The organism is Clostridium pasteurianum BC1 (genome assembly GCF_000389635.1).
Lineage (GTDB): Bacteria > Bacillota > Clostridia > Clostridiales > Clostridiaceae > Clostridium_I > Clostridium_I pasteurianum_A.
The window spans coordinates 634,386-749,728 of sequence record NC_021182.1 but is presented as its reverse complement, the minus strand read 5'-3'; the positions used below and the strand labels follow the sequence as shown (position 1 = coordinate 749,728).

At 31.4% G+C, this 115,343-nt stretch carries 107 protein-coding genes and 5 pseudogenes (2 of these 112 cut by a window edge); 30 read left to right on the top strand and 82 right to left on the bottom strand.

Going from position 1 to position 115,343, the window contains the following annotated elements; all coding sequences use genetic code 11:
• The 4 genes from CLOPA_RS03535 to CLOPA_RS03520 all read right to left on the bottom strand — a co-directional run.
• On the bottom strand, positions 1-623 hold the 5' portion of the coding sequence (locus CLOPA_RS03535; RefSeq protein ID WP_015614101.1) for a polysaccharide deacetylase family protein. The gene continues 241 nt to the left of window position 1, outside the view; the window shows 623 of its 864 coding nt (coding positions 1-623); the start codon lies at positions 621-623; the stop codon falls past the left edge of the window.
• A gap of 1,342 nt (positions 624-1,965) precedes the next feature.
• Positions 1,966-3,408 (bottom strand): catalase, encoded by a 1,443-nt coding sequence (locus tag CLOPA_RS03530; RefSeq protein WP_015614100.1) that lies wholly within the window; start codon positions 3,406-3,408, stop codon positions 1,966-1,968.
• A gap of 295 nt (positions 3,409-3,703) precedes the next feature.
• Positions 3,704-4,183: a recombinase family protein gene (locus CLOPA_RS03525; protein WP_015614099.1), complete on the bottom strand. Its 480-nt coding sequence runs from the start codon at positions 4,181-4,183 to the stop codon at positions 3,704-3,706.
• A 295-nt stretch (positions 4,184-4,478) separates the two neighbouring features.
• On the bottom strand, positions 4,479-4,685 hold the full coding sequence (locus CLOPA_RS03520; protein WP_242834258.1) for a hypothetical protein: 207 nt from the start codon (positions 4,683-4,685) through the stop codon (positions 4,479-4,481).
• A gap of 212 nt (positions 4,686-4,897) precedes the next feature.
• Here CLOPA_RS03520 and CLOPA_RS24765 point away from each other — a divergent pair, with 212 nt between their 5' ends.
• Positions 4,898-5,119, top strand: a complete 222-nt coding sequence (locus CLOPA_RS24765; RefSeq protein WP_347460068.1) for a L,D-transpeptidase family protein — start codon at positions 4,898-4,900, stop codon at positions 5,117-5,119.
• 97 nt (positions 5,120-5,216) lie between these two features.
• On the opposite strand, the gene CLOPA_RS03515 is transcribed toward CLOPA_RS24765, so the two are convergent.
• The 3 genes and pseudogenes from CLOPA_RS03515 to CLOPA_RS03505 form a co-directional block, all read right to left on the bottom strand.
• Entirely contained in the window at positions 5,217-6,191 is a 975-nt protein-coding gene (locus tag CLOPA_RS03515) for a magnesium transporter CorA family protein (RefSeq protein ID WP_015614098.1), read from the bottom strand.
• Positions 6,192-6,332: 141 nt separating this feature from the next.
• Positions 6,333-6,803, bottom strand: a pseudogene (locus CLOPA_RS03510) (MATE family efflux transporter); the annotation flags it as partial.
• 17 nt (positions 6,804-6,820) lie between these two features.
• Positions 6,821-7,258: a MarR family winged helix-turn-helix transcriptional regulator gene (locus CLOPA_RS03505; RefSeq protein WP_015614097.1), complete on the bottom strand. Its 438-nt coding sequence runs from the start codon at positions 7,256-7,258 to the stop codon at positions 6,821-6,823.
• 86 nt (positions 7,259-7,344) lie between these two features.
• Here CLOPA_RS03505 and CLOPA_RS03500 point away from each other — a divergent pair, with 86 nt between their 5' ends.
• Entirely contained in the window at positions 7,345-7,569 is a 225-nt protein-coding gene (locus CLOPA_RS03500) for a hypothetical protein (RefSeq protein ID WP_015614096.1), read from the top strand.
• A 364-nt stretch (positions 7,570-7,933) separates the two neighbouring features.
• Here the strand turns inward: CLOPA_RS03500 and CLOPA_RS03495 are convergent, their stop codons facing one another.
• Positions 7,934-8,260, bottom strand: a complete 327-nt coding sequence (locus tag CLOPA_RS03495; protein ID WP_015614095.1) for a winged helix-turn-helix transcriptional regulator — start codon at positions 8,258-8,260, stop codon at positions 7,934-7,936.
• Between the two features lie 139 nt (positions 8,261-8,399).
• Here CLOPA_RS03495 and CLOPA_RS03490 point away from each other — a divergent pair, with 139 nt between their 5' ends.
• Both CLOPA_RS03490 and dmpI read left to right on the top strand, forming a co-directional pair.
• On the top strand, positions 8,400-8,957 hold the full coding sequence (locus CLOPA_RS03490) for a flavin reductase family protein (RefSeq protein ID WP_015614094.1): 558 nt from the start codon (positions 8,400-8,402) through the stop codon (positions 8,955-8,957).
• Positions 8,958-9,049: 92 nt separating this feature from the next.
• Positions 9,050-9,232, top strand: coding sequence for a 4-oxalocrotonate tautomerase DmpI (gene dmpI, locus CLOPA_RS03485; protein ID WP_015614093.1), 183 nt, complete (start codon positions 9,050-9,052; stop codon positions 9,230-9,232).
• Between the two features lie 313 nt (positions 9,233-9,545).
• Here dmpI and CLOPA_RS03480 read toward each other — a convergent pair.
• The 3 genes and pseudogenes from CLOPA_RS03480 to CLOPA_RS03470 all read right to left on the bottom strand — a co-directional run.
• A pseudogene (locus tag CLOPA_RS03480) lies at positions 9,546-9,821 on the bottom strand (calcium/proton exchanger); the annotation flags it as partial.
• 161 nt (positions 9,822-9,982) lie between these two features.
• Positions 9,983-11,110, bottom strand: a complete 1,128-nt coding sequence (locus CLOPA_RS03475) for a DUF1648 domain-containing protein (protein WP_015614091.1) — start codon at positions 11,108-11,110, stop codon at positions 9,983-9,985.
• A gap of 17 nt (positions 11,111-11,127) precedes the next feature.
• Positions 11,128-11,508 carry a GntR family transcriptional regulator gene (locus CLOPA_RS03470; protein WP_015614090.1) on the bottom strand — a complete coding sequence of 127 codons (381 nt, stop codon included), beginning with the start codon at positions 11,506-11,508 and terminating at the stop codon, positions 11,128-11,130.
• Between the two features lie 173 nt (positions 11,509-11,681).
• Here CLOPA_RS03470 and CLOPA_RS03465 point away from each other — a divergent pair, with 173 nt between their 5' ends.
• The 3 genes from CLOPA_RS03465 (at position 11,682) to CLOPA_RS03455 (ending at position 13,893) form a co-directional block, all read left to right on the top strand.
• Positions 11,682-12,011: a PadR family transcriptional regulator gene (locus tag CLOPA_RS03465; RefSeq protein ID WP_015614089.1), complete on the top strand. Its 330-nt coding sequence runs from the start codon at positions 11,682-11,684 to the stop codon at positions 12,009-12,011.
• The gene (locus CLOPA_RS03460; RefSeq protein ID WP_015614088.1) at positions 12,008-12,562 is read left to right on the top strand and encodes a DUF2812 domain-containing protein; all 555 of its coding nucleotides are present in this window, start codon (positions 12,008-12,010) and stop codon (positions 12,560-12,562) included. Before CLOPA_RS03465 ends, CLOPA_RS03460 begins: the two co-directional genes overlap by 4 nt.
• 110 nt (positions 12,563-12,672) lie before the next feature.
• Positions 12,673-13,893 carry an IS256 family transposase gene (locus CLOPA_RS03455; protein ID WP_015614087.1) on the top strand — a complete coding sequence of 407 codons (1,221 nt, stop codon included), beginning with the start codon at positions 12,673-12,675 and terminating at the stop codon, positions 13,891-13,893.
• Between the two features lie 343 nt (positions 13,894-14,236).
• Here the strand turns inward: CLOPA_RS03455 and CLOPA_RS25830 are convergent.
• A pseudogene (locus CLOPA_RS25830) lies at positions 14,237-14,419 on the bottom strand (calcium/proton exchanger); the annotation flags it as partial.
• 170 nt (positions 14,420-14,589) lie between these two features.
• Positions 14,590-15,138 carry a GNAT family N-acetyltransferase gene (locus tag CLOPA_RS03450; protein ID WP_015614086.1) on the bottom strand — a complete coding sequence of 183 codons (549 nt, stop codon included), beginning with the start codon at positions 15,136-15,138 and terminating at the stop codon, positions 14,590-14,592.
• Between the two features lie 450 nt (positions 15,139-15,588).
• Here CLOPA_RS03450 and CLOPA_RS03445 point away from each other — a divergent pair, with 450 nt between their 5' ends.
• Positions 15,589-16,866 (top strand): IS110 family transposase, encoded by a 1,278-nt coding sequence (locus CLOPA_RS03445; RefSeq protein WP_015613850.1) that lies wholly within the window; start codon positions 15,589-15,591, stop codon positions 16,864-16,866.
• A gap of 359 nt (positions 16,867-17,225) precedes the next feature.
• On the opposite strand, the gene CLOPA_RS03440 is transcribed toward CLOPA_RS03445, so the two are convergent.
• Both CLOPA_RS03440 and CLOPA_RS03435 read right to left on the bottom strand, forming a co-directional pair.
• On the bottom strand, positions 17,226-17,543 hold the full coding sequence (locus CLOPA_RS03440; RefSeq protein WP_015614085.1) for an AzlD domain-containing protein: 318 nt from the start codon (positions 17,541-17,543) through the stop codon (positions 17,226-17,228).
• The gene (locus CLOPA_RS03435; protein ID WP_015614084.1) at positions 17,540-18,250 is read right to left on the bottom strand and encodes an AzlC family ABC transporter permease; all 711 of its coding nucleotides are present in this window, start codon (positions 18,248-18,250) and stop codon (positions 17,540-17,542) included. Before CLOPA_RS03435 ends, CLOPA_RS03440 begins: the two co-directional genes overlap by 4 nt.
• A gap of 113 nt (positions 18,251-18,363) precedes the next feature.
• On the opposite strand from CLOPA_RS03435, the gene CLOPA_RS03430 reads away from it, so the two are divergent.
• Positions 18,364-18,915, top strand: a complete 552-nt coding sequence (locus CLOPA_RS03430; RefSeq protein ID WP_015614083.1) for a helix-turn-helix domain-containing protein — start codon at positions 18,364-18,366, stop codon at positions 18,913-18,915.
• 444 nt (positions 18,916-19,359) lie between these two features.
• Here the strand turns inward: CLOPA_RS03430 and dgoD are convergent, their stop codons facing one another.
• From dgoD to CLOPA_RS03400, 6 genes are all read right to left on the bottom strand, one after another.
• Positions 19,360-20,505: a galactonate dehydratase gene (gene dgoD, locus CLOPA_RS03425; protein WP_015614082.1), complete on the bottom strand. Its 1,146-nt coding sequence runs from the start codon at positions 20,503-20,505 to the stop codon at positions 19,360-19,362.
• Between the two features lie 362 nt (positions 20,506-20,867).
• Positions 20,868-22,253 (bottom strand): PTS galactitol transporter subunit IIC, encoded by a 1,386-nt coding sequence (locus CLOPA_RS03420; RefSeq protein WP_015614081.1) that lies wholly within the window; start codon positions 22,251-22,253, stop codon positions 20,868-20,870.
• 29 nt (positions 22,254-22,282) lie between these two features.
• Complete coding sequence (locus CLOPA_RS03415) at positions 22,283-22,561, bottom strand: PTS sugar transporter subunit IIB (protein WP_015614080.1); 279 nt, start codon at positions 22,559-22,561, stop codon at positions 22,283-22,285.
• Positions 22,562-22,617: 56 nt separating this feature from the next.
• On the bottom strand, positions 22,618-23,088 hold the full coding sequence (locus tag CLOPA_RS03410; RefSeq protein WP_015614079.1) for a PTS sugar transporter subunit IIA: 471 nt from the start codon (positions 23,086-23,088) through the stop codon (positions 22,618-22,620).
• Positions 23,089-23,100: 12 nt separating this feature from the next.
• Entirely contained in the window at positions 23,101-23,718 is a 618-nt protein-coding gene (locus tag CLOPA_RS03405; protein WP_015614078.1) for a bifunctional 4-hydroxy-2-oxoglutarate aldolase/2-dehydro-3-deoxy-phosphogluconate aldolase, read from the bottom strand.
• Positions 23,719-23,768: 50 nt separating this feature from the next.
• Positions 23,769-26,711 carry a sigma 54-interacting transcriptional regulator gene (locus CLOPA_RS03400; protein ID WP_015614077.1) on the bottom strand — a complete coding sequence of 981 codons (2,943 nt, stop codon included), beginning with the start codon at positions 26,709-26,711 and terminating at the stop codon, positions 23,769-23,771.
• Positions 26,712-27,020: 309 nt separating this feature from the next.
• Here CLOPA_RS03400 and CLOPA_RS03395 point away from each other — a divergent pair, with 309 nt between their 5' ends.
• Positions 27,021-27,212, top strand: coding sequence for a small, acid-soluble spore protein, alpha/beta type (locus CLOPA_RS03395; protein WP_015614076.1), 192 nt, complete (start codon positions 27,021-27,023; stop codon positions 27,210-27,212).
• Between the two features lie 101 nt (positions 27,213-27,313).
• Here the strand turns inward: CLOPA_RS03395 and CLOPA_RS23545 are convergent, their stop codons facing one another.
• Positions 27,314-28,624 carry an NlpC/P60 family protein gene (locus CLOPA_RS23545; RefSeq protein ID WP_015614075.1) on the bottom strand — a complete coding sequence of 437 codons (1,311 nt, stop codon included), beginning with the start codon at positions 28,622-28,624 and terminating at the stop codon, positions 27,314-27,316.
• Positions 28,625-28,863: 239 nt separating this feature from the next.
• Between CLOPA_RS23545 and CLOPA_RS03380 the strand changes: the two genes are divergently transcribed.
• Entirely contained in the window at positions 28,864-29,892 is a 1,029-nt protein-coding gene (locus CLOPA_RS03380; RefSeq protein WP_015614074.1) for a LacI family DNA-binding transcriptional regulator, read from the top strand.
• Positions 29,893-30,015: 123 nt separating this feature from the next.
• On the top strand, positions 30,016-31,002 hold the full coding sequence (gene galE, locus CLOPA_RS03375; RefSeq protein ID WP_015614073.1) for a UDP-glucose 4-epimerase GalE: 987 nt from the start codon (positions 30,016-30,018) through the stop codon (positions 31,000-31,002).
• 32 nt (positions 31,003-31,034) lie between these two features.
• Here the strand turns inward: galE and CLOPA_RS03370 are convergent, their stop codons facing one another.
• Entirely contained in the window at positions 31,035-32,201 is a 1,167-nt protein-coding gene (locus tag CLOPA_RS03370) for a galactokinase (protein WP_207637906.1), read from the bottom strand.
• Positions 32,202-32,921: 720 nt separating this feature from the next.
• Between CLOPA_RS03370 and CLOPA_RS03365 the strand changes: the two genes are divergently transcribed.
• A complete protein-coding gene (locus CLOPA_RS03365) occupies positions 32,922-34,322 on the top strand; it encodes a glycoside-pentoside-hexuronide (GPH):cation symporter (RefSeq protein WP_015614071.1) in 1,401 nt (466 codons plus the stop codon).
• A 308-nt stretch (positions 34,323-34,630) separates the two neighbouring features.
• Here the strand turns inward: CLOPA_RS03365 and CLOPA_RS03360 are convergent, their stop codons facing one another.
• The 3 genes and pseudogenes from CLOPA_RS03360 to CLOPA_RS03350 all read right to left on the bottom strand — a co-directional run.
• Complete coding sequence (locus CLOPA_RS03360; protein WP_015614070.1) at positions 34,631-35,620, bottom strand: LacI family DNA-binding transcriptional regulator; 990 nt, start codon at positions 35,618-35,620, stop codon at positions 34,631-34,633.
• A gap of 528 nt (positions 35,621-36,148) precedes the next feature.
• Entirely contained in the window at positions 36,149-37,639 is a 1,491-nt protein-coding gene (gene galT / locus CLOPA_RS03355; protein WP_015614069.1) for a UDP-glucose--hexose-1-phosphate uridylyltransferase, read from the bottom strand.
• A 203-nt stretch (positions 37,640-37,842) separates the two neighbouring features.
• Positions 37,843-38,487, bottom strand: a pseudogene (locus CLOPA_RS03350) (sugar-binding domain-containing protein); the annotation flags it as partial.
• Positions 38,488-39,165: 678 nt separating this feature from the next.
• On the opposite strand from CLOPA_RS03350, the gene CLOPA_RS03345 reads away from it, so the two are divergent.
• Positions 39,166-39,915, top strand: a complete 750-nt coding sequence (locus tag CLOPA_RS03345) for a helix-turn-helix transcriptional regulator (protein ID WP_015614068.1) — start codon at positions 39,166-39,168, stop codon at positions 39,913-39,915.
• 168 nt (positions 39,916-40,083) lie between these two features.
• On the opposite strand, the gene CLOPA_RS03340 is transcribed toward CLOPA_RS03345, so the two are convergent.
• From CLOPA_RS03340 to CLOPA_RS03330, 3 genes are all read right to left on the bottom strand, one after another.
• Positions 40,084-40,911 (bottom strand): carbohydrate ABC transporter permease, encoded by an 828-nt coding sequence (locus tag CLOPA_RS03340; RefSeq protein ID WP_015614067.1) that lies wholly within the window; start codon positions 40,909-40,911, stop codon positions 40,084-40,086.
• 19 nt (positions 40,912-40,930) lie between these two features.
• Complete coding sequence (locus CLOPA_RS03335) at positions 40,931-41,848, bottom strand: carbohydrate ABC transporter permease (RefSeq protein ID WP_015614066.1); 918 nt, start codon at positions 41,846-41,848, stop codon at positions 40,931-40,933.
• Positions 41,849-42,035: 187 nt separating this feature from the next.
• Complete coding sequence (locus tag CLOPA_RS03330) at positions 42,036-43,313, bottom strand: ABC transporter substrate-binding protein (protein WP_015614065.1); 1,278 nt, start codon at positions 43,311-43,313, stop codon at positions 42,036-42,038.
• Positions 43,314-44,068: 755 nt separating this feature from the next.
• Here CLOPA_RS03330 and CLOPA_RS03325 point away from each other — a divergent pair.
• The gene (locus tag CLOPA_RS03325; protein ID WP_015614064.1) at positions 44,069-45,010 is read left to right on the top strand and encodes a DUF5107 domain-containing protein; all 942 of its coding nucleotides are present in this window, start codon (positions 44,069-44,071) and stop codon (positions 45,008-45,010) included.
• A 440-nt stretch (positions 45,011-45,450) separates the two neighbouring features.
• Here the strand turns inward: CLOPA_RS03325 and CLOPA_RS03320 are convergent, their stop codons facing one another.
• On the bottom strand, positions 45,451-46,293 hold the full coding sequence (locus tag CLOPA_RS03320; protein ID WP_015614063.1) for an AraC family transcriptional regulator: 843 nt from the start codon (positions 46,291-46,293) through the stop codon (positions 45,451-45,453).
• 649 nt (positions 46,294-46,942) lie between these two features.
• On the opposite strand from CLOPA_RS03320, the gene CLOPA_RS03315 reads away from it, so the two are divergent.
• On the top strand, positions 46,943-49,135 hold the full coding sequence (locus tag CLOPA_RS03315; RefSeq protein WP_015614062.1) for an alpha-galactosidase: 2,193 nt from the start codon (positions 46,943-46,945) through the stop codon (positions 49,133-49,135).
• A gap of 117 nt (positions 49,136-49,252) precedes the next feature.
• On the opposite strand, the gene hisS is transcribed toward CLOPA_RS03315, so the two are convergent.
• The 15 genes from hisS to CLOPA_RS03245 all read right to left on the bottom strand — a co-directional run bounded on the left by hisS (position 49,253) and on the right by CLOPA_RS03245 (position 64,716).
• Positions 49,253-50,548, bottom strand: coding sequence for a histidine--tRNA ligase (gene hisS / locus CLOPA_RS03310; protein ID WP_015614061.1), 1,296 nt, complete (start codon positions 50,546-50,548; stop codon positions 49,253-49,255).
• A 680-nt stretch (positions 50,549-51,228) separates the two neighbouring features.
• Positions 51,229-52,491 carry a multidrug efflux MFS transporter gene (locus CLOPA_RS03305; RefSeq protein ID WP_015614060.1) on the bottom strand — a complete coding sequence of 421 codons (1,263 nt, stop codon included), beginning with the start codon at positions 52,489-52,491 and terminating at the stop codon, positions 51,229-51,231.
• 240 nt (positions 52,492-52,731) lie between these two features.
• The gene (locus tag CLOPA_RS03300; RefSeq protein WP_015614059.1) at positions 52,732-53,538 is read right to left on the bottom strand and encodes a glycerophosphodiester phosphodiesterase; all 807 of its coding nucleotides are present in this window, start codon (positions 53,536-53,538) and stop codon (positions 52,732-52,734) included.
• Between the two features lie 148 nt (positions 53,539-53,686).
• The gene (locus CLOPA_RS03295; RefSeq protein ID WP_015614058.1) at positions 53,687-55,033 is read right to left on the bottom strand and encodes an ABC transporter substrate-binding protein; all 1,347 of its coding nucleotides are present in this window, start codon (positions 55,031-55,033) and stop codon (positions 53,687-53,689) included.
• A gap of 140 nt (positions 55,034-55,173) precedes the next feature.
• On the bottom strand, positions 55,174-55,995 hold the full coding sequence (locus CLOPA_RS03290; protein ID WP_015614057.1) for a carbohydrate ABC transporter permease: 822 nt from the start codon (positions 55,993-55,995) through the stop codon (positions 55,174-55,176).
• Positions 55,996-56,023: 28 nt separating this feature from the next.
• A complete protein-coding gene (locus tag CLOPA_RS03285) occupies positions 56,024-56,959 on the bottom strand; it encodes a carbohydrate ABC transporter permease (protein ID WP_015614056.1) in 936 nt (311 codons plus the stop codon).
• Positions 56,960-57,115: 156 nt separating this feature from the next.
• Positions 57,116-58,213: an ABC transporter ATP-binding protein gene (locus CLOPA_RS03280; RefSeq protein WP_015614055.1), complete on the bottom strand. Its 1,098-nt coding sequence runs from the start codon at positions 58,211-58,213 to the stop codon at positions 57,116-57,118.
• A gap of 143 nt (positions 58,214-58,356) precedes the next feature.
• Entirely contained in the window at positions 58,357-59,181 is an 825-nt protein-coding gene (locus CLOPA_RS03275; protein WP_015614054.1) for a carbohydrate ABC transporter permease, read from the bottom strand.
• Positions 59,182-59,627: 446 nt separating this feature from the next.
• Entirely contained in the window at positions 59,628-60,188 is a 561-nt protein-coding gene (locus tag CLOPA_RS03270) for a nitroreductase family protein (RefSeq protein ID WP_015614053.1), read from the bottom strand.
• Between the two features lie 836 nt (positions 60,189-61,024).
• The gene (locus CLOPA_RS03265; RefSeq protein ID WP_015614052.1) at positions 61,025-61,777 is read right to left on the bottom strand and encodes a 7-carboxy-7-deazaguanine synthase QueE; all 753 of its coding nucleotides are present in this window, start codon (positions 61,775-61,777) and stop codon (positions 61,025-61,027) included.
• 135 nt (positions 61,778-61,912) lie between these two features.
• On the bottom strand, positions 61,913-62,287 hold the full coding sequence (queD, locus tag CLOPA_RS03260; protein ID WP_015614051.1) for a 6-carboxytetrahydropterin synthase QueD: 375 nt from the start codon (positions 62,285-62,287) through the stop codon (positions 61,913-61,915).
• A gap of 68 nt (positions 62,288-62,355) precedes the next feature.
• On the bottom strand, positions 62,356-62,508 hold the full coding sequence (locus CLOPA_RS24760) for an NADH:flavin oxidoreductase (protein ID WP_015614050.1): 153 nt from the start codon (positions 62,506-62,508) through the stop codon (positions 62,356-62,358).
• Positions 62,509-62,594: 86 nt separating this feature from the next.
• The gene (locus CLOPA_RS03255; RefSeq protein ID WP_015614049.1) at positions 62,595-63,287 is read right to left on the bottom strand and encodes a Fic family protein; all 693 of its coding nucleotides are present in this window, start codon (positions 63,285-63,287) and stop codon (positions 62,595-62,597) included.
• A gap of 97 nt (positions 63,288-63,384) precedes the next feature.
• Positions 63,385-64,104 carry a DUF434 domain-containing protein gene (locus CLOPA_RS03250; protein ID WP_015614048.1) on the bottom strand — a complete coding sequence of 240 codons (720 nt, stop codon included), beginning with the start codon at positions 64,102-64,104 and terminating at the stop codon, positions 63,385-63,387.
• Between the two features lie 111 nt (positions 64,105-64,215).
• Entirely contained in the window at positions 64,216-64,716 is a 501-nt protein-coding gene (locus CLOPA_RS03245) for a hypothetical protein (protein ID WP_015614047.1), read from the bottom strand.
• A 414-nt stretch (positions 64,717-65,130) separates the two neighbouring features.
• On the opposite strand from CLOPA_RS03245, the gene CLOPA_RS03240 reads away from it, so the two are divergent.
• The gene (locus CLOPA_RS03240) at positions 65,131-65,898 is read left to right on the top strand and encodes a PHP domain-containing protein (RefSeq protein WP_015614046.1); all 768 of its coding nucleotides are present in this window, start codon (positions 65,131-65,133) and stop codon (positions 65,896-65,898) included.
• Positions 65,899-65,920: 22 nt separating this feature from the next.
• Positions 65,921-66,766, top strand: coding sequence for a MurR/RpiR family transcriptional regulator (locus CLOPA_RS03235; RefSeq protein WP_015614045.1), 846 nt, complete (start codon positions 65,921-65,923; stop codon positions 66,764-66,766).
• A 568-nt stretch (positions 66,767-67,334) separates the two neighbouring features.
• Here CLOPA_RS03235 and CLOPA_RS03230 read toward each other — a convergent pair.
• The 25 genes from CLOPA_RS03230 to CLOPA_RS03115 form a co-directional block, all read right to left on the bottom strand.
• On the bottom strand, positions 67,335-68,303 hold the full coding sequence (locus CLOPA_RS03230) for an energy-coupling factor transporter transmembrane component T family protein (protein WP_015614044.1): 969 nt from the start codon (positions 68,301-68,303) through the stop codon (positions 67,335-67,337).
• Position 68,304: 1 nt separating this feature from the next.
• On the bottom strand, positions 68,305-70,023 hold the full coding sequence (locus tag CLOPA_RS03225) for an ABC transporter ATP-binding protein (protein WP_015614043.1): 1,719 nt from the start codon (positions 70,021-70,023) through the stop codon (positions 68,305-68,307).
• A gap of 61 nt (positions 70,024-70,084) precedes the next feature.
• The gene (locus CLOPA_RS03220) at positions 70,085-70,837 is read right to left on the bottom strand and encodes a hypothetical protein (protein ID WP_015614042.1); all 753 of its coding nucleotides are present in this window, start codon (positions 70,835-70,837) and stop codon (positions 70,085-70,087) included.
• 193 nt (positions 70,838-71,030) lie between these two features.
• Positions 71,031-71,783, bottom strand: a complete 753-nt coding sequence (locus CLOPA_RS03215; RefSeq protein ID WP_015614041.1) for a hypothetical protein — start codon at positions 71,781-71,783, stop codon at positions 71,031-71,033.
• A gap of 428 nt (positions 71,784-72,211) precedes the next feature.
• Positions 72,212-73,078 carry a hypothetical protein gene (locus tag CLOPA_RS03210; protein WP_015614040.1) on the bottom strand — a complete coding sequence of 289 codons (867 nt, stop codon included), beginning with the start codon at positions 73,076-73,078 and terminating at the stop codon, positions 72,212-72,214.
• Between the two features lie 209 nt (positions 73,079-73,287).
• Positions 73,288-74,250, bottom strand: a complete 963-nt coding sequence (locus tag CLOPA_RS03205; protein WP_015614039.1) for an energy-coupling factor transporter transmembrane component T family protein — start codon at positions 74,248-74,250, stop codon at positions 73,288-73,290.
• The gene (locus CLOPA_RS03200; protein ID WP_015614038.1) at positions 74,243-75,964 is read right to left on the bottom strand and encodes an ABC transporter ATP-binding protein; all 1,722 of its coding nucleotides are present in this window, start codon (positions 75,962-75,964) and stop codon (positions 74,243-74,245) included. Before CLOPA_RS03200 ends, CLOPA_RS03205 begins: the two co-directional genes overlap by 8 nt.
• Before the next feature lie 2 nt (positions 75,965-75,966).
• Complete coding sequence (locus tag CLOPA_RS03195) at positions 75,967-76,203, bottom strand: hypothetical protein (protein ID WP_015614037.1); 237 nt, start codon at positions 76,201-76,203, stop codon at positions 75,967-75,969.
• Positions 76,200-76,973: an ECF transporter S component gene (locus CLOPA_RS03190; RefSeq protein ID WP_015614036.1), complete on the bottom strand. Its 774-nt coding sequence runs from the start codon at positions 76,971-76,973 to the stop codon at positions 76,200-76,202. Before CLOPA_RS03190 ends, CLOPA_RS03195 begins: the two co-directional genes overlap by 4 nt.
• A 484-nt stretch (positions 76,974-77,457) precedes the next feature.
• On the bottom strand, positions 77,458-78,066 hold the full coding sequence (locus CLOPA_RS03185) for an HAD family hydrolase (RefSeq protein WP_015614035.1): 609 nt from the start codon (positions 78,064-78,066) through the stop codon (positions 77,458-77,460).
• 42 nt (positions 78,067-78,108) lie between these two features.
• On the bottom strand, positions 78,109-78,492 hold the full coding sequence (locus tag CLOPA_RS26375; protein WP_278246043.1) for an ATP-binding cassette domain-containing protein: 384 nt from the start codon (positions 78,490-78,492) through the stop codon (positions 78,109-78,111).
• A 41-nt stretch (positions 78,493-78,533) separates the two neighbouring features.
• Positions 78,534-79,394 carry an AraC family transcriptional regulator gene (locus tag CLOPA_RS03175; protein ID WP_015614034.1) on the bottom strand — a complete coding sequence of 287 codons (861 nt, stop codon included), beginning with the start codon at positions 79,392-79,394 and terminating at the stop codon, positions 78,534-78,536.
• A gap of 161 nt (positions 79,395-79,555) precedes the next feature.
• Positions 79,556-80,062 (bottom strand): GNAT family N-acetyltransferase, encoded by a 507-nt coding sequence (locus CLOPA_RS03170; protein ID WP_015614033.1) that lies wholly within the window; start codon positions 80,060-80,062, stop codon positions 79,556-79,558.
• A gap of 90 nt (positions 80,063-80,152) precedes the next feature.
• The gene (locus CLOPA_RS23540; RefSeq protein ID WP_155241858.1) at positions 80,153-80,410 is read right to left on the bottom strand and encodes a hypothetical protein; all 258 of its coding nucleotides are present in this window, start codon (positions 80,408-80,410) and stop codon (positions 80,153-80,155) included.
• Between the two features lie 111 nt (positions 80,411-80,521).
• The gene (locus tag CLOPA_RS23535; protein WP_051115597.1) at positions 80,522-80,944 is read right to left on the bottom strand and encodes a class I SAM-dependent methyltransferase; all 423 of its coding nucleotides are present in this window, start codon (positions 80,942-80,944) and stop codon (positions 80,522-80,524) included.
• A gap of 218 nt (positions 80,945-81,162) precedes the next feature.
• Positions 81,163-82,158, bottom strand: coding sequence for a phosphotransferase (locus CLOPA_RS03160; protein ID WP_015614032.1), 996 nt, complete (start codon positions 82,156-82,158; stop codon positions 81,163-81,165).
• Positions 82,159-82,199: 41 nt separating this feature from the next.
• Positions 82,200-82,982, bottom strand: a complete 783-nt coding sequence (locus CLOPA_RS03155; protein ID WP_015614031.1) for an ABC transporter permease — start codon at positions 82,980-82,982, stop codon at positions 82,200-82,202.
• 4 nt (positions 82,983-82,986) lie between these two features.
• On the bottom strand, positions 82,987-83,790 hold the full coding sequence (locus CLOPA_RS03150) for an ABC transporter permease (RefSeq protein WP_015614030.1): 804 nt from the start codon (positions 83,788-83,790) through the stop codon (positions 82,987-82,989).
• The gene (locus CLOPA_RS03145; RefSeq protein ID WP_015614029.1) at positions 83,787-84,761 is read right to left on the bottom strand and encodes an ABC transporter ATP-binding protein; all 975 of its coding nucleotides are present in this window, start codon (positions 84,759-84,761) and stop codon (positions 83,787-83,789) included. The genes CLOPA_RS03150 and CLOPA_RS03145 overlap by 4 nt, the downstream gene beginning before the upstream one ends.
• A gap of 103 nt (positions 84,762-84,864) precedes the next feature.
• Positions 84,865-85,920, bottom strand: a complete 1,056-nt coding sequence (locus CLOPA_RS03140) for an aldolase catalytic domain-containing protein (RefSeq protein WP_242834257.1) — start codon at positions 85,918-85,920, stop codon at positions 84,865-84,867.
• A 361-nt stretch (positions 85,921-86,281) separates the two neighbouring features.
• Positions 86,282-86,929, bottom strand: a complete 648-nt coding sequence (locus CLOPA_RS03135; RefSeq protein ID WP_015614027.1) for a LysE family translocator — start codon at positions 86,927-86,929, stop codon at positions 86,282-86,284.
• A 41-nt stretch (positions 86,930-86,970) separates the two neighbouring features.
• Positions 86,971-87,696 (bottom strand): glucosamine-6-phosphate deaminase, encoded by a 726-nt coding sequence (gene nagB, locus CLOPA_RS03130; protein ID WP_015614026.1) that lies wholly within the window; start codon positions 87,694-87,696, stop codon positions 86,971-86,973.
• 44 nt (positions 87,697-87,740) lie between these two features.
• A complete protein-coding gene (locus CLOPA_RS03125; RefSeq protein WP_015614025.1) occupies positions 87,741-88,151 on the bottom strand; it encodes a nuclear transport factor 2 family protein in 411 nt (136 codons plus the stop codon).
• Between the two features lie 38 nt (positions 88,152-88,189).
• On the bottom strand, positions 88,190-88,378 hold the full coding sequence (locus CLOPA_RS03120; RefSeq protein ID WP_015614024.1) for a hypothetical protein: 189 nt from the start codon (positions 88,376-88,378) through the stop codon (positions 88,190-88,192).
• A gap of 8 nt (positions 88,379-88,386) precedes the next feature.
• Positions 88,387-88,935, bottom strand: a complete 549-nt coding sequence (locus CLOPA_RS03115; RefSeq protein ID WP_015614023.1) for a GNAT family N-acetyltransferase — start codon at positions 88,933-88,935, stop codon at positions 88,387-88,389.
• A 278-nt stretch (positions 88,936-89,213) separates the two neighbouring features.
• Between CLOPA_RS03115 and CLOPA_RS03110 the strand changes: the two genes are divergently transcribed.
• Positions 89,214-89,861 (top strand): flavodoxin family protein, encoded by a 648-nt coding sequence (locus CLOPA_RS03110; RefSeq protein WP_015614022.1) that lies wholly within the window; start codon positions 89,214-89,216, stop codon positions 89,859-89,861.
• A 170-nt stretch (positions 89,862-90,031) separates the two neighbouring features.
• Here CLOPA_RS03110 and CLOPA_RS03105 read toward each other — a convergent pair whose 3' ends face one another.
• On the bottom strand, positions 90,032-91,339 hold the full coding sequence (locus tag CLOPA_RS03105; protein ID WP_015614021.1) for an Nramp family divalent metal transporter: 1,308 nt from the start codon (positions 91,337-91,339) through the stop codon (positions 90,032-90,034).
• 587 nt (positions 91,340-91,926) lie between these two features.
• Between CLOPA_RS03105 and CLOPA_RS03100 the strand changes: the two genes are divergently transcribed.
• Complete coding sequence (locus CLOPA_RS03100) at positions 91,927-92,928, top strand: polysaccharide deacetylase family protein (RefSeq protein WP_015614020.1); 1,002 nt, start codon at positions 91,927-91,929, stop codon at positions 92,926-92,928.
• A gap of 225 nt (positions 92,929-93,153) precedes the next feature.
• Here CLOPA_RS03100 and CLOPA_RS24750 read toward each other — a convergent pair.
• A pseudogene (locus tag CLOPA_RS24750) lies at positions 93,154-93,273 on the bottom strand (polar amino acid ABC transporter ATP-binding protein); the annotation flags it as partial.
• Positions 93,274-93,489: 216 nt separating this feature from the next.
• Here CLOPA_RS24750 and CLOPA_RS03095 point away from each other — a divergent pair.
• Positions 93,490-93,768 (top strand): ArsR/SmtB family transcription factor, encoded by a 279-nt coding sequence (locus CLOPA_RS03095; protein WP_015614019.1) that lies wholly within the window; start codon positions 93,490-93,492, stop codon positions 93,766-93,768.
• 48 nt (positions 93,769-93,816) lie between these two features.
• Positions 93,817-96,279: a DsrE/DsrF/DrsH-like family protein gene (locus CLOPA_RS03090; RefSeq protein WP_015614018.1), complete on the top strand. Its 2,463-nt coding sequence runs from the start codon at positions 93,817-93,819 to the stop codon at positions 96,277-96,279.
• Between the two features lie 226 nt (positions 96,280-96,505).
• On the opposite strand, the gene CLOPA_RS03085 is transcribed toward CLOPA_RS03090, so the two are convergent.
• The 6 genes from CLOPA_RS03085 to CLOPA_RS03060 form a co-directional block, all read right to left on the bottom strand.
• Positions 96,506-97,237, bottom strand: a complete 732-nt coding sequence (locus CLOPA_RS03085; protein WP_015614017.1) for an amino acid ABC transporter ATP-binding protein — start codon at positions 97,235-97,237, stop codon at positions 96,506-96,508.
• Between the two features lie 12 nt (positions 97,238-97,249).
• Positions 97,250-97,897, bottom strand: a complete 648-nt coding sequence (locus CLOPA_RS03080) for an amino acid ABC transporter permease (RefSeq protein WP_015614016.1) — start codon at positions 97,895-97,897, stop codon at positions 97,250-97,252.
• Between the two features lie 259 nt (positions 97,898-98,156).
• Entirely contained in the window at positions 98,157-98,966 is an 810-nt protein-coding gene (locus tag CLOPA_RS03075; protein ID WP_015614015.1) for an ABC transporter substrate-binding protein, read from the bottom strand.
• Between the two features lie 115 nt (positions 98,967-99,081).
• Positions 99,082-99,939 carry a YitT family protein gene (locus CLOPA_RS03070; RefSeq protein ID WP_015614014.1) on the bottom strand — a complete coding sequence of 286 codons (858 nt, stop codon included), beginning with the start codon at positions 99,937-99,939 and terminating at the stop codon, positions 99,082-99,084.
• 95 nt (positions 99,940-100,034) lie between these two features.
• Positions 100,035-100,337, bottom strand: a complete 303-nt coding sequence (ureA, locus tag CLOPA_RS03065) for an urease subunit gamma (protein WP_015614013.1) — start codon at positions 100,335-100,337, stop codon at positions 100,035-100,037.
• 177 nt (positions 100,338-100,514) lie between these two features.
• Positions 100,515-100,937 carry a CBS domain-containing protein gene (locus CLOPA_RS03060; RefSeq protein ID WP_015614012.1) on the bottom strand — a complete coding sequence of 141 codons (423 nt, stop codon included), beginning with the start codon at positions 100,935-100,937 and terminating at the stop codon, positions 100,515-100,517.
• A 646-nt stretch (positions 100,938-101,583) separates the two neighbouring features.
• On the opposite strand from CLOPA_RS03060, the gene CLOPA_RS03055 reads away from it, so the two are divergent.
• Positions 101,584-103,494 (top strand): pyruvate kinase, encoded by a 1,911-nt coding sequence (locus tag CLOPA_RS03055; protein ID WP_015614011.1) that lies wholly within the window; start codon positions 101,584-101,586, stop codon positions 103,492-103,494.
• A gap of 72 nt (positions 103,495-103,566) precedes the next feature.
• Complete coding sequence (locus CLOPA_RS03050; RefSeq protein ID WP_015614010.1) at positions 103,567-104,385, top strand: PPK2 family polyphosphate kinase; 819 nt, start codon at positions 103,567-103,569, stop codon at positions 104,383-104,385.
• Between the two features lie 4 nt (positions 104,386-104,389).
• Here the strand turns inward: CLOPA_RS03050 and CLOPA_RS03045 are convergent, their stop codons facing one another.
• Positions 104,390-105,589: an MFS transporter gene (locus CLOPA_RS03045; protein ID WP_015614009.1), complete on the bottom strand. Its 1,200-nt coding sequence runs from the start codon at positions 105,587-105,589 to the stop codon at positions 104,390-104,392.
• Positions 105,590-106,129: 540 nt separating this feature from the next.
• Between CLOPA_RS03045 and CLOPA_RS03040 the strand changes: the two genes are divergently transcribed.
• The 5 genes from CLOPA_RS03040 to CLOPA_RS03020 all read left to right on the top strand — a co-directional run bounded on the left by CLOPA_RS03040 (position 106,130) and on the right by CLOPA_RS03020 (position 111,137).
• The gene (locus CLOPA_RS03040; RefSeq protein ID WP_015614008.1) at positions 106,130-107,401 is read left to right on the top strand and encodes a hypothetical protein; all 1,272 of its coding nucleotides are present in this window, start codon (positions 106,130-106,132) and stop codon (positions 107,399-107,401) included.
• 125 nt (positions 107,402-107,526) lie between these two features.
• Positions 107,527-108,252 (top strand): ABC transporter ATP-binding protein, encoded by a 726-nt coding sequence (locus CLOPA_RS03035; protein ID WP_015614007.1) that lies wholly within the window; start codon positions 107,527-107,529, stop codon positions 108,250-108,252.
• Positions 108,239-108,991, top strand: coding sequence for an ABC transporter permease (locus CLOPA_RS03030; protein WP_015614006.1), 753 nt, complete (start codon positions 108,239-108,241; stop codon positions 108,989-108,991). The genes CLOPA_RS03035 and CLOPA_RS03030 overlap by 14 nt, the downstream gene beginning before the upstream one ends.
• Positions 108,992-108,994: 3 nt before the next feature.
• Positions 108,995-110,425, top strand: a complete 1,431-nt coding sequence (locus CLOPA_RS03025) for a sensor histidine kinase (protein WP_015614005.1) — start codon at positions 108,995-108,997, stop codon at positions 110,423-110,425.
• A gap of 16 nt (positions 110,426-110,441) precedes the next feature.
• The gene (locus tag CLOPA_RS03020; RefSeq protein WP_015614004.1) at positions 110,442-111,137 is read left to right on the top strand and encodes a response regulator transcription factor; all 696 of its coding nucleotides are present in this window, start codon (positions 110,442-110,444) and stop codon (positions 111,135-111,137) included.
• A gap of 201 nt (positions 111,138-111,338) precedes the next feature.
• On the opposite strand, the gene CLOPA_RS03015 is transcribed toward CLOPA_RS03020, so the two are convergent.
• Positions 111,339-112,805, bottom strand: a complete 1,467-nt coding sequence (locus tag CLOPA_RS03015) for a hypothetical protein (RefSeq protein ID WP_015614003.1) — start codon at positions 112,803-112,805, stop codon at positions 111,339-111,341.
• Between the two features lie 275 nt (positions 112,806-113,080).
• On the opposite strand from CLOPA_RS03015, the gene CLOPA_RS03010 reads away from it, so the two are divergent.
• Entirely contained in the window at positions 113,081-113,578 is a 498-nt protein-coding gene (locus CLOPA_RS03010; RefSeq protein ID WP_015614002.1) for a GNAT family N-acetyltransferase, read from the top strand.
• A 35-nt stretch (positions 113,579-113,613) separates the two neighbouring features.
• On the opposite strand, the gene CLOPA_RS03005 is transcribed toward CLOPA_RS03010, so the two are convergent.
• The gene (locus tag CLOPA_RS03005; RefSeq protein WP_015614001.1) at positions 113,614-113,970 is read right to left on the bottom strand and encodes a hypothetical protein; all 357 of its coding nucleotides are present in this window, start codon (positions 113,968-113,970) and stop codon (positions 113,614-113,616) included.
• A 726-nt stretch (positions 113,971-114,696) separates the two neighbouring features.
• On the bottom strand, positions 114,697-115,343 hold the 3' portion of the coding sequence (locus tag CLOPA_RS03000; RefSeq protein WP_015614000.1) for a Yip1 family protein. Its footprint extends 34 nt past the window's final position; 647 of the gene's 681 nt are visible here — the last part of the coding sequence; the start codon falls outside the window, past its right edge — the gene reads right to left on this strand; the stop codon is at positions 114,697-114,699.

The following is a 115,343-nucleotide window of genomic DNA, read 5'->3' as shown; positions in this document are numbered from 1 at the left end:
GCTTTAGACTCAGTTAATGTAGCTAATTGCTTGTCTTTTGTTAGAGTTTTTAAATGATCATGATTTACAGTATGACTTTCTATGTCTACACCATAAGAATTCATTTCTTTAAGCTGCGATGATGTTAAATAAGCGGGCATTTTATCTACATACCCTGTAATAACAAACACTGTTGCTCTTAATCCATATTTTTTTAACAGAGGAAACAGTGCAGTGTAATTATCCTCATATCCATCATCAAAAGTTAATACTATTGATTTTTCAGGTATTTGAGCATTATCTTCAAAATAATTATATAAATCATCTAAACTTATTGTAGTATATCCATTATCTTTAAGATATTTAAATTCCTCTTCTAATTGTTCAGGTGGAACTTTTAATGGATTATTTTTTTCAAATGAAATAGAATGATACATTAATACAGGTACTCCCTGGTTCGCAGCCTTAAATGGTGCCTTAAAGCTTTCTTCAGGCAGCTTCTGCTCTGAAACTTTTGTAGTGTTTTGCACAGGTTTTTTAGAATCATTATTGTTATTATTATTTGGAGTAGATGAACAACCAAATAATGTTATGGAAAGTATTACTAAGATTAATGTGGAAAGTAGTTTAAATTTCTTTATCATAAAATTTACCTCCATAAATTAATGTTTTCTGATATATAAAATATCATATAGCTTTTATTCACTTATATAAATTATTTTTCACTTTATTAATTCAAAGAATAAGACGTGATCAATGAATCTTACTTAGTGGTAGTTTGTATTTCCACTAAGCTTAGATGAATTATCCAGGGATGTGTCGCTGTTATCTCCACCTTTTGAAGAAAAGCAGACAAAACAAAATTTATTTTGTATTTGGTCGCTTTCACAAAGTGCGATGGAATATTACAGCGACTAGTCATCGGATAAATTACTATTCTGCATAAACTCGCACTATAAGTAATTATATCTTTAATTAAACAGCATTTCCAGATTTTATTTACAAAACAAGAGAAGACATAGTAAAAGCCAGCAGTATAATAACTGCCTTATTAAGATTTTTAAATCTCTTCATTGACATTGCTAGGATTACTTTCTGAGCTACAGTTAATTATCACAAATTTATTTCGTTATAGCATATATTAATAGATTTCAATTTACAAAAGCACCAGTATTTCTACTAGTGCTAAAGTAAGAAGATTTTCATGATAAATAGTGTTATTAATGTACATTTTTAAAATAATACTCCAACATTAAAATTTCATTAAAATTTAGCATAATATTTTATGCATGACAAAAGCACCAATATTTCTATCGGTGCCTTTCCTTATATTATACTAAGTCTAAAGGAGTAATTCTTATGTTTATATAATACCTAGGCTTTGTTACAGCTTCTTTTCAATAATATGTATATTGCTCTAAGTATGAGTTAATAAACTTTAACATGAAAAAACACTAGTATTTCTACTAATGTTTTTCGTATATATTTTTATTTTTGGGGTATAAATTCTTTTATTTAATTATAGTACTTTTTCTTTTATTTGTAAACGTATTCTACAAGATTTATTATAAAAAATACACTACATCAAAATATTCATCTGCATGTATTGGAATTATTCTATTTTCTAAACCCATTTTCCTGAAGCTATTATAATTGTCAGTTGCTGATATCCATAAATCAGCAGCAGGTGATATACATTTCAACCTATGGAGGACTAGAGAATTCAAAACATTAAGTTAAAGAGTTGATTTGGTTATCGTAGTTTAACCTCTACCTTGAAAATATCCTCTATAAGTAGAAGCTATAGAGGTAAATAGTTATGACTCACATAGAAAGTATACCATATTATTCTATATAATCCATTATTACAAACAGCTATAAATTAGATGATTAATTTTATATTAAAATATTTATTACACCTCTGAAATGCTATTTTTTGCATAATTTCTATATTTAGCATCTCTGAGGTGTATTATTTTTAGTAAGTTATGGCTTTGTATACACTGTTATTTGCTGAGCCACTTGTTTTCCAAGTTCCGGCGAAGCATTGTACAGATATTTCAGCACGATGCTTTGCGTTTCTCCAGATACAGCGGCAAGATCGACAGCCAGATTATCTACAAGATGGTTCTGCTGAACTTGAGAGAGAGAAAGATATCGCTGACCGGCTTGTGTAAAATTATCCAGTTTTGGTATATCGGATCGCACCAGATGCCCTGCTGCATATGTGCCGTTACCGCTGGTTACAAGAGAATCTGGCGACCAATTTTTCTGGTAATTAACAGATATTTTACGAAAATCTGGTCCCAATCGCCTGCGCTGTGAATCCCAATATATATTTGCACGGCCCTGCAGTATCTTGTCATCCGACAGTTCGGCGCCCTCTAGAAGATTGGATGGCGAAAATGCAACTTTCTCTACCTGCTCCATGTAGTTATCCGGATTGCGGTTGAGTATCAGACGACCTACAGGTATCAATGGATACTGCTGTTCATCCCACACTTTGGTGTCATCTAACGGGTCAAAAGGCAGCATACCTTCGTCATCAGGATACATTAGCTGTACCCGTAGCTCATATTGTACCGTATTCCCTGCTGCAATGGTATCGTACAAATCCTGGCCTGCAATATCAGGATTAGCTGCGGCCAGCTGGCTAGCTTCCTGACGGTCAATGTACTGCTCACCAGCAAGGGGAATCCAGTGATATTTCACATAGTGGCGTATACCTTGGGCATTTTTCCAAACATAGGTGTTCACACCGTAGCCCCTGATATGTCGGAAGCTTTTTACTGTACCTACATCTGAATATAACCAGGTAAGGAAATGCGTTGCCTCAGGAGCACGGGTTATAAAACTCCAAAACCGCTCCGGATCAATTAGGTTGTTTACAGGCGAAGGCAAAAGGGCCATGATAGATTCTGGAAAGCGGATAGCATCCCGCACTAAGAATACCGGGATGTGGTTGCAAAGCAAATCAAAAACGCCCTCATCCGTATAAAACTTGGTAGAAAAGCCACGCACATTACGTGAAGTATCCGGGGTACCCTTAGTGCTTACAGCAAAAGAAAATCTTATGGTGGTTGGAATCTTAGTTCCAGGATTCTGTAAAAAGCTAAGTTTTGTGTATTCTTTCATGGAATACATTGTCTGAAAGTATCCGAATGCGCCAAAGCCTTTTACATGTACTGGGCGCTCTATAATCTTGGTATTTACAAAGGTCTCTAATGTCTCGTGTAAAATGTTGTCCTGTTCCAACACAGGCCCTCTTTTTCCCACAGTCTGTGAATGCAGAGTAGCCATGGAATCGCCTTGTGAGTGGATGTGTCCCTGCGGCTTGGGTATGTTATTAGATATTCCTATATTTTCCGGATTATTATTACTCACAGGTTTTTTTACTTCCCAGTGAGATGGCTCATTGTTATGTTCCAATATCTTCCCCTCCTATAATTTATTCGTATATCTGACGCTTTTCAGTGAATTCTCTTTAGCTTGATTTTTACGAATTATTTGAATCGAAGGATAAAATAAATTAACACATTTACTATATTATTATTAATACATTTACTATATTCATGAAAATTAAAATGGTGTCAGTTTATTGATGAAAATAAGCCACATACTGGAATCAATATCCATTATATGACCTTTTTTCATTAGTTTTTATCATTAATATTTTTTATGACATACTCTTATTCCATCTTTTACTTTATGGGTCTATAATTTTTTATCCTATCTGATTCTTAAAAGTATGCATTATTTTTCTATAAAAATATTCTGTATCGCTTACTTTAAATACCTTATTTGTCTCTTCTTCTATCACCCAGTAAACGCCATTTCCAAGCCTTTTATATCTACATCCTTTAATTTCAAAGTCATACACATAGGATTTAGGCTTTATATCATCGTTACCTGGACACCACACTGAAGCACCTATACTATCAATGGCTTTCCTGATTTTTATGTAATCTTTATAATTACAAGAGAGCCTGTACAATTCATCCATACAAACAATATCTCCCTCCGTAAGTTCATTTAGCATTTTCTGCAATATGGGACGGTCCATATCATCACTTTTGTTTTCATCAGTATAAACTAATTCACACTTTAAATCTCCTGCATCTTGTAGAAATTCTACTTGTTTTTGTATATTCTTATTATTTACATTTTCATGTATATCTCTTGCGTATCCAATTATTTTACTCATTTATATTCTCCTAATATTTGTTTTTAAATAACATAATTATTATACTTATGTAAACTTATCCTACTCACAAAGGTACAAGGTTTTACTAGTTAAATTATAAAAATTTTTCACATTCATCTTTGTAGATACTTAATATTTTATCATCATTTTTTAAAGCTTCAAGATTTCATTCTAAATATTATGGTGGTAATTGTGTCCATGTACCCCTATTTGTGTGAACATAGGATGAATATAAACATATCACCAATATTAACACTGTTAAATGAAACAAACGCTGTTATTATCTTACTAAATACTACTTTTCATTTTGGTAGTTATATATCATTTTGGATATATGAGCAATTACTTCATTATCATTAGAAATGCCTTTTGTATATATTGATATTACATATGGTTTATCTGTATATACTATACATGCATCATTTACATAGTCTCCACCTTTATAAGTTAACTTCTCGTTTTCACTAGCTTGTCCATTTTTAAACATATCCGCTAAAACCACATTTTAATCAAACTGTGCAATATAGTATTAGGTTCTTTGTTATCATGTAAATCTATATAAATCACATAGATTTCACATAAATATTTGATAATTCAAATATGACTATTATATTATAATCATATGTAAATAATACATTAATAAAATTTATAAAATATCGTTAAGAGGAGGATGAAAGAGTAATATGAGGCGAATTTTATCAATTTTTTGTAGGAATTAAAGGACCTCAATTCAAATCAGGACAAGCTGTACTTAAATACTATACTCAAATTAAAGGCAATTATTTATTTTATAGTGTTTTATTTGATAAAAATGGTACTTTATTAGATGGTACTTTAGGAAAATCTGCTTCTCATGGTTGCGTCAGATTAGCTCTTGAAAATGCAAAATACATTTATGATAATGCTCCCATAGGTTCTGGAATTTGGATAAAATAGACATATGTCATAATAAATTCTGATTACATTATAGCCATTAAGCTTAATATAAAAAAATGGCTGATAAGTATTAAGCATTCTTAACAGCACCTATAAGCTAAAATAACTTTTTCTTATTTATCAGCATAGACAAAGCAATAATAATTGTTGGAAGCATAATCATTCCAAAAACAATCCAGAAGGCATTTGGATAACCATGCATTGGAATCCCTTCAACATTCATTGAAAACAAGCCCCCCACCAATGTCATTGGTAGAATAACAACTTGAATAATTGTAAAAACAGCCATTAAATTGTTGCTTTTATAATTTGTCAGTGAAGTAAAGGTTGAATCAATGGATTCAATGACTTCTTTTTGGTTCTCCAGCATATCCCATATCTTTTCTGCTTTATCTGTGATATCATCAAAGTAAATCTCCATATTTTCAGGAAGATATTTTATAATTACTTTTTCCAGCACAAGTATTACTGGCCTTACAGGTTTAACTACTCTTCTAAAATTAATGATTTGCATTTTAGTCATTGATATATTCTGAAGCATGGACTTTGAAGTATCTTTAAAGATGTCAATATTGATTTTATTGAGTAATATTCCTATTTTATCAAGCATAGGCATACAATAATCGAACAACCGCTTGGTTATTTCATAAAGCAGCAGTGCAGAGCCTTCACTCATATATTCCATTTTAGCTTTTTCCTGAGTGTAGCAAAGACTGGCTAATGCTGTTAGAGGTTTTAATTCCCCTTCATGCAGCGTAATCAGGTAATTCGGTCCTATGAACATGTCAATCTCAGCTGCTTCAATGATTTGCAGGTCTTTTTTATATCTAGGCATATGCAGAACAATAAAAAAATACTCTTCATAATCATCAATCTTTGACCTCTGATGTTCTGTCATGCAGTCTTCCAGCAGTAATTCGTGAAAATTAAATTTCTTTTCCAGCATATTTATATCAGAAACAGTAGGCTTTTCTATATCAATCCACAATAGATCCTTATATTTCATTTCTCTAACTATTGAAGTAATGCTATTCGAATTGTTAGTATTTTTATTTTCATATTTTTTAACCATATATGCTCCTTTCAACTGGCAGAATATTAATATTATTATCTTACTAAGTTCACTGGAAATGCATAGAATTCTAACTAATTATACTATAAAATTTCTTATCATGGAACGATTTAGTTATTCTTTTTCAAATGTTAATAAATATTAACATTGAGTTGCTCCTGCAATACTTAATTTTTTCATCTTGTAATTAAATATAATATAAAGAACCGATCCCACAGCACAGGTAATTATTTCAGTGACAGTCATGGCCCAGATAACACCATGTAACCCAAAGATAGCATGTAATATGATTATTACCGGAATATAAAGTATACCTTGTGTAATTGACATAATGGTAGTTGGAATTCCCTGACCTGAAGCCTGGAAAATGCCTGTAAACAGTGTAGTGAATCCGTTAAATAAGGCTGAAATCAGCATGGCAACCATAATATATATTCCAATATTCATTACAGAAGGATCATTTGAGAACAAATGAATTACATTTTCTCTTAAAATATAGACTACAGTGAGAAATACAACGGACAATACAGCAATCCATAAAGATGATTGTGTAATCCCATTTTTTAGTCTTCTGAAGTTTTTATTTGAAAAATTATATGCAATTAAAGGAATATCCTTATTTCAAAAAATTATAGATTTTGATTCACCTTGATTAGTAGAGTCATCAAAGTATTTTTTTCACTTTCTGTCAAGCTTTCAGTAATACTTTTTTCAACTTCATCAAAGGCCTCATTAAATTCTTGTATTAAATTCTCACCTTTTGGTAGCACATAAATATTTTTCTGTCTTTCATTGTCTTTAGGAGTTCTTCGTTCAATATATCCTTTTTTCTCTAATCCTTGGAGCATACTGGTAATACTTGCTCCTCTGCGTTGAAAAACCTCTGCCAAATCCTTTTGAATGATACCATAATCTTGGTGTTCATAGATATAAGCAATCATACGACCTTGCTGGGAATTTAATCCCAATTCCTTTATCTTTTCATCAGCCTTTAATTTTATTTTTATAGAAATACTTCTTATCAAATCAGAATAAGGACTTTTCAAGAAATATCCTGAATTATTCATTATAGTTCCTCCTTCAATAGGTCAATTAGAATTCTAACTATCTACAGTATAATACTTAGAATTCTAACTGTCAATGGTTTTTTAACATGGGACAAATAAAAAGATTACTTGCATATTTTAATATGAAACCGCTTAGAAAAGGTAGCTTTATTTACGGTGGTATAGGTAAAGATGGAATTTATAGTACTTGTAAGTTTGATTATCACAAAGATAATGATATATTAAGCCCAGGAACAGCTAATTCTATTGAACATTCTTTAAAATTTACTAATGTCCAAGAAATGAAAAACTTTATAGATAATAATTTATAAAATAGATGTGCATTTAACTGTACATCTATTTTAGTTTAAGGGGTATCACCAACATTTCCAACAAAACTAACGTTAAGCCAATAATAACCAGATACAAGTATCATAAAGGTTATAGTGGAATTATTTTACGTTAGCGATAGATGTGTTGAGCCATTGACCCTGATTGGCCAATAGTTGCCTATACTCCATTTCTTTCTTTTAAAAATTAGTATGTCTTTAAAGACATACTAATTAATCATATTATTATCGTTATTTCTTATCTTCAAATAATCTAAGTTAAATGAATAGGCTTTGATTTAACCATTAAGTAATTTAAAAAGGCTTGTTGGATTAATTTAATTAAATTATGCTAGAACAAGTCATTCTAAGTATCAGATTTATTTAAATAATTAGTACCCCAATCACACATTAAATTTAGTATAGGGATTATACTTTCTCCAAATCCTGAGAGGCAATACTCGGTTTTAGGGGGAACTACTGGATAAACAGTTCTGACAATTAGTCCATCACCTTCTAGTTCGCGTAATTGCTGAGTAAGCATTTTGGGAGTAGCCTGAGGAATAAGCTTCTGTAATTCATTAAAGCGCAAAGTTTTGTTTACCAAATGAAACAAAATGATTGCTTTGTATTTCCCGCCAATTAAGCTTATGGGAGCTTCAATCGGACAGTTAAATGTTTTTAAATTGTTCATTATTTACACTCACTTTCTTTTTGGGTAGTATGTTACAAAAAAGTGCATTCTTGATTAAATGAAAATTACTGTTATAATAATAACATGAATTAATTCATTAATCAAGAGTAATCATGATTACACTAGGAGGAATAAAATAATGAAGAAAAATATTGGAGCAGTGGTAGGTCTTTATCCAACACCTTCAACTATGGTAGGAACAGTCGTGGGAAATAAAGTTAATTGGTGTAATGTTGCGCATATAGGAATCATAGGATTAGATTCCATAATGCTTAGCATAAGAAAAGGACGTTACACAAATCTAGGGATAAAAGAAAATAAAACAGTATCTGTTAATTTGGTAAGTGAAGATATGGTGGTAGAAGCAGATTATGTAGGACTTGTATCAGGTAAAACAGTTGATAAATCTCAAGTGTTTGAATACCACATGGGAGAATTAAATGTTCCAATAATCGATAAATCACCACTTGCAATGGAGTGTGAACTAGTAGATATTTATGATACAAAAGATTATGATAATTTTATTTTAAAAGTTGTTCATACTCATGTAGAAGAACATGCTATAGATAAAAGTGGAAAAGTTGATTATCAAAAGCTAAGACCAGTATTATTTGAAAAGCTAACAAGAACATATTTAAGAACAGGTGATGTGATTGCACAATGCTGGAATGTTGGAAGAGAGTATAAGAATTTATAAGTAAGGATATTGTTATACTTGTTAGAAAATAGCTTGTTTAGCTACATCTGAGAAGATTGATTATTTTCAATATATATAAAGGAGAGGAAATTATGCCAGTAATAACATTAGAAGGAGCAAAATTAAGTAAAGAACAAAAGAGTCAATTAGTAAAACAATTAACAGCATCAGCTGCTAAAATTATGAATGCACCAGAACAAGCATTTGTAGTTTTACTGAAAGAAAATGAAAAAGACAATATTGGTGTAGGCGGACAACTATTATCCAAAAAATAAAATATAGAAATATGAGTTTTAGAAAAAATCAGGAGTAATTTAATAGTATGCCGTTATGCTAAAATATAGAAACAATATTGCCACTTGTAGATGAGGCAAATAAGGCTTATATTTCTGCAAAAGAAATAAGGATAAGACACAATATTCTTGTAAGGGACAAGTACGGTTCTTAGGCGAGAAAGAGGGAGTAATCCCTCTGACTTAGTCGACCATCAACAAAAAAGGCAGTACTGCCTTTTTTTATTCCTACAATAGGAATTAAAATAATTTCCACAAAAAATTCACTTAATCCAATAGATTTTGACATCAGTTCAGCTATTGAAGCTTTTACTACATCATACAAACCAGCTCTAATAGCCAATATAGATATAATCAACTCAGTCGCATTACCAAAGGTAGCATTTAAAAAGCCACCCACTCTCGAACCTGCATAAGCAGCAATTTCTTCAGTTGCCTCCCCCATAAGTCCTGCTAGGGGTATTATGGATAAACAGGATACTATAAATAATACCAGTGGATTATGAAATCCTATCACTTCTAAAACAATACTAATTGGAATAAAAACAAATAAAAATTTTAACCATTTCACTTTTAACAATCCTTTCAACTAAGTTCTAATAAAATATCATCTAATGAGTTCTTCATAAATTCATTAATTTCTTCTAGGTATAGATTTTATAAGTACCCCCCTGTAAAATTATTAATTCCAATTAATAATATATAAAATTAATTCCTTTTTACAAATTCCATTTACTTAAAAAGCTTAGGAGCAATCAGTGAAATTATAATAAGTACTATTATTCCTATATATATTGCCATTCCTACAGGACTACCTGCGTTAATAGTCCAACCTATGCCGAATCTTTTCTCTACAAAAATTGATGGATCATTACGATTATAATATATTATACCAAATTTCCAGTAAGAATCATCGTCATTATCTCTTGATGAGAACTCATTTTTTTCTTCTTTTCCTGGAAGCTTTACATTAGCTCCTCCCTGTCCCAATTTAATTGAGATAATTATAATACTACAAAATACTAAAACTAAAAAAGCAATACTCACAGTAGTATATAATTTAGAACTTATATGGAATACATTGTATCTCTGTAGTGTTCCCATAGTAAGCATACAATTAATTAGAATACAAAAAAATGTCATATATATAGACCATACTCTTCTGAAAATCTTATTCTTTTCTACAGAAGATTTTGGATTAAAAGAACTTATTTGCTGCTTTGACCAACCTATTCCCTTATACACTATAAAAAATATAAAGGTAATAAAAATCTGCACTAGAGGCATATCCCAAATTAAGAATATGGACTTATTACTATAACCTGTTATGTTCCCTGAAAAATCCCAATGTATAGGAACTTTATTAGGAAGTGAATTATAATATTTATATTCCAAAATTATATTTATAACAATCATAATTACAGGAATTATAAAAAACCAGGGTGATATAATAGTATTTATTTTCTCTCTTGAAAAATTAGTATCAATAGTTACAGATTGCTTCTTACCCTCAAACCAATTTTGCTGTTGCTTTAGGTTTTTTACAGCTTTATTTGACATGATGTATATCAAATAGTGTATAAACATAAATCCAAAAGTAGTAAATAATATCATTCCCGTACTAGAAAACTTATAGTTTAATAAAGTAAATAAAATTATAACCGGAACTCCTATTATCAAGTTATTTATTATATATTTTTTCTTTATATCTTTTATCTCTTTTAAATTTATTTTATCCTGTGGAACTCTTACCCCAAATACAATCTCTTTTCTGATAAGCCTAGGCATAATTATTCCTATAAAGAGAATTATTAAAAATATAAATAACAAATATAGAGACATAAATAAATTTTCTTCCATAATTTTCACCTGCCCAATTAATTTTTATTATACTTTTTAAATATAGAACTGCAAAATTCTAAAAATTTCTTTTCATCAATCTTTCTTAAATATGCCTTTGCTATTAAATATTTTAGATCTTCTCTAAGTTTCTCATCAAAATCCTCTGTACTTTTGGGAAACATAGAACTTACCATGGCCCCTTTTCTTCTATCAATATTCAAATAGCCTTCTAGTTTTAATTCATTATAAGCTTTATTTACTGTATGAAGGTTTATTCCTATATCTTCTGCCATCTGCCTGACAGAAGGAAGATTTTCTCCAGCTTTCAAGTGTCCTAATGCTATCCCCTCTATTATTTGTCTTTTAAGCTGTTCGTATATTGGTATCTCGGCTTCAAAATCAATTTCTATTAGCATTAACTCACCTCTTATTCTATTTGTTATATATAATATATAACAAATAGAATAGATTTGCAATAACAATATAGTAAAATATGATTCTTTTTATATTGACAAGTATATCGGCTTCCGTTATAATTTATATAACGGAAGCCGATATAACGTAAACCGATTATAAGGAGGAATGAATAATGCCTGAAAGTATTGAACGTGGTGCATTAACTGAAGCAGTTTATTATATTCTGTTATCACTATTTGAACCATTACATGGTTATGGAATAATGCAAAATGTAAATAAATTAAGCAATGAAAGAGTTAATCTTGCCCCTGGAACACTTTATGGAGCAATTAACACATTACTTGAGAAAAAGTGGATTCAAGCTAGTAAAAATGAAAGTAATTCTCGAAAAAAAGAATATGTTATAACAGAGTTAGGGAAAAAAATTGTTGAAATCGAAATAGAACGTCTTCAAGAATTATTAAATAATGGAAATATAATTTGTGGAGGTAGGAAGAAATGAAACACGTAATTAGAAAATTATATTATGATTATGAAAAAGAAGAAAAATGGCTAAATAGTATGGCTTCAAAAGGCATGGCTTTATCCAATTACTCTTGGTGTAAATATGCATTTGAAGATTGTGAACCAGGTGAGTATATATATAGAATAGAATTGTTAAAAGATCTCCCAACTCATCCAAACAGCATGGCTTATATAAAATTTATGCAAGAGATGGGTGTTGAACATGTAGCTTCATATATGAGATGGGTATACTTTAGAAAAAAAGCAAGTGAAGGCCAATTTGATTTATATTCTGATATAGAATCAAGAATTACACATTATAAAAGAATTAACTTATTATGGTCTATTCTTGCATTAGTAGAAGGCATAATTGGCTTATCCATTATTATAATGGGTTCAGTAAATATTATGAATGGATATCCAATTGGAAGATTAGGTATCGTTACGGGAATTGTACCGGTTATGATAGGAATTCTTTTCTTGTATATTGATAATCCTATACGAAAAAAGATTAAAGACTTGGTGAAAGAAAAAAATATTAGAGAATAAATTTCTATATAGATAATTATAAGATAAATTAACTAGAGAGTGTAAAATAATCTGTGTAAACTCCATAAAGATGATATAATTATTCTTATTAAATGGAGGGTGCACAGATTATGTCTTTTTCAAGAAAGGAACTTATTAAACAGCTTATTAAGGAAACAAAGCCTACAAGTGCAAAAGATGTTCAAGAAACATTGAAAAATCTATTCGCCGATACGCTTAAAGAAATGTTAGAAGCGGAGCTTGATGACCATCTGGGATATTCTAAATATGACTACAAAAATAAAAATACATCTAATAGTAGAAATGGACGAAGCTCTAAAAAGGTAATTTCAGATCTTGGAGAATTTCAACTTGATGTACCAAGAGATAGAAACAGTAGTTTTGAACCGGAGGTTGTTAAGAAAAATCAAACAGATATATCTGGAATTGAAGATCAAGTTATTGGTATGTATGCAAAAGGAATGACTACCAGAGATATTGCTACTCACTTAGAAAACATATATGGTTTTGAGGCTTCGCCTACACTAATATCTGGTATAACAGATAAAATTACTCCTATAGCTAAAGAATGGCAAAATAGACCATTAGAAGCCGTTTATCCTATAATCTTTATGGATGCCATACATTATAAAGTTAAACAGGATAATAGAGTCATAAACAAGGCTGCTTACGCAGTTATTGGAGTAAACTTAGATGGTATTAAAGAAGTTTTGGGAATTTGGATTGGAGCTAATGAAACATCAAAATACTGGCTCTTAGTATTAAATGAACTTAAAAATAGAGGGGTTAATGATATACTTATAGCTTGTGTTGATGGTCTTAATGGATTTAAAGAAGCTATTAAAGCGATTTATCCTCGTACTGAGATTCAGAGATGCATAATACATCAAATTAGAAACTCTTCTAAATATGTATCTTATAAAGATTTAAAAGCATTCAATGCAGATTTAAAACTAGTATATACATCTGCAACAGAAGATGCAGCCTTAGCGGAGCTAGCTAAATTTGAAGAAAAATGGGGAGATAAATATCTTATTGCTATCCGCTCATGGAAAGCTAATTGGGAAGAACTTTCTACATTCTTCAAATACCCGCCAGAGATACGAAAAATAATATATACTACCAATGCAATGGAAAGCTATAATAGACAATTAAGAAAAGTAACCAAGAGTAAAAGCGTATTTCCTTCAGATGATGCTTTACTTAAAATGCTTTATCTAGCAACAATGGATATAAGCAAAAAGTGGACCCAATCTATACGTGGATGGGCTCAAATACTAGCTCAATTATCTATATATTTTAGTGATAGGCTTGAAACTGTAATTTTTTAAATTTACCTATAATCTTCTAGTCATAGCTATAATGCTTTACTGTAAAAATATATAATAAATATAAAAAACTAGGTTTTTATATTTCTAATACCAAACCTAGTTTCTCATAAAAACATCTAATTTAAAATTTCTTATGGCAGTTTACACAAAATTATTGACAGACTCATTAACTAAGTCTAATAGAACAAGCCTACTAGACTTTATTTTTGATATAGGCTTACTAAAACTACAGCTGCATATAAAATTAAATTATAAAGAATGCTATTGCGATTATAAAATATACAGTCATTAATTGTACTCCTTCTAACCAATTGCATTCTCCATCACTAGAAACTTTACTTACTATAAATATTGCTGGAATACACAGACCTATAACTGCAAGCAATAACATACTTGTAGATATGCCGATAGCTTTTTTATTGAATTTTTAAGATTTATATTTTAATCCACCTGCAAACATACTGGCACCTAGTACTAACAAAGTATTGCCAAGTACTGAACCGGCTATGGAAACTTTTACTACATCACTGTTGTAACAAGGTTTAAATTGCATTATATTATGGGAAAAATGCTTTCCCACTTATTGTACTGTAGAAAGCAATGAGATTGATAGTAATCATTATACCTGCCTTGAACCTACATCATTTAAATCAATTTCAGTTTTATCACTTAATTATAATATAATAAAGATTGCGCTCATACTCTCGGGTTTATTATTCCGTACATTGCCACATCACAAATTCCCGTATTATTTCTATCTGCTTTTATCCTTGTTCCCTCGTATTTTAAACCACATTTCAGCATTACTTTCCCCGAATTTGGATTAAGTGGATCATGTCTTGACTCTATACGATTAACACCTACTTCCTGAAAGAAAAATTGTATTAAAGCTTTAAATGCTTCCGAAGTGAAACCTTGATTCCAATATTTACTACCAATGCAATAACCTATTTCCACAGCTTCAATATTTTCTTTACAGTCAACTACACCAATACTACCAATAGCTTCTCCTGTGTTTTTGAGTTCAATACACCATTGATAGTTTTTATCATTGGAATAGTCTTTTATCCATGTATCAATTACTCTACGACTTACTTCTATATCTGTGTGGGTGGGCCAAGTTAAAAATTTGGTTACCTTATCATCGCTTGCCCAATTTTTGTACATATCATCGGCATCTGATAGTGTAAACTTCCGTAATATAAGTCTTTTAGTTTCTATGGTTTTCGTTCCTAAATTTTTCATATAGAACTCTCCTCGTATAATAAGTTTATAGTCAGTTAAATAACTGTTATAGACTTATTTATTTTTTATATTTTGTATAGATTAAGAAAGCATCTCTATTTTTCTAATGGGGATTCTCCCAATTCAATATTGCTGATTCTTTAACTTTCAAATCTATACATTTTAACTTACTATTTATCAAAGGATTTCCTAATGCTAAAATAGTCCTTATGGAACTTTAGCAAAGGTTACTGCATTATCTCTCCTGCAAAACTTATTGTTATTGCCTAGAAAGCTTGCAGCCTGACCAAAGTATCATATTCTGCTTACACAAATGTTGCATATCCTTTCGTAGCCACCAGCAAGGTTTTTCGTCTGGATAAATGCTAATTACGCGAGGTTGCAGTCAGTACTTTGGATTAGGATAATTCCTTTCTAATTTCCTCATTATTTTTGAAAGGTGGTGATTTCATGAAGAAATTAGATTACTTATCAACTCTATTTGTTGGTATCGATATTGGTGCGAGACAAAATGTTGTCTCTGCTATTAATTTTGATCAAGAATTCTTGATTAAAATGGAGCCTGTTCCTAATACACAATTTGGTGCAGAACAATTAGAATCCATGCTTGTTAAAGTGTTAGAAAAGAACACTTTTAAAACTGTAATAATCGGCTTAGAATCTACTTCCTTTTACGGAGTACATATTGCCAATTTTTTATCTTCAAGTGAAAGACTTATGCCTTACAAGCCTTATGTTTACTGCTTAAACCCTAAGGAAGTTGCTAACTACAAAGATTCCTTCAATTCTCTTGATAAAAATGACAGCATTGACTCTTTTGTTATTGCTGATTTTGCAAGAGTTGGCAGAATTCATACTGAACCCTGGCGGGGTTCTCAATATCTTGCTCTGCAAAGACTTACAAGACACAGGCTTCATATTGTTGAATGCTTAACCAGAGAAAAGACTTACATGTTATCCAATGTATTTCTCAAGTTTAGTGAATTTGCTTTGTTACAGGGTGATGATCATCCTTTTTCTGATAAATATGGTGCTACTGCGTCATCTATATTGACAGATTTTCTTTCTTCTGAAGATATTGCAAATACTTCAATTGAAGATCTTGTTGACTTCGTCAATAAAAAAAGTCGCAAGCGGATTTCCAATCCACAGATGACTGCTGAAATTCTGCAGCAGGCTGCACGTAATTCATACCGCCTTGATAAATGTTTGTATGAGCCTTTAACAACCTCAATTGCCTGCTCTTTTAATTGTATTCAGGCTTTTGAGAAAGAACTTAAAGCTATTAACAAGGCTATTGAAAAAGCAGTTATGGGAATGAACCCCGTTGAATACCAAATTTTAATGTCAATACCTGGGTTCGGCCCTGTTTACTCTAGTGGCATTCTTTCAGAATTAGGTAGTGTTCATGCTTTCCCTAATAACAATGCCATTGCTAAATACGCTGGCATCGTATGGAAGGAAAATCAATCTGGTGGTTTTAAGGCTGAAAACACACCAATGAACAAAGCAGGCAACCGTTATTTGCGCTATTATCTGATAGAAGCTGCTGGAAGTATCGTAAGATATATTCCTGAATATCAAGAATTCTATCAGAAGAAATTTGCTGAAGTAACTACACATCAGCATAAACGAGCACTCGCACTAACATCTCGTAAATTGATTCGTTTGATTTTTGGATTGCTGGCTAAAAATCAACTCTACTCTTCAAATAGGGTAGATAAATAAATAGTTTTGCGAACATACGTTCTAAGTTTGACGTATGCTTGTTAAGGTTACCCATTTTTTTCAAAATCATTTCTTTTTCTTTTCATTTTGTTCTTGACATATTACCAAATTGCTCTTCATACATTGTTTATAAATCATCTTTAAATTGCTGTTAATTACCAATATATTAACACATAATTAGTTTCATATTATATCTAATCATTATCATAAGCATCAATTGCTATTGATAAAGCTTGTATTACTGCATTTCCCACAGCAAGCAATCCCACTAAATAAGAAGAACTATTTTCATTATTATTCTATATAGCCTATAATTTATTTTAAAAATATCATTATATAGATCAGCTTACATCCAACCTCTAATTAAATATCATCCTCAATAAGGCCAGAGAAATTACTCCTACTATAACGGTCAGCAGTAAATTATTCTTTTTTATCGCTATTATCACTGTAGGAATTACTGCTACTGCTTCATATGTATTTATACCCACTTTGTTATTAACAATAAAAAGTTCTGATACTACTAAAGTTGACAAAATAGCTATAGGAATAAATTTAAAAAATTTAGATATTCTATCATTTAAATTGATTTTAGAAATAAACATTACAGGCAGTATTCTGGGTAATATTGTAACTATAGCCCCACCTATAATTATTGTCCATATATAAGTATTCATTTATCTGTCACCATCCCTATAATAGCTCCAGCCATTGAAGCTATCATTATTGCTGTATTTACTGAGATAAACTCAATTAGTGCTATTAGAATAATAATAGTTGAAAAAATAATAACTATAGAATTTTTTTTATTTCTCTGTTCTTTTATACTGGATATTAAAAGTCCTATAAACATAGCTGGAAGTGCAAAATCTAAACCAAATGCTTTATAATTATATATTAAACTTCCAAAGGAAGCACCTAGAAAGGTAGCAAATATCCAATTTAAATATGCAGTTATGTTAACTCCAAGCATCCATTTGTAATTAATTCTATTTTTACTACTGCCCTTTGACGATGCTAAAACAAATGTTTCATCTGTCAAAAGAATACCAGAGATAAAATTTTTTAGAAGTGAATTCCCCTTAAAATACGGTGCAATTGATACACTCATAAGCAGATGTCTTAAATTCACTAAAAATATTGTTAATATTACACTTGGCGCAGATACTAGTGATAATATCATACTTGCAGCTATAAATTGTGAGGAGCCTGCATATATAAAAGTACTCATTGCAACAATCTGTAAAATTGTCATTCCGCAAGATTTACTTACAACACCACAAGCAAAACCTATACTTAAATACCCGAATATTGTTGGAATACAGTCCTTTATACCTTGAAAAAATAAAGAATTTCCTGAAAAACACTCTTTTTCGTTAATCATAATTTACCTCTTATAATTTTAATATTTGTATGATATAATAAATATATTGTACGTTATAACTTACTATAATTATATATAAGTATTTATTAAATTTGTCAAGAGGTGGCATCACAATGAATTTAAATTCAATTATTTCTTCGAACTTGAAAAGATTGAGAGGAGAAAGAAAACTAAGCCTAAGTAAACTTTCAGAACTTTCAGGGGTGAGTAAAGTTATGCTTGGACAAATTGAACGTGGAGAATCAAATCCTACAATTAATACCATATGGAAAATATCAAAAGGTTTAAAAATACCCTATACAAATCTTATTGATGAACATATATCAAATGCAATTTTAGTAAAAAAACAAGATACTTCAGAACAACTTAGTGAAAATGGTAATTATAGAGTCTATAATTATTTCTCAACAAATAATAAAAGAAATTTTGAACTATTTACTGCTGCACTGGACGTAAATAGCTCCTATTATTCTGAAGGACATGGGGAAAAAAGTGAGGAATATATACTTATTTCTAAAGGAGAACTTATACTAGATACTGAAGATAAAAAATATATTTTAGACAAGGGAGATTCTATACAATTTGATTCTTCCAAACCTCACAGGTACATAAATAATTCTGATTCTATAGTTGAAATGGTCATCATAAATCATTATTATTTATAGCACTCCATTGGTATATAATTTTTTCCAAAACTTTTCTTTAGCAATATAATCAATAATTTTTTTATATTAGGTCTCATACATTTAACATCATTAAACTGCACCAAATACACAAGCTTCTGCTCAGAATAATGCAAACTCAAACGCGTCAGCAAGACAAGCTTCTTCTTCAAACGAACAGGCATTAATTAAAGGGCATATAGACAATAAAGGCACTAAAATATATCATCTTCCTGGTGATCCCTACTACGATAGAACTACCCACGTTAGTCAATGGTTTAGAACAGAACAAGAAGCTCAGGCTGCTGGGTACAGACATATATTAAAATAGTTTTCTTTCATAGTTTATTTTTAGTTGTTTATAAAAAAAAGATTTAACACTGATAATAAAATTAAACTCAATGTTAAACCTTTTTTTCATAGAAACAGAATTTTCAGCTCAAGCCATCACCATTCAGCTATAGTTCCATCATAATTTTTCCACTTAGGATTTGTCCATACCAGACCCTCCAGTGCAATCTTTTCTACAAACTCTTCATCAATTTCTAGTCCAAGTCCTGGTTTCTTAGGTATGTCTACATAGCCATCTTTGTATTGGAATATTTCTTTATTTTTCACGAAATCTAAAAGATCAAAACCTTTATTATAGTGTATTCCAAGACTCTGTTCCTGTATAAATACGTTTGGTGTACACACATCCATTTGCAGAGTTGCAGCAAGAGCTATAGGCCCATAAGGTGCATGAGGAGCTACTGCTATATCAAATGATTCTGCCATGGCAGCTATCTTTCTTGCTTCAAGAATACCCCCTGTCAGTGCAAGATCCGGCTGAATAATATCTATAACTCCGCTTTTTAAGATATTTTTGAATTGCCACCTTGTACACAGTCTTTCCCCAGTAGCCAGCGGCGTAGATGTATATTTTGCCACCTCTGCAAAGGCTTCTTCATTTTCTGGCAGTACAACCTCTTCAAGGAACATTAGCTTATACGGCTCCAATTCTTTTGCCAGTACCTTTGCCATTGGCTTGTGAACTCTTCCATGAAAGTCCACTCCTATGTTGAGATCATAACCTACTTCTTCTCTAATAGATGCAACTCTGTCCACTACTGACTGCACTTTTTTAAAGGAATCTATATAGTGTAATTCCTCCGTAGCATTCATTTTTACTGCCTGGAAGCCTCTATTTTTTCTGTCCAGTGCTTCCTTAACAACTTCTGATGGTCTGTCCCCTCCTATCCAGGAATATACCATTAGTCTGTCTCTTGCTGCTCCTCCCAGGAATTCATATACAGGTATATTAAAGTATTTACCCTTAATATCCCATAGTGCCATTTCTATTCCTGATATTACTGTCATGTTAATTGGACCACCTCTAAAGAAAGAGCGGTACAATTCCTGCCACAATCTCTCTATTTCAAAAGGATTTCTGCCTATAAGATATTCTCCCATTTCCTTGGCTCCAGCTACTACTGTTTCAGTTTTTGTACCTGAGATCAATTCTCCCCAGCCTTCAATACCTTCATCTGTACTTATCTTTACAAATATCCATCTTGGTTTTATTTTGTATACCTTTAATCCTGTTATTTTCATTTAATATATACCTCCAGAACCATATTAAAATCCTATTATTTATTTTAAAAATTTAATTCTCATATTGTTAAAGCATTTTTAATCCATATTTATAAATATTTACCTATAAATAGCCATTGTTATTTCAAGCTTAACCATGCACATCATCTAATATTGCCTACCTTGATATCATTAAGCTTAAATAAATCATCCATGGATATGCTACGGTTATCATATTTTTAGAAATTTACAATTACAACGGCTAATAGTCAATGAATCTTACTTATTCCCACTAAGTTTAGATGAATTATCCCGGGACCTGTGGCTGTTATCTCCGCCTTTATATTGGAATATTACAGCAACTAGTCATCGGATAAAATAGCTTATTCTAAAACTGGACTTTTATTTTCACTTTCTGCTAATTTTTTATCCTGTTTTTTCTTATAAACTACATCAATGTAGAACCATATTGCTGCAAATGCTGCAATAAATATAGGCACTGTAAATATTATATTTCCTGTAAACACTTCGAATACTATAAAGCTTACAGTTAAACTTGTTGCAGCAAAGGAGGAGATAAGTGCACCACCTGCCATAGATAAATTTATTCCAGTGGATTTTGCAAGCTCTGTAAGTACTGGTGCTGTCTTGGTTCCTGCCAGTAATATTGCTCCTGTACACGCAAGACCTATAATTATATTCTTTATCAGATTACCCCTAGTGAGAGCTACTACCAAAGCTACTCTAAAGGGAACAACTGCTAGATCTGCAAAGGGGAGTACTCTGTTACCTGGCAGAACTACTGCTAGAGCTATAGTAAGTGGTATTACTATAAGAGATGTAGTTATAACTTCTGCATTTCCAACTACTACTGCTGCATCTAGACCTATGAGGAATTTTCTTCCCTTAAATTTAGTCTTAGTAAATTTCTTTGCTGCCTCTGAAATTGGCATTAAGCCTTCCATAAATAATGAAGTCATCTTAGGAATAAGTACCATTACTGCTGCCATATTAACAGCTATAGAAAGTATTTTAGTTATATCATATTTTGCAAGAGCTCCTATAACTCCCCCTAAAATAAGTCCCATAATCATTGGCTCACCAAAGAAACCAAGATATTTTTTAGCATCCTTTATATCAAAATCAATTTTATTAATACCGGGAATTCTGTCCAAAATCATGTTTAAAGGTACTGCTACTACTAGTGATGATAGGGCTGATACCGTTGGAAGAGATACTCCAGGCAGCCCAAAGTAATCCTTTACAAAATGTTCAGTCCAATCTGACATCTTAAATGTAATTACTGCCATTGATATAGTTGCAGCTATTCCTAGGGCAACATTCTTTGTAACAAAATAAGTCATTATTCCAACTATAGCCATATGATGATAATTCCATATGTCAACATCTAGTGTATTGGTTTTCTTCAATATGAGTAAGACTATATTACTAAGCAATATAACAAATATTAAAATAGCAATTATAGGTGATGACCAGGTTATTGCTGCTATGGCACCCCAACCTACATCTAATGCATCCAGCCTTATTCCAATATTTTTTACCATAGCCTGTGCTGCCGGTCCAAGATTTGATGAAAGAAGACCTATTACTAGATTAATTCCTGCAAAGCCTATACCTACTGTAAGTCCTGATCTAAATGCCTTTGCAGGTTTTACTCTGAATACAAGTCCTATGGCAAATATAATAAGTGGGAGCATGACAGTAGCTCCTGCCTTTAGTAGTATATTAAATGCCTGAAAAAATATCATTATAAGACCTCCTAATCCATAAATTTATCTTATTTTAGTGCGTTTACAATTTCCTCTATTGTTTCTTCCTCTCCAAAGCCTGTTAATAATGACATGGCTCCTATAACTGGAACGTTTACAGCTTCACCCTCAAATTTACCTGTAGTCACTAACAAATCATAATCTGTAACCTTTGACTCTACCTCTAAAAGTTTACATTGAGTTACTGCTATATTTAAACCTTCATCTTCACAGGCCTCTCTGATTTTAGTTGCCACCACTGTTGATGTTGCTATTCCGTTTCCACATGCTACTAATACTCTTTTCACTTTAATTCCCCCTAATATTTTTTCGCTAATTTAATTATATTTATTATTTTTAGATTTTAATTTGCTATAAGATATGGTGTCAATTCATCAATAATTTCTTCATCTGAAGAAGCTTTAACTATTTGTCTTAATAACTCAGAATTTTGTATAAGCTTTACTATTTTCTGAAGCATTTCAATATGACCATGAGGTTCACTAAGGGCCAGCATAATTATAATACTTACATTTAATTTTTTATCAGGATCATCCATGGCTCTGAATTCCACTGGATTTTTTAATACTCCCACAGCTAGACTTGCCTTGTTTACCAATTTATGATCTGCATGGGGTATTGCTATTTTAACATCTATGGAAGGCAGTGCCGTTGGATAATCCTTTTCCCTGTCTAAAATAGCCTTCTCATATTCCTTTTTTACATAACCCTTTTCCCAAAGTTTTGTAGCCAAAAACCTTAAAGCCTCTATATTATCTTTAAATTCTAAATTCTTAAATACCAAATCTTTTGAAAAATGAACTTCACCACTCATCTTTTACACCCTCTAACCTATCTTTTCTTCAAATTCTTTTAAGGATTTTATTAGTCCTTCTATATTTTCCTTCAATACATCATCCTTATTAAATACACCGGAACCTATTCCGAGGAAATCTGCTCCCTTAGTGAAAAACTCTCTTGCATTTTCTTTATTAATGCCTCCTACTGCCATTAAAGGCAATTCACCTAATGGTGCTTTAACATCTTTAAAAAATCTGCTGCCGCATTCCACCGCTGGGAAAACCTTTACTATATCAGCCCCATCTTCAAAGGACTTATATATTTCTGTAGGGCTCATTGCTCCTGGCACTGTTATTACTGAGTTTTCCTTACAATGGTCTATTATTTCTTTAGATAATAAAACTGGTGAAAGGATAAATTCAGCTCCTGCATTAATTGCCTTTTTTGCATTTTCTAAGGTAGTAACAGTACCGGCCCCTATGTGAATTTTATCTCCATATTTTTTATGAAAATCATGAATCATGTCTATAGCGTTTTCAGTATTCATTGTAATTTCTACTGAATTCACTTTACTTTGTAATAATGCCTTAATAACTGTTTCTGCCTGGCTGTAAGTATAGCCCCGTAAAATAATAGTGACTTTTGGAAAGTTTTTTGTATTCATTTATTTCACCTCCTTGGTTACACTATTATATATAGCAACTATGATGCCAATTATATGGCTAATATTGTATTTTCAAATAAAATATCCATTATTTCTTTCTTATTTTTAGCTTCTCTAATTTTTGAAAGGCTCTCACTGGCTGATATTACCCTATATAGCTGCTCAAAATAATCTTTGGAATCTTCTTTAAGAGCAATCATAAAAATTAAATCCACATTGTTTACACCATCCCAATTTATAGGTGTGGCCAATTTAGTAACTGCTATGGTTGGTTTTGTAACGAACTTACTGTCGCCATGAGGAATGGCTATTCCGCCCTTTAAATAAGTGGCTCCCAACGCCTCTCTCTTGTATACACTTAGCAGAAAACCTTCATCTACATAATCAGCCTCAATAAGTCTTTTGGTCATATTGTCTAAGATTTCATCTTTATATTTATAATTTTCCTGTGGAAAAATAAACTCCTCAGGAATTATATTTGACAGCCTGTTTTTTAATATATCTTTCTTGTTGATAAGTCTGTTTAAAGTATTTAAAGCTGTACCTGTCACTACATTTTCCACAGATATGAAAGGTATGTCCTTAATTTCCGGGTTTATAGTACCAACTATGGCTAAAATCTCTTTATTTTTTCCTATTCTATCTATGGTTGTATTTACATTCTCATTATTCATATAGCCTAAAGGTATAATATCAATATCCTTAACACTATCCTCCAAATAGTTTTCCATATATTCTTTTACCTTTTCTGCCGCCCCTTCTCCTGTTATACATAAAGTAACTATTGCTTTAGCTTTATTTTTAGTATCTATATTTAACCCCCTGCTGATATAATTCTTATTATCTATTTCATCTGCAATGCTATCTAAGGTATCCTCTGGAAGCAGAGCTCTTCTTACACATTCCAGCACCATCAAGGTATCAACTCTGCCTATGACTCTGGTTGGAATACCGGTTTTTCCAGTTATTATATCTCCAAAGGTTGTTAGTGAACCCATATCCACCAGGAGAATACATCCTTTACCTTCATCCACCTTTTTCACAAGCTTTATAGTCTTCTCAAGCATTATATTTGGTGAATCACTAAGCTCCATTTCCAGTCCAACAGCATGTTTCACACCCAATAACCTATTGGCAACCTCTGCCATACCAGAGGCTACTCTTCCATGAGACAATACTATTACACCAACTCTTCCATGGACTTGCAGTTTATTTTTATGCTGAAAATGTTTTAAATACATGGCAATAAAAGCTATTTCATCCTCTGGAAAATTTACATTTAGCCTGTCACCTATTAATTTGGTAATCTTTGAAGAAACATTATATTCTTTTCTATACTCTTTTTTAACCATTTCCAAATTGGGATTGACTATTTTATGTGTATTTAATACTCTATCATAGGCAGATTTCAGATGGATTGCCAGAGGATATATTACCTTTCTCTGTATACCAGGTATATTTTCTTTAATCAAGCCGAAAATATCTTCTATAATGGATAATATGTCTTTACCAACAATATCCACAAGCTCCTGTATATCTGTAGAAGAAAATTTCACTGCTGAAGCAAATCTTACAAGTTCTTCTTCCACCTGGCTGCCTATTATTTTATTGATATCCCTGTCACTGTGGCCTTCTTCTTTCAACCTTCTATATTTTTCTTCAATGAACAGATAAATGTTATCCTTATCTACAGAATTATATTGTTCCTTACGTAATACCTCAATTCCCTTTGAAGAAACTATTATATCCTCATAAGTATATTTTTCTAATTCTCTATCCTTTATATTGGAATTCAATACCTGCTCTTTAACATAATCCGGTACATCTTTAAAATTTACCTTTACCTTTTCTTTATTATTAAGAGTTGAATGAAGAAATCCCTTTGCGCAGCATACCTGAATATCACTTTTAAGCTGCCCTATATTACCGGGGCAATCATATATCATAAAGGATTTTATAACATCCCTTGCCACCAATATGTCCTTACCTAGTCTTATACTCTCATTTAAAAAGAAATTTTTTATTATCTCAAATCTTTCCCTGTAGGATCTATCATTAATAGAAGGTATTTCAATTATCATGGGTATTCTTCTTCTAAAAGTTAAAAGCAAAGACCCTTCTGGACTTTCAGTAGTAGCTGCAATAATCATCAATTTACTTTCTCTGGTGAGCTCCGTTTCTCCCAGTCTTCTGAATTTGCCTCTATCTATTAGATAAAAGAGTATTTCCTGTCCTTCGGAAGGCAGTCTATGAATCTCGTCCAGAAATAATATACCACCATCACAAAGTTCTACCATTCCCTTTTTACCTTCTCCTGCACCAGTAAAAGCACCTTTTACATGTCCAAATAATTGTGATAATAATAACTGGGGATTATCTGCATAATCAGCACAATTAAATACCGCAAAGGGTGCATTACTCGAAAAGTTTTTTGTGGTCCTTGCAAAATTATACATCACTTCAGCCATATAGCTTTTTCCAACACCAGAAGGACCTAATAATAAAGTATGCAGTCCCCTTGGAGGATATAGAATTGCCGCCTTAGCCTGATTTATCTGAAGCTTTAAGCTGCCTTCCTTTCCTATAATACAATCAAAGGCATCATTAGTTTTTTCTAAATTATCCTTTTCTGAGATAACGTTTTCTTGAGATTTAATATAATTGTCTTCATCTACAATTTCAGCACTATCTTCTAAAAGTTCAGCAGCTTCTCTTTTTATTTCCACTGCTGTATATCTTGATAATTTGTACCCTCTATCATTTAATTCTCTTGTAAATGCTCTATCTGATATATTACTATCTTTTTTCATGATTTCCCATGCATCTTTTAATATGATTTCTCTTCTTCTCTGCCTTGAATCCGGAATTTTATTAAGTTTTCTGTATTGGGTTACTATTTCCCTTGATATTCCCATCTGTTTTGCTATTTCGTCATCAGTATAGGGATTTTTCTTATCTTCTGAATCCATTATTTTTTCAATACTAGTCTCCATAATTTACCACCTTCATTTTTTGTATATAATTTATCATCTTTTATATTTTATATGTAATTTAACTCATTAATATATGCTAGTTATTAAATTGATATATACAAATGCTTTGTAAACGTTAATACTTTATATACTTATAATAAAGTATTAATTTTCACCATACAAGAATAAAAAAACATAACTCATCCCCTATTTTTTCTTTATATTTTTATTGAATTTACAATATAATTACCATAATAATTTAGATAAAAAAGCAGATACTAAATTTGAATTTCTATTAATGTATATGAAATTATTGAGAGGAGAATATAAATGGATGAGAAAATAAATAAACTTAATAGTAAATCAGAACAAGCTAAAGAATTAGGAATACAAAAGCCTAAAGATGGAGATTGGAGTAATGTTAGTTCCAAGGTTTGTGGTATGGTAGGTGGAGCTGAAATTGGAAATTTCACTAAAAATGCAGTACAGACTTTTGAAGAAAATTTAATTGATAAAAAATAAGAGCACTTTAGAGGTGTAATATTTTCATTTTTTTCCATATTTTACACCCCAGGGGTGTAGTAATTTCCATTTTCCCTATATTTTACACCCCTGAGGTACATTTATTTAATTATCCTTCTTGCAGCACAGAAATCTGTTCTTGTACTTAGTGTAGAGATTCTCACAGCCGCACCTGTATTAGGAGATTCTATAAATTGATCTGACCCTACATATATACCAACATGGTACGGTGCTGATTCGCTTCCGAAAAATACTAAGTCACCAGGACGCAAGTTTGATTTATCCACAGCTGTCCCTGCATTAATCTGGTCATAGGTTGTCCTTGGAAGTTGAACATTATATGCTCCATTATTGGCATACACATATTGGACAAATCCGGAACAATCAAAACCTGCAGGCGTTGATCCCCCATATACATAGGGAAGTCCTATAAATTTCTTTGCATAGTTTACAATCTGATCTCCTAGATCAGACTGATTACTTGCTAAAGGCTGATTAGTTATTGCAGACTGATTACTGTATCCAAATTCATGAACTTCTGTAGAAACCGCCCCTTGTTTTTTTATATCATATACATTAAGAATACCAGATTCGATTATAAATTGAGAATTTACATCGGTTTTTTCTAAAGGTGTTGCAGTATGTAAAATAAATGACTGAAAATTATTCTGTCCATTTAAAATATGTACTTCTGTAGAACTTGCTCCCTGCTTTTTTATAATATATAAATCAAGAGTTCCATCGTTATTGTAGTCATTTACACCAAAGTCCCAGTTAGTATCTGTTTTAACTAGAGCTGTAGCTGTATGCAGTAAAAAGGATTGATAATTATTACTGCCATTTAAAATATGCACTTCTGTGGAAGTTGCCCCCTGTCTCTTTATGCAGTATAAATCAAGCTTTCCATCATGATTATAATCTCCCAGTTCGAAATCATAGTTATTATTGTTTCTTTCTATAGGTATAGCAGCATGTAACAAAAATGTCTGAAAGTTTGTCCTTCCATCCAGAATATGTACTTCTGTAGAGGTTCTTCCTTGAGTTGTTATACAATATAGATCAGGTATTCCATCACCATTATAATCGCCAACTTTGAATTCCCAATTTCCATCAGTTCTCTGCAAAGCCGTACCTGTATGAAGTAGAAAAGACTGATAATTATTACTGTCATTTAAAATATGTACTTCTGTAGATGTTTGTCCAAGTTTTTTTATCACGTATAAATGAGGCTTTCCATCTTTATTGTAATCGCCCATGTCAAAACTCCAATTACTATCCGTTTTTTCCAAAGCAGTGGCAGTATGCAGCTTCCAAATTATAGAATCATCTGCTGCATGTACCTTATTTCCGCTAAATAAGATTAAAACTATGCTGATAGCTGATCCCCAAAAAATCTTTTTAATTTTTATCATGACAAATTACTCCTATTTAATATAATATTTCCGTTAATTATACCAAATTTTAAGTTATTTTTTTCACTTTTTTAATAGAATTCACAATTTTTTAAAATAATGCTTAAATTATTATAATACATTCTTTGTCTTTAATTACTGCTAAGTTTTAACCCTATACTATAACTTAAATAAATAGTATAATTTAATAAAATAACAAATTTCCACCTTTTGCTCCAGGCTTAATTAGGAGGTTCGCTATGAAAATCAATATTAAAGATGTAGCTAAAGAAGCAAACGTATCAATGACTACAGTTTCAAGGGTTATAAATAATAATTACCCCGTTAAAAGTGAAACTCGAAAAAGAGTAGAAAAAGCAATTAAGAAATTAAACTTTAGTCCTAATATATTAGCCAGATCTTTAGTTAATCAAAATACAAAAACTATAGGAGTAGTTACTCCAAGTATAAATAACCTTTTCTTCCCCACTGTAATCAAGGGCATAGAAGGCATACTTCGAAAAAATGAATATTCAATTTATCTCTGTGATACAGATGATAAACCAGAAGAAGAAATAGATTACATAAAGTCATTACTTGGGAGACAAGTTGATGGAATAATTTCTATTGATCCAAAGACAGAAAATATGGATAATGGTTTTTATGAAGATATAAGTAAAAGTATTCCTTTGGTATGTGTTAATGGATATAATGAAGGAGTTAACTGCAATTTTGTATTGAACGATGAAGCAAGTGGTGCTGAACAGGCAATGAAATACCTGATAGATTTAGGTCATACTGATATAATATTTATACGTGGTGAAAAAAGTTATTCTTATGACTTAAAAGAAGCAGTTTATAAAAAAGTATTAAAAGAAAATAAATTACTGAAGAACAAAAAAATTATTAATATAGGTGAAGGAAATAGCAATGATACCGTAGAAAATACTATGGATATAATTTTTAAAAGACTAGAAAAAATTAAAGATAAATCTCCAATAGCATTTTTTACTTGTAATGACTTGATGGCTTTAGGTGTTATGAATGCCTGTAAAAAAGCTAATTTTAATGTACCTGAGGATATATCCATTATTGGCTTTGATAACATATTAGTTTCCAGTTTAGTAGAACCGAAACTTACAACAGTGGATCAAAATATGTATGCTTTAGGAGAAAATGCAGCAAACAGAATCCTTCACATAATAAGAAATGATGACAAAGAATTGACTAAAATAATCTTAGATACTAAATTAGTTATAAGAGGCAGCTGCAGTAAGGTAAATGTATAAACATTTTAAATTTATTCATTGATTATTAATGAGAATATGGTAAAATTATATATAGAAAAGGTTTTCTATAGTTTAATAATTATCTATTCGTCTAATAAAAAACATATTTTTAGGAGGTATATTATGGCTATTTTAGTTTGTGGTGGAGCCGGATATATAGGCAGCCATATGGTAACACATCTATTAGAAAATAACAAAGAGGTTGTCATAGCTGATAATCTTCAGAAGGGTCATAGAGATTCTCTTTTAGGTGGGAAACTCTATGTTGGAGATTTGAGAGATACAGAATTTCTTGACAAAGTTTTTTCTGAAAATGAAATTGAAGCAGTTATAGATTTCGCAGCAGACTCTTTAGTAGGAGAAAGCGTTGAAAACCCATTAAAATATTTTAACAACAATGTTGGTTCAACAATCAATCTTTTACAGGTTATGCAAAAGCACAATGTAAAATATATTGTATTTTCCTCTACCGCTGCAACTTATGGGGAACCAGAAAGCGTTCCAATACAGGAAAACGATAAAACATTCCCTACTAATCCTTATGGAGAGTCCAAGCTGGCAGTAGAAAAAATATTGAAATGGTGCGATAAAGCTTATGGCATAAAATACACTGCTCTAAGATATTTTAATGCTGCTGGTGCTCATGTAAATGGAAAAATAGGAGAAGATCACAGACCAGAAAGTCATCTTATACCATTAATTTTACAAGTAGCTCTTAATAAAAGAGAAAAGATAATGATATTCGGTGATGATTACAATACTGCTGACGGGTCCTGCGTAAGAGATTATATACATGTATCTGACCTAGCTGCCGCTCACCTTCTGGCATTAAAAAGACTTGAAAATGGTGGTGACAGCAGAATCTACAACCTTGGAAACGGAAAGGGGTTCTCTGTTAAAGAGGTAATTGATGTTACTAGAAAAGTTACTGGATTAGATATTAAAGCAGAAATAGCACCTAGACGTGCTGGCGACCCTGCCACTCTTATAGCTTCCTCTGAAAAAGCCATTGAAGAATTAGGTTGGAATCCTCAATATAATTCACTGGAAACAATAATTGAGACAGCTTGGAACTGGCACAAAAATCATGTAAATGGTTATGAAAAATAATAAAATGAAGCACCTAGTCGGTGCTTCATTTTTTATTCAAATATCTCATGTGTCCCCTCACCTATTCCACTGGAATAAAAGCTTGGTTCATACCCAATTCTATCAGTGTAAGATTTCTTTACCTGCTCTGCAAATCCACCTATTTTATCATTTTTAACTAAAGCTATAGCGCAGCCTCCAAAACCAGCACCAGTCATTCTTGCTCCAATGCATCCCTCGACCTTTAAAGCTTCTTCTACTAAAGCATCCAGCTCTTTCCCCGTAACTTCATATAAATTTTTTAATGAATCATGGGATTCTATTAAAAGTCTTCCAAACTCCTCTAATTCACCTTTATTAAGACTATCAAAAGCACTTATAACTCTATCATTTTCATATACTGCGTGTTTTGCTCTATTTTTAACTTTTTCATCCTTAAGCAGATATTCTAATTTATCAAATTCTGCTGGTGTAAGCTTACATAAATTTTCTACTTTCTTTTCCCTTTGTATAATTTTCAGCGCCTCTTCACATTCTGATCTTCTCTCGTTGTACTTGGATTCATTTAAGGATCTTCTCTTATTTGTATTTATTATCACTATTGCATAATCTAAAAGTTTTACGTCTGCATATTTATAGCTAAGACTATTGCAATCTAGGAGGATGGCTTTATCTTTTTTACCCATTCCCACTGCAAATTGATCCATAACCCCACAATTAACTCCTACAAATTCATTTTCAGCCTGTTGTGCTATCTTTACTAATTCAACTCTATCTATTTTACCTTCATTAAATAGATTATTTACAATTACACCAATTAACACCTCTAAGGATGCTGAAGAAGAAAGTCCTGCTCCATTAGGTATGTCTCCACTTATAAGTATATCCATTCCCTTTACTTTATAGCCTTTATTAAGCATTATTTTGATAACACCTTTAGGATAATTTGCCCAATCATCTTCCTCTTTATATAATAAATTACCTACATCACTACTAGTCTTTAAATCGAAGTTCGTAGACGCAAAATTCAATTTATTATCATCTCTTATCTTCACAAGAGCATAAGTTCCAAAATCCAGTGCACATGGAAATACAAGACCTCCATTATAGTCTATATGCTCTCCTATAAGGTTAATTCTACCAGGTGAAAGAAAATTAAATTCACTTTTTTCTCCATATATCTCTATAAATCTTTCCTTTAAATTATTTATTTCCATAATTGACTCCCCCCAAAAACTTATAAAATACTTATTTTTAAACATAACACCTTAAAATTTTAGTAAAATTTATTATTATAGATTTATCAATATTAGAAAACCTTTTCTTTTCTATATAATATTATCAAATAAAAGTTATATTTGCAATAGTTTTTAGAAACGTTTTCATAAATATTTTTTACTAAAATATTTATGTTTTTTACTAAAAAATATTTTTTACTTTATTGCATGACTTGACAATATTAATCTACACAATTGTTAAATTACATATATATATTTATATATGCATGATTTCTATCAATAAAAATTATTTAGAAAACGTTTTATGAAAACTATTGCAATATTATAAAATATTTGATAAAGTAATATTAGAAACAATAGAAAACCTTTTCTTAATTTTTGTAAAAGATTACATAGAATAAATTTAGTTTTAGTAATTTATTCTAGTAAACATTTACTAAACAAGTTACTATCAATAAGAAAATTAAATTAACATTTTTAAGTGCTACCAATTTTGTAGGTATGAGTGCTCAAGCTTACAGCAACAATATGAGTATTATGGTCTGGAAAGTTGGTTCTGGACTTACTCTTGTTCCTGGTTCCAAGATATTTAAAGCAGGGAATTCCTAGGCGAAGGAACATGTAAAGTTAACCAAAAAGAATTAGCAGAAGCATAAAATTTCGCAGCAAAAAAACGAAAAAATATAAAGGGGGAAAACAAAAATGAAACAAAAAATTTCATATGCACTAGGTGCATTTGGACATGACATTTATTATGGGACATTATCGACATATTTCATGATTTTCGTTACAAAATCCATGTTTGAAGGAGCTCCAAAGGCGACTCAGGCTAAAATGATAGCTTTAGTTACTACATTAGTAGTAGGTATTCGACTAGTGGAAATTGTCTTTGATCCAATTATTGGTGGTATTATCGACAACACTAGAACTAAATGGGGAAAATTCCGTCCATGGCTTTGTATTGGCGGGACAATCAGTGCAGTTTGCCTGGCAATGCTATTTACTAATTTCTTTGGACTAGCGACAAGTAACCAGACTTTATTTACAATTTTATTTATCATTGTGTTTATTGTTTTAGATTGTACGTATTCATTTAAAGATATAGCATTTTGGTCAATGATTCCTGCACTTAGTGAGAATTCACAAGAACGTGGAAAAATAGCAACATTTGCTCGTTTCGCTTCATCATTGGGAGCAAATGGAACAACATTAGCGGTAATTCCTATCGTTTCATTTTTTACCTTAATGTTTACAGGTCACACTGGGCAAGCAGCTAGCGGATGGTTTGCTTTTGGTGTAATAGCCGCATTAATCTACGGTGTTACAAGTTGGATTACCGCTTTTGGCACAAAAGAAAAAAATAGTATTTTACGTCAACAAAATGAAAAAACTTCAGTTAAAGATGTCTTTAGTGCACTTGCTAAAAATGACCAATTAATGTGGTTGGCATTATCATACCTCTTGTTTGCTATTGGCAATGTAGCTACAACAGCCGTATTAATGCTTTACTTCCAATATGTAATCGGTAACATTGCAGCTTTCTCAATTGTAGGTATCGTGTCTTCAATTTGTGGTATTATATCTGTTCCGCTCTTTCCAATTATCACTAAATTTATTTCAAGAAAATACGTCTATATATTTGGTATTTTATCAATATTAATTGGCTATTTATTATTTAACGCAGCATCATCAAATTTAGTATTAGTTGTTATTGGTTTAGCATTCTTCTATTTTCCAAATCAATTGATTTTCTTATCAGCATTGATGACAATCAGTGACTCAGTAGAATACGGACAATGGAAAAATGGAGTTCGCAACGAAGCGGTAACTTTATCTCTTCGTCCATTGCTAGATAAAATCGCAGGTGCTTTATCAAATGGTATCGTAGGTTTCATATCGGTAACATGTGGTATGATTGGAAATGCACAAGCAAGTGATATAACAGCTAAAGGCATTTCAACATTTAAAATGTATTCTTTTTATTTGCCAGGAGCATTAATGATTATCTCAGCTGTTGTCTTCTTATGTAAAATTAAATTAACAGAGAAGAAACACACTGAAATAGTAAAAAATTTAGAGGTGGCATTGGGAAAAAATAGCTGATTTGTAGCAACAACACAATATTGTGTTGTGTATGGAATCTGGTATGTTTAATTTAAAAAAATAAAGCTATGTACAACATTACAAATATAAACTTAAATTTCCATTAGAAAAGTATAAAATAATAGTCTAAGATAACCTTGTAAACCAAATATAAGGATGTATCTTAGACTATTATTAAAAATCATAATGAAATTAAAGCACAAAATATTAAAAAAATCCCAGAGGATTCTAGTAAATTTTATGGAAAAACTTATAAATAAGGATATTATAGATATCCAATTTTTTAATTAAATATGAATTATATATAATTAAAAACTGCTCTGCCTTATTTTTAATTTAGTGGATATTACTATCTTTTTACTTACAGTTCTACCCTCAAATCTTTCCATTAACAAATCTACTGCAGTCTGTCCCATAATCTCTGTATATACTTTTACAGTACTCAATGAAGGTGAAAAATAGCTGGAAATGCTGATATCATTTACCCCTATTATATTTACTCTTTCCGGTACAGAGACACCTGCTTCTCCTAATGCCTTTAGACATCCAAGAGCCATGGAATCACTCCCCACAAAAATAGCTGTAGGTAAATTATCTCCTTTTTCAGAGATGGCTTTTTTCATGAGTGTATACCCGTCATTTACTGAAAATTTGCCTATATATATATTTTCTTCTTTAAGCATTTTTTTATCTGTTAAATAGGACCTAAAAGTTGTCTCCCTACAATCCTCAATGAGATTTCTGTCATCTTTAAAGCTTTCTTTTCCACCAATATATCCAATATTTTCGTGCCCTTTTTTTATAAAATAATCAATAACTTTCTTTGTTGCATTTTCAAAATTGACTACTACAGCATCAAAATTATCTTCATCAGGAGAATAATCCACAAATACAATATTTTTTGTTATACCTTTAAACAGATTCACTTCACTTTTACTAAATTTACCTACTGCAATAATCCCTTGGATATTCTCCTTATTTAATTTATCTGAATTGTTCTGAAAGAACTCCACTATTCCCAAATTATTATGCTTGCAGTGCTTTTCTATGCCCAATCGAATGGACATATAATATAGATCATCTAATTCCTCTTCTCTTGTATACCAATGCACTAAAGCTACCTTTGCAGTAACTGAATTATGATTTGAACGTTTCTCATAGGAAAGTTTTTCTGCTATTTCAAAAACCTTCTTTTTAGTACTATCACTTACAGATAAGGTTTCATCATAATTTAATACCCTTGATACTGTGGAAATAGACACTCCTGCTTCTTCGGCTATGTCTCTAATAGTAGCCATGTATATAATCACTTCCTTACTTATATATAGTACACTTTACCCAAAACAAATTTATTTTCAATTATAGATAAATAATATGAGAACTTAATTTAACTATTAATAAAACTGAGTATTTTCAATACTTTTTACTTTATAGAAATTAATTATTGAAGTTGTTTATCTATATATTAATCTCAATTATACTAAATGACTTTCCCAAATACTTATTTGAAATTATATATACTCATTATAAATAATATATACTATACAAACAGCTTTTTTCAATAATTACTTGAGGTTTATACTTATTTTTGTAACATTTTACTATATAGTACTGAAAAAAATATATTATATACTAAAATATATTTTTTTGTGAATTTTGTTCAAAAAAGAAAAATATGAGTAACAAATTTTTATTTTACTCATATTTTTATTTAACACTAATATGTCTCTGAATTATAACCTCTCACCTTAATAGAAGATTGTATATACACTAAGTAAGATTTATTAGAAAAACCATTGCTTGTATTTGCAGCTTTATAAGTCTGTTTATGAAATGCTACTTATAAATTCCTTAAAGTATTTCATTCCCTCTTCATTGCGTTTAAATACTCCTGCATCTTCCAGAACTCTCAAAAACTTAGCAGCCGTTTCTTTTCTCACAATTTCTTCCGTATTGTCTTTATCTATTTTACCTTTGTACTTCTCTCTAAGTAAATCAGCCCAAGGCTTGTGGGGTTCTGCTATATTATTATCTACACCCAAAATGTATCTCTCAACTTCCTTTAATTCCGTCTTAAGTCTTGCCGGCAATACTGCCAGACCCATAACTTCAATGAGCCCAATATTTTCTTTTTTAATATGTTGTACATCCTCATGCGGGTGAAAAATACCCAGTGGATGTTCTTCGCTTGTACGATTGTTTCTAAGCACTATATCCAATTCAAATACATCTTTTCGCTTTCTGGCAATTGGAGTTACTGTATTATGAGGTGCATTTTCCGTATAAGCATAAATACCTGCTGCGGGATCGCTGTATTCTCTCCAGTAATTTAGTATATAATCTGCTGCTTCTATAATGGAAGATTTATCTTCCGCCTTTATTCTAATTACAGACATAGGCCATTTAACAATACCAAAGCTTACATCTTTGAACTTATCCAATTTAAATTCATATTCCTCTTCTGCCTTTGCCATGGCGAATTCATATCTTCCACCCTGATAATGATCATGGGATAAAATTGATCCTCCCACGATAGGCAAATCCGCATTGGAACCTACAAAATAGTGTGGAAATTTTTCTACAAATTGAAGCAGTCTTGAGAAAGTATTTTTATCAACTTTCATGTCCCTGTGTTCACTTGCCAGTACAATACAGTGTTCATTATAGTATGCATAAGGTGAGTATTGAAAGTTCCACTCTTCATCCATAAGATTCATACGAATTATACGATGATTACTTCTTGCAGGATGTCCTGCCTTACCTGCATATCCTTCATTTTCAATGCACAGTAAACATTTAGGATAGTTTGTACTCTTAACCAGTTTTTCTCTGGCAATATCCTTAGGATTTTTTTCCGGCTTAGATAGATTTATAGTTATATCCAGATCTCCGTATTCTGTTGGAGCCTTATAATTTATATTCTTGGCAATTTGCTTTGTCTGGATATAGTTATTGTTTTTACTCAATTCATAAAAATAGTTTGTGGCAGCTTCCGGATCAGTTTCAAACTTTTCATAAAAAATTTTATTAATTGTAGAAGGTTTAGACATAAAACAGTCCATTATTTTGCTTGATAAAATTTCCCTTCCATAGAATAATTCTTCAATAATTTTTTGCTCACAAGCGTATTCTATAAGTTTCTCAAGAAGGTCTGGTACAGAGTAGTCTTCAGCCTTTATGGGTTCCTTTAAGACAAAATCATTTATTCCCAAAAGATCAATGACTCTGTTTCTTACATATATTTCATCCTCTTTTTCAATAAGCTGAAGGTCTATTTCTTTATTGATTAAGCTCTGAATAATTTCATATATATCCATTAATATTTCCGTTACCAAAAGTCTATAAAAACTCTTTATAAGTATGATCTGAAAGCTTTAAATCTTTTTTCGAGTTTTGCAATGCCCTTAACCTTTTGGTAACTTCCTCCTTTTTTTATTCATTTCATATTTCTTTGAACATTGTCTTTGAAATTTCTTTAATTTTTTATTTAATTTTTCTAATAAATTATACTCTATCCAAAATATTTATATCCGTCTCTAAACATTCCTGAAAAACTCCAAAAGTTTTGATCTTCCAGCCAGCTTCCTGTAGATCTTTTATATACCTGAACAGCAAGCTTATTTTCTCCTTCTTTCACATAGTCCGTCAATTCAAACTCTGCAGGAGTAAAGCTGTCCTCACTATATCCTATAAATTCTCCATTGAGCCAAACATAGAAAGCGTTTTCTATTCCTTGAAAAGAAATATATAGAGGATCTCCTTTAATATTGTCCTTTACAGAAAAATATTTTACATAGCTTCCTACAGGGTTATATTCTTCTGATATCATTGGAGGGTTTAAAGCACTATGTCCATCCCAGGGATATATGGTATTTATATATTGTGCTTTATCATAACCTTGAAGTTGAATATGTCCAGGTACATCTATTTTCTTCCAACAGCTGCAATCAAAATCCAACTTATAAAAATCTTTAACTCTAGATTTTGGATTTGAGGCAAAACTAAATTTCCAGCTTCCATTTAAATTTTGTCTTAATATCATCTTTCCCTTTTCTTCTTCCTGCTGTGTCAAGTAATATTTATGATCTGAATTGGCTTTAATTCTATTGACTTCATAAGCGGATGTATCTGAAAGCCAATTTATGCTTGGGACTTTACATCTCATAAATTTTTCCCCCTAAAAATTAAAGATTCTATTATCAACAAATGTTATTCAGTGAAAGCTTGTATTCTCACTAAGTTTAGATGAATTATCCAAGTATATGCAGCTATTATCCCTCTTTTTAGAAACTAGAATATTACCTTGGATAGTGATCAGATAAAATTACCACAAGTGTTGTTGATGAATTCTAAAAATTATATGTAATCCTTTACTTTAGTAAAAAATAATTATTTCTTTACTACAATTTTACTACATTTTTATTAAAAAAGTCAACTTTAATATTTAATATCTGGCAATTCATAACATAGAATTTACACACTAAATATAAATAAATATTGAATCTAATATTATCTTAAACCCACATTATTCTGTTGAAAATTTTTTGTATTAGTATAAATTATGAATTTCAGTTTAATATAAGACTATATTTATTAGGTACAGATAATTTATTGCAAATACCACAAGCCCCTATCTTATTCACATAATTTTATTTTCATAAAAATTTACTTAATAATAATTTATATAAATTTGCTCAATAATAAAATCTGTTATGTTAAGTTTTAGAAGTTTATTTTACTAAAACCTTATAATAATAGCTTGATATTTTAGTAAAATTAGCTTATTATATAATTAATTTATGTAATCGTTTTACAAATAATTTTTTTATTTTGTAGGGGTGATATGATAGTGCTCAATTTATTAATTATAGGCAATTCTCAATTAGATATACAAAAAACCAAGAATATAATTGATAGCTTTCATGACCCAAATATAAAAATAATTGATTTAAATGAAATGCAAAATAGTATAAACATACTACTTAACTCTAGTGATACTTCGAATATAAAAGAATACGTTAACAGTCTATTTAAAGATGATATCTTTATTTCAGATAAGATGCATATAAGAAATTTATGTTTTTCCATAATTATGTGTATAATATTTTTACTAAAAGAGAAGAATCAAAATTTAAATATTTTCTCATATAACCATGAATTATTATGTGAGTCTTTATTTAATTTGGAAACACCAGAAGATGTCTCTAATTTAATAGAAAATTTACTTATTTATATTAATCAATATCTTTTAAATAACTCTAATAATAAATATTCTATAATTGCTGAAAGAATCATAAAATTTATCGAAAAAGATTATTTAAATAATTTAAGTATAAATAGCATTGCAGATAAATTTAATTATACTCCCAATTATATAAGCTATGTTTTTAAACAAAAATTTGGACAAAATATTTCTGACTATATTACTGAATTAAAAATATCAAAGGCAAAAGAACTTCTTTTAGATACAAATAATAAAATATATGACATATCTAAAATCTTAGGTTTTAGCAATACTTCCTATTTTTGCAGCGTATTTAAAAAACAAACTTCATTGACTCCCAAAGAATACAGGTCAAAGAATGGGTTGTAACATATAAGGTAATATACTTATATTTATAAAGCAAAATCACTCTTATAAAAAATTAGTCTCAGCATTTAAACTTATATATGCTGAGACTAATTTTTTATTCATAATTAATGAATCTACTTAATAAGGGTAGTTCGAGTTTTCATTTATATTAATTTTAGATTACCAATATTAATTCTTTGAACCAGTACTTGCTATTCCCTGAATGAATTGTTTCTGGAATATTATAAATAATATAAGCATTGGCCATATAGCTATCATTGAACCTGCCATAAGCTGAGGGAAGTTTGTAGCATACTGCCCTTGAAGTGATGCAAGTCCTGATGCCAAAGGCATTTTTTCTATAGATGTATTTACAATTAAAGGCCACATTAAGTCCTTCCATGCAAATAATGCAGTAAATATTCCAATTGCAACTAATCCTGATTTGGTTAATGGAAGCATTATCTTCCAAAATATTTGCCATCTGTTACATCCGTCTAATATTGCTGCTTCTTCCAGTTCCACAGGTATTCCTATGAAGAACTGTCTTAACAGGAATGTACCAAAGGCACTTACAACTCCAGGTACAGCTAAAGCCCCTACAGAATTCAGCAATCCAAGTTTTGAAACTATGAGATACTGTGGAATAATAAATATTTGGCCTGGAATCATCATCTGTATAAGTATTATCATAAAGAAAATATTTTTTCCTGGAAATTCTATTCTTGCAAAAGCATAAGCTGCCATAGCACTGAAGAAAACTGAGAATATTATTCTAAAAAGTATCATTAGAAACGTATTTGCATAAAAAGCTGCAAAGGGCAACTGATTCCAAACATCGCTATAGTTACCTAATTTAAAAATTTTAGGAATATGTGTAGGTGGAATCTGTGTTGATTCCGTAAGAGTTTTCAATGAAGTTATTATCATCCACAAAAATGGAAGCACCATTGCAAAAGCACCTATTATCAATATAACATGAACAATAATATTTGACTTTTTATTATCATTTTCCATAACTTACACCTCCATAAGGTTAATCATAGTGAACCCATTTTTTCTGTAATTTAAGTTGTACTACAGTTATTGCCAATATTATTACCAATAATAGCGTCACTATAGCTGAACCATATCCTTTATCATTCATAACAAAAGAATATTTATAGAAGAGATATACCAAAGATTCTGTAGATTGTAATGCCCCATTTGTCCTGTCAATCATCATGAATATTAAATCGAATATCTGAAGTCCTCCAATTATAGATGTAATAACCACAAAGAACATAGTTGGCGATACCAGTGGAAATGTAATAGCGAAGAATCTTCTGATTGGACCTGCACCATCTATTTCAGCCGCTTCATAAAAAGTCTTAGGTATTTCCTGTAACCCAGCAAGAAGAATTATCATGTTATATCCTAGAACACTCCATATTCCAACCACAATTATAGATAAAAGAGCTATTTTAGGATCAGAAAGCCATTTTGGACCATGTATACCTACCAAGGATAATATATAATTGAATAGACCATAATCTGAATTATAAAGCCATTTCCAAACCATAGCTATGGCAGCTGGAGCTGAAACTACTGGTAAGAAATAAATTACACGATATATAGTTTTCCCTTTAATATTTGCATTTAAAAGTACAGCAACAACCAGTGAAAGAATAACACCAATGGGAACAGAAATTATAGTATATTTAAGAGTATTCCAGGTTGCCTGCCATACTTCGGGGTCATCAAATAATTTCTTAAAATTGGTTAATCCAGACCACTGCATCTGATTAAAACCATCTACTGTATTGAAACTTAATATAACGGTCTGAATAAGAGGCCATATATTTAAAATAATAAGTCCTATTATTGTAGGTGCTATCATAATATAAGCCCAGGTATGATCCTGGAACTTTCTTGAAGTCTGTTTTTTATCTGAAGCTTTACCCACAGCTTTCATTTTTACTCCTCCTTCTATCATAACTGATAAATAATCTTATTATTTAGATGAATTGTCCATGGACATATCACGCTTATCTCCTACTCTAATAAAAGATGATATATCACAGCGACTAGTCTCTTAGGATAAATTTATCAATGTTTTGGTTATAGTAATTGGTACAAAGTGCACCAATTACTATATTAAATTATTTCTTTTCTGTAACTAACAAATCATTCATCTGTTTAGTAACCTGACTAGTTCCCTGCTCTACAGAAAGCTGTCCACTAAACACTTTTGTCATTGTTTCATTTTGAATTGGATACCATTTTGCTTTTGTTTCTGAATTAGGGAATACAACTCCATACTGAAGCATTTCTGGATATACTTTTACATTGAAACCTTTGAAAGCACTTACCCATGATTCTTCTGTACCTTTATAAGCTGGTATTGCTGCACCTTTTTCTCCGTGAATAGTATTAGCTTCTTTACTTCCTAAGTATTCCAAGAACTTCCACGCTTCTTCTGGGTGCTTAGTTTTTGCAGAAACAGAATTTGCTAATCCATTATATATAGTTGCTCTTACTTTTCCTTTAGGCATAACAGCTACATTACAATTTTTTGAAACATAATCATTTGCCTGGAATTCATTTGCCATCCATGATCCGAATAGTCCCATAGCAGCTTTTCCTGATTCAAAGTATTGAGTAAAGGGCGTGTCTGCAAATTGCTGTTGAGTTGGAGAAACTTTATATTTTTGACTTAAATCCACGTCCCATTGTATAGCTTCCTTTGTTGCTGGTAAATCAAAACCTGATTTTGTCTTATCTTTTGAAAGAATATATCCTTGATTTTGATAAACAAAATTATAATAGCCCTGTTCATCATCTGCAGGAGCTATAAATCCATATACTCCCTTTGAAGGATCAGTTAATTTCTGTGCAGCTTCTAAAAGTTTATTCCAGTCCCAAGTATCATCTGGATAAGGGATACCCTTTGCATCAAACATAGTCTTGTTGTACCATAAGCCTATAGTTGCATAGTCCTTTGGCATTGCATAATATTTTCCTTTAACAGTATAAGTATCTACAAGACCTTCAGGGAAGTTACTCATGGATGCTTCTTTACTGTTCTTTATTTTATCAGTTATATCCATCAGCATATTACCATTTGCATATTTTAGATACTGATTTGAGTGCATCCAAAATATATCCGGCATGGTTCCACTGGAAGCCCCTGCATCTAGCTTTGTCCAATATTGATCCCAAGGTGTTACCTCTACTTTTACAGTAATATTGGGATTCTTCTTATGAAAAGCATCGGCTATAGCCTGCATTCCAGGCTGTTGATTTTTATCCCAAATTGAATAAGTAAGTGTTACATTTCCCCCTGAAGAACTGCTTGAGCTTCCGCAACCTGCAAGAACAGACATGGTTGTTACAATACCAATTGCAAGAGCAACAATCATTTTTAACTTTTTTTTCATTTTTTAATCCCCTCTCTTATTTAAAATTAATACAGAAAGCATAGCTCTCTTTTAGTTAATAATTTTTATAGACCCCCTCATAAATCCTTAGTGTTTTAGTAATCAATATGGTAAAGAATAAACATTTTTTACTATATATTTTACCTTAACTTTACTTTTGTTTACGTTTACAGTATATCAGAAAACGTTTTCCAATAATATATTAATTTTCTACGATAAACTATAATTTTCTACGAAGAATATATAATTATATACGATAATCCCCCTTATATCGGCTTATAATGGTACTAATCCTTCAGTACAACTATAATTCAAACTCATATGTAAGTAGTAATATAAAAAGTAAATCTTTACTAAACATAGATATACAATGAATATAGTTATAAATGTAATTTGTATTTTATCCGATGACTACCCACTCTTTACTCCATCGCACGCTATGAAAGTGATTCGCACAAAATTAAAAATTTTGGCTCTCTACTTGCACTCTGTGAAAGCGATTCACAGAAAATCAAAGATTTTTGTTCTCTGCTTTTCTTCAAAGTGGGAGTAAAGAGTGGCTACGTCCCTGGATAAGGATTATAATTAATAAATTTTTAATTTTACTTCAAAGTATATAATAAATATGTTAAAATTAATTATAGAAAACCTTTTCCTACATGGATTCTAATACTTTAATTTATATAAATAAAATTAATAATTCAATCTAAGATTAAAACATTAGTAAATATAAAATATTAAAGGAGTTTTATATCATGATTTATAAAAATACTTTTAAAAACATGAGTTCAATTACATTAGAAAATGATGAATTGAAAATAATTGTTATCCCGAGCTTAGGAGGTAAGCTTGTTTCTCTCTATAATAAATTAAGTAAATTTGAATTATTATTTCAAAACAAAGAAAACGAATACAAAAAACCTGGATTAAATTCTGATTTTGCTTCTTTTGATGCGTCGGGTTTTGATGACGCTTTTCCAACTATAGATTCCTCTAGAGTACAATACGAAGGTAAAGAAATTTTATATCCTGATCACGGTGAAATATGGACTTCTTCTTTTGACTATAGGATTATAGATGGATATCTTGAATTGACTTGTTCCATCTCTATTCTACCCTATACTTATAAAAAACTAATTCACCTTGAAAATGACACTGTTAAAATAAAGTATAACATAGTAAACAAAAGTAATTCACCCTTTCCCTGCATTTGGGCCATGCACTGCCTAGTAAATTGCAGTGAAGATATTGAAATATCCTTTCCTAAAAATACTACTGAAATTATAAATGTTCACGACAGTGATGTACTAGGCAAAAAAAATTTAATACACAGTTATCCTATAACTAAAACTTTAGACAATAAAGATTATAGATTAGATAGAATTGGCAGCAGTTCTTTAAATAAAACTGAAAAATATTATGTAAGTGGTATAGTCAACGAAGGTAAATGTTCTATATATTATCCTAGTAATTCTTCGCTCTTTACTATAAATTTTGATAAAGACAAACTGCCTTATCTTGGTTTTTGGGTTACAGAAGGTGGTTTTAGAGGTGATTACAATTGTGCCCTTGAACCTACAAATGGTTTTTATGATGATATAGACACTGCCAAAAGCAACAATAAATTATATTATTTAAGACCAAAAGAACCACTTAATTTTGAAATCTCATTACAGTTGAAAAAGGTAGAACAATAGTCAAAGTCAAATATAAAAAGATTGCGAACTAACTTGAAGGTTTCTGTTCATTACCAGTGAAAGATTTCACTTCGTGAAAGGTGAAAGCTTCAACATCGCTTCGCTGGTTGAAAGTGAAAGATTTGGCTAAAGCCAAAAGTGAAGGATATTTTTTCGACCTTTCTCTACGAAAAAATTTTAAAATAAAGCATAATTAGCCTTTTATAATCATTAAATTTTTATTTATAAAGCTTTTTTCGTAGCACAGCGAAGAAAAAGCATCCTTCACTATTCACTCCGTGAATTCTTTCACCTTTAACCGCGGCGAAGCCCAGGTTAAATCTTTCACCTTGACGCTTCAGCGGCTATCTTTCACTTTTGTCAATGAGCAAAATTATCATCTATTAGTTTAATCAATCTTTATATTTACTTCGCCATTTCTCGCTATTGCAAATTTTAAATCACATTAATTTAAAATGGCTTTCTCTATAAGCTTTTGGTGATAGTCCTATTGTTTTTTTAAATATTTTTGAAAAGCCCAGCGGATCATTATATCCTACAGATCTGGATACATCACTTATTGTGAGTGTAGAATTCTTCATAAGCTCACAAGCTTTGTTCATTCTGAATTTTATTAAATATTGTTGTGGTGAAATTCCTATATTTTCTCTAAAAAAAGAGCTAAAATAATTTTTATTAAGTCCTACATTCTTTGCCATCTCAGGCACAGTTATATCCCTTGAAAAATTAGTTTCAATGAAGTCCAAAGTTTTTTTAACATATACTTCCTTATAATTATTATCTATAATTTTACTGTTAGGAGATTTTTCAATTAATTCAGATAGAAAAATTGATAATAGTCCCTGCAATCTCAATTCTTTTCCATTTTTCAAAGTTGATGCTTTTCTCATATCTTCAAAACAATTTTTAATGAAATCTCCCTCTTCATATTTAAATATTGGATTCTCCTCATCTAAATTAGCTAACTTAAGATAATTTTTAGCCTTAATTCCCTTAAATCCAACCCAGGTATATATCCATGGCTCTTCCTTATCCGCTTCATAATAAGTTATAGTATCTGGGTATATGAGAAATCCTTGATTTTTTTCTAATTTATAGGATTTATCCTTAACACGAAAAGTACCTTTACCTTCTAGTATAAAATGAATTAAAAAATGATCTCTTACTGCTGGTCCAAAGGCATAGGAAGGCTTACATTTTTCCATACCACATTGATATACTATAATATCAAATCCTTCTTTATTAGCTGTAGAAAAAAAAGTTATTTCTCTTTCAAATTCCATATTAAAGTCTCCTGTCAATGAAATCTTACTTCATTATAATTTGTATTCACTGTAAGTCTAGATGAATTATCCAGAAACATGCCGCTTTTATCTCCAGTTCCAGTAGCTGGAGAGTTATTACAGAGTCTAGTCATTGGATAAACAAAATAATAGATCTTGTATCTTAGATTATACCATATTTATCTTATATTTATCCATTTCATTTATTTATAATAATTTTATAATTATTAGTATGGCAAACGTTTTCTTTTACTTTAATTTTACTATTTTTTATTTGTATACTTTGTAGTAAATTACTCTGTTGTAAAATGGCTGCCCTAAATGCTATTTATTAGGCATATGAAAATAAATAGTAAGTCAAAGATGCGACGAATATTTTGAATCATACAAGGAAGCAGGTTCTGATGATAGTGGGCTATCTGAGGGTTCTGTTGACGCAGTAGGATTCAAAATAGCCTAGCATACTGACTAGTTATTTATTTGAATATGCCTTAGTTGAATTTATACTTTAAGCTGCAAATTATATGTAATACATAGTATTTAAATTAAGGTTTTAAAGAAGGCTAAACTATATTTGAACTTATTTATAATATGAATGGAATAATATAATATTATTTCATTACATATCATATGGGAGGGTTATAAAAATATGAGTATTGTTTATGATGAAAATACAAAATCTTTTCACCTTAAGGCTGGAAACAGCAGTTATATAATGCAAATACATGATGAAAATTATCTTACTCACCTTTACTGGGGAAGAAAACTCAGAAGCTTTAATGCTAAAGAACTATTCTCCATTAAACGAAGGGGCTCCTTTTCCCCAAATCCTGATCCTGATAATGAATTACTATCCCTTGACACATTGCCTCAGGAATACCCTGCTTACGGTACCAGTGATTTCAGAGTACCTGCATATTCCGTTCAACTGGAAAATGGATCAACTATAACTGATTTGAGATATGCTTCTCATAAGATTATAGAAGGTAAGCCAAATCTTGAAGGTCTACCTGCCACTTATGTAGAAAGTGACGATGAAGCTGATACTTTAGAGATAGTGTTACAGGATTCCTTGATAGGCCTAAAAGCAATTTTATCCTACACAGCTTATAAAAATTATGATGTAATTACCAGAAATGTACGTTTTCAAAATAGCGGTAATACAAAATTAAAGCTGCTCAGTGCCTTAAGCACTAGTATTGATTTTGACCATTGTAATTACGATTTTATGCACCTTCATGGGGCTTGGGCAAGGGAAAGGCTGATAGAAAGAACTCCTCTTATAAATGGCAATCAATCCGTTGAAAGCAGACGTGGTGCAAGCAGCCATCAGCATAATCCCTTTGTGGCAATTCTAAGCAAGGATGCTACAGAAGAACATGGAGATGTATATGGTTTTAATCTGGTTTATAGTGGAAATTTCATAGCACAGGCAGAAGTTGATCAATATAAAACTACTAGAGTATCTATTGGTATAAATCCTTTTGATTTCTCCTGGATTTTAGAACCTGGTGAAGCTTTCCAGACACCGGAAGCTGTGATGGTTTATTCCTCAAAAGGACTAGGTGAAATGTCCAGAACTTATCATAAACTCTACCGCAGCAGATTGTGTAGAGGAAATTTCAGAGATAAATCAAGACCTGTTCTTGTTAACAACTGGGAAGCAACTTACTTCAATTTTAACGCAGAAAAAATAGAAAATATTGCTTCAGTTGCTAAAGAACTTGGCATTGAACTATTTGTACTGGATGACGGTTGGTTTGGAAAAAGAGATAACGATGACTGCTCTTTAGGTGATTGGGTGGTTGATAAAAATAAACTTCCTAATGGTTTAGATGATCTGGCAAAGCGAATAAATAATTTGGATTTAAAATTCGGCTTATGGTTTGAGCCAGAAATGGTATCCCCTAACAGTGATTTATATAGAGCTCATCCAGATTGGTGTCTTCATGTACCTGACAGAAGACGTACACAGGCAAGAAAACAGCTGATACTGGATCTTTCCCGTGAGGATGTATGTGACTATATTATAAAATCAGTATCAGACATTTTAAGCATTGTTAATATAGAATATGTTAAATGGGATATGAATAGAAATATGACGGAAATAGGATCAGAGTCTTTATCTCCTGAAAGACAGCGAGAAACAGCTCATAGATATATACTAGGACTGTATAAGATTTATGAAAAACTCACTTCTGATTTTCCAAATGTACTCTTTGAAGGCTGCTCCGGCGGCGGCGGACGTTTTGATGCCGGTATATTATATTATATGCCTCAAATCTGGACCAGTGATGATACAGATGCAGTAGAAAGATTAAAAATTCAATATGGTACCAGCATAGTTTACCCTATCAGTACTATGGGTTCTCACGTTTCAGCAGTTCCTAATCACCAGGTGCATAGAAATACTCCTCTAAAAATGAGAGGTGATGTGGCTATGTCCGGTAACTTTGGCTACGAACTTGATCTTACAAAGTTTTCTGAGGAGGAAAAGGAAATTGTAAAAAATCAGGTTAAAGAATATAAATCCTTAAGAGAATTTATTCAGTTTGGTGACATGTACAGACTTATAAGTCCTTTTAAAAGAAGTGAAGCCGCTTGGATAGTAGTTTCTGAAGATAAGACTCAAGCTTTCGCTGCATATTTCAGAGTACTTGCAACGCCAAATGAACCAATAAGCAAAATACAATTTAGAGGCCTTGATCCAGATAAAGACTACTCCATTGAAGGAAAAGAAGGTACATTCTCTGGAGATGAATTAATGTATTCAGGACTTGTCATTCCTGATTTAGAGGGTGACTATCAGAGTATTACCTGGGTGCTAAGAAGTGAAGGATAGTTTTTAAATAAAAAGACCTTAGGTGGTACTTCCTAAAAAGGAATCGCCCCTAAGGTCTTTCTGAATCCATATATTCATTTCCATTAAAAATAATTATAACATCTATGACATTAGATATTACAATTCTTCAAGCTTCACCCTAATTTCCTTCCCTAAATTCATATTTTTTATTTTTACTTCATTTTTCATTACCTCTTCTTCTCCAATTAATACTACATTTTCTACTCCCAGCTTATTAGCATAGTTCATTTTTTTCTTTAAGGAATCATCTTCAAGATATATAGCAGCTCCAATGCCCTTTTCCTGCAGCTTTTTCATTACAGCGCCGCAATATTCCAGTGTATCATCTATTGGTATTATTAAATATTCCAGCTTTTTCTTTATATTATAATTATCAAGAAATCCTATTTCCTTTAAAACAAAAAATAACCTTGTTATTCCTATGGAAATTCCAACTCCAGGTAATATATTATCTGTATAGTTTTCAGCTAGGTTATCATACCTTCCCCCTGAACAAACAGAGCCATAGCCCTCATTGCCTATTAATAGTGTCTCAAAAACAGTTCCAGTATAATAATCCAAACCTCTTATAATCTTTAAATTGATTGTAAATTCTTTATCCTGTACACCTAAAATTTCCAATACCTGTTTTACTTTTTCAAGCTCCTTAACACCTTCCATAAAATAATTATTTTTAACATTGAGCTTTAATAATGCTTCTAATATTTCTTCATTCTTTCCTTTAATATCTAATACATTGCTTAAATATTCGCTTTTATCCTTACCAATTAATTCTGTAAGTTCCTCATCAAAACTTAATTTTCCGATTTTATCATATTTATCAATTAATATCATTACATCTTTGGAATTATCTATTTCTAACTCATTTAATATGCCCTTTAGTATTTTTCTATTACTTATTTGAAATTTATAGTTTTCTAGCCCTATAGATTTAAATGCCTTTGATGCTAAACTTATAACCCAGGCATCATTATTTATACTTAGTTTATTCCTACCTATTACATCTACATCACACTGATAAAACTCTCTATATCTTCCCTTTTGATTTCTCTCTCCCCTATAAACCTTTCCCAGCTGATATCTTCTAAAGGGAAAGGTTAACTCATTGTAATATTGAGCTGCGTATCTGGCAAAGGGTACTGTTAAATCAAATCTCAATGCCAGCTCATTTTTTCCTTTTTTAAAGCTGTAAACCTGCTTTTCTGTTTCTCCTCCTGTTTTGGCAAGTAAAACCTCAGCCTTTTCTATTATTGGCGTATCTATAGCCAGACATCCATTTTTCTCATAGACCTGAAGTATTTTATTTACTATGTCATTAAACTTTTCCTGCTCTCCTGGTAATAGCTCCATAAAACCTGGTAATATACTTGGCTTAATTATATTATTGTTCATATATATCTCTCCCTCTATAATCTTTGATTTTCTTTAATTTACTCACTTATTATTAGATTTTTATAATTAGCAGAATAAAGCTCCTTTACAATAGTATTTCAAATGCCCAATTTTATCCGATGACTAGCCGCTATAATACTCTACGATAACAGCGGCACGTCCCTGGATAATTCATGTAAACTTATTGGGATTACAAGCTCCCAATAAGCAAAATTCATTGATTTTTGTATGCCAAAAAACCATGCAGGCATATATCCCACATGGTTTAACAAATTATGAATTACACTTAATTCATTATCACCCAGAGACACAAGTCTACGGAAACAGACTTGTATCCACCTTTAAGCAGACCAAGTCTCTAGTGATGATGATGTATTGAATTAATTTTATTTATATTAAGTGCTTTCATAATTACCTCCAAAACTTTATTGTAAATATTATATATTGAAATCATATAATATTCAACTAAGATTCACTAAAAAACTACAATTCGTAATATACAACTTTCACAATAAATGTGCATAGATTTTTGTATAAATATTAGCTTTAATAATATTGCAAAAGCGCATTATTTATTTGCTATTCCATTTCTCCAAATCACCTCAGTGAAAATTAATTTGTATTTACTATATATGCAATCACAGGAAAATCACACACACCTGGGGTGCATAATTTTCCAGCTAGGCCGTTCTATGAGCTGTTTCCCCGTTAGCCTCTTCATCTACAGCAATATCTGCCTGGTCAGCTGAACTATAATTTTTCAATTTTTCATATACTCCTTTGTAAACCCATACAACATTAAAAAATAGAAGTGCACTTGTTATAAAAAATACATATTTTATTCCTAAACGAGAGGCAATTTGCCCACCAACTACAGACCCGGTGAAGGTTCCCATATAATAGGCAGATATATTAAATCCAAATATTCTTCCTGTAAGTCTCTCTGGAGTTATTTTCTTTAAGAGAGTATTAATAGATGGTGATAAACCTGCTGTTGCAATTCCTAGTCCAAAACGCAAGGCCATAAGCTGCCATGGATTTTTTACAAATGCCTGTGGTATAAATATTATTCCAGCCAAAATAAGAGCTCCCAGTACTACCTTTTGAGGTCCTATCCTATCAGAAAGCTTTCCGAGTCTTGGCGCAGCTATAATACTTGCAAGGCCTGAGGCTGAAAATGCCATGCCTGAAATAAGAGCAATATGATTTAAATTTCTGGACAACTGGCCTATATAAACGGTTATTATAGGTTCTATAGAATAGTATGCAAATTGTAAAATAAAAGAACTCACAAATAAGGTTAATATAATTTTAGAATTTGGCAGTTGTCTCCAAACTTCTTTTGTACTCTCCACTTTTTTCTTTTCAGATGGAACAAAGTTTTCCTTTACAAAGAATAGGGTTGTGAAAAATGCAACGAGCATTAATCCACCAGTAAGAAAAAAAGTAAATTTTAGTCCTAAAAACTCATCCAGATATCCTCCCAGCAGTGGTCCAAGCAATGAACCGGATACAAAAGCCGTAGATAACACTCCTAGAGCCCAACCTGCATGTTTTTTTTCTGTTTGAGTTGCTATTAATGTAGTACAGGCAGTACTGTAACCTGTTATAACTCCCTGCAGTATTCTAAGACCAATGAGTTCATACACATTCTGTGCAAGTCCCATACTCCCTACTACAATAGCCATACCTAAACTGGCACGTAAAAGCATAGGCTTTCGTCCAAACTTATCCGCTGCATAGCCCCAAATAGGCGAAAAAATTGCAGACACAACAAAGGTAATCCCAAAGGCAATTCCAGCTATTTGCTCGATTTGAGAGGTATTGTGAATCCCTAACTGCTTTATATAAAGAGGCATTATAGGAGCAATCTGACTCATACCTATAAGGGTCACAAAGGTTCCAAACCAGCATACTATTAAATTTCTTTTCCAAATTTTCAATGGATAAACCTTCTTTCGCATTTCTTATATATAATACTGATGTTTTCTTTTTCCAGAAGTGAATGATGTTTCCCTTGTAAATAGTATAACATATTTGTAGTTTCTGTTATGAGAATTTCTGCTGTAAAAATCTGTTAAAACAATAAAAAGTATACTCAAAACTGAGTATACTTTTTATTATTTTAAATTCCCCATGCAATCCATAAAACTTATTCATTTTAGAGTAAATTAGTATAATGGTTAACTATTTTTATCAGCTTCCTTAATCAACCTGCCAAGTACATCTGGATAATTAGTTATAATGCCATCTATATCTAATTCTATAAGTCTTTTCATATCTTCTTCTTCATTTACGGTATAAGTATTTATAGCTATTTTGCTATTTTTAATATTTTTCACTATATCTTCCTTCATGACAGAGGGAAAATATGGATGAACAGCATCAGCTCCAAGTTTTTTGGCATACTCTTCTACCTTATAAAGATTAGCAGCATATAGAAGTCCTGTCTTTATGCTATTGTCTAGCTCTTTAACTTTTACCATGGAATAATGATTGAAGGAGGATAGAATAAGATTATCCTTTAATTTATATTCATATATCTTTTCTATAATCCTCTTCTCCAAATTGTCATATTCAATTATTCCATTTTTAAGTTCAATATTTATTAGTAGATTTTTATCCTTAACGTAATCCAAAAATTCGTCTATATTTGGTATGGTAGAGTTTTCAAATTCCCCTCCAAAATTTACACCAGCATGTAAGTTTTTTATTTCATGGTAGGTAAGATCTTTAATAAAGCCCTGTCCATTTGTAGTTCTATCTACTTTTTCATCATGACATACTACAATTTCTCCGTCTCTTGTAATATGCACATCTGTTTCAATTCCATCACTACCAGCTTCTACTGCTTTTTGAAAAGCTATCATGGTATTTTCAGGATATCTTCCACTAAACCCTCTATGAGCTATATTTAAACTTTTAACCACAGTTATATCCCCTACCTCACTAATTACTGTAAAAATAATATTAACCAATTCTTTTACCATGCATTTATATTAAATATAAGCACCAAGTTAAATACATATACAATTAATTATATTTTCCCTTGCGTAATATATGATTAATTTCGGCACATTCAAGTAAATAATCAAAGATTTGCTCCAGTATAAAGTATCATCATACAACATTTTCTCTCTACTTCTTATTATCTTCGTTGTATTTCTTTATAGATGCATTTATACTATCAGCTGCACTCTTTACAGTATCCTCAGGACTCTTATTGCTTTGAAGCATTTGTTCTATATTTGATTCTATAGTTTGTCTTGCTTCTGGGAATACTGACATTAAAGCTCCCTTAGCTGTTTTTGGTGATGCATGAAGCTGGTCTATAGCAGTTTGGAACTGTGGTTTTTGAGCCAAATTATCCTTCATTACCTGCTCATCATAAGCTTTCTTTGTAACTGGGAAATAACCTGTTTGGGAAGCCCAATATGCTTGTTCTGTAGGTGATACCATATATTTCATAAATTCCCAAGTTGCTTTTTGCTTGTCTTTATCCTTACTGTCAAGTGCCCATAGAGAAGCTCCACCTATAGAAACTCCGCCGTCTTTTACACCATCAAAGGATGGAAGTGGTGCTGTTCCAAGCTGAAATTTATTTCCAATAGCCGTTAAATCTGCTGATAAATCTGCTGTAGATTCAATGTACATTGCTGTTTTACCTGCTAAAAATGCATTTTCTGTAGCGTCTTCATCTCTTCCGAAATTAGCCGCATTACCTGAATCAACAAGTTTTTTCCATTCATTCAACACTTTAAGTCCTGCACCATTTTTATCAAATTCTACAGCTGTAGGTGCGCTTGTTCTACCATTATCATTATTTGCATAATTTTGTCCCTGTTTAACTACAAACTGTTCAAAGAACCAACCATAGATAGCCATGGCATATCCATACTGAGTAACCTTTCCTGATCCATCTTTCTTAGTCAATTTTGCTGCAGCCTGCTCTAATTCTGAAAATGTCTTTGGAGGACTATTAGGATCTAAACCTGCTGCTTTGAATGCATCCTTATTGTAGTAAAGTATAGGTGTAGATGTATTAAAAGGCATGGAATAAAGCTTATTATTAACAGTATAATATCCTGCTATATTTGGCTCTATACCTGATATATCATATTTTTCGTCATCTATAAAATTCTGCACTGGTAAAGCCCAGCCGCTGTCTATCATAAATCTTGTACCTATATCATATACCTGCATTACATCCGGTCCATTTTTTACTTTCTCTGCACTTTTCAACTTGTTTATTGCATCATCATATTTACCCTGGAATTGAGCATTAACCTTTATATTCTTGTGAGTACTGTTAAAATCATCTACCATTTTAGTAATTGCCTGACCATTTTTACCTGACATTGAATGCCAAAATGTAATTTCCACTGGCTTATCACTTGCTTGTGCACTGTTTGAACTGCTGCAGCCTGTAAATATACTTCCTACTAAGAATGAAGCCAACAGTATACTTATGAGTTTCTTTTTCATTGTATTTCTCCCCTTAAAATTATTATATTTTGTATATGATACTAATCGCTGGAATATAAGCATGTACATAGTTTTAAAGATTTTCTTTAAAACTACTTATAAAGGCGATAGGTTTCCAATAAATAATTAATTATAAATTCCTAACCTTTTACTGCACCAGAAGTCATCCCCTCTATAAGCTGCTTTTGACCAATTATAAATATTATAATTGAAGGTAAAATAACCATTACTATACCTGCCATTATGAGACCATAAGACTGATTCTCAGAAAATTGAAGCATACTTATACCAATTTGTACGGTTCTTGAATCATCTTTACTTGTTACAAGCAGCGGCCACAAATAGTAATTCCAGCTGGATAAGAAGGTATAAACCCCTAAAGATCCTACTATAGGCTTTGACATTGGAAATACTATGCTGATAAAAAATCTAAAATTACTGCAGCCATCTATTTTAGCTGCTTCATATATTTCTTTAGGAAGAGTCAAGTAGTATTGTCTCACCATGAATATTCCCATGGCAGAACTTAAGAATGGAATAGCTAATCCCCTGTAAGTATCAAGCCAACCAAAATTACCTATTGTGAGATAATTTGATATCATTGCTGATTCATCCGGTATCATCATAGTAGCCAGAATGATAACAAAAATTATCTTTTTCCCCTTAAATTCGAAGAAAGAGAAAGCAAAGGCTGCTAAACAGGAAGTTATAATCTGTCCTATAGTTATTATTGAAGATACAACAAAACTGTTTACTATAAATCTCAATATAGGAGCTGTCTTAAGTACATCTATGTAATTTTGAAAATACAATTTTGTAGGTATTAATTTAGGTGGATAAGTAAATATCTGATCATGGGGCATAAGACTAATATCCAGTGCATATAAAATTGGTAATATACTCAATAATCCAAAGATTATATTTATGCCATAGAGTGATATCTTTCTTATATTTTTCTCCATTTTTCTAATGCATCTCCCTTCTTAATTTTTATTGGTAAAATACCTTTTTCTGCTCATACTTGAATTGAACAAGAGTTACAACAAGAATTATTGCAAATAAAATTATGGATTCAGCACTAGCTGTGGCAAATTTATTATTAAAAAATGCATCTCTGTAAATTGAATATACAAGTACATTGGTTGCCCCTGCTGGGCCACCCTGAGTCATTATGTTTATTTCTCCAAAAGCTTGAAAAGAACTTACAACATTTATTACCAATACAAAGAAAAGTGTAGGTGAAAGACAAGGCAATATGACATTTTTTAAACGCTGAAGATAATTAGCCCCATCTATAGAAGCACTTTCACTCAATTCTCTTGGAATATTTTGAAGTCCTGCAATTATAAATATAAAATTCATACAGCTGTGAAGCCATATATCAACTACAGCTACTGCAATAAACCCCCAAAAGGAACTACTTAGCCATCCTATACTTCTTCCCAGTACAAAATTTACAAAACCAATACCAGGATTAAACAAAAGTAACCATATGATAGCTGCTGATGAAGATGATACCGCCATGGGCATAGCATAAAAAGTACTGAATACTCCTTTTAGCTTCAATTTATTATTAGCTGCAAGAGCCAATATAAGTCCGATTATTATAGATGGTATGGTAGTTACAATAACAAATTTAAAAGTAACTAAAATGCTATTTATAAAACCAGCTGATTTAAACAGATCTGAATAATTTGACAATCCTGCAAAGGAACTTATGTCTCCCTGAGCATTTGTATTATGTAAACTCATATATATGGTTTTAAAGAAAGGAAAGTAAGTAAACGCTATAAATATTATCAAACAGGGTACTATGTACATATAGGGTTCTAAAAAACTTAAGCTTTTCTTTTTTTCTACAATTTTACTTCTAGTAAAGTACTCTTGTTTAGATGTTTCTTCTATCTGCTCTGCTGCTTTTTCCATATCTCCTACCTCCACAAAAAATAATTGTCCAATCACAATAGTAAATTATAGACTTAAATAATTAACTTTAGTTTATGTGCTTGTTAAAAAACTTTTACCTGTAATAACTAAATTTTACATAGATAGATTACTGATTGTTACATTAGCCTATTAATTCTATCTCTTTTTTGTATTTTCAGCATAGCCGAAATTACTGCCATCTTTATGGAAAAAATGCACCTTTGACCAGTCAATACTGCAATATAAGCTATCCAGCTTATCAGCACTATAGCTGCTGCCTACAGTTGCTATCATTTCATTTTCATCCAAATAAAAATATATACATTTTCTGCTGCCATGATTTTCTACATATCTAATTTTGATAGGGAAAGAGTTCTTATTGTTTATATTTCCTATAGTAATGTGCTCCGGTCTTACTCCAAAAATAATATTATTTTCATTGCTGGACTTTATTATATCAAGCCATACCTCTGGTATTTCAATGTTATTGCTTCCAAGCATTAATCTATTTCCAATGACTATAGCATTAATTAAATTCATAGAGGGTGAGCCTATAAACTTTGCAACGAAAGTATTTATAGGTCTGTTATAAACATTCTCGGGAGTATCCATCTGCTGAAGCTTTCCCTTATCCATCACTGCAATTCTATTCCCTATAGTCATAGCCTCAACCTGATCATGAGTTACATATACAAAGGTTGGCTTATATAATTCATGCATTTTTACCAATTCACCTCTGGCAGAGGCTCTAAGCTGTTCATCCAAATTTGACAGAGGCTCATCTAAAAGAAAATAGGGTGCTCTCTTAACTAAGGCTCTTGCCAGTGCCACTCTTTGCCTCTGTCCCCCAGACAGCTCCTTAGGATACCTCTTTTCAATACCAAATAAATTCAATATTCTAATTGCTTCAAAGGCTCTCCTTTTTATTTTATCCTTTGGTACCTTATTCATTGTAAGTCCAAAGGTTATGTTATCAAAAATAGTCAAATGGGGATAAAGTGCATAATTCTGAAATACCATAGCAATATTTCTATCTCCAGGCTCTATGGCATTAGCTAATTTATCTCCTAAATATAATTCTCCTGAGGATATACTCTCAAGGCCTGCTATCATTCTAAGTATTGTACTTTTTCCGCATCCAGAAGGTCCAAAAATTACAATTCTCTCCCCCTGCTTTATTTCCAAATTTAAATCTTTTATTGCACTTGTACCATCATAATCTTTACATACATTTTTGAATCCTATACCATCCATTTTTGTCAAAGCTCCTTTCCTGTTAACCTACAGGCGGTAATATACAGTATAAACTCTCACTAAGTAAGATTCATTGGTCATATTTACCTTAAAGTTTAATTATGTAAATAAAGAAAAAGTATTAAATCTGTTTCCCAGGAAATTTACCCTTTAATTCCAGAATTCATAAAAGTATTTATTATGAATCTCTGGCAAATTATATATAGCACCATTGGAAGCAGAACTGTTAAACAAGCTACAGCCATGGCAACACCCCAGTCATTTCCACCTCCAGGACTTATAAAAGACTGCAGTGCCAGTGGAAGTGTAAACTTATCCTTATTTTTTAATATAAGCATTGGCCAGAAATATTCATTCCAGGAATTTATGAAAAATATTATTCCCATGGACATTATTGAATTTCTTATAAGAGGTAATATTACCTTTGACAATATCTTTATCTCCGACACCTTCTCCAGTCTAGCTACCTCAATAAAAGACTTTGGCACAGTTCTCATACTCTGTCTCATTAAAAATATACCAAGAGCATCTGCCAATTGTGGCAAAACCACAGCAATATTGCTATTTAAAAGCCCTGTATGGGACATTATTATGTAATTTGGTATCATGGTAACAGTAAGGGGTACAAACATAGTTAACAGTAAAATAGAATAGAGAATATTTTTCCCATTAAAATTTTTATACGCAAATACATAGGCTGCAAGAATGGATGTAACTGTTTTTGCTATAGTCATCACTGCTGCTATAATAAAGGTATTGCCTATATAATTCAAGATAGGCAGATTATCTGCTATATACTTGTAATTTTTTAGAGTAGGACTAGTAGGTATTATATTAAGTGTGTCCGTAAATACCTGATTTAAAGGCTTAAAGGAAGTAGCTATCATAAAAAGTAATGGAAATATTTCAAAAATAACTATTATCCATAAAAGTACATGCCATTTTATTTCTTTTTTATTAATTTTCATAATATACTCCTCTCTTCAGCACCTTGAATTTTAAAAGCATCAGTCAAGTCTATCTTCTCCTTATAAAGCATTCTCTATTGCATCAAATTATTTAAACTATGATAATAGATTATAGTTGCAAATAATTAACTTTGGTTTATAAACTTGTTAAAAAACATTTACCTATAATAACTATTTTTTACAAAACAAAAACACCATTAAATTTCTTTGTGAATCCTCCCAGCCTTTTCTCTTATAAAAAATTCTGATATAATTTATCCTAAATCCTAATATATAGATTTTTACGTAGATATATAATTCAATAAACTATAGATATTACTTAGACATGCTTAAAATAATTAATGATTATATTAAAACAATTACATAATCCAGTGAAAAGACAGAAAATCTCTAAAATCAATTGATTCTAGAGATTTAATATTTTAGCTAATGACTCTACCTTTTTATTACCAATCCGTAACCTCTCTCCAATCCTTGCGTGGTCTTTCATGAGGAGCCTGATTTCTATATCCTATGGCCACTGCAGCTGCAAGTTCTTCTTTTCTATCTAGCCAATTGCATATTTCTTTGCCACAATAAAATATATCACAAATCCAAAGTGTAGCTAATCCAATATCCTCTGCTGCCAAAATCATATTTTCAATAGCAGCACCTATTGATTGAGTATCTACAAGCAATTTATGATGGTTATAATCTTTTTCCGTATTGGAAAGGGCATTAAACACTAAAACTACAGTTGATGCTTCTTTAATTGAATTAGCGCTGAGTTCAAGACTTCCAAAATCTTTATTTTTTTCCCTATAATCCTTAGCAGCGTTAATCATGATTTCTACTAATTTGTCCTTTTTATCTCCCTGCAGCACAACAAATCTCCAAGGCTGGCGATTTCTTGCGGAAGGTGCTTTAGTAGCTAATTCCAATAATTTTTCTATAGTTTCCACTGGAATTAAATTACCTTTAAATTTTCTTATACTTCTTCTCTGCTCTATTGCTCTTATAGTATCCATAATTCATACCCTCCTTGAATTTTATTTTTAAATTTATATAATTACATTTTCTTTATCAATGAATCTTACTCAGTTGGAGTTTGTATTCCAACTGAGTTTAGATGAATTACCCAGGGACGTGCCGGTGTTTCTCTACCTTTTGAAGGTGGGGTGTTACAGCGGCTAGTCATCGGATAAGCCAGCTTAAAATAAAATATCTACTTAATATAACAGAATATTTTACTACAATATGTATTTTTATTTTATCATATTTTAGTCAATCACTACCACTTATTAGTTAATAAATTATATGGATTATTTTCTAATTGTTAAATTTTTATTTATATTGTATGTAATCTCATAAACAGATTTCTAAGTATCAGTATTTATGATACTTAAAAATCATTGTCCTTTAGGATAAATTTAATTATTACTTTTTATGAATATAGTATATGTTTAACTCTCACTATATTTAGTTAATAATAAAAATCCCTTTATTTACACAACAAAAAACCAGGATATAATATCCCGGCAAATTCATAGGATTAATGTTTTAATGAAATAGTAACTAACCTAATTATACAACTTTTACCTATAATTGTATATAATTTTTCTAAAACTTTGTTAACAATTATACTATTGTACAATAAAATTAATTACTAAAAAGCTCTGATCATCACCTGACCAGAGCGGAACGTTAAATTTACTTAAGTTTATAAACATTTATTCTTCTGTGTATCTACTTTTACATTAACTCAAGCCCTTATATACTATATGCATAAAATATTAAAATTGATTATACCTTGTAATCTTATTAAAAATAGCTTTTCCAGTTTTCATCTAAAACTTTCATCTGCCTAATTCAAACACAGCATCTTATGTATCTGTGGAATTATCCTTACATTTATATTTATTTCTCTGCAGCAATCAAAAGCAAGTTTTAACTTTTGAGAGCTTATAAGCATTTTATCTCCATCCATCATAGGCTGAATATAAACATTCACCTTATGCTTATAAGGCTCAACTACATCTAGATAATTATTCAACTCTTCTAAACTAAAGTTATCATCTAAAACTATTTTTACATAAGTTGCTATATTGTTTTCTATGCACTCATTTAGAAATTCACTGTGCTGTGGTATGAAATTTTCTCTATTTCTTAAATAGCTTGCCAGTTTTAAATCCATAGAAACAATATCTACATATTTTGCTATGCTGTGAAGCTCTTCATGTAAAATTCCATTAGTTTCTAGGAATACTTTAGTGCTGCAGACTTTCTTAAATTCAGGTAAGAACTCTTTCAAAAAATCTATATTAATTAAGGGCTCTCCACCTGTTAAGCTAATAGAATGAACCCTTTCTTCAGCATCAAGCTCCTTTATAATCTTTATAAGTCCAGCTGAATCTAGTGGATTTCTCAATGTTTTATAATCCTTTGAGTCCCAATTTTTATATACAGTTACTTCTTCGCATCTATCTATATCTGTGTCGCAATAATTGCATTTTATATTGCAACCTATAAATCTCACAAATATCTGCTCATAGCCTACGTACTCTGCTTCTCCCTGTATAGACTTAAATATTTCCTTTATATATGTCCTTTGCGGCATAGATTATTCCTCCTTATTTGTCTTATGGCTGACTGCTGTAATTGTGCAGCTACAGCAAACAGCATAACATCTCTAGATAACCACTTCTAAACTTCAGAAGTGAAAACACTCCTACTTCTTATAAATCTAAGAATTCTACTTATCTTTAGTGACAATAACCCAAGAGTCTGGATTTTCAAATACTTTTATAAAGCTAAGTTCTAATCCATCCTCAAGCTTATTTTCAATCTTTTCATATATAACTCTTCCTATATTTTCTGCTGTAGGCGGAAGTTCTTTAAACTCTTCCAGCTCATTTAAAAATTTATGATCAAATTCATCACATATATTTTTTAATTCCTTCTTCAGAATAGTAAAGTCAAATAGCATTCCATTCTGTAATTTATTTCCCTTTACCCCTGCTTCTACGAACCAGGTATGTCCATGGATATTTCTACACTTTCCCTGGTATTCTGGTATAAAATGTGCCGCATCAAATTTAACTTTTTTAACTACTTCATAACTAAACATTTTGTTCTCCTTTATATATTTCATATTTAAGATTTTCGCCTTGCCATAACGCTTATCTCAATTATTTATCAATACATTTTTAATTCTTTTACATTATAATATAATAGTTCCTCAGTTACCTTTCCATCACCTTTGGATTTAGCAGTTTCCATAGGTGGCATAACAAGACGATTACTTAAAGTTAATTTTTTTGTTACAAGCGGTGTTAATAAATGTGGCATTTTTTGTCTCCTCATAATAAAAAATCTTAAAATAAATAGTAAATATGATAGTATATTTTACTTATTATTTTTTCAGATGACTAATCCTAATATCTTTCCAGACAATAATTATGTAAAAATTCAAATACATTATTTGCTTCTCTTGTATTGTAGAACTCTACCATAAGAGTATTAAACTGCAATTTATCCTTTGCCTTTATATTAAAAATTCCCTGACCATTTGCAATTAAAACTACATTGGAAACAAGCCTTGAAGTTCTCTTATTGCCATCATAATAAAATTGATTTAAAGCTCCCCAAAGAAATATTTCAAAAGCTAATTCAGTTTTACTTTTGCATCTCTTTATTAATTCAGATAGTTCACTGGTAAAAATATTGTCTAATTCTTCTGCTTTTGGAGGCATAAACTCAGTACCTGCTATTCTTACTTGACCAGTTCTAAAGGTACCACTTATAGGCGCCTCATCTTTAGCAACTATATCATTAAATCTATTGAACATATTTATATCAATAGTTATTGATTTTTGTTTTAATATATCAAATAAGTAATCCCATCCATTTCTAATTCTATAAACTTGTTGTTCATCACTTACCTTATGCCCACCAATAGTGATTCCATCAAGTAAAGTTTGTACCTCTGGATAGGTAAATGGATTTCCCTCCAAGCTTGCCATATTGAATACAACATCTGGCAACAATTTCTTTATTAATATTATTAACTTTTTAGTTTCTAGCTTAGGTTCTATATCTTCATAAGATTTACTCCTATTAAATAGCATTATTTTCACTCACTCTCTAAACAGACTTCTACACTTATAATGATATACAATTTAGAATAAAAAATCTATATTAATAATCTATTTTTGTTACTGAATTCTACTTACCACTCAACTCTACTATATTGGCATCAGCTATATAATCTTCTATGATTTTCCTTCCAAAATTAATCCAGCTCTCACAGTTATCAAGTATTACAGAGTCACTTGTAACTACTCTTTCCTTTGTATATAAAAAAGAATCCACATGCTGTATAAGTTCTACTTTCATACTCAAATTCCATTTTTCTGCATGCTCTAATATAAATTTTTTAAGTCTGCCAGAGTTAGAAACACCGGCATCAAGAAAAAATTTAGCCTTAGAAATATGAGTATTACTTAATTCTTTTCCTATGAGATTTAGTGCAAAATCTGTTTTATCAATTATGCTGTAAGTTCCTCTAAGTCCAGCTAAATCTCTAATGGTACCATCATTACATAATACAAGTATCCCCCCTGACAATGCTACCTCTAATGTAATAATAAGATTAAATCCATCTATGTATATGCAATTATCCCTACAGGAAGCTGATGTAACACATTTCTCTTTTCTACTATTACGTTTTTCTCTTGATGAAGTTGAACGAACAAGGGCATTTCTCTGTCTTAATGAAAACTGATAATGATTGCCTATCATATTCATCACTGATTTGTTATTATATCCTCTATTTAATAACCATTCTAATTCTTCCTGAGCCCTTTGAAGTTTCAGAATAGCTTCTGTTGAAAACCATCTGCTGTCCTGTGGATCAGTGCCTCTCTTTACAGATCTTAATTCCATGTTATTTTCACTTCCCAATTAAAAATTATTTATTATTGATAATATTAATGTAACCATTTTGTTGTAAATATATATTTAAGTAACAAGCCCATTAAATAAAACAGCTGGAGTTTATTCCCCCAGCTGTTTTACTGACTTCAATCTTGCTATATCATAACAATTTTCCTTAGTTATTTTTCTAATTTCTTTTAATTCTTCCAATTCAATATTTATGTCCTTAATTTTACTGATAATTTCAATATAACTGTTAGAATTTTCAGGCTCAAGTTTTTGAATAAATTTATTAGTATCTTCCTGTCTTTTTTTTAGATCTTTCATGTCATCTTTTAAAAAATGCAAGTCTTCTTCAAAATCTTTTATATATTCCTTTAAATCTTTTATATCATTTTTTAATGTTTTAAATTGGATCTTTAAAGTACTTATATCCTCTTCAGCATTTACATAACCCTTTGAATCCTTTATACCATTTTTTAAATTCTTTATTTCATCTTTTAGAATACTTATATTGTCCTTTATATCTTTTACATCACTTTTTAAGACATTCATACCACCGTTTACTTCTTCAATTCTAGAGCGTATTGATTGGGATATACAGAGAACTTCTTTGCCCATTATTTTCACCACCTTTCATCAGCAACACTTAAACTTCCTTGATCCGTGAAATTAATTAACATATTATATTTAATAATATACATTGATTAGCTTAAATATGACATTAGTGCAAAAAAATTATCATGTATATAGTGCATGATAATTTTTTACCGTAACTAAACATAATCTTAATGTAAAATTAACATAATTTATATATAGTTAATTTGGAAATGAATTGCATAAAAACTTATGACAAGCCTATTATGTCATCTTGGAATGTAACTTTAAATTTATCAACTAATCAATACAATCTCCGATAGCACCGTTTCATGCCTTAATGGCGCTCATAAAGTAAGCTATCACCTCAAAATCATAACTATACACTGGCAATTCATATTAAATCAGCTATAAAACTATTATATAAGGGGGATAATTATGAAAATTGACTTTCACTCACATGTTAAATTGGCTAAAAACTCTGATTTTTCAATGGATAATTTTAGAGATATTATTAAAGAGGCTAGGGAGCAAGGACTTACAGCTCTTACTATAACAGAACACTTTAATACATCTAATTTTTTAATGATATATGATACTTTGGATGAGTATTATGAATATAAATCTGATTATTATGATGTAGAAGGATTGAAAATCTTTACAGGTATGGAGGTAAATATACCAGGTGATTACCATATTTTACTTATCGGTAATGTAGTTAATATTAGAAGAATACGTGAGGGCTTAAATGGTTATGAGGAAAAGGATGCTTTTATTTCACTTGATAAACTATTTGAATTATGCGATTCTTCTGATATACTGATTATATTAGCTCATCCTTTCAGACATGATCCTTTATGCAATATCAAGCCTGAATTACTTGAGAAGTTTAATGCTTTCGATTTGAATGGAAAGGATTTATTTGAATATGGCATTGAAGAAATGACAGATAAAGTGATGGAGCTAGGTAAAAAATGTGATATTCCTGTAATTACAGGCAGTGATTCTCATCAGTATCTCCAGCTAGGCAGCCTTATGACCATATTTGATAAAGAATGTGAAACCATTTCAGAAATAAAAAATGAAATAAAAGCTGGAAGATATGAAATATTTATTTCACCTTGCTTAAACATTAAAGTAAAGGCTGCTAGAATAATTAAAGGGTTTTTAAAACCACAGCTTGAGGCCCAAAGCACAAATAATTAGAAATTGATAAAGGATAAATTTCATGGAAAATTTAAACCTAGATTTTAGAGATAAGAAACTTTCAAAAAATAACGAAAAAATTGCTAACTATATTGTAAATAAAATGGATTTAGTTCCCTTTATGGTTGAAAAGGATTTAGCTGAGGCATGCAACGTAAGTATTTCAACCATCTCTCGCTTTTGGGAAATTATCAATTTTAAGAATTTCAGGGAGTTTAAGAAGTTTTTGAAGCAGGAAACTTCTTTTTCCCCTGCTGATAAAATAAAAACTGCTTTTGACAAAATTACTGACAATGAAGTAATTTCAGATATTATGCTCTCAAGTTCAAATTATATTAAACAGACAGTTGACAGATTAGATAATAATAATTTTCAAAATATGGTAACAGCCATAAATCAATGCAGCACATTACACATTTATGCCTCATCATCTTCAGCATGCTTATCTTCTCTGCTGGAGTTCAGGTTAAAGCGTTTTGACATTGATGTGAAAGTACTTACAAAAAGTGGCCATGAACTATTTGAAGATTTAATACATATAAAAAAGAATGACATAATCATCATTTTTGGTTTTACTCAAGAATCTCCAGAGATAAAGGTTTTATTTGATTTTGCTAAAAATATTGGCTGCAAAACTGTTTTAATTACAGATTTAATGGTAAGTTCCATGATTGATAATGCAACATTTTACTTTTATACAGCCCGTGGTGAGCTGTGGGAATTTCATTCTATGCTTGCCCCTCTGGCATTAGTAGAAAGCATAATTGTATCTGTAGGTAAAGCACGAGAGAAAAAATCCCTTGATAAATTAAAAAGATTACAAGAATTGAGAGATACCTATGAAAAATTATTACCTAAGAAAGTATAATTTAACCTAATGTGCTATCCATCTCCAATCCTCTATAGGTGGGAGATGGATAGCACATTAATATAAATGGTTCGATACCATTTATATTAATCAGATTTGTATAATAATTATTATTTTAGGTATAATATAAATGCTAGTTGCTCTTTGTAAACTGAATATATATGGTTGTAGGAAGAATACGAAAATGCGATAACCAAGCTATGCCTTCCCTACGTAAAATATTCAAGGCTCGTATACAGAGCATTATCGTACAGTACCCTCGGTGCAAGGGGATTTCAAGCCTGTGGAGAGTGTAGGTTACGAACTCTAGGAAGCAGGAAGCTCTTACTTCTTTAAGTTAGAGTAGTTCACGCATAAGGAATCACTATCTTAAAAATATTCACTAAAGAAAAAGGCTGTACATAAAAAAGCACCATGAAATTTATATTAAATTGATTTCATGGTGCTTTTATTATTTTTACTCTAATTATAAATGCAGTTTTAGAGATCCTTTGCCAATTTTAACTTTTGGAAAGGTTCTTTATTTTTCTCTATATAATTTCTAATATTCTAAATAGCAACATTATATTTAACCAAAAGTAGTACGATTTCCAATATGCAAAGCAGCTATAAAAAATACTGCTACTATGATTGAAGCATATGCAGCCCAGGCTATCTTATCCTCACTAGTAGTACGGTGAACCTCAAAGGTGCTTCGAGTTTTATAGGCTCCAAAGGCCCTGGAGTCTGCCACCATTGCCATAACATCGGTCCCACGGAGAGAACCTACAATAAGAGGAACTGTGATCAGTGGCAATGCTGTTACAAGGCGCTTTACATACACCACCAGGCCATTAAAATCCCACCAGTGCTGCGGCTTAGTAAAACTATATCCTCTCACCTCCATTGACTGCATAAGAATAGATAGACGTTCAAACATTTCTGGAAGAAAACGTAATCCTATTGAAATAGCAAAACCCATTTTAACAGGCATTTTCATTTTCATACAGGCCCAGACAATTTCTGATTGATCTGTAGTGAATATGAGCAGCAGTGATGCAGATACTGTTACAAGAAAACGTCCGGCTTGCTCAGCACCATACTGTAATCCCAATGTGGATAGACCAGCTGTTCCAACCCAGCTGATAGTCCAAGGGAAAGCATATACAAGCTCATTAGCACGACCTGTAAAAAACAGTCCGGCTGACCATATCTCACCTAAAGCTGGTACAAGTGTCATATTAATCAATATTTTCAAGCGAGCTCCTGAAGGACGTACCAATATCCAGGGTATTAATGTTACCGCAAACAACGCATATACCCAGTTCCAATTTAGAAAAACTGATAATGCACCCATGGTTGCTGGATAGAGGACTTTAATTCTTGGATCCAATCGATGTATGATAGTTTTCTTACCATCGAAAGCAAACATATTTCTAAGTCCCTTTAATCCCACCATTTTAATAAACAAAATTGGCAGCATAAGTGGAATACTATATACTATTACATAGGCAACCATGGTTCTTCCTAATAGATTATGCAAGAAAAAATCAGTCATATCAAGAACACCTCCTATCTTTTGAATTACTTATAGCATTAAGAAACTCAGATACATTTAAGGTAACCTCTGGCGCTGTTTTATCCGTTAATAGCCAATGAAGATAAGCTACTGGAGGTGGTATTACCTGACAATCTTCCAGACAATCAACCTGGGCAAATACTCTTTCAGGTCGATCATTTAATATCAAATGGCCTTCATTGAGCACAACTACACGATCTGTGTATTTTGCCACAGCACGCATATCATGAGTAATCATAAGATATGTCAAATTTTGACTTCTTCGAATATTATCTAAAAATTCCAAAAATATCCTTGCATGTCCTTCATCCTGACCTGTAGTTGGCTCATCCAAAATAAGAGCTTTAGGATTGGAGGAAAGCAAAGCTATTAAAGCCAATCTCTGCCTTTGACCTAGACTGAGCTTATAGGGATTGGTTTTCAAACGATTAGACAAATCAATGAGTTCAGCCAGTTGTAGCTCAGAATAAGTATTGTTACATTTTTTTCTATCGCCATAGATTCGACCAAAGGCAATTTCTTTTTCCACTGTATCAGTAAACAGCATATGGTCAGCAGATTGGAAAAGATACCCTACATGCTCAGCCTGCTTTGATATGTTACCATATTTTACAGGCTTTCCGTAGCAAAAAATTTCTCCTGCTGTAGGAGCGTTAAATCCCATGGCTAAGGCTGCTAAAGATGTCTTGCCTGATCCGTTAGAACCAACTAGAGACACCCATTCATTTTCATATACCTCTAAATTTGCTCCCTTAAGTACAGAATTTTCGTCATAAGTGAGATTTACATCTTTCCATTTAAGCATAGTGTTTCCTCTTTGCATACGCTCTTTTTTTGTAAACAAAGAATCTGTCAGTGCAGCTGAATATTTTGTACCAATCAATGCATCTGCTGCTTCTTCAACAGTAAGTGCAACTTCTCCTGCAAAAGCATCTGGCAAAGCATAACTTATTTGCACTATTTCAGGGACAGAAACACCTAACCTGTTCCATAATTTAATATCTCTAAATGCACGGCGAGTAGATTCATCTACTACAATACGACCATTTTCCATAAGTAAAACTCGATCCACCCATTGTATAACCTCGTCAATCTTATGTTCAATAAGGATGATTGTCATACCAAGTTCTTTATTGAGACGTCGAAGTACCTCTAAAACTTCCTGAGTTCCCTTTGGGTCAAGGGCTGAGGTTGGTTCATCCAAAATAAGTACCTTCTGCTTCATAGCTAAGGCTGCTGCAATTGCCACTCGCTGCTTTTGGCCGCCTGAAAGTGTAGTTATTGGTGCTTTTCTAAATTTGTCTGCACCCGTAAAATGCAATGCTTGATTGATACGCCTGCTAATCTCACTTGGATCAAGATTAAGATTCTCAGGTCCAAAGGCAATTTCCATTTCAACATTATAATTAATTAACTGGTTGTCAGGATTTTGAAAGACCATACCTACCAGCTGCGATGCTTCATGAAGTTCCATCTTAGACAAATTATGTTTTCCAAGATACACTTCCCCTGTGATTTTACCCGGCACCCTAGAAGGAATAAGACTGGACATAACTAGCCCTAAAGTTGACTTTCCACATCCAGAGGGACCTGCTAACAATACAAACTGTCCTGCTGGAATATTTAATTTTATGTTATTTAGAGCACCTTGTTTATCTCCCGGGTAACGAAAAGACAGGTTATTTACATGAATATCCACTATTTTAACCACCTCATATCTTCTCAATTTTTATTTAAATTTTTGGACTCTTAATAGTTAATTATACTTCTATTCCTTTATTTTCATCATCATCTATTTCATTTAATGCATTTAAAGATTTTGCTACCTGAATAACTAGTGGAACCAATATAACAGCTAAGATGGAATAACCTACTATATGTGTCCAGATATCATTAGCTACTTTCAAAACTGTAGTAACACTACCATGAATAACTGGAGATCCAATTATAGGCTTATAGAAATCTGGTGGTAATTCTTTAAGTAAGCAGATTAAAATTGCATCTACAAAAATCCATTTTTTCTGTAAAAATACTTTACCATTACGCCCAATTAAGTACAATTCTACGAATAATCCCTGCATAATTGCAACTGGCCAATCCAGTGGATTAATTCCACTACCACCGTAAATAAGCTGTTCTAGTATATATTTTATAAATAACATTGCAATAATAGCGCCTGGTCTTCTAACTAAGACAACTGCAAGCAGGAAGAAAAACAGCAAAGGAAAATCTTTAAAATGTAATAAGTCTACAATGCTTCCGATAAGCGGTATAGATTTAAACAATGGGCCAAGTAATCTGTCATTAATTACACTATTAAATACCATAAGAATTACACTAAGAATTGCAAGGGTTATTATATCCTTTGTAGTCCAACGTGTAGACTCTCCATCTTTACCGGGTCTTTTCAAAATATATATTAGTGCCACTACCTCAAGAATCCAAACTACTGCCAGCAGAGTTATTGAAACGGGAAATGGAAATTTAATTTTACTAAATAAAAAATCATGCATAATAATCCTCCTAAGTTAAATTATTTAATAGAGAGTATATTCTCCCTACTGATATATACTAAAAAATTTTTAACACAATAAAATTTTCAAGCAATAATTTAAGTCCATCTTAAAATACACAAAATAGAAAATTAACCATATATATAATTATAGAGTTACCTTTTCACTAAGTTTTTATATCCTTAATTCTCTATTACACATTCATTCCTTTGTTTTGATCATCATCTATTTCATTTAATGAATTTAGAGATTTTGCTACTTGGATAACTAATGGAATCAATATGACAGCCACAATAGAAACACCTATAATATGTGACCCAACATCATTAATTACACTCAAAACTGTAGTAACTTTACCATGGATAACTGGAGATCCAATTATAGGTTTATAGAAATCTGCCGGTATTTCCTTAAGAAGACAAAGGAGTATAGCATCTACGAAAATGAGTTTCGGTTGCAGTAAAGTTTTGCCACCACGCCCAATTAAATATAATTCCACAAACAATCCCTGCATGACTGCAACTGGCCAATCCAATGGATTGATTCCACTACCTCCGTAAATAAGTTGCTCCAGTACGTACTTTATAAAGAATATTGCAATAATAGCACCTGGTTTTCTAACTAAAGCCACTGCAAGCAAGAAGAAAAACCAAAGGGGAAAATCTTTTAAGTGCAGAAAGTCTACTGCACCTCCGATAAGAGGTATAGATTTAAATAATGGTCCAAGTAATCTGTCGTTAACTACACTATTAAATACCATGAGAATTACACTAAGAATTGCAAGAGTTATTATATCCTTTGTAGTCCAACGTACAGACTCCCCTTTTTTACCAGGTCTTTTCCAAATATATATTAGTGCCACTATCTCAAGGATCCAAGTTACTGCCAACAGAGTTATCGAAACGGGAAAGGGAAATTTAATTTTACTAAACAAAAAATCATGCATAATAATCCTCCTAAGTTAAACTGTTTTATAACAAGTTTATTCTTTTTACTAACATATAACTAAATTTTTATAAGGATTAAATTTAAGTCTATCTTAAAAGACGGAGAATAAAAAAGTATCTTAGATATAATAGAATTGAAACTTAATATGATTGCTAACTTCAAAATATAATTTACAAAACAATGCTTTTGCCGAAAATCATTATAATTTTTATAGCCCTCCTTTTATCTTTACTATATTTTAAAGTTTATACAAGCTGTGTTAACTTCACATTAAGATTGTGTTGGAATTTAGTAAAAAAATCTCAATTATCATAAAATGATAATTTATTTTCATTTTTACAGTAATTACTTTAATTTCTTATTTATAGGTACATGTAGTTGAATTTATATATAATTATCTGCTGTGGTACTTTATATATTTAGATATTAAATGATTGCCTTTTCTTTTTTCAACCATTGTGACCATAGTACTTGAAAATTTGTTTCATAATTATCCATACAATAATCATAAAATTTAGCAATAAAATCAATACGTTCAATTGCTGCCTTCCTTTTGGATAAATCCTTGTGGGCAATATTATTTCTAAAATCCTTCCCACCTATTAAAGCCTGTCTAGTTAATATATCCTCTAAGCTAACGTATTTAGCATTTCGAATAATATCATAAAAATCAATAAATGTGCTAGCTCTTCCTGATCCTCCACGACAGTGAAAATGAAGCCATTGTCCTTGTGGAACGATTTTCACAAACTCTATAAAGCGATCAAGCTCACTATCAGATGGTACATGGTGGTCAGTAACGTAAAAACGCATATATCCACAGCCTTCTGCTTTAACCATTTCTTCTTCTGATTGTACTATTTTAGGATCATTTATGGGGTCAGGTACACAGGCTGACTTGCCCTCCACTTCACCAAAAATAATAGAATTTGAGCAAATTAACTCATTCAATAAATTTCTTTCTCTCTCTTTAATTTCCTCTGGCCTTAGGCCCCTGTTAGCGCCATTTTGTTCTCCATACCAACTAATAGCCATGTCATTGACATATCCATGGCTTTCCTGGCGTAAATCAACAATAGTGATGGCTACATTGCCAATAATATCCTTTATCAATTGCAATCCCTTTCTAGAAAACCTACCACTTGCAGAGGCTTGTAACTCTTCTAGACCATTTAAATTCGGAAGCTCTTCAGTTTCCAAATCTACTGGGGCTTTAGTAGTACGAAATCTCTTAGGGAATTCATATGCATTAACTGTATCAACAATGGGATATAACTTCACCAAATTTTCCATTTACCTTTACCTCCCTGTTAAAAATTATATTAATGAAACTCTTATTAAAGCTTATACATATTGTGTTAATTCTCCATTAAGATTAGGTTGGGATTTGGTAAAAAATTTTCAGCTATACTTAAAATAATAATTTATTTGCATTTTTTCTATTAGACCACTAAAAAAAAGCAGGCAGGTATTGATTTTCTTACCTGCTGCCCTCATTTAAATTAATACGTTCTGTTGCCAATATGCAGACTTACTAAACTTATTACAGCTAAAATTAGAAGCACAAATAATAACCAAGCAATCCTATCAGCATTGCTAATTTGGTGCTGTCGTAAAGTGACCCTCTCACTATGTGAACCAAAAGCACGGGCATCAGCCACCATAGCCATAACCGATGTAGTTCTCAAAGAACTAATCAGAAGTGCCACTGTAATCGCTGGAATGCTATTCAAAACACGCCATATATAATTTGGCCACTCCCTTAATTGCCACCAGGATGGAGCACTTAAATTATATCCACGTACTTGCATGGCCTTTTGTAATATTGCTACACGCTCGATCATCTGCGGTAAAAAGCGTAAAGCAACGGTGAATGCAAAACCAGCTACAGGTGGAAAACGGAATTTGTAAAATGCCCAAATAATTTCTGAAGGAGTTGTGGACAATAAAACGATTAATGAAGCTAAAGTGGGAACGAGCATTCGTCCCGCTTGTTGTGCACCAAAAAACATACCATTGGTAGACAATCCTGCCGTACCAAACCAGCGTATAGTCCATGGGAAAGCAAATAATAAATGAGTTCCACCTGGCGGAACATAAAACAAGCCTTGTGACCAGATCATGCCAATAACAGGAGTAAATGCCATTGTAAGTGTTACACGTACACGAGCTGGAGAAGGTCGTAAGATAATCCATGGGATAAGTGTTACAATAAGAAGTACAAATACATAATTCCAATTAAGTAACACACATAATATACCCATGACAACAGGATATACAATCTTTAATCGTGGATCTAACCTATGAATTAATGTGCCTTTAGGCTCATAGGAGAAAAGATGTCTTAAACCTTGAAAACCAACTAGTTTTACAAACAAAACAGGTAATATCAATGGTACAATAAACATAAAAAGATATCCTATGATAGTTTGCACAATTAAAGTTTCAGCAATAGAGCTAAGCAAATGATACGACCTCCTTTGTTTTTATAAAACTTAGGAACTGATCTACTGTAAGACAAACACGTTTTGCTTTACCATCCGTTAAGCAGGTATGTAGATTTGCAATGGGTGGAGGTACAATACCACAAGTCCTAAGTTCGTCTCCACATGCAAAAACCATATCTGGCCTTCCAGATAAAATCACCTTACCATTGTATAAAGCCGTGACACGACTAGCGTAATTCGCCACAGCACCCATGTCATGTGTAATCATCAGGTAAGTAAGTCCAAATTTGTCACGAAGTTGTTGGAGAAAATCAAGAAATTTCTTGGCATGCCCCTCATCTTGTCCCGTGGTAGGTTCATCTAAAATTAATATTTCTGGAGATGAGGCTAATAGTGCTCCTAGTGCAAGACGCTTTCTCTGACCATGACTAAGCTGAAATGGGTTCATATGCCTATGCTCACTCAAATCCACAAGCTTAAGCAATTCTTCAATTGTATACTTCATTTCTGGTATCCCTTTGCGGCGATGGCTGAACCCGAACTGAAATTCTTTTTCCACCGTTGATCCGAATAGCATATTATCTGCAGCTTGAAACAAATATGCTATTTTCCCTGCCTGCTTGGAAATATCTCCTGCATTAACAGGTTTATTCATGCAAGAAACTACGCCATCTGTTGGTTTTTGAAATCCCATAGCCAGTGATGCAAGTGACGTTTTACCAGAGCCATTGGCCCCAATTAAAGCAACCCATTCTCCTGATGAAATTTGTAAGTTTACATTATGCAGTACTTGCACTTCATCATAAGCAAGGCTAACATTATTCCAACTTAAAACACTTTTTGATAGGTCTCCCTTTAGCAAATATGGCCCATCATTCCCTATAAGAGATCGAGCATAAGATGTCTCTCGTAATGCACTATTAGCTTCTTCCACAGCTAAGGGTATGATATCTGGAAAAACTTCAGGCAAAGCACTAGCCAATCGTACTATTTCCGGTACAGATACACCTAATGAGTCCCAAAGTTCAAGATTATTAAATGCCTGACGTGGTGAACAATCTTGAACAATTTTTCCTTCATCCATAAGGAGTACTCTGTCCACCCAAGGAATCACTTCATCAATTTTATGTTCAACTAAGATGATGGTTATACCATGGATTTCATTCAATTCTTTTAAAACCCGTAACACTTCTTGCGTTCCCACAGGGTCAAGGTCTGAAGTTGGTTCGTCAAGTATTAGTACCTGTGGTTTCATAGCTAACATAGCAGCTATGGTAACACGTTGTTTTTGCCCGCCAGATAGAGAAAAGAGTTCGCGCTTACGAAAGTTCTCCATTTTCGTTAGACTAAGGGCTTCCCTGACGCGCTTTTCAATTTCTTCTACTGGTAAACAAAGATTTTCAGGGCCAAAGGCAACTTCAGATTCTACATCAAGCTGAATTAATTGATTGTCAGGGTTTTGAAAAACCATACCTATCCTCTGAGAAATTTCGTGAATGGGCATCTCAGCAAGCTTTTGCCCATCAAAGTATACAGCACCTTCAAAATAACCAGAGATGCGAGAAGGAATTAGTCCTGCCAGAGCTAGTGCAAGTGTAGATTTACCACACCCTGATGCACCAGCCACAAGCACAAACTCACCCTTAGCTATTTTTAAGTCAACAGAACAGAGAACAGGATTATGAGAACCTGCATAAGCAAATGTAAAATTATCAATAATAATATTAGGCATAGTTATTTAACCTCTTTTGATTGATTTTTGCCTCTTGAAAAAAAGTAAGAGATTATAGTAATAATCAATAGAAGTACTGCAGCAAATATTAATGTACCACCATCTGAGAGGTTAAATCTGTTTACATCATCCGGTTTATAATGTGCTGCCATCATGTAAATTCCGTCAACGCCTACTAAAACGGTTAGAATAGAACTTAGTATTGTAATACGTTTCATCATACCCATATTCATATTCATAGTGCACTCCCTTTCTTCTCTGTTAGCTTAATCTTAGGATCCACACCTGATGATGGGTTAACAGAATTTGCCACACGAATTGCCAATGCTGATAAGATAGCGGCTTCAAATCCATTACCAATCAAATTAAAAAGGGACATCAAAAAAACATAACCGAAAGTTGTTGCTGTACCAATCAAAAATGGAACTAAAAAAACATTTTGTATAATTACTGCTGGAACAGCTCGAAGTGCTCCCATAATCAAGCCATCCTTGAAGGGGTTGGAACCAGACTGGAAAATGCGTCCTTTACGAAAAACAATATATAAATCCACAAATAATCCTTGAAGAATTCCATAAGGCCAAAACAGTGCACTAGCTTCAGAACCTCCATATAGTAATTGCATAAGTAAAAAGTTGAGGAATACCATTGCCGTAGCTGCTCCAGGTTTTCGGATAATTGCAACGCCGACCATGAGAAGAAACATATAAGGAATGTCATTCAATGCAAAAGCGTGTCCAAAGGGTATGAGTTGAACAATAGGTGTAATAAATTGATCTCCAATCATATTATCGTATACTTCTAACATAACAGCCATAATTGCAACCATTAAAACATCTTGAGTTGACCATCTTTGCAAAAATCCTAGTTGTTTAGGTCTTTTCCAAATTAAATATAAACCACTAAGACAAACTGCCCAAATAATGATATATGCTACCACATTGACAGCAAATGGGAAATGAATTGGTGTTGTACCCACCCAGGAATCAGGAAATAAACTTTGTTTCATTGCTCTACCTCCACACAAATATAATATTAATAAAGAAACAAAAATATTGACATTGCCTAACTACTAAGTTAATATCTTTTTCTTATCATCACTTGTGTTTTTAGTTGCCATTTCAGTGCTTCATATCTAGTTTAATTTTTCATTAAGCTAATTGTGATGAATAAATTCAATCACCTCCTTATAACACTAAGCAGAGTATATCAAGTCGTAACATGTGTTACAAGGTAATATTTGTTAATTTATGCTAATATATGTTAATTTGTTTTGTATGGAACTTTACATATAGCATTAATTTTAATAATGATACTAATCATAAACAGAGTTCTAAGTATCGGTATTTATGATACTTAGAACTCGTTGTTCTTTAGGGTAAATCATTACATTATCCATGTGCGTAGTCACTCTTTACTACCACTTTAAAGAAAAGCAGAGAACAAAAATCTTTGATTTTCTGTGAATCACTTTCACAGAGTACGTTATAGTATTAGATAGGATAGTCATCGGATAAAGACTGTAAGTTTTTTAAATCTGCAGTGCTTTTAAAATGTATTGTTTCAAATCCCAATTTCTTTGCCCCTTCAATATTTACAGCTATATCATCAATAAATATTGATTCCTCAGGATGAATTTTATATCTTTCTACCAGTCTTTTATAAATATCCTCTTCAGGTTTTAATGCTTTTTCCTCATAGGACGCAACTCCACCATCAAAGTATTTAAAAAATTCATATCTTTGGGTTACATTTTCAAAGGACTGCATATGAAAGTTAGATAAATAATATATTTTATACCCTTTGTCCTTTAATCTTTTCAAAACCTCTACGGTATCTTCAATAGGCGTAAACATTTCATACCAGTTACACATAGCTAATTTTATAAGTTCAACATTTCCATTGCTCCTGCAGCATATTCTATTTATAGCCTCTTCTTCGGTGATTACACCTCTATCCAGCATAGGCCATTCCTCACTTAAAAATATTTCCTCAAAAATCTCTTGAATCTTTTCTTCATCATCAAATTTTGTACGTAAATACTCTATAGGTTTAAAGTCTAGCAATACATTGCCTAAATCAAAAATAATGTTATTAATCATTTACATTCACCTTACCCTTCAAAATTTGTTTATGTACTTTTATTATCTTTGTTTATTAATTAAAGAATAATATAACCCCCTTTCTTCAATTAACTCATCATGCTTTCCGGCTTCAATTATTCGCCCATTATCTACAACGTAGATGAAATCTACATTTTTAATTGTAGAAAGCCTATGGGCGATAATTATAAGAGTCTTGTCCATTGCTATGTTATCAATGGATTTTTGTACTATTTCTTCTGAAATTGTATCTAGTGCAGAAGTTGCTTCATCTAATATCAATATTTTAGGTTTTTTTAATATTTCTCTTGTTATACATAGTCTTTGTCTTTCTCCACCAGATAAGTTATTTCCCCTATCTGCAATAAGTGTGTCTATACCTAAGCCAAGGTTATCTACTATATCGTTGCTAAAGGTATCTTTAATAGCTTCATTTATTTCCTTAAGTTTATATGTCCTGTTGTGAACTAAATTTTCTTTTCAACTGGAATCCAGAGTTCAATATAGCGCTTTTCTTTTTCGGGTTTTTTGAACCAGTGCGTAACGGTTATTTCCGGGCCCTCTGCCAATATATATTCGGAGGACGGCAACCACTCAGATACAATTTTCTTCCTTAAATCTAAATGGGATGAAGTTGGAAAATTCATTCTTTCTGTTTCAAAAATAGCATAGGTTAATTCCGATACAGTAATTTTTTCAAATCCTTCTGTGATCTCCTTATCGCTAAGAACAGCAATATAGTGATCATAACCTTCATCACTGAAATTTGTATTGATGTCATACCAAATAAACGGTTCATTACGCATTTCCATCAGAACATCCTGTTCTTTACGTGTATTCACCCAAAAATCTCTCTCCTGATCAAACCGCTCTCCAAGTTCACCTATAAATTTCTTTTTGTAACCCACAAAGGCTAATGCATTCTTTTTCTCAATTCTGTAATCCATAATATCTCCACCTTCCAATGAAATTTTGATTGACAGACGGCAAAAAGATTTTATTTTCGCTCCCGGCTCTCGAGCCGCCCTTGGTGTAATACCATGGAAACGAGAAAATGCCTTAGTAAAGCTTTCTGGAGTTTCATATCTATACTTGAGGGCAACATCAATAACTTTTATGTCCGACATTGTAAGATCCACTCCTGCCAAAGTCAGTCTGCGCTTTCTAATATATTCGCCAACCGTATAGCCACATAAAATACTAAATACACGTTGAAAATGAAAGCTTGAAACAAGCGCACGTTTAGAAATTTCTGAGTAATCTAAGTCATAAATCAGATTATCCTCAATATAGTCAATGGCTTTTTGCATTCCTGTTATCCAATCCATCTTTATCCCTCCTGTCATATTTAATATAATTTATGTGAGAGGTAATTTCCTGTTTTTATATGCGGAGATATGTCTAGTAATTCAGCCATTTTATAAACAGACCTTCTATTTGGTTAAAGTAATTTCGCCTTATATTACGTTTGTGATGCTAAATAAGAAAATTACGGAATCCATTTTACATAGCGATATTCATTTAATGTTTTGCCAATGGTAATTTCCTTTACTGTTCCATCATGTTGAAATCCAATTTTCTCATAAAATCTCCTTGCATTTAAATTTCCTTCGAGAACCCACAAGAAAATTTTTTTATAATTTCTCTTTTTTAATTCATTCAAACCCCAACTCATTAATTCAGAACCTATTCCTAAATTCCAATACTCTGGTAGCAAATATATACCCCATATTTCACCATACGAATCTTTCTTATCTTCATCTCTACATTTCCCTATACATATTAATCCAAGTGCTTTTTCATCTTTAAATATTATTGCATCTTCTTCCCATCCTTCCGCCAATGCTTTTTCAAAGTATTTTTGTCTTTTATCAGGAGTAATGTTATTTAATATTTCATCAGGTACTATGCTTTTATATGCTACTTTCCACGATTTTGAATGAATCTCTCCTAATATTTTTGCGTCATTAATATCAGCATAACGGATTTTATACATAAAATAACCTCCATTCACTATTTCCCAATATTTTATAGTTATTTTTCATAACTAACAAACGGTATAAAAAGATTACGAATTAAATAACTTTCATCTTTCAATTTTCAGTTTTGAAGCAACCAATGTAAACTCACCTGGAATATTTTTATTGGAATCAAATCTTGGTCTTTCAACAAGTTTATCAATAATAAACCCGGCTGAAGCAAAAGAACTAATAATTTCACCCATAGTCCAATATCTTAAAAGGCACTTTGGAAACTCGTTCTGTTCATTCTTTTGAAAATACTTTTCATGTGCTACCTCACCAATTTGTAATGTATTTTCAAAGTAATTACCTGTAAGTTCCAAGGTGTCATCACGAACATCGAAAATATCGCGTACTTTAAATATTTTTCTGATAGGATGAAAATCATTTAAAACCAATTTGCTCCCTAGTTTTAATAGAGCATATATCTTTTTTCAAAACTCATTTATGTCTGAAAAATAATGCAGTATTCCGCCTTCCATGTAAACAATGTCGAAGTAATTACACATTTCATCAATGTTTAATTCTAAAAAGTCTGATACGATATATGTTAAGTCTACACCTGCTTCTTTAGCAACTTCCATTGCATATTTTTTATTATCTTCAGAAATATCTATAATAGTGACATCAGCACCAAGTATTGATAATGGAACTGCCTTTTTACCACAAGAACCAAGCAAATTAGCAATTCTCTTTCCTTTCACATCACCAAGATATTCAAGATGTCTTCGTAGATATTTTTCAGGTTGTTTTATCATATCTTTAGCAATATCACTGGGTGAGCCCAATCCATTCATCCAAAATTCATAGGCTTTATATGACCATGCTTTTTTATTTGTTTCACTTTGATTGCTCATTAACTTTGTCCCTCCGCTTCCTTAATAATTCGTATAATGTTACTACCATGACACTTAAAAAAATTTGTCTATCACTGCAATAACTAATTATATTAATCAGCTTTAGCTATTTAATGGATACGGTAGTAAATTACCATGGAATATTTTCATTTTTCCAACCACGATGTTCATCAAATCTCTTTAATGTAAAACCAGCTGTGATAAATAATTTTCTAAAATTAATTTGCAAATTGTAATACTAATTCTTTTATTTCTCTCCATTGATAAAACCTAATTGGCACTTGAATACTCCATTTAATAGTAATATTTTCCCAATGTTCCATTCGTCTATTATATTTTTTTACCCATGAATCAAAAATCCAGGTATCACAAAGGTGCTTATAACAAGTTAAATTAAATACAGATTCCCATTCTTCCTTTGTCAGGTAATTAAAATTTTGATACCCCCTGCAGAATTGTACTATTGCGTCTTTATCAAATGCAGATATATGCAATGCAGTATCAATATCTCCAGCCCAACAGCCTATTCGTCCTGCACCATCGGTCCAATCAATAAGGGCATTAACTTCAAATTTGTCATTAAAAATAATCTGTTCCACCCAAAATGAATTAAATGTAAGGCCAACCCTTGACATAGTAATCATTCCTTGTAAAAAATCACGTGGTAATAATTCAAGTATTTCTATCTGCTCTGAAAGTACCTGTTTTGCATTATCCGCAAATTTACCTGAAAAATGTTCATATTGACATAATAGCTTCTTACATTTTTGAATGGCAGCTAAAGGACTTGGAAGTTCTAAATATTTATATTGTTTATCAACTTGAAAAAAAGAATGAAATTTCCCCAGTAAACATCCCATTGAATAAGCGCCTTCTTTAGGTAATTCTCCAGGATGGAAGGTATTACCCTCTACCCACTCGGTAACTTCATAAGTTTCGCCATCAATATGTGCTAGGGGCATTTTATTTTTTGTAAATATTAATTCCGGTACAGGGAATCCATTTGCACGAAGTTCTTGACTTAACAATAGCCCACGAAGCATCTCATCATGTCGTGTTTCTATTCTATCTTTTTTCCAAAATCTTTTTGCAAAGAATTTTTCTGTTAATGTCCAAACCTCAAAACTTTCTTCCCACAATCCATACTCAATATTTTTAACTTTTGTTATTTGTAAACCATATGCTTTATATAAAGCATTTATAATTCTCTCCATTTAGTTTATTAACCCACCTTTTAATTATCAGTTATTATTAATTATGAACCTGTTGATTTATAATGCCTAACTCCAAATCTCCATAAAATATAGCTAGGAACTAAAAATAAAATTGCAATTATAGGTGAAAACATATAAAAAATATCATAGCCTTTATTCTTACCTATAATAAATAAAAATGGATAATAGTTAATATAAGCAAGTGGAACAACAAATGTAAAAAATTTCAGCACCCAATCCTTATATATGTCTAAGGGATATTGCGCTAATTCTCTACCACCATCAGTAAATATGTTCATAAATTCAAGACTCTCAATAGTAAAAAAACATATTGCTGCATATATCATAAACAATCCAAAAAACAAGCAAACTCCACCTATAATCATCAAGGTAAGTGTAAATATTTTATCAATACTCCAGACAACCTGACAGGCATTTATAGAATATATGAATACAATAAAAGCTTGGATAAGTCGCCCGATTCTCGTAAGCTCAATGCGTGAACCTATAACCTGCAATATTTCATTTTGAGGTCTTACCATAATTCGATCAAATTCACCATTAGATATCATTCCTGAAAAAGCATCAAAACCTCTTCCAAAGCATTCTGCTAATGCAAAGGACATGAAAATTGTACTGAAGCACAGTAATACTTGATTAAAAGTGTAACCCCTTATACTTCCAAATCTTATAAATAGAAAATACATGCTTAAAAATGCAAAAAAGGTTGTTAAGCCCTGACCAATAGAGGTAAGAAAAAATGAAGTTTTATATTGCATCACTGACCTTAATTGAATTGAAAAATATTTTAGATACAACTTCATAAATTTATCCTCCTTGTATTGTTACACGCGTCAATGCTTTAGACATTACAAATTTGCCAATAAAAATAAGTAATATTGCCCAAAATACTTGTAATACCATGGCAATAAGTGCTTCCTTTACAGGAAGCTGACCGCTATAAATTCTGAAGGGAACGTTTTGCATTGCCGCAAAAGGGGAAAGATAAATATACTTAGTAAACCATTGTGGTAAAAATGGCAGTGGAACAAGACCACCAGAAAGGAAATCTGCAGTCATTACAAGGGCAATTCTAACTCCCATAGGGGATATTGTGTAAAAGGTGAATATATAAACCAGCATACAATAGGAAATAACCACTATAAAGGCCAAAAACATTGCAATCATAAATAATAAAGCAGCTATGCCAGAGCTTGGCAAGGTAAATTTATATGGTTCCGGTAAAAGTAATGCAATTGTAATCAATGGGAAACATCTTAAACCAGTTTTGGAAAGCCTTATAGCACAATTTTTTATGAACCAGGTATTGTATATGTCCAGTGGCCTACATAGCTCATATGCAACATTCCCACTTGTTATAAGACTGAAGATATCGTTATCCAAAAACCATGTCATAAAAAGTGCTAAAAATGCTTGTTGAAGCCAGATATAATTTGAAAGCTGTGAGAACTCCATTGGTGCCTTATAAGGATTACTTTCATAAAAGGTATGGTAGAGCATTATATACATAAAACCCCAGGCGAACTGGGTGACTATTCCAGCAAAGGCAGCAGCTCTATATTGAAGACCACTTATAAATCTGATTTTAAAAAAGGATAAATATGTCTTCATATTTCATATTCCTTATAAAGTCCTACTACTACATCATCTACTGTTACAGAATCTACGCTAAAATCTTTAAGCTCAACTTGGTTAGAGAGAAATGTTACTGCTGATGAAATTGATATTACATTTGTATCAATAGAAATAACTGCACGTTCCGAATATTTTTCCACAAAGGACAATCCATTGCATAATTCATTTATATCACCTTCATAATCCAAAGTGATTGTTCTGCTTTGGTTAAATTTTTGTTTTAAATCATTAAGATTTCCATCAAGCAGAACTTTTCCCTTGCCAATGAGAATAATTCGTTTTGTCAGTGCTTCTATATCCTGAGTATCGTGGGTAGTAAGTATAACTGTGGTCTTATTTTGGATATTAATATTTTTAATAAAATTCCTTACAGCTATTTTAGATACGGCATCAAGGCCTATAGTAGGTTCGTCTAAAAATAGTATCTTTGGACTATGTAAAAGTGAAGCCGCTATCTCACAACGCATACGCTGTCCTAGGCTAAGTTGCCTTGTAGGAATTTTTATAATATCTTCAATATCCAGCAAATCCGTAAGCATCTTCATATTGCTTTTAAATTTACTATCCGATATATTATATATATCCTTTATAATAGCAAAGGAATCATCTACAGGCACATCCCACCAAAGCTGTGATCGCTGTCCGAAAACAACCCCGATTTCTTTTACATGATTTATTCTATCCTTCCAGGGAATTTTACCATTAATATAACATTCTCCTCTATCTGGATTTAGAATACCGCTCATAATTTTAATTGTAGTGCTTTTCCCTGCGCCATTGGGACCTATATAACCTACCATTTCACCTTCTTTAATTGTAAATGATACATTATCAAGAGCTCGAACAAATTCATAATCACGTTTAAAAAGCGCTCTAACAGCCTTACCTAACCCTGCATTTCGTTTAGAAACTCTAAAGGATTTAGATATATCTTTCAATTCAATCACTTTTGCTTCCTCCCAATTTAATGCAGCAGCGCTGGTAATATTTTGTATACTCAAATATATTTTATTGATTTAATTACATATTGTAACTAATTAACTAATATTTTTACCCTGAAATATGTCTTTTTAAGAATTCATAATTATAAATTATGGCTTTATTTGAATTATGCTTAACATATAGTTTTTCTATATAATTTTTATCAAATTCATACTTTTTTGTTTCAGATATATTTTTAACTATATTTTCAATATCTTTTGCTGAAAGTTCTTTTTTATCAGCCAGATAGCTTGAATAATAAGGATGGCAATTATAAATTCCTGAAATATAATGAGGCACAGAATATCCCCAGTAATTTTCTTTATAAATCATACTTAGGAAATTATCTATTATATCTAATAAAGGCTCTATTTCATATTCCTTATTAAAATTTTTTATTAGATAATCAGCAAACAATTCTGTATTTAAATTTCCTGCTGCCCTTCCCATTCCATAAACTGAAGAGTCAATTATCAATTCTCTGTTACTGGACATTTTTACTAATGCTATTGCGTTAGAATAAGCAAGTTGAAGATTGTTATGTGCATGGAATCCTAATTTCACGTCACTTCTTAGATTATCATCTATCAATGAAGCAAATCTCAAAACATCATCGCTTTGCATAGCTCCAAATGTATCTACTATATAGAATGCATAAATATCAATTTCATTAAATACATTTATTAATTCTAGCAATTCCTTATCTGTATAACATAAAGTCAACATTGGCTGTAGAAAAACTTTAAACCCTTTTGCAATTATCTTTTTCGCATCTTCAGCAGCTGTCTTCCAATGCTCTTTACTAAAGGTTAATCTTATACCAAAAATATTGGAATTGTATTCAATATCGTCTATATCAAAATCACCTAAATCCAGCATAATAACATATTTAGCATCATTATCAGTTATTATGTTATTGATACATTCAATATTATTAAACATAGTTGTATTTTTACATTTACCATTTTTCTTATTGATATATCCAAGCTCTATATATTCAATTTTAGACTTTCTCAAAGAATTAATAAGCTTTATAGATATTTCATTTGAAAAATTCCAATTATTTACATACCCACCGTCTCTAAGCGTGCAATCCAAAACATTTATGTTTGCCAATAGAATCACCTCTATAATTTATTTAGTGTTTATAAGTTATATTTGTTGTCACTAATTTTTTCTCATTTAAATTAATAAATTAGTAACAATCATAGCTAGAAATTCAATATAATAATTATTGTTTTCTGACTATTCTCACACTAAATAAAGTATATAAGATTGTAACATCTGTTACAAGATATTATATGTTAATTGTGTGTTAAATGGTCTTATATGGAAATTTACATATACAATTGATCTTTTCCTGACTGAAAGGTTCAGCCCTCCACCTCTAAGCGAAGCGAAGGTGGGATTTTCCAATCAGGTGGGGTAGACTCCCCACCTGATTTACCGATGTTTCAGCTTGCTGAAACGAGTTCACTTTAGAACATCAAGTTAAGGTTTCTTTTTTTAGAATCATCTTAATACCAAAATATATCAGCAAACATCCTACGATTATATTGAATATTTTTATTACCTCAGCTGAGAGAAATTCTTTGGCGAAACTTCCTATGAAAATAATTATAGTTAAAAATAATATTGTAGGTAATACTGCACCAAATCCAAATAAGTAAATATCTTTTCTTCTCATATTTTCTTCTGCTACTTTAGTTGAAAATACACCTGTCCAAAAAATTATTGTGAGAGGACTTGAAATTGTAAGAATAACTGTGCGGATAAAGACATTATTTGAATTAGATATATTCTGTGTGCCTAAGCCAGGTAAAAAAGAAATATTAAATTGACTTAAAACTGTACTTAATCCAAAAATGAATAAAATGGCAGCACCAAATATTTTTAAACCAATTTTAATGTTCTTTTTATCAATTATTGAAGCTATACCAAGAATGGCAAGAATAATAAAAAGCCCATCAATTAAAGCAGCACCAAATACTCCTGTTTCTGCTATGTAAAATCCTTTTAAGGATGCCATTTGAAATAAAAAAATACAAACAGGCCCTATTGCAAATTGTAGCAGCATGCCGAATTTGAAACCCTTGAAAAGCATTTTGGCATCTTTTAAATTAATTATGTCCATAATGATTTTCTCCTTACTTATAATTGTTATTTCTCCTCTTTTTATATAAATTCCCCTGCCGCTTTATCTACGATGAGAGTTACATTATTATGCAGCTGCAATATTGAAGCTGGCACAGCAGTGGATATTTTACCTTTTACGGCTTTCTCAATTGCAGCTGCCTTTTTTTCTCCACTGGCAAGTAACATTATGGCTCTAGACTGCATTATTGTCTTTATTCCCATGCTTATTGCCTTAGTTGGAACTTCCTCCGGTGAATTAAAAAATCTTGAATTTGATTTTATAGTTTCTTTTTCTAATTCAACAAGATGAGTTCCAACTTCAAAACTTGTATTTGGTTCATTAAAACCTATGTGCCCATTGACACCTATACCTAATACTTGAATATCAATTCCACCTGAAGCTTTAATTTTCTTGTCATAACTAAAACATTCTGCTTCAATGTTTTCAGTCATGCCATTAGGAATATTTATATTTTCCTTTCTCATATTTATATGTTTAAAAAAATTATTCATCATATAGAAATAATAACTATTTTCATTATCTATATTAAGGCCATAATATTCATCTAAATTAAAGGTCTTTATATTTGAAAAATCCAATTCTTCATCCTCATATATTTTAATAAGCTCTCTATACATCCCAAGTGGTGTATCCCCTGTAGCTAATCCAATTACACTGTTATTCTTCAATGCTATTTGACTTGCCATAGTCCTGGCAGCCATCTTACTCATATGTTCATAATTATCTGCCTTTATTATTTTCATCAATATCACCTTCCTATTTTTGCTGTTCTTAATAATTTTATTAATTATGCTTTATACGCACTATTAAAAAAATCATCCACTTTACATTGATCTACAATGAAGTGCTTACCTTCTATTATCTTTCCATGTGAAAATATCCAAAGTACACACATATCTTGGTCAAGATTAATGCTGTCTTTTCTATTAGTCTTAATATGCTGACCTTCTAATACATAGTCATCATTTACTCCCATTACCAACTTTTTAACTTCTACATTGGACTTTAGCATAAAACTTCCCATCTTATCAAAAAATGAAACAACTTCTTCAATACCTGATTTTGTTCCACTTAAAGAGTTACTACCTGGAAATGTCCATTTTATGTTTTCAGATAATACTTGTTTAATAACATTAGTATCCCTCCTACTATATGCATCAAAAAATTTATCAATAATATTTAGATTTGTATGTATCATACTTTTATCCCCCTTTATTTGCTTAATTGCAGAATAGATTATAGTTTTTCTGCAACACAAAACAGTTCCGCAAAATCACAAATTACTGCAGCCTGTGGATTATTATTTACCTCATATTTCATCTTTTCTAATCCCTGTTCATAATCAGAATCTTTCAATAGAGTTAATATGGAAATGTCTCTATTTTCTACATATGTTAATAAGTCAGATACTTTTTGAGCCTTCATATTATATACTAATCCCGTATAGTTGCATACATAATACAGTCATCAAATTCGCCTTTATGAACTAGATATTGTTTCAAAGTTCCTTCATATTTCATTTCTGCTTTTTGTAATACTCTGCCTGATGCTGGATTTTTACTTCTGTGAAATGCCTGCACTCTATTAAAATAAACACCCCTGAATGCATATTCAATAACAGCCCTTAAAGCTTCAGCTGCATACTCATTACCCCAAAAGGATTTTCCAATGCAGTATTCCACATCTGCTCTCTTATTTTTACTATCTACCTGATAAAATGCAATCTGACCAATACTTTCATTAATATCTTTTAAAATTATTGCCCATCTATAAAAATCATTATTGTTATACATGGCTGTCCATTTTTTCAGTAATTGCTGCGCTTCTAAAATAGTACTACATTCTTTTTCTCCGTAATTCTCCTGAACTATAGGATCACTTATCCAATTTTTAAATACACTTGGAGTATCTTCAACCTCAAATTTACGGAGAATAAGTCTTTTTGTCTCTATAGCTTGTGTTCCTGTATGATTAAGTGACATGATGAGTTCCCCACATTCTTTATAAAAATTATTCAAAATTTATGACTATTAAAATATAATTATTAACAATTTTAAGCCTCTTCATTCTAATTCTTAGCTTATACATAAATATTATAGTACAGCCTATTAATTATCAATAAAATAATAATCTATTAAACTCATTATATCTAACTTACTTTATGGTTAGTATCTATCAATAAAGTGCCTACTTCTTTTAATTATAATAATGATATACAATTGTAACTATCCCATTAATAAAAATTTGGAGGTATTAGCTTATGAAAATAATAGCCTTTAACGGGAGTCCAAGAAAGAGCTGGAATACAGCAACTCTTTTAGAAAAAGCACTTGAAGGTGCAGCATCAAAGGGTGCAGAAACAGAACTTATAAATCTCTATGATTTAAACTATAAAGGATGTGCAAGCTGCTTTGCCTGTAAAAAAATAGGAAGCAAAAGCTATGGAAAGTGTGCTTTAAAAGACGACTTAACTCCAATCTTAGATAAAATTGAAGAAGCGGATGGAATTATTTTAGGTTCACCTATTTACCTTGGAAGCATTACTGGTGAGATGAAGTCATTTCTTGAGCGTCTTATCTTTCCATATTTAGTGTATGATGCTGATTATTCCTCTCTTTTTAAAAAGAAAATAAATACAGCTTTCATATATACTATGGGAATAGATGAACAGCGTCTATTAAATTCAGGATATGATAGTTACTTTAATATCAATAAAACGTTTCTAGAACATATTTTTGGAAACTTTGAATCGTTAATACTTACAGATGCATACCAATTTGACGACTATTCAAAATATGTATCTTCAGCCTTTGATCCAGAAAAAAAGGCACAAAGACGTCAGGAGCAATTTCCAATAGATTGTGAAAAAGCCTTTGAACTTGGAGTTAACTTTGCTACTGCTAAATAAATATCTTATAAGAAAATTTCAAACAATAAGCCTAAATTACCAATGCTGCCAAAAATAATCTGGCAGCATTGGTAATTTAGCTTCAAAATCTTTTAATTCACGGCTTACAATCATGGAGTTTATACTCTATTATGCTATATAATCCATCAATACAAAAATAAATTATATTTCTAAGCCGCCCCAGTAAAACTTAGATAAATTAATACTGCATTTAGTATTATTACCATAGTTGCTATTATGGCACCTATAGCCTTAGTTAGTTTTCTGTTTACTAAATTCCCCATTAAATCTTTACGATTTGCAATATAGAGCATTTGAATCATTGGAAATGGAAGTATGAAGCTTAATGCCACCTGGCTTAATACGAGCACTTTCATAGGGTTTATTCCAAAAGCTATTATTAAAAGCGCCGGTGCCATAGTTATAAGTCTTCTTATATTTATAGGTATGCTCATATTTACGAAGCCCTTCATGATTGTTTGACCAGCTATAGTTCCTACTGCCGAAGAGGATAAGCCAGACGCAAGGAGTGCTATGCCAAAGACTCCACTTGATAAGTATCCAACTAAGGGCTGCATAGACTGATGAGCCTGTTCTATAGTATCAACTCTTATTCCATTCTTAAAGAATACTGCTGCTGATACTATAACCATTGCTGCATTTATAATAAAAGCTATATTCATAGCTATATTTATATCTACTTTTTCCATTTTAAAATGATTTAACTTTTCTTCATCAGAAATATTTTTTCTTCTTTCCAGGACTAAATGAGAATGTAGATATATTACATGAGGCATTACCGTAGCTCCCAACATACCCACTGCTATTAACAGCGCATCTCTATTAGAGAGCATTGGCACTGCAGTGTGCATGCCTATTTGAGCCCAATCCGGCTTTGCAAGAAACAATTCTATAATATAAGCCACTGATATTACTGCAACTAAAACTGAAATTATAATTTCAATAGTCTTTTGTCCATACTTTTCCATATAGCAAATAATATATGTTATCACTCCTGTGAGAAGTCCTGCGTAAACCATAGGTATTCTAAAAAGTAAGTAAAGCCCTAGAGCAGCTCCAAGAAATTCCGCCAAGTCTGTAGCCATAGCCCCTATCTCTGAAATAATCCAGAAAAACCAATTAAGTTTTCTTGGGAAAACCCTAGCACACATCTCAGGAAGATTGCAGCCTGTTGCTATTCCCAGTTTTGCAGACATAGTCTGAAGAAAAATTGCAATAATATTGCTCCATAATATTACCCATATGAGCTCATATCCAAAATATGACCCACCACTGATATTGGTAGCAAAATTTCCAGGATCCACATAAGCTACACTGACTACAAAGGCTGGACCGAGAAATTTAATTAATTGTTTTACTTTATTTAATTCCTTTGATTTTTCTCTATCTTTAGTCTTAAAAAAACCTACTTTATTTAATTCCAAGGCTTCCCCTTGAATATCTTTTCCCTCCTGCATTTAAAACACCATTCCTTCACATTTATATTTGCGGCATCGTAAAGAAATAATTAGTCATTATATCAGTCTATTTTGCATTATGCTGCCCTTAAAAACCTTTTGATATCATAAACTATCTTAGGAACCTACATCATTTCTGATACAAAATATCCTCATCATCTTTGACTTGTTATTTATTTTCATATGCCTAAATTAACCATGGTTAATATTTTTAGGCTTAACTAATATCGCCTTATATAAAATATGAATTTATGACAATCAGTGTTACAAATAGTTAATATTATGGAAAACTAAAAAAGGGCTGTCCCAAAATGCATTATTATGCATTAGAAACGACCCTTTTCTTCATTACTTTCTACAAATAACAAAATGCCTCAAGATGAACTTGATAGTTCTTCAACTGCACTTAAAACAATATATGGATAATGAAGATGTAGCAATTACCAAAGCAATCATTATATATATTGCCTATAACTTTACAATAACAATAATTGTAACTTTTATAAAAAATTTATTTTAAATTTTACACTATTTTTAATTGTTGAATACTATTCCATATTATATAATATCCTTGGGGGTGTCATAATTTGAGAAAAAATAGATTAAATAAGGGAAAATACCGTAAAAGGAACAAATTTATTATTATAGTCGGCATGTTTATTGTCTGTATATTGTTTGTTGGAGTTGGAATTAAATTTACTCAAAGAGCAAAAGCCAGTTCAGAAGCTGAAAATAATTTTAAAGTACAACCAATTTCTACTGATAAGAACAAAATACAAAATAATACTACAAATGATCAAGCTAAAAATAATGAAAAAAATACAGATAATATTAAAAATGTAAGTTCTAATTCTATTGATAATACATCTTCTTCAGATAAGAATAATGCTGTAAACAGTACACCGTCATCAAATAATAGTGGAAATTCCGAACCATCACCGCCAAATAATACTATGCCACCCAGTGGAGAAAATGGAGGATCGCCTCCACCGCCAAACAATGTAGAACCTCCTAAAAATAAAGTAGCATACTTGACCTTTGACGACGGTCCAAGCACTACTGTTACTCCTGAAATATTAGATATTTTAAAAGAAGAGAATGTACACGCTACTTTCTTCGTAATTGGAAGCTATGCTGAAAAAAATCCCGATCTGCTAAGACGTGAAAAGGCAGAAGGACATTCTATAGGCAATCATACTTATTCTCATAATTACAATTATATATATGCTTCCACAGATAACTTCATTAATGATTTAAAGAAATGTGATAATGTGATAACCTCTATAGTTGGAGATTACGATAGAAGTCTTATAAGATTTCCTGGAGGCTCTTTTAATAGACAGGCCTATAAACAAGCCGCAGAGGCTGCTGGATATCGCTATGTGGATTGGAACTGCTTAAATGGGGATGCTGAGGTTTCTCTAGCTTCCGTTGACAGACTATTACTAAGGTTTAATCAAACTTTTGGCAATCAGGACAAGCTTATAATATTAATGCATGATGCTCCAGCTAAAAAAACTACACCAAAGGCATTACCGCAAATCATACAGATATTGAAGTCAAAAGGCTATACCTTCAAAGGACTTTAAAATATATTGTTTAAAAATAAGTCTTAAAACCAGACGTGTGGTATGGTTTTAGGATATCCCTCATTTCATAAAGAAAAACTAGCCTTGGCTTAATTTAAAGTTCTATGACTTTTAAACTCGCTATGCTCAAGCAGTAAAAGTCACTTAACGAACTTTAAAGCCACCAAGGTGTTTTTCTAATTATTTATTCGAGTATATCTACAATTCACCACACCACACACCTATAAGACTTATTTTAACTCGTAAAACTTCTCCTACCAGTTCAGGATCTAGAGCAGAAGTTAGTTCATCGAAAAGCATTATGTCAGGCTGCATACAAAGCGCTCTAGCAATGGCAACCCTTTGTCCCATTCATATATTTACGTTATGAATTGTATTTTCCAACAGTAACAAATTACCCTATTATTATGGTATTGCAGTAAAATTCAACCTTCTATATTTGTAATTAACTTTTACTATCACTCTTATATTTTATAAAAATACTTCTTGACTAAGCTGTAACTATATCGTATCATTTGAATATATAGATATTGTAATATATTTTAAAGGATGTGTGATTCAATGAATACAAATTCTAATGATTTCAATGAAACAGCAGAAATGCTAAAAGTTTTAGCCCATCCTATAAGACTTTGCATAGTAAAAGGATTAATAGAAAATGGCGGCTGTAATGTAAGCCATATGCAGGATTGTCTTGGAATTCCTCAGTCTACAGTTTCTCAACATCTACAAAAGCTTAAAACTGCAGGAATTATAGAGGGAAAGAGAAATGGTTTAGAAATCAATTATACTGTTTGTGACGAAAAGGTAATTAATTTAGTAAACACACTATTTGAGTAATAAAATCCGCAGAAAACCAAATTAAAGAATTCTGGAGGTGCTTATATTATGGAAAAGAAAATTTTAATTGTAGGTGGTGTTGCTGGGGGTGCATCAGCAGCTGCCAGACTTAGACGACTAGATGAAAATGCAAAAATAATAATGTTTGAAAAAGGTGAATATATATCCTTTGCCAATTGTGGATTACCTTACTATATAGGTGAGGCCATTAAAGATAGAAAAAAACTTATTGTTCAAACTCCTGAAAATATGGTTAAAAGATTTAATATAGATGTAAAAACTAATAGTGAAGTAATAACTATTGATACAGATAAAAAATTTGTAAAGGTAAAAAGTAAAGACAAGGGCATTTATGAAGAAAGCTATGATTATTTAGTACTTTCTCCTGGTGCAAAACCAATGAAACCAAATATAGAGGGTATAAATAGCGAAAAGATTATGACCCTCAGAAATATTCCGGATACAGATAAAATAAAGTCCTTTGTAGACAATAATAATATAAAAAGCACTGTCGTTATAGGTGGGGGCTTCATTGGAGTTGAAATGGCTGAAAACTTAATACAGAGAGGAATAAATGTAACTTTAGTAGAAGCAGCACCTCATATATTAGCTCCCTTTGATGCTGATATGGCAGTTATTGCTGAGAAAGAGCTTGAGAGTAATGAAGTTAATTTAATATTAGGAGATGGTGTTAAAAGTTTTAGTGATACTGGAAACAACATGGAAATTCTATTAGCAAGTGATACAAAACTCACTGCAGACCTAGTAATTTTAGCTATTGGTGTTGTTCCTGATACAAATTTTGTAAAAGAAAGTGGAATTAACCTGGGGAAAAGAGGCCATATATTAGTTGATGAAAATATGAAGACAAATATAGATAATATATATGCCGTAGGTGATGCTGTAGAGATAAAAGATTTTGTAAATGGGCAAAGTACAGCCATACCTCTTGCAGGTCCAGCAAATAAACAAGGAAGAATTGCTGCAGATAATATATCCGGTCTAAACAAAAGCTTTAATGGAGCTCAAGGTACTGCTGTCATTAAAATCTGTGGATTAACTGCTGCAAGTACTGGAAACAACGAAAGAACTTTAAAAAGATTAGATATACCTTATAAGGTTATCTATGTTCATCCAGTTTCACATGCATCTTATTATCCTGGTGCATCCCCTATTTCAATAAAACTTATTTTCAATGAAAAAGGAACCATACTTGGTGCTCAGGCTATGGGATATGATGGTGTTGATAAAAGAATAGACGTTATTGCTTCAGTTATGAGACTTAATGGTACAATATATGATTTAACAGAGCTTGAACTAAACTATGCACCACCATTTTCCTCCGCAAAAGATCCTGTTAATATGGCAGGTTTTACTGCTGAAAATGTGCTCACTGGAAAAAGTGATGTTATAACTCCTGTAGAATTAATGGATTATGACATGTCAAATTCTACATTAGTTGATGTACGTTCTGAAATTGAATTTGATAGTGGTCATATGGAAGGAGCCATAAACATTCCTGTAGATAATTTAAGAGAAAGAATAAGCGAATTGGATAAGAATAAGGAAATCATTGTCTATTGTCAGGTAGGTCTTAGAGGCTATGTAGCTGAAAGAATGCTTAAACAAAAGGATTTCAAAGTTAAAAATTTAACCGGAGGATATAAGACTGTATCCCTACTTAATTATAAACCAAAGGAACCTAACTTTAATGAAGATGAATTAAATTCTGAACCAATGAAAGAAGTAGCAGCGACTGAAGGTAAACCTGGCTATAACAAAAGCTTAGATGCTTGCGGCTTGTGCTGTCCAGGGCCTTTAATGGAAGTAAAAAAGTGTATGGATGAGTTAAAGGATGGAGAAACTCTAAAGGTTACTGCTTCAGATCCAGGCTTTTATGAAGATATAAAATCTTGGTGCTGTACTACTAATAACGACCTTATAAATTTAAATAAAGATAATGCAAATATTACTGCTTTAATCAAAAAAACTAGTGAAACCTCAGATAAGGTAGTTTCTGATGTATCCACCTCTCCTGCTAATACCAATAAAACCATGGTAGTATTCAGCGGAGATTTAGACAAAGCTATAGCTTCCTTTATAATAGCTAATGGAGCAGCCAGCATGGGTAAAAAGGTTACCATGTTTTTCACCTTCTGGGGACTTAATGTCTTAAGAAAAAATGAAAAAGTACCCGTTAAAAAAGGTTTTATAGAAAAGATGTTTGGAATAATGATGCCAAGAGGCAGTAAAAGATTAAAGCTGTCAAATATGAATATGCTGGGTATGGGTGCTAAGATGATACGCGGTGTGATGAAGAATAAAAATATATCTTCTCTTGAGGATTTGATGAAAGCTGCTATGGCTAGTGGTGTTGAAATAGTTGCCTGCCAAATGTCCATGGATGTTATGGGAATACAAAAGGATGAGCTTATTGATGGTATTAAGATAGGTGGTGTAGGCTACTATCTAGGAGAAGCTGAAACTTCAAATGTAAATCTGTTTATATAGTTCTAAAATACTATAATTATCAAGATAATATAGCTTAGATAACTTATAAATATTAATAAAGGAGCTATCTCGCAATGCATATCGATCCATTGTGAGACAGCTCTTTAACTATTCTACTATTAAAAACAGTCATTAAAATATATTTTTAATAAACAAATGAGGCTATTTTCAAATTTAATGAATATTTATTATCTAATGCGCACTCATATTGATATTATCTCTAAATTTACAAAATCTTTTCAAGGAAAGCTTTCGTTCTCTGCTCTTTAGGATTTTTAAAAATCTCCTCTGGAGTTCCCTCTTCTAAAATTTTTCCTCCATCCATAAATACAACCCGATCTGCTACTTCTCTTGCAAATCCCATTTCATGAGTTACAACTATCATAGTAATACCCTCTTTTGCAAGATCCTTCATAACATTTAAAACTTCTCCTACCAGTTCAGGATCTAGAGCAGAAGTTGGTTCATCAAAAAGCATTATGTCAGGTTGCATGCAAAGTGCTCTAGCAATGGCAACTCTTTGTTTTTGCCCACCGGAAAGCTTTGATGGATAAACAGAAAGCTTGTCGCTTAGTCCTACTTTTTCAATAAGTTTTTTTGCTCTTTCTGTAACTACATCTCTGCTTTCCCTTTTAACAGTGATTGGAGCCTCTATAACATTTTCAAATACTGTCATATGAGGAAATAAATTGAAGCTTTGAAAAACCATACCCATCTTTTCAATTACTTTTCTCATCTTCTTTTTATCTTTTACATCCAAAATTTCACCCTCAACAGAAACTGTACCACTCTCAGGTACTTCTAAATGATTGAGACACCTTAAAAATGTACTTTTCCCAGAACCAGAAGCTCCTATTATTACTAATACTTCTCCTTTTTTTACGTCCATGTTCAGATTTTCAAATACTTTAAGCTTACCAAAACTTTTAGAAAGTCCTTTTATTTCAATCATATTCATATGTAACACCTCTTAGTATATAGATAGTTTCTTTTCAATAGCTGAAAAGACTGAAGTAAATAAAGTAGTCATTGCAAGATATAAAATAGCTGCTATAAGATATGGCCCTACTACATTACCTGAGGAGGATACCAAAAGCTGTGCCTTTCTCAAAAGTTCCTCCATAGCTATAACTGAAACCAAAGATGTATCTTTAATTAAAGCTATAAATTCATTACCCACAGGTGGAATAACTATTCTGAAAGCCTGAGGAAGTATTATTCTTTTCATTGTCTGAAAATAATTAAAGCCAAGAGCTTTTGAAGCTTCAAATTGACCTTTATCTATAGCCATTATTCCACTTCTTATAATTTCACCCATATATGCCCCTGAATTTAAACTAAGTCCAATTACTGCTGCCTGCATGGATGTAAGACTTATACCTATTGCTGGGAATCCATAATAAAATAGAAATAATTGCAGCAAAAGAGGCGTTCCCCTAAATATCCAAGTATAAAAATTCCCCGCAGCTGCAACAGCTTTGTTGGATGAAAGCTTTACCATTGCAATAATTACACCTATGCAGCTTCCTATGACAAGAGACATGAAAGTCAACTCTACTGTAATAAGCGTGCCATTCAATAAATCTGGCATTATATTTTTTAAAGTATCTAAATCCATTATGAAATCTCCTTTTATCTATAGTCAAAATAAAGTTCATCAAGGAATTCTACGGTAAGCCATTCCCCAATTATAATCAATCTCCCTCAAACTAAGTAATATCATTAAATAACCAGTAAACAATATAAACTATGACACAATATACTGACAAACAAAATTAATTATACTAAAATTATTCAGTCAATAACAGTAAATAAATCTAACTTAGTGAATTTTTTTCACCAAATTAGATTTATCCTTTAATTTCACAAAATTTCAATTATTTTTTGTCTTTATATATGTCGTTGCCAAACCATTTTTCAGATATTTTTGATAGTGTTCCATCCTGCTTAAGCTCATTTAATGCCTTTTGATATGCGTCTCTTAATTCAGTATCATTCTTTCTGAAAGCAACACCTATTGGCTCTTCGTTTAATGCCGAACTCAACCTTTTAATTTTATCCTTTTGACTGGAAATGTAGTAATCTCCAACCTCTGGATCTGAAACAACTGCCTCCACTCTTCCATTTGCAAGATCCATGAAAGCATCCGTCATTGCATTGTACTTTTTAACCTCTTTAAGTCCCGACATTTTACTTAAAACATCTTGAGAAGTAGTTCCAACCTGACAACCTACAATTTTACCCTTTAAATCATCACCAGTTTTAATTGTTGTATTATCTGCCTTTACAAATATAGAACTTCCTCCATATATATATGGATCTGAGAAAATCATATTTTTCTTTCTATCATCCGTTATACTAACGCTTGACTGTATAATATCAAATTTCTTTGAATTAAGAGCTAAAAATATACCATCCCAAGCTGTTGGAACATATTTAGTTTTAACACCCAGCTTTTTAGCAACTGCATCTGCAACATCTACATCAAAACCAACTAATTTACCATTCTTATCCCTAAACTCCATTGGAGGATAAGTATCATCTACTCCTATAACAATTGTTCCTGCACTTTTTATATTACTTAAAGTGCTGCCACCGCTATTCGAAGATGTATTACTTTTGCCACAACCAGCAAACACTGTAGCACTTATTATTAGCCCAATTAATAAAGCTGTAATTTTTTTCATTTAAAGACGCCCCTTTTATGTGATTTTAACAACTTAATATTTCTATTGTATTATATATAAATACTCTTAAAAATACAAGCATTTTATTAGCATATAATTAAAAAACTATCCATTATTAATGGATAGCCTTCTTTTTATATTTCTTTCCCGCAACCTCTACATTACTTATAGTTACCAGAGCATCATTATCAAAATCGTAAACTATAGATTTAAGCTTTGCTAACTCAAGACGTGACACAACTACATACAAAACACTGGTTGGAATGCCCTTATAGGCACCTTTTCCATCCAAAAGCGTTAAACCTCTTCCAAGTCTAGCCATTATGGCCTCTGATATTTCTTCATATTCTGATGAAACAATAGTTACTGCTTTGGATTCATCTAGACCTTCTACTACAATATCAATAACCTTAAATGCTATAAAATATGCTATAAGTGAATACATAGCCCTGTCCCATCCAAAAATAAAGCCTGCAACCCCTAGTATAAATAAATTAAAAAACATAACAATTTCGCCAATTGAAAAGCTTACTCTTTTATCAAGTATTATTGCAACTATTTCTGTTCCGTCCAGTGATCCACCGTTTCTTATAATCAATCCTACCCCAAGACCTTGAATAATTCCACCAAAAATAGCTGCAAGAAATATATCATGGGTTACTCCCTTAATTGGAGTAAAGAAAGATACACCTATAGATAGACAAAATACTGCAAACAGAGTAGCAAAGGTAAAAGTCTTACCAATTTGCTTATATCCTAATATGAAAAAAGGTACATTTAATAAAAATGTAAAAATTCCTAAAGGTACTTTTGTCAGATAACTTGCCATAATTGATATACCCACTACACCACCATCTATTATATTGTTGGGTATTAAAAATGTCTCTAATGCAATGGAAGATAATGTTGCCCCTAACATTATAAAAAGTATTCTACTAATATTATTATAGATATTTTTTTGTGTTTTCTTCATCCCATTTCCCCTTATATAATTTTTTGAATTTTCTTACTTAATATTATATAGAAAAAACTGATGTTATTCAAATTAATTATTTTCATATGCCTTAATCATCTTATTGGATTGTGAATTGTCACAATCTTTGTTTCATCCTGAAAATCTAATTCTATCTTTAGCTCTGGCATGGAATCTGCCACATTATCCATAACATCATCCCTAGATAATATTCTCATACCATAATTCATAATCTGCTGAACAGTTCTGCCGTCCCTTGAAGCTTCCATAAGTTCTGAAGTTATAAGGGCTACTGCTTCCTGATAATTTAATTTTAATCCCCTCCTCATTCTCTTTTTAGCCAAGCTTCCTGCATAGTGCAGCATAAGTTTCTCCATTTCCTTGTGCATTAACTGCATGTTAATTCCCCCTCGTCTTTTAGACCCTTTGATACTAACTCATATTACCATAAATTGCCAAAATTCTATATGTATTTAATAAATATTTATGTGGAAATTTCATTGATAGCTATATAAAATAAAAAAACCACTGATAAAATCAGATTATCAGTAGTTTATCCTAATAGAATATTAAAACTAAGCTTCTTTTTTCATATTGTGAAAAAGCCTTTCATAACAATAGGTTATTATATCGCTTCTTTTAATTATTCCTATAAATATATTATTGTCATCTACCACCGGTACAAAGTTTTGATTTACAGAAGTAGCAATTAAATCCTCTATGTCAGAATTTATATGCACTGGTTTATTAATAGTATGCCTTGGTATATCTTCTAGCTGAACCTTACTGGTATCTTTAAATTTTAAATTTGGTGTACTTTTCATTTTCCAAAGTAAATCACCCTCTGTTAAAGTTCCTATATACACCCCTTTTTCATCTATTATAGGAATTGCACTATATCTGTGATATTCCATTCTCTCCAAAACCTGCCTCATGGTAGATGTTATCTTCTCACATATCACCTCAGTTTTTGGAGTTAAAAAAAATGCTATATTCATATTACCCAACCTCTCTTTTTGCATTATTTAAACGATTTCACCATTATCTATTACATTTACTTCATTAGTAAAAGAAACTATCATTACAAACAATTATATATTTCTATTTGTTTTTCTGTACTCATTATAACTCTAATTTTCTATGAAATTCAATAAAAGCTTCTTTAACTTTATGTAAAAGATCATTCCTCTCTACAATACAATAATACCATTTTATTCCACAAAAATCAATTAAAATTTTTATTGATAATTAAATTCTATATTAAATTATCAATAAAGTCACCTATTTTTTAAACATTAGGCAATTTTAACATGGATATTATTAACATATTAATTATCAAAAATATTGTTTCTTATCACATAAATGCGTAACATATTTGTAATAAATAAAAAACATTTATTTATTATGTCATTTTCAATCTATTAAATATATAAATATTATCGCCTCATTATTAGCTTTAAAAGTACTATTGTTAACTTTAGAAATATCACTTGTATTTTTAAGAATATTCTAATAAACTAAAGGAAAGTGCAACTGAATTACTATAGAATTTTAATTATAAAGCTTCAATTTTACTGGTTTAACTAGAGAATAATGAAATGATATGCCAAACAATTTTAAAATAAAAAAGAGGTGACTAACTTTATGAAAGAACTTGATTCAACCAAATTCTTAAATCAATCAATTGAGATTGAAAATTTAATAAACCAATTAAATGCAATTAGAAAAGATTTGTTGAATATGACAATTGACACCAAGGAATATTTGCATGATTACCATGAAAACGATCTCGCTAGTGTCCAAAATTTACTCTATTACTTAGCCCTACGAAGTCACGACATACGATTCCTGCAAGTTCAACTATCGAAAATTGGATTATCATCTTTAGGAAGAACAGAATTAAATGTATTACAATCCATAGATGCAGTACTTCATTTACTATATCAATTAAGTAATACTTCCTGTACTCCTTCTACACTGGATTCTTTTATTACTTTGAAAAAAGATGGCAAAAAACTCTTAAAAGAGCACACAGATGCTTTACTGGGTCCACCACCTTCCGAAAGGGAAGTGCGAATAATGGTAACAATGCCCAGTGAGGCAGCCGATGATTATTTACTTGTCTATAATCTTTTAAAAAGTGGTATGAATTGTATGAGAATTAATTGTGCTCATGACAATGCAGAGGTTTGGTCTCAAATAATTGAAAACCTTCACAAAGCAGAAAAAGCTACAAATCTTTCCTGCCGTATTATTATGGATTTAGCTGGCCCAAAGCTCAGGACTGGATCTCTTGAGTCAAAACCAATGATATTAAAAATACGTCCTAAAAAAAATAATTCTGGCGAAATTGTAAGACCTGCTCGAATTTGGTTGACTAAAAATGGTACCACAAAGCCTCCTTCTGTAAAAGCAGATTTCTCCCTGACTGTAGAAGAGAGCTGGCTCTCTCAGCTTTCAAAAGGGGATGAAATATTTCTTAAGGATTCTCGCAATAACCTTCGCAGCATGAAAATTACTGATGCATTTGAAGAGGGCTGTTTGGCTAAAGCTAAAAAAGCCATGCATATAACTTCAAATACTGTATTAACAGCTATATGTAAAGACAAAAATTCTGTGGAATTTAAAACATCAGTGAAGAATTTACCTGGCAAGGAAAATTCCATACATCTAGAAGCTGATGATATACTTGTTCTGGAGCAAAATTTGGATTATGGCAGCTCTGCAATTTTAAATAATAATGGAAATGTTATCATTCCAGCGGCAATTGGCTTTCCCTTTCCTGAAATTTTCAAAGATATAAAAGAAGGAGAAAGTATATGGTTTGATGATGGAAAAATTGGAGGTATTATAGATAAAGTTGAAACTGACAAAATTTATGTTAGAATAACTCAAACTCGCTCAGGTGGCAGCAATCTAAAGGGGGAAAAAGGCATTAATTTACCTGACAGCAATCTGCATCTATCAGCCATGACTGATAAAGATGTGGAAGATTTAAAATTCATTGCTGATCATGCAGACATTGTAGCACTTTCCTTTGCCAATAGCGTACAGGATGTAAAACTTCTTCGTGAACATCTAAACATTATTTCTAATGAAAAACTTAGCATTGTACTTAAAATAGAAACTCAACGTGGATTTGAAAACTTACCTTCTATGCTTTTAGAGCTTATAAAATTGCAAAATTGTGGAATTATGATTGCAAGAGGTGATCTGGCTGTAGAATGTGGTTTTGAGAGGCTGGCGGAGGTACAAGAAGAAATACTCTGGATCTGCGAAGCTGCACATGTTCCTGTAATCTGGGCTACTCAGGTTCTTGAGAATATGGCTAAAGAAGGAATTCCATCTAGAGCAGAAGTAACAGATGCAGCTATGGGGGAAGGTGCTGAGTGCGTAATGCTTAACAAAGGAAATCACATAGTGGATGCTGTATCAGTACTTGACGATATTCTAAAAAGAATGGAAAGCCATAAAAATAAGAAACGTTCTATGATGCGTAAATTAAGTCTTGCCTCTAGATTTAGAGAACAAAATTCTGTTACCCCAGAAATTTAAAAATTTCTTAGCTGAAGAAATTTTTTCTTTAGCTAAGAATAATTTAAACTAATAAAATTTAAGGAGTTCCACATGATGATAGAAAAATTTACTATTAAGTCAAAAGAGAAAATAAATTTAAATGACTTTGATCCAGAGTATACTGATCAACTATCAAAGGACAGTATTAAAGAAGAGCATTTAAAATTACAGACAAAATTTGAAGAACTTCAAGATGTGCTTTACGCTTCAAAAAAATTTGCACTACTTATAGTCCTACAGGGAATGGATTGCAGTGGAAAAGATGGAACCGTTAAAAAAGCACTGATGGGAGTAAATCCAAATGGATTCAATGTAGAAAGCTTCAAAGAACCAACTCCAGAAGAATTAGGTCATGACTATCTTTGGAGGGTACACAAAGCAGCTCCCCAAAAAGGTGATATAACTGTATTCAATAGATCCTATTATGAAGATGTACTAGTTACAAGAGTTCATAAAATTATAGATGATGAGACAGCTCTCAATAGATTTACACAAATAAATAAATTTGAAAAATATCTTGTAGATAATCATACAGTAGTAATAAAATTCTTTCTTCATATATCGAAGGATTTTCAAAAGAAGAAACTTGAAAGTAGACTGGAAATTCCTGAAAAACACTGGAAATTTTCTGCTGCTGATCTTACTGAAAGAAAATTCTGGGATAAATATCAGCAATACTATGAAGATGTACTCTATAATTGCAGCACAGAAGAAGCCCCATGGCATATTGTGCCTTCAAATAATAGATGGTTCAGAGATTATTTTGTACTTAAAACTATAGTAAATAACCTTGAAAAATTAAACTTGAATTATCCTGAAATAGATGGAAATATTCAGGATCTAATAAAGCAGGTTAAGGACAGTGACTAAAGTATCACTGTCCAGCTTTAATAGCCTTAGTAATTGAAGAAACACGAAGAGAAAATAAAATAGCTGCTATTAAAAAACAGGAAATCATTCCAATTACTCCAGCCCATCCATAAGAGGACCAAAAAGTACCTCCAGAGGTTCCACCAATACTTGAACCTACGTAATAAAAAAATAAATACAGTGCAGATGCTTGAGATTTATCATGGGTAGCCAACCTTCCAATCCAACTGCTGGCAATAGAGTGGCTTCCAAAAAAGCCAAAGGTAAAGAGCGCAATTCCTATAATTTTTATAATTAAATTTATCCTTAAAGTTATAATTGCCCCAATAACCATTACCAAAATTACTGCCCAAAGTACCTTAGATTGCCCATATCTATCTGCTAAACGCCCCATCCAGGTGGAACTAAAGGTTCCTATAATATAAATTACAAATACAAAACTAACTAATGTAGGACTAAGTAAATATGGAGGAGCTATCAATTGATAGCCTATAAAATTATACAGTGAAACAAAACTGCCCATAATTAAAAAACCTATGGCATACAAACATAGCAATCTAGGATTTTTAAGGTGATTTACCATGGACTTTAATAATTTATTTACCTCCATTTTACGTGGAGTAAAATGCTTTGACTCTGGAAGCTTAAACCAAAATAAAATACTAGCAGCTAAACCTATGGCACCTATACTTCCAAGTGCCGCTCTCCAGCTAAATAAATCAGTAATAGCACCTATGATGATACGTCCACTCATACCCCCTATAGAATTTCCACTAATATATAATCCCATAGCCATACCAAGACTCTTTGGTTCAATTTCCTCTCCTATATATGCCATTGCAATAGCTGGCAAACCCGCCAAAACAAATCCCTGCAATACTCTAAATAGTAAGAGATAGTGAAAGCCAGGAACAAAAGCAGTTAATAATACTAGTAAGGATGCGGAAACAAGTGAAAAAGACATAACTATTTTTCGTCCCCACACTTCTGACAAAGATCCAAATAGCAGCAAACTAAAGGCCAGGGTAATAGTTGTAACTGAAAGTGACAGACTTGCCACCGTAGGAGAAATATTAAATTCTTTAGAAAGATCCGGCATTATTGGTTGTGTACAGTATAAAATAGCAAAGGTATCAAAACCCCCTGCAAATAATGCAATATTGGCATTCTTAAATTCAGCTGTACCCTTCTGAATATAACTCATAAATGTATCACTCCAAGTTCCATGTTATAAAATAATTAATAGAAATTTTCTATTATAAACTAATTCCATACTATACTTGAAAATTAGCAATGTCAAATTAGCTAGTTTTTATCCATAGATTTAGATACATTTATCTTAGCAACAACCACTATTTACTTTTAAGTTATGTCCTTTCAAAAATTTAGATTTTGTTTATAATTAGTTTAGATAAAATAGAGGTACATACTTTAGAATATAATCAGGAAGTACTTCCAAGCATCTGCATTTCTCAATTCCATGGAAGGTTTATTTCCATGAAGAATTAGAAATAGTTAATACAACTTATGCTGCTCTTAAAGACACTGTAAGTGAATCTTTGACTAATAATCAGCAAAGTGTTGTACAAGCAATCTTTCAGGCTTCTGTAAGAGTTCCCCCTCTCTGAAGCCTGGAAATTCCTTAAAAAAGCTAATGATTTAATTCATTAAAAGAACTTTTATATCTAGTAACAAAAATATTATAGTTTAATACTCACCACTAAAATATAAGGAGATGAAGAAAATGAAATTCAGAAAGAAAACTGTTATGGCCATAAGCTTTGCCTTAGGCACACTGATGTTTGCCACTACTGCCATGGCAGAAGTAACCACTAAAAGTGGCTATGATCAGCTGAAAGATTCACTAAAATATACGGGGAAGCAGATTACTACCGGACTCTCAAGCTACTCTTTAGATATGTCCACTGTTATAAAGGATGGCAGTACCGTAGTTTATTCTCAAAATACTTCAAACAAATATGGCATAACAAATAGAGCAATGGAAAATGTAACTGAAACTTATGACGGAAAAAATAAAATAAAAGGGTATTATTACACTGATAAAAACATGCAAATACTACAGAATCTGCAGGGAAAAGATAATAATACTTCTACTAATCCTGATACCTATTATGTAACAAATTTTACAGATGGTAATAAAAATACCAGCTGGTTAAGAAATCCCTTTGATGAAGGAAATGCTGGTGATTTAGAAAAAATAGCAGATGCTGTTGTAGGGAATCTAAGAGATGCTGTAGTTGTTAACACAAAGCAAGATGGGACTAAGGAACTTTCCGGTACTTTAAACAATACGCAAATTCCATCTATTGTAAATGCCTTGATATCTTTCCAATTTAAAAATACGTATGGAAGTGAAAATAATTCTAGATTTGCTAAAATGCCCAAGCTATCAAAAGATATATTTATAAAAGACGCAAAAGGCACTATAACTACAGATAAGAACGGATTAATTACAAATGCCCTTGCTTCCGGTGTACTTTCTGGTAAGGACAAGAATAATGAAATTCACAACTTGACCTTTGAAACACTATATAAAATATCTAATGTAAATTCTACTGCAGTAAAGAAGCCGGATCTCTCTGGTAAAAAGACAATCGAAAATGAAGCTACTTCTAACTATGATAAATTATCAAATCCAGAAAAATATATTGGAAAGTATACTACTAATATAACAACAGAAAAAGATGGTAAATTCATAAAAATTGGTGAAGGTACTGTAAATATTGAAAAAATAAACACCGAAACTGTAAGTGGAACTTATGAAGAAAAGTATATAGCTGGATATGACAATCGTAATAAAATATTTAATTTCACTGGTAATTTTTACAAAGATAAAAATCATTCTCCATTTAGTGCAGACTTAGCTGTAACTGATGCTTCTAAAAAAGCTGTTAAGGGATATTTAAATTTAAATCCAAGTAATCCAACTATAAATTTTGCTATTCCAGATAGTAATTATAATGGGTCTGGCATGTATGACAAGATTTTTAACTAGCAAAATTTATATTAATTTATCTTATATGTAAAACTGCAAAAACTATATATAAATCACTAATCATAAGAAAACTGCTGTACTCTATCTGCACAGCAGTTTTCAATACAATTTCGGAGGTGTACATATTGGAAAAAGTCATTGAAATAAATAGCCTATGCAAAACCTATAAAAACGGCAGAGGTATACAGGATATAAATCTTGACATATATGAAGGAGACATTTTCGGTTTTCTTGGCCCCAACGGCGCTGGTAAAACCACTGCCATGAAAATAATGACAGGACTTGTAAAACCAGATAGAGGTGATGTTAAAATACTAGGGCATAGTGTTCAGGAAGAATTTGAAAAGGCGATGTACAATGTGGGCTGTATTATTGAAACTGCAGAAGTATTTCACTATCTCACAGCTTTTGAAAACCTAAAGCAATTTTCAAGATTCTATGAAAATGTAGATAACAATAGAATTGATGAAGTTTTGGATATGGTAGGACTTTCAAAATTCAGGAATGAAAAGCCAACTAAATTTTCCTTGGGAATGAAACAAAGGCTTGGAATTGCAGCTGTGCTTTTATCAAAGCCAAAAGTTATAATTTTAGATGAGCCCCTAAATGGTATGGATGTACAGGGAATGATAAGTATGAGGAATATCATTAAAAACCTAGCAGAAAAAGAGAAAACCACCTTTTTCATTTCAAGTCATCTTATCCACGACATAGAGTTAACCTGTACAACCATTGGAGTTCTATATAATGGAAAGCTTATAAATGTAGACAGTACTAAAAATATATTAAATAATTACGCTTCCCTTGAAAATTATTTTGTCAGTGAGGTAGAGAGAAATGGTAGAATTTAAAATAGCATTAATAAACGAAGTAGAAAAATTATATAAAAAGAAAAAGGTTCTAGTTGGAATTATACTTGCTTTATTTTTTATAGTAGTTGGTCAGATTTTTATATCCTTGGTGAGAAATAATTTTGGAGTTCAGGGGGTTTCCAGCAATGAGTTTCCCTTTCTCATTCTCTCAATAATAGTAAATACCCTGCTTCCCTTATTTGTTGCCCTTATTACTATAGACAGCTTTTCAGGTGAATTTTCTAAAAATACTATGAAAATTGTCCTTACAAGACCTGTTTCGAGACTGAAATTATTCTCAGCAAAAATAGTTTCAATATGTATATTTATATTTTCAATTTTAATGCTCACAATGATATTTTCTATAGTATCCGGACTTATATTTAATTCAAACTCTTTTAATTTTGTAGGTATTTTTGAAGTAATACTTTCTTATATAGTAACTCTGTTTCCAATGATAATTTTATGTCTTATGATTGTACTATTTACAAATATAGTTAAAAGTGAAGTTGGTGTATTTTTTCTGTCAATACTTGTATTCATAACCCTTAAAGCCCTTGGAATTTTCTTCTCAAATTATTCTGGCATACTTTTTACTTCAACATTTGGCTGGTACAATTTATGGATTATGGATACTCTGCCAGTTTTTAAAATCTTTCGTGAATTTATGATGCTTTTAAGTTATGGTATAATATTATTTACAGCAGGATATTTTTTATTTGATAAAAAGGATTTTTAAAAAATGGATATTAAAAGACGTCTAATTATTTACAACACTTTAACTATAATAATTCCTCTGATAATTACTGTCATAATTGCCTTTATATTTATATTTGTCTCTTCAGAATTTTTAGGAAGTAACATAAATTATAATAGTTTTAAGAAAGCTACCTTTATAAATTCAGAGCTTTTAAATATAACTAAGGACATAGCTAAATCTGATAATAAAAGTATTGAAGACGAAGATTTTAAAAATTATTTAGAAAGTAAATTATCAATTACAGAAGGTAAAATTATAATAACTAAAGAAGGTACTGTTTTGTATCTCTCTGAAGATATGAACAATATTGATATAGCTAATTCCCTGGAACAGACTAAAAATAAGTCTAAGAGACCACTATTTATAAATAATACTTATTATTCCCTCAGTTCCTTTTCCATAGAATTTAAAGATAATAGTACTGGAAGCGTAGTATTTCTAATTCCTATTGGAAAAGAATCTGATATTTTTAAAAAATTAATCTTATCAATTTTGATTGTATTCTTTGCATCTTATGTAATAGTTAGCATTGCTGTATCCTACATATTTTCAAGAAAAATATTAATTCCTATATCTCTTTTAAAAGAAGCTACTGCACAGATAAAAATTGGTAAATTGGATTCGGAAATAGTAGAAAGTGGTGACACAGAGATACGTGAACTGTGCAGTGATTTTGAGGAAATGCGTATAAAACTAAGGGATTCCATATATATGAAAACAAAATATGATGACAACAGAAAAATGCTGGTATCCAGTATTTCTCACGATTTAAAAACTCCTCTCACCTCTATTGAAGGCTATGTACATGGTATTTTAGACGGAGTAGCAAACAGTCCTGAAAAGTTGGAACATTATCTTAAAATAATAAATATAAAGACAAAACAAATAGATGCTATGATTAACGATTTACTTTTGTATTCTAAGCTGGATTTAGGTCAAATACCTTTTAATTTTGAAAAGACAGATATTGGTGAATATTTCAGCTACTGCGTTGAAGAAAGCTATGCTATATTAAAGCAATTCAATATAGATATAAAAGTAGAAAATAATCTTACGCTATCAAAATATTTTATGATAGACAGAGAACGGTTTAGACGGGTTATTCTTAATATTCTAGATAATTCAAGAAAATACATGGATAAAGATAATGGTGAAATAACTATATTTATTAGAGAAAACAATTTAAGCATTATAATAGAGTTAAGAGATAATGGATCTGGAATTGAACAGGAGAATACAAATAAAATATTTGATAGATTTTACAGATCCGATTCTGCAAGAAGTAATGCTAAAGGCAGTGGTCTTGGTCTTGCCATAGCAAAACAGATTGTGGAAGGACATAATGGAAGGATATGGGCAATTTCTCACGGAAGTGATGGAACCAGTATACTGATATCCCTCGTGAAAATGTAAAGGAGCAACCTATGATATGAGAAAAATTTTAATAATTGAAGATGATTTAAGTATAGCAGAACTTCAAAAGGACTATTTAGAAATTAACGATTTTCAGGTTACCATATGTAAAGACGGCATTGAGGGCCTCAATACTTTAAAGTCAGATAATTTTGACCTGTTAATTCTTGATTTGATGCTTCCAAAAATGGATGGTTACAGTATTTTGCGAAGCATAGAAAAGGAAAAAGATATCCCCGTACTTTTAGTTTCTGCAAAGAAAGAAGAAATTGATAAAATTAAAGGTCTTACTCTGGGAGCAGATGATTACATTACAAAGCCCTTTAATCCTGGTGAGCTAGTAGCAAGAGTTAAATCTCATATTGCAAACTATGAGAGAATAAAAAACAAATTCAATGTAAATGTAAAAGTGAATAAAATAGTAATAAGAGGTCTTGAAATATTTAAGGATTCAAGGCAGGTATTCATAAATGGTACAGAGGTAACCTTAGCTCAAAAGGAATTTGACCTTCTTTTATATATGGCAAGAAACCCCAATAAAGTCTTCAGCAGAGAAGATCTTTTCGAGGAAATATGGGGTCTTGATTCCATGGGGGACAACGCCACTGTTACAGTTCATATAAGAAGAGTCAGAGAAAAAATAGAACCTTCTCCTTCTGACCCTCAGTATATAGAAACAGTATGGGGTGCTGGATATAGACTTAGAATTTAAAGACTCTTATGCTTGTCTATATTGAATAAAAAGTATTATTAGCTTAATTTTTCATCACGAGGGTTTCATCTATAAAGTGAAGCCCTATTGTTAATTTCATTTGATTTAATTCTTATATGATACTTTATTCGCAAGGTTCTTGGTGGATTCAATCTCTTTTCTACTAATAAAAATGTATAACAATTTATCATTTTTCATTAATCATGATAAATTCTGCTTAATTTTTATCACAACTACAGATATAATATGTACAACCCATAACGCCGCAATTCCTACCATAACATCATAAGACAAGTTCAATAAAAATAAATGTTTTCCAAAATCACCATGACCAGAGCCTATAACTGGCAGCACTAATTGAGAAGCCCCCGAAACAAGGATAAATAAAAGCATTAAATCTAAAAGTCGTGTACTTTTTTCTCTTACAAAATAGAATATCAGCACCCCCAGATAAATACTTGAAAAGGCAATGAATACAAAAATATTATGATGAAGCTTTGGAAATTTTTTTATAAGCTTAAGTCTAAAATTATTCACTTTCTTATTTGGATCATACTGGCCCTTTATAAAATTACTTTTAGTTATACCTGAAAAATCATAGGCATTGTCAGCAGAATCTACAATTTTCTGCCATAGCCTATCTGGATGTTTAATATAGAATCCTGAAATTTTTGTAAAGGATACCTTAGGATAAAATTCTTCTAACATTTCTTTTCCCATAGGATCATGTCCATCTTTTCTATTATAAAAGGAATGTCCATAAAACACCATAAACTTTTTATCCACACCTAATTCCTGTAAGTCTTTTTCAGGATTTTCAGAACCTCGAAGTACCCCTAAGAAAACCGATTGATATATATTATTTTCGTTCATTGTATCTGTTAAGGAAAAATATGAAATGCCACAAACTAAAATTACTATAAGTGTACCTATAATAATATTTTTTCTAAATTTCTTTTGTTTATAATTAACATATAGTCCAGCATATATAATTAACATAAATATAAGCAATGGTACATTCTGTGATTTAGCACTCAAAAAACTACCTGATGCTATAAAGAAATATACAAAATGTCTTGTACTTACATCTTCTCTAGTTATAAGGTATAAATATGTACCTATATTGAGAAAAAAGAACACAATTGTTCCCGCTTCTCCAAAGAATGAATTAAAATAGGATATATAACAGGCACTAGTAAAAAACATAATAATGAAAGTCCCTGCCACTATCTTCAATATAGGACTAAATTTCTTAAAACTTACTATAAAAAATACTCCTATTAAAAACATTACACAATATATAAAAGCAAAATATCTTATATCAAAAACATTATTATTAAAATTATTTACTGTTAAACAAAGAAGTACTGCTGCCTTTAATAATATGGCCCCTGAAACCCAGTTTATATAAACAGGCGCAAATAGGACTGGATTTGCCACCAAATATTTAGTATGTAAGAAGCCATCATAAATTTTCTTATATTCATTATTTATATTGTTTAATCCCCCATACCTCATAAGTCTTTCAAAATCTCCGTTATCAACCTTGCCTACTATTGGAGAAACAAACAATGTATTTGTTAATATAATTGTTATGATAATTAATACTATAATTTCAATAAGATAATTACTTTTAATATACTTAATTTTTTCCATTACTTTTGCCATAAAAATTGCTCCATTCTGTTATTTATATATTATACGATTCTCTCTATTTGGATTATTATAGTAATTTTACTATGTAAGCTTTAAGATTTTCTATCAGAACTCTTACAAAATTATTAAAGCTTATTTACTTCAGCCTTGTGCGATCTATCAATCTATGCTGTAATAATATTAAACAATATTTCATTTTTATGTATAATTTTAGCATAAAAACGAAATAAGTAGCAACAAATACTTTTGACTTAAATTGATATTATAACTAAATGTAGAGGTAAAAAATGATCATACGAAAAATTCAAATAAAAGATTCAGAAAAATTTTTAAATATGTTAAAACAGCTAGACACTGAAACAAAATATATGATGTTTGAACCAGAGGAAAGAAAAACAACTATAAATGAAATAAAGACCAATATAAAAAACATAAATATTTCAAGGTCATTAATACTAGTAGCTGAAGATACTAAAAATGTAGTGGGCTTTTTATCAGCAGAAAGAGGTTTTGCCAAAAGAATAGAACATAGTGTCTATATAGTTATAGGCATATTAAAGGATTACAGAGGTAGAAAAATTGGACTAAAATTATTTGAAGCCTTGGAAAAATGGGCCCTGGAAAATCACATTATAAGATTAGAACTGACGGTAATGACTAACAATAAAGCTGCCATAGGCTTGTATAAAAAAATAGGCTTTAAAATTGAAGGATTAAAAGAAAAATCACTAATAGTTGATGGAAAATATGTTGATGAATATTATATGGGTAAAATTCTTTTATAATAGGATAATCTACTTTTATTTGAAATAAAAGTGGATTATCTGTTTACACTTATTTTATAATTACCTATAAAATTATCATAAGCTGCCAAAAGCGTATATTCCCCTGCTTTTTCTAATGATACTTGTTCTAAACCTTTTTTATTAGTTTGAAAATTCTCTATAACTTTTCCATCTCCATCAATCAATTGTAATTTTAAAGTACCTTCTATAACCGAAGAATCATATGTAAAATTAACTTTGTTACTTGCCTTAACCTCAAAAACTACTTGTGATTTGCTGCTTTCTTTAGATGTAATATTATTTTTTATGGACGCTAAAGGAGAACAACTTATTATAAAGATGCCAAATATACATATAATAAACGCCACAGCTATTGCCTTATTAATTTTCATTAATTATCTCCCCCATTCTGAAAATAATAATATTTTTGTAATTAGCTCCATCTGTTTCCTATACTGGATTACAATTTTATTTTATATTATTACTATTAAAAATTACGAAATTAATTCTTACGATTTTCTTAAGAATTAACATGTGAATAAAAAAATATAATTTAAGAAATTCCAATAAAAATAATGCCAAGAATTGTATTAGAAGTATCCCATAAGGTAAAAAAATGATAACTGCTAAAATAACGGCATACACTATTACAAAAATTAATGTTATAAGTTTTAAATTCTTCAATTACAACTTTCCTAATGCATACTTTATTTTATAGCAATTATCAATTAAAAAACACACATATGTGTTACCACATATCTATATGCGAAATATTTATCCGATGACTAGCCGCTGTAACACTCCACCTTCTAAAGGTAGAGATAACACCGGCACGTCCCTGGATAATTCATCTAAACTCAGTGGGGATACAAACTCCCACTGAGTAAGATTCATTGATATTATTACTACTTGAGTTCACTTTTACATCGAATCTACCACTTGCATTTTTTCCAACAATTCTAATAAACAGAGTTCTTTGTTTCAGGTGGAGTTTTTTTCTCCAGCTGAAACTTAGAAATCGTTATCCAGGGACGTAGCAGCCGTTATCTCCCACTTTGATAGAAGATGGGAGTATTACGGATGGTAGTCATCGGATAAAATATTTTCCATCTAGGAAATTATTTTTTCCTCAACATAAAAGATCCAATTGTTATAAGTATTAATATTATAAACATAATAATTACTATAATTGCACCCTTCTTTTTAGAGATTTTAGCTACTGTAGAGATCCCCAATGCCATTAACACCATTTCCCATATACTGAAAATGTCATAGGATGCTGTTATTGTATTTAAAAGAGTGGGATTTGTTTGAACTGAAATATTCAGTGGTTTTTTGCTTATTAACATATATATAGTTTTTATAATAAGCCCTACAACTACAGCCATATAAGCAGTAGTATAAGTTGATACAACCTGACCATATTTTATTTTACCTTTAAACATCTTTATAAATAGCATGTATACAAGAGAAGCTATAAATATTGTTATTATAATTCCTATTATTGCCTCTATAACTACCACTGGAGTGGAAGAAAAAATTCCCATTGTTTTCTTTACTATATCTGCCTGCTGTGGATCCATGCCCTTTGTTATATTATTTATATATTTTTCCATATAAGGCTTAGACATGGCAAATTGTACTGTAGAATATATAGCACTTACTATACATATTATTAATAATCTAATGATATAGGTCGGTTTCTCCTGGTACTGAGCAAAAACCTTAGTTGGATGGATAAAAAAATTCTTCACTTTTTCACCAA

Coding starts and splice junctions, on each gene's coding strand:
- CLOPA_RS03525 (WP_015614099.1), bottom strand. CDS start 4,183: ATGAGTAAAATAATTGGATACGCAAGAGATATACATGAAAATGTAAAT.
- CLOPA_RS03515 (WP_015614098.1), bottom strand. CDS start 6,191: ATGGTTAAAAAATATGAAAATAAAAATACTAACAATTCGAATAGCATT.
- CLOPA_RS03505 (WP_015614097.1), bottom strand. CDS start 7,258: ATGAATAATTCAGGATATTTCTTGAAAAGTCCTTATTCTGATTTGATA.
- CLOPA_RS03500 (WP_015614096.1), top strand. CDS start 7,345: ATGGGACAAATAAAAAGATTACTTGCATATTTTAATATGAAACCGCTT.
- CLOPA_RS03495 (WP_015614095.1), bottom strand. CDS start 8,260: ATGAACAATTTAAAAACATTTAACTGTCCGATTGAAGCTCCCATAAGC.
- CLOPA_RS03490 (WP_015614094.1), top strand. CDS start 8,400: ATGAAGAAAAATATTGGAGCAGTGGTAGGTCTTTATCCAACACCTTCA.
- dmpI (WP_015614093.1), top strand. CDS start 9,050: ATGCCAGTAATAACATTAGAAGGAGCAAAATTAAGTAAAGAACAAAAG.
- CLOPA_RS03475 (WP_015614091.1), bottom strand. CDS start 11,110: ATGGAAGAAAATTTATTTATGTCTCTATATTTGTTATTTATATTTTTA.
- CLOPA_RS03470 (WP_015614090.1), bottom strand. CDS start 11,508: ATGCTAATAGAAATTGATTTTGAAGCCGAGATACCAATATACGAACAG.
- CLOPA_RS03465 (WP_015614089.1), top strand. CDS start 11,682: ATGCCTGAAAGTATTGAACGTGGTGCATTAACTGAAGCAGTTTATTAT.
- CLOPA_RS03460 (WP_015614088.1), top strand. CDS start 12,008: ATGAAACACGTAATTAGAAAATTATATTATGATTATGAAAAAGAAGAA.
- CLOPA_RS03455 (WP_015614087.1), top strand. CDS start 12,673: ATGTCTTTTTCAAGAAAGGAACTTATTAAACAGCTTATTAAGGAAACA.
- CLOPA_RS03450 (WP_015614086.1), bottom strand. CDS start 15,138: ATGAAAAATTTAGGAACGAAAACCATAGAAACTAAAAGACTTATATTA.
- CLOPA_RS03445 (WP_015613850.1), top strand. CDS start 15,589: ATGAAGAAATTAGATTACTTATCAACTCTATTTGTTGGTATCGATATT.
- CLOPA_RS03440 (WP_015614085.1), bottom strand. CDS start 17,543: ATGAATACTTATATATGGACAATAATTATAGGTGGGGCTATAGTTACA.
- CLOPA_RS03435 (WP_015614084.1), bottom strand. CDS start 18,250: ATGATTAACGAAAAAGAGTGTTTTTCAGGAAATTCTTTATTTTTTCAA.
- CLOPA_RS03430 (WP_015614083.1), top strand. CDS start 18,364: ATGAATTTAAATTCAATTATTTCTTCGAACTTGAAAAGATTGAGAGGA.
- dgoD (WP_015614082.1), bottom strand. CDS start 20,505: ATGAAAATAACAGGATTAAAGGTATACAAAATAAAACCAAGATGGATA.
- CLOPA_RS03420 (WP_015614081.1), bottom strand. CDS start 22,253: ATGATATTTTTTCAGGCATTTAATATACTACTAAAGGCAGGAGCTACT.
- CLOPA_RS03410 (WP_015614079.1), bottom strand. CDS start 23,088: ATGAGTGGTGAAGTTCATTTTTCAAAAGATTTGGTATTTAAGAATTTA.
- CLOPA_RS03405 (WP_015614078.1), bottom strand. CDS start 23,718: ATGAATACAAAAAACTTTCCAAAAGTCACTATTATTTTACGGGGCTAT.
- CLOPA_RS03400 (WP_015614077.1), bottom strand. CDS start 26,711: ATGGAGACTAGTATTGAAAAAATAATGGATTCAGAAGATAAGAAAAAT.
- CLOPA_RS03395 (WP_015614076.1), top strand. CDS start 27,021: ATGGATGAGAAAATAAATAAACTTAATAGTAAATCAGAACAAGCTAAA.
- CLOPA_RS23545 (WP_015614075.1), bottom strand. CDS start 28,624: ATGATAAAAATTAAAAAGATTTTTTGGGGATCAGCTATCAGCATAGTT.
- CLOPA_RS03380 (WP_015614074.1), top strand. CDS start 28,864: ATGAAAATCAATATTAAAGATGTAGCTAAAGAAGCAAACGTATCAATG.
- galE (WP_015614073.1), top strand. CDS start 30,016: ATGGCTATTTTAGTTTGTGGTGGAGCCGGATATATAGGCAGCCATATG.
- CLOPA_RS03365 (WP_015614071.1), top strand. CDS start 32,922: ATGAAACAAAAAATTTCATATGCACTAGGTGCATTTGGACATGACATT.
- CLOPA_RS03360 (WP_015614070.1), bottom strand. CDS start 35,620: ATGGCTACTATTAGAGACATAGCCGAAGAAGCAGGAGTGTCTATTTCC.
- galT (WP_015614069.1), bottom strand. CDS start 37,639: ATGGATATATATGAAATTATTCAGAGCTTAATCAATAAAGAAATAGAC.
- CLOPA_RS03345 (WP_015614068.1), top strand. CDS start 39,166: ATGATAGTGCTCAATTTATTAATTATAGGCAATTCTCAATTAGATATA.
- CLOPA_RS03340 (WP_015614067.1), bottom strand. CDS start 40,911: ATGGAAAATGATAATAAAAAGTCAAATATTATTGTTCATGTTATATTG.
- CLOPA_RS03335 (WP_015614066.1), bottom strand. CDS start 41,848: ATGAAAGCTGTGGGTAAAGCTTCAGATAAAAAACAGACTTCAAGAAAG.
- CLOPA_RS03330 (WP_015614065.1), bottom strand. CDS start 43,313: ATGAAAAAAAAGTTAAAAATGATTGTTGCTCTTGCAATTGGTATTGTA.
- CLOPA_RS03325 (WP_015614064.1), top strand. CDS start 44,069: ATGATTTATAAAAATACTTTTAAAAACATGAGTTCAATTACATTAGAA.
- CLOPA_RS03320 (WP_015614063.1), bottom strand. CDS start 46,293: ATGGAATTTGAAAGAGAAATAACTTTTTTTTCTACAGCTAATAAAGAA.
- CLOPA_RS03315 (WP_015614062.1), top strand. CDS start 46,943: ATGAGTATTGTTTATGATGAAAATACAAAATCTTTTCACCTTAAGGCT.
- hisS (WP_015614061.1), bottom strand. CDS start 50,548: ATGAACAATAATATAATTAAGCCAAGTATATTACCAGGTTTTATGGAG.
- CLOPA_RS03300 (WP_015614059.1), bottom strand. CDS start 53,538: ATGGTAAAAGAATTGGTTAATATTATTTTTACAGTAATTAGTGAGGTA.
- CLOPA_RS03295 (WP_015614058.1), bottom strand. CDS start 55,033: ATGAAAAAGAAACTCATAAGTATACTGTTGGCTTCATTCTTAGTAGGA.
- CLOPA_RS03290 (WP_015614057.1), bottom strand. CDS start 55,995: ATGGAGAAAAATATAAGAAAGATATCACTCTATGGCATAAATATAATC.
- CLOPA_RS03285 (WP_015614056.1), bottom strand. CDS start 56,959: ATGGAAAAAGCAGCAGAGCAGATAGAAGAAACATCTAAACAAGAGTAC.
- CLOPA_RS03280 (WP_015614055.1), bottom strand. CDS start 58,213: ATGGATGGTATAGGATTCAAAAATGTATGTAAAGATTATGATGGTACA.
- CLOPA_RS03275 (WP_015614054.1), bottom strand. CDS start 59,181: ATGAAAATTAATAAAAAAGAAATAAAATGGCATGTACTTTTATGGATA.
- CLOPA_RS03270 (WP_015614053.1), bottom strand. CDS start 60,188: ATGGATACTATAAGAGCAATAGAGCAGAGAAGAAGTATAAGAAAATTT.
- CLOPA_RS03265 (WP_015614052.1), bottom strand. CDS start 61,777: ATGCCGCAAAGGACATATATAAAGGAAATATTTAAGTCTATACAGGGA.
- queD (WP_015614051.1), bottom strand. CDS start 62,287: ATGTTTAGTTATGAAGTAGTTAAAAAAGTTAAATTTGATGCGGCACAT.
- CLOPA_RS24760 (WP_015614050.1), bottom strand. CDS start 62,508: ATGCCACATTTATTAACACCGCTTGTAACAAAAAAATTAACTTTAAGT.
- CLOPA_RS03255 (WP_015614049.1), bottom strand. CDS start 63,287: ATGCTATTTAATAGGAGTAAATCTTATGAAGATATAGAACCTAAGCTA.
- CLOPA_RS03250 (WP_015614048.1), bottom strand. CDS start 64,104: ATGGAATTAAGATCTGTAAAGAGAGGCACTGATCCACAGGACAGCAGA.
- CLOPA_RS03245 (WP_015614047.1), bottom strand. CDS start 64,716: ATGGGCAAAGAAGTTCTCTGTATATCCCAATCAATACGCTCTAGAATT.
- CLOPA_RS03240 (WP_015614046.1), top strand. CDS start 65,131: ATGAAAATTGACTTTCACTCACATGTTAAATTGGCTAAAAACTCTGAT.
- CLOPA_RS03235 (WP_015614045.1), top strand. CDS start 65,921: ATGGAAAATTTAAACCTAGATTTTAGAGATAAGAAACTTTCAAAAAAT.
- CLOPA_RS03230 (WP_015614044.1), bottom strand. CDS start 68,303: ATGACTGATTTTTTCTTGCATAATCTATTAGGAAGAACCATGGTTGCC.
- CLOPA_RS03220 (WP_015614042.1), bottom strand. CDS start 70,837: ATGCATGATTTTTTATTTAGTAAAATTAAATTTCCATTTCCCGTTTCA.
- CLOPA_RS03215 (WP_015614041.1), bottom strand. CDS start 71,783: ATGCATGATTTTTTGTTTAGTAAAATTAAATTTCCCTTTCCCGTTTCG.
- CLOPA_RS03210 (WP_015614040.1), bottom strand. CDS start 73,078: ATGGAAAATTTGGTGAAGTTATATCCCATTGTTGATACAGTTAATGCA.
- CLOPA_RS03200 (WP_015614038.1), bottom strand. CDS start 75,964: ATGCCTAATATTATTATTGATAATTTTACATTTGCTTATGCAGGTTCT.
- CLOPA_RS03195 (WP_015614037.1), bottom strand. CDS start 76,203: ATGAATATGAATATGGGTATGATGAAACGTATTACAATACTAAGTTCT.
- CLOPA_RS03190 (WP_015614036.1), bottom strand. CDS start 76,973: ATGAAACAAAGTTTATTTCCTGATTCCTGGGTGGGTACAACACCAATT.
- CLOPA_RS03185 (WP_015614035.1), bottom strand. CDS start 78,066: ATGATTAATAACATTATTTTTGATTTAGGCAATGTATTGCTAGACTTT.
- CLOPA_RS03175 (WP_015614034.1), bottom strand. CDS start 79,394: ATGGATTGGATAACAGGAATGCAAAAAGCCATTGACTATATTGAGGAT.
- CLOPA_RS03170 (WP_015614033.1), bottom strand. CDS start 80,062: ATGTATAAAATCCGTTATGCTGATATTAATGACGCAAAAATATTAGGA.
- CLOPA_RS23535 (WP_051115597.1), bottom strand. CDS start 80,944: ATGAGCAATCAAAGTGAAACAAATAAAAAAGCATGGTCATATAAAGCC.
- CLOPA_RS03160 (WP_015614032.1), bottom strand. CDS start 82,158: ATGGAGAGAATTATAAATGCTTTATATAAAGCATATGGTTTACAAATA.
- CLOPA_RS03155 (WP_015614031.1), bottom strand. CDS start 82,982: ATGAAGTTGTATCTAAAATATTTTTCAATTCAATTAAGGTCAGTGATG.
- CLOPA_RS03150 (WP_015614030.1), bottom strand. CDS start 83,790: ATGAAGACATATTTATCCTTTTTTAAAATCAGATTTATAAGTGGTCTT.
- CLOPA_RS03135 (WP_015614027.1), bottom strand. CDS start 86,929: ATGGACATAATTAATTTAAAAGATGCCAAAATGCTTTTCAAGGGTTTC.
- nagB (WP_015614026.1), bottom strand. CDS start 87,696: ATGAAAATAATAAAGGCAGATAATTATGAACATATGAGTAAGATGGCT.
- CLOPA_RS03125 (WP_015614025.1), bottom strand. CDS start 88,151: ATGATACATACAAATCTAAATATTATTGATAAATTTTTTGATGCATAT.
- CLOPA_RS03120 (WP_015614024.1), bottom strand. CDS start 88,378: ATGAAGGCTCAAAAAGTATCTGACTTATTAACATATGTAGAAAATAGA.
- CLOPA_RS03115 (WP_015614023.1), bottom strand. CDS start 88,935: ATGTCACTTAATCATACAGGAACACAAGCTATAGAGACAAAAAGACTT.
- CLOPA_RS03110 (WP_015614022.1), top strand. CDS start 89,214: ATGAAAATAATAGCCTTTAACGGGAGTCCAAGAAAGAGCTGGAATACA.
- CLOPA_RS03105 (WP_015614021.1), bottom strand. CDS start 91,339: ATGCAGGAGGGAAAAGATATTCAAGGGGAAGCCTTGGAATTAAATAAA.
- CLOPA_RS03095 (WP_015614019.1), top strand. CDS start 93,490: ATGAATACAAATTCTAATGATTTCAATGAAACAGCAGAAATGCTAAAA.
- CLOPA_RS03090 (WP_015614018.1), top strand. CDS start 93,817: ATGGAAAAGAAAATTTTAATTGTAGGTGGTGTTGCTGGGGGTGCATCA.
- CLOPA_RS03085 (WP_015614017.1), bottom strand. CDS start 97,237: ATGAATATGATTGAAATAAAAGGACTTTCTAAAAGTTTTGGTAAGCTT.
- CLOPA_RS03080 (WP_015614016.1), bottom strand. CDS start 97,897: ATGGATTTAGATACTTTAAAAAATATAATGCCAGATTTATTGAATGGC.
- CLOPA_RS03075 (WP_015614015.1), bottom strand. CDS start 98,966: ATGAAAAAAATTACAGCTTTATTAATTGGGCTAATAATAAGTGCTACA.
- CLOPA_RS03070 (WP_015614014.1), bottom strand. CDS start 99,939: ATGAAGAAAACACAAAAAAATATCTATAATAATATTAGTAGAATACTT.
- ureA (WP_015614013.1), bottom strand. CDS start 100,337: ATGCAGTTAATGCACAAGGAAATGGAGAAACTTATGCTGCACTATGCA.
- CLOPA_RS03060 (WP_015614012.1), bottom strand. CDS start 100,937: ATGAATATAGCATTTTTTTTAACTCCAAAAACTGAGGTGATATGTGAG.
- CLOPA_RS03055 (WP_015614011.1), top strand. CDS start 101,584: ATGAAAGAACTTGATTCAACCAAATTCTTAAATCAATCAATTGAGATT.
- CLOPA_RS03050 (WP_015614010.1), top strand. CDS start 103,567: ATGATGATAGAAAAATTTACTATTAAGTCAAAAGAGAAAATAAATTTA.
- CLOPA_RS03045 (WP_015614009.1), bottom strand. CDS start 105,589: ATGAGTTATATTCAGAAGGGTACAGCTGAATTTAAGAATGCCAATATT.
- CLOPA_RS03040 (WP_015614008.1), top strand. CDS start 106,130: ATGAAATTCAGAAAGAAAACTGTTATGGCCATAAGCTTTGCCTTAGGC.
- CLOPA_RS03030 (WP_015614006.1), top strand. CDS start 108,239: ATGGTAGAATTTAAAATAGCATTAATAAACGAAGTAGAAAAATTATAT.
- CLOPA_RS03025 (WP_015614005.1), top strand. CDS start 108,995: ATGGATATTAAAAGACGTCTAATTATTTACAACACTTTAACTATAATA.
- CLOPA_RS03020 (WP_015614004.1), top strand. CDS start 110,442: ATGAGAAAAATTTTAATAATTGAAGATGATTTAAGTATAGCAGAACTT.
- CLOPA_RS03015 (WP_015614003.1), bottom strand. CDS start 112,805: ATGGCAAAAGTAATGGAAAAAATTAAGTATATTAAAAGTAATTATCTT.
- CLOPA_RS03010 (WP_015614002.1), top strand. CDS start 113,081: ATGATCATACGAAAAATTCAAATAAAAGATTCAGAAAAATTTTTAAAT.
- CLOPA_RS03005 (WP_015614001.1), bottom strand. CDS start 113,970: ATGAAAATTAATAAGGCAATAGCTGTGGCGTTTATTATATGTATATTT.